Origin of the sequence: Bacillus sp. AFS053548, from assembly GCF_002575105.1 — a bacterium.
Classification (GTDB): Bacteria; Bacillota; Bacilli; order Bacillales; family Bacillaceae_G; genus Gottfriedia.
The window spans coordinates 57672-140949 of record NZ_NUHI01000022.1 but is presented as its reverse complement, the minus strand read 5'-3'; the positions used below and the strand labels follow the sequence as shown (position 1 = coordinate 140949).

The window sequence follows — 83278 nt, the reverse complement described above, 5'->3', positions numbered from 1 at the left end:
TAAATCAATTTATTTAATATACACATTTAATAATTTAATTAAAATATAATTTTTTATAAATATATTTAAATTTTTGTTTGAAAAATTAAATATATAGTGTATGATATGATTAAATAAAAGAAAGGAGAACAGTATGTCGTATCCTTTGCTCACTAATTGTCCTGTTTGCAGCAAGTCACTTAAAATTACTAAGCTACATTGTAATCATTGTCAGACAACGATCGAAAATGAATTTGAAGTATCAAGATTAGCTGCTCTAGGTCAAGAACAACTTCATTTTATTGAGATTTTTCTTAAATGCCGTGGAAATATCAAAGAGGTCGAAAAGGAGTTAGGAATTTCTTATCCGACTGTCAGAGGAAAATTAGATGAAATTATCTCTACTCTCGGATATTCCACTCAAAAGAAACCAGAAATAGATAAATCAAAAATTGTAACGTTATTGGAAAAAGGCGAAATTACGGCTGAGAAAGCCATACAATTATTAAAAGAGGGGGACTTATAATGAAAGACGAGATTTCAAGAATCTTAACGTTGATGGAAGAAGGAAAGATTGATAAGGATAAAGCAAGTGAATTAATTAATATCTTACAAGATAAAGATCAGCCAGAACGCGTTTCTTTAAAAAAAGAACCATATGGAAATAAAATATTAAAAATTCGTGTGAACTCTGAAGTAGGTGACAATGTTAATGTTAATGTGCCAATTAATCTTGTGAAGGCTGTTTTAAAAGTAGGTACAAATATTGCAGAAAAAATTCCTGAGGCTGAAAAATATGTAAAAGATATTAACGTTGATCTTCTAATCGAAGCAATCGAAAACGAAATGGTCGGACAAATCGTTGACATCACTTCATCTAACGGTGATAAAGTTTTTGTTGTAATTGAGTAGATTATGATAAAGGTCAAGTTGAAAATAGAAGGAAAGCGTTTCTCCATTCCTGTTCCTTATGCAGTTTTAAATTTAGCTAGTGTGATCATCACATCAAAATTGCTTAATCGTTTAATTAATAAAGCAATTAATAAAAATGGCAGTAAATTCAATTTACCTGAAATTGATAGAAAAGATTTGAAGCCTTTACTACAGGGGCTTTCAAAAAATAGTGGACTAATCCTTGTTGATACGAAATTAAAAGATGGAACAGAAGTAGTAGTAAAGCTTTAATGTACAATCTTTTAGATACTAACTTATATTTTCGCAAATTGTTCTATATAATTACTTATAATAATATTATGTAAACTAATATTATTATAAAAAGAAACCCCTTTTTAAAAAAATGGGGTTTTTCTTATTAATAATCATCATCATCCCAAACATTACTTGCATTTTGAGTTCGATTCATCATTTTTGCTAAATAAAGTTCAGTCGTTTGAATACTTTCGTGACCTAAACTTCGACTAACTTGATAAATGCTTGCACCTTTCTCAATTGAACGACATGCATAATGATGTCGGAAGAAGTGAGGACTAATATTGTTCGTTCGATTATGTTCTTTTACAAAAGGCAACTCAGAATCTTTTATCATTTCAATTACATATTTTGATAAATATTTATACGAATAATGTTGATTCAGTTTATTTGGAAAGAATGGACTTGAATCTGTTTTTGAAATGAGATTAGATAGACCACGTCTACTCCTTAGTTTACATAAATCTACAAATACATGATTTAATAATTTAACTTCACGTTTTTTATTTCCTTTTCCAATAATTTCGAGCCAATAACCGTTTGAATCCTTTGTAACTTTACCCCAATTTGCCTCTGCTAGTTCCCGAATTCTCATGCCAGTTGTAGCTAATAATTTGATTATAGTCGTTTTTAAAATATTTCCATTATAAAAATTCAATAACGCTTTAACTTCACTTTCTTCTAAATCGCGATTTGGTAAGTCATCTTTTGTAATTTTTGCATTCAATATTCGAGTATATAAAGGTATTTGAACATAATGACTATCAAATAAAAACTTAAAAAAACTTTTTAATATGACAAGTTTTCTTGAAAGAGTAGTAACACGATATTGTTGCTTGTTCGAACCGTATTGATAAGTAGATAGCCATTGTTGATAGGAATCAATATGTCTTTGTTTTAAATTTTTGAAAAATGAAGTCTCTATATAAGATTCTACATCCTGACGCAAAAATTCTTCACTCTTCATCAAGTATCGAAAAAACTGCATTAGCTCTCGTATGTATTCCATCTTTGTACTATCTTTTCGTTGTTTTGATTTTTGAATATCTTTTCTTTGATGGACAAAGTAATAGATCATATCTAAATCAGAAAAACCTTCATAGATCATACGATGATTTTTTTCATTTTCAAACTTTGTTTGTAGAAGAATAGGGAAGTATGTTTCATCTATTAAATACTCAATTATGTTGGATTCATTTAAATTCGTAGTTGGTAAATGCACTGAATTTGTAATAAGTAGGCTTGATTTTACTAACATACTACTCACCTCATAATCTATTATACATAAATTATGCTATTTATAGTATTAATTCGGATATTTTTTCCATTTAAATAATTAACTTCAATATTTTAAAAATATTTAAATGCATGAAATGATTAAGGTAGAAAAATACACTATTATTCTACTTTAAACAAACTTTGTATAATTATTTATTTATAAATAAATTGATTTAATTGTATCTATTTAATTGCTTTTTAACAATTTGTTGGAAATAATTATGATATAATGAGTCTATAAAACAATGAAAAAGGAAGAATTCAAATGTTAGAACAAGATCATAAAATGAAAGAGATTGTTACAACAAATGAGGCTGTAGAACTGTTAGGTGTATCGAAACAAACGATTTACAATTATGTAAAGGCTGGAAAACTTAATCTTGTTTATGAAGATTGGCAAATCGATGGGACGATGAGGTTTTACCTAGAGGATCTTAATCAGTTAAAGTCCCAAACTGTAAAACCGTTAGGACTAACTGTTCTTGAAACAGCTAATTTATTAGGAGTATCGAAAGCAACAATCCATCAATATATAAAAAATGGGAAAATTAACGCATGTAAAGTAAATTTTAAAGGTAGACTAACTGTATTTATTCAAGAAGAAGAAATTGAAAATCTAAAATTCTCACAAAAAAATGCATCCAGAAAAAAGTCTTTTTTTACAAAGGACTTAGAATTTTACTTATTCGGATTATATGAAATTCCAAACTCGAACGAAAAAGCCCGTATCATTGAGCTTAATGAGAACACTGAGATTGTAGCAAAAACGAATATGGGTGAACTTTTAAATAAAGAAGAACTTACAAGCCGCGGTTTTAGAAAAGCTTATGATATGAAGAAAGCCAGTCATAGTACAAAAAGAGGTATGATTTCATTTCAATTTCCAATACCACAGTCAATTAGTGCCCCGATTTTTGGCATTATTGATTCATTTTATAAACATATTGGACATCAAAATATGAATCTTTATATAATGAACAACTCAATTAAAGTCGAAATAAAACCAATTAAACTACCTTATCTTGATGCCAAAATTGAACAAGATTTTGAAATTTTACAAAACTGTTTAATTGATGGTAAGCTTTCTACTAGACCAGGTTTTATTGTGTTTACGAGTAATCAAGAACAACTAACTATTTTTGTGAAAGATTCAATAAAAGAAAAGATTAAACAAATTGCACTAGAACATCATACTGGAATTGAGGATATTACTGAGAAGGTTTTGCTTATGGGTTTAAAGGAATTTGAAAAAAACAACTCATTTAATGAATAAAATCACCCGCCAATTTCCGACAATGAGATGGATACTTGTATTATAAATCAAATCTCGATGCGTCTATTAAACTAGTTTAGATAATTCTGAAAATAGTAAAAAGGGGAATGGAAATGAAGTTTATCGATTTAAGAAGTGACACTGTAACCAATCCTACAGATGAAATGAGACAAGCCATGTTTTTAGCCGAAGTCGGCGATGATGTTTATGGGGATGATCCAACTGTACAAAAATTAGAAATTCTAGCTGCTTCTATGATTGGAAAAGAAGCTGCTTTATTTATACCAAGTGGAACATTTGGTAATCAGCTTGCATTGTTTACACATTGTGATCGAGGTACTGAAGTCATTCTTGGAGAGGATTGTCATATATTCGAACATGAAGTAGGTGCTGCATCAATCATTGCAGGAGTTCACTTAAGAACATTACAAACAACTCATGGCAAAATGGATATTAATCGAATTAAACATTCTATCCGACCAGATGACATCCATTATCCAGAAACTTCATTAATCTGTTTAGAAAATGCCTATTCAAATGGATCAGTAGTTGATATCGACTATATGAAGCAAGTCTATAGCATTGCAAAAGATGCAAATATTCCTCTGCATTTAGATGGCGCAAGAATTTTTAATGCTGCTACTTATTTAAAAACGGACGTTAAAGAATTATCTCAATATAGTGACTCAGTAATGTTTTGTTTATCAAAAGGACTTTGTGCCCCAGTAGGTTCAATACTTGCTGGAAGTAAAGAATTTATTGAAAAAGCGAAAAAGAAACGTAAATTACTAGGTGGCGGCTGGAGACAATCTGGATTTTTAGCAGCCGCTGGTATAATCGCATTAGAAAAAATGACAAAACGATTACATGAAGATCATGAAAATGCCGAATATTTAGCTAATAAACTATCTGAAATCCCAGGAATTAATGTTGACACATCTCAACTTCATATCAATTTAGTATTCTTCCAAATGAAAGATCTGAGAAGAAGTCCTGAAGAAATTGAACAAATTTTTAAAGAGAACGGAATTATTATTTTTGCGCCGGATGAAGATGGTATGATGCGTTTTGCTACTCATTACTGGATTACGAAAAATGATATTGATAAAGTAATTGAAGTGATGAAAACAATCTAATTTTGGGCGTGAAATTTTAAAAAAGAGGAAAATTCCTCTTTTTTATTTTGAGGACATTTAAATTAGATGGTGAACTTTTTATTCAACTAGTTGACAGTTTAGTAGATTAAGAAATTTTCAAATAAAGGATATAATTTTTATTATACATAACATTATATAAGTGGGGGAAATGTTTTTGAATAATTTTTATGTCTGAGCTAAAACCTACTGTGTCGGTACAGAAAGTTGAGTACATGAATTATATTACATCTCTTTATAAAACTTTAAACGGTAATAACTGTTATATCCAAGGAAAAACAAATATGCAATAACTAATAGCAACAACTTTTTAAAATCAAGATCCATCAATGAAAATGCTAAAATTAAAGCTCCAAACACGATAACCATCATGTCATATGCTTTCGCCTTTGCTTGATTGGCGATTGGCAAATTACGCTCATCTTTCTTGTTAATCTCTATCTGCTTTGCTGCGACAGCATTATTTTTCATAACCAATCGGATCAATATTTCTCCTATACCGTGACTAAAAAAACTACAACCAAGACCAAAACAAATATAAGGCAACACTTGCTGCAAACCTTGTGGATTTTCATTTGTTTTGATGAAGTATATACCACCTAATAGTAGTGCTAAGGCTACTACGGTAAGATAATAAATCGAATTAGTTTTTTTCATTAACTTCATCCTCCTCATAAATAAAAATTTCTTCGATACTCATACCAAAAAAACGAGCAATCTTGAACGCTAAAAGGATAGATGGGTTATAACGCCCGTTTTCTAGTGAACCGATCGTTTGCCTTGACACTTCAAGAGCTGTTGCTAATTCCTCTTGTTTTATTCCGCGTTGTTTACGGATTTCTTCTAAACGGTTTAACAACGTGTTCCCCCCTTTGTTATGGAAAGTTAACTTTCCGTAGAGTAAGTTTATCGTGCAACAAGTGTAATGTCAAGCGTACTTTCCATGAGGACAGCTTTGTGCAAACTCGCAGTTTACTTTAAGAGGGAAAAATGTTTGAATATAGAATTCATCATATAGAAACTATTATTCCAATTAGTAAGGAGATGGATTTAATGACGGGGAGTTTTTTTAAAGTACAGGACGTTCTTGAAAATTATAAATCAGCAGTTTACGAAAAAGATGTTGAAAGATTCATATCTTTGTATGCTCCCGATATACATATTTATGATTGCTGGGGGAATTGGGAGTGCAAGGGTATTTCCTCATGGAAGGAAGATGTGGAAGATTGGTTTAATGGATTGAGTGTGGATGGTGTTTTACTTAAAGTAGATTTTAATGACTTAGTAGTTGAAGAAGATTCGAATCTCGCATTTGTTCATTGTGCTGTAACATTTGCTGCTCATCATGAAGAATCTGGAGAGAAACTTCGTCAAATGACAAATCGGTTCACATATGGTTTAAAGAAAGTGAACGAATCTTGGGTTATAGCTCATCAACATTCATCATTGCCTATAAATATGGAAACTGGTAAGGGGAGTTTAAGGACGGGCTAAAAAAACTGCACTAAATGACAATATAGTTATATAAGATTTAAGAATAATGTAGAAGTTCAAACGCGAAGAAATATATTATTATTTAGATATTAAGTTTTATAATTTTTAAGTTCAAGCAACTATACATGTCAGAGGAGTTCATCAATTGAAAAATACAGAGGATTTATATTTAGAGATGACTGATAAAATTATTGAAAAAGAAAGTGTACATGGAATTGAGGTACTAAGTCAAAATGAAAGAAATTTTTATTTAGTCGATCGTCTCTTAATGGAATTGAATAACGGTGGATTTGATCAATATTTCTTAAATTGGACTGGTGAGCATTGGCAAGAAACTGTTTCGATCTTAGATAATTTAGGAATTAGTTTCTTATCTAATTTAGTTAAAAAAGCTAATGAAATCTATCGAAGTGATAAATCAGAAGATGATATTCTTGATGAACTTAGTGAAGTAGATAATGAATTTTATAATAATTTGAACTATGAAGATACATATGAAAAAGTAATGAAATTGTTCAACTAATGTTTGAATAAATGACGTTTTACCGCTAGTAGTTCCCCTTGTAAACTATTCTTCATTATCGATAGTTAGTTAATTTTAAACTTGTAAAATATTACTCTACATTAAAAGTATAGTTAATATTAACGGAATTATCAGGAAACTATTGTGGATTAGAAAAACCTTGTATATATTTAAAGTACAATATGGCCGAACGATTGCTCATATGTATGATGGTTTTATTTAAAAAGTTATTAAGGAGGATGAATGATGGAAGAAGTAATTGAAAAAGCAATTCAAGATATCTACCCAGATGATTTCGCTTGGTGTTATGGATGTGGTCGATTAAATAAAGATGGTCATCATCTTCGCACTGGTTGGCAAGGTGATAAAACTGTTACGATCTTTATACCGGAATCAAAGTATATGGGAATTCCAGGTTTTATTTATGGTGGATTAATAGCTTCGTTAATTGATTGTCATGGGACAGGCTCTGCCTCACTTGCTTTACACCGTAAGAATGGAAACGAAATAGGAGATGGCTCAGTACCACCTAGATTTGTAACTGCTGCCCTCAATGTGGAATACCTTAAACCAACTCCACAAGATGTTCCACTAAAAGCAGTTGGAACTGTTGAAGAAATCCATCCTAAAAAATGGAAGGTTCATACAGAATTATTCGCGAATGAAATTCTTTGTGCTCGTGGTGAGGTAGTTCTTGTTGTAATGCCTAGTACATTTTTAAAATAAAAACCCTTATAAATTCTCGTTTTTTTGAAAATGTAGGTGCCTCACTCACTGTAAAAACTATAAGTGATTTAGTGGATTATGTAGAACAAATACTTGAAAAGCCATATTATTTATATAAAGGTTTTAGTTCTCAGTTAATCGTAAACGATATTTTTATAGGAAGATCATAATATCAGTAAAATGAAAAAGAGAGAGTAAAGGTACTCTCTCTTTTTCGTTTGGATAATGAAAGAATACCTTCATCAATCCGAACAAATTTTAAATTTCTTTTTTTAAAATAAGTAACAAAACCTTCAAGCGCAATGTTTTCGTTCATATTGCTTTTCTTTATAACGCTGATAATACCAAATTGCAGTACTAATCCAAAATCCTCCAGTAAAGTAACCAGCAATTACATCGCTTGGAAAATGAACACCTAAATAAATTCTGCTTATACCAATTAAAAGAATCATAATTAAACTTATTATTATTAATAGAGAACGCCCAAATTTTGTACGAATATTTCTCCACAATATAAATGCTAAGATTCCATAAACTGTCATAGCGTTAGTTGCATGCCCACTCGGAAAACTATATCCACTTATTTCAATTAAACGGTGTAATTCAGGTCTCGCCCTATGAAAGAAGAGTTTTAATAAAATACAAAGAATATTTGAGCCAATAAGAGCAGCAATAAATAATATTAATTCAGAACGGTGATCTAAAACTTTATAAAGAAAATATAGAATACTAATAGAAAGTACAATAATAAATACGCTTGAACCTAAAAAAGTTATTATTTTCATAAAAGATGTCATAACCGGAGATTCAAGTCCTTGTATAAAGTTAATAACTGTACTATCAAAATGATAAAAACTATGATTGCTCACTAGTAAAGCCATGAGTCCGAAACCAAAAAGTGACAAAAGACTAATTAAAAAAGCAATCGACAAAAAATATTTTAAATTCATTTAAAAAACCTCAAATTTACAAAGTTGAAATTGGATCTTACTAACTATAAAGGAAAACATTTGGAGATCTTTTAATACTCCTTGATTTTAAATAAATTAATGTCTAAATGGCGCCTTTGTTTGGAAATGTCTTATATTGTTGTATGAGACGTAGTATTTCAAGTAGTAATAAGTTTAAAAATAACCATGCAGCTCCATATGTGTATCCTGCTATAATATCACTTGGAATTTGAATTGAGAAATATATATTTGCTACTCCAATTAATATTAAAAGAAATAAAACGATAATTGGAATGATCAATTTGATTCGAGTAAAGATATCGTTTTTTATCGTTTTTTAAATGGCGTAACAATACAAAAACAAAAAAACCATAGACGACAATTGACATAAAAGATTGTTCATTTGGAAACTCAAAATGTAATAAAGAGCCGGAATTAGGTTTTAAATAATGAAATATATGTGTAATTATTTCTTTGAATATCACACCACCAACAATAGATGTTATAAAAAATAAGAATTCCAATATTAAATTTCTCTTATTAACAAATAGTAAGATTAAAGAAACCATTGAAATAATAAGCAAAATTAAAGGTATTTGAAGAACAAGTAATCCCTTCATTATGAAAGTCCAGTTGTCTCCAAAGAGTTCGTTTATGATATATATACTAACTTCATTTAACTCTTTAAAATCATTGTGTAAATATTGTTCACCCAATCCTAAAGTAAAAATAAGCATACTTAAAAACAAAACAGAAAGGCATATAATAAAAATTTTCATTCTTTTTAATGATAAAAAAAAACGAGTTGAAAATGAAGTTATATAATTATTTAAAAAGTATTTAAAAGATGTTTTGTATCTCCTTAACAAGAATAAAATTACAATAAAAATTAGAAGACCAACTATTCCTATTCCAAGGTATTTACTTGCAGAATGATGAAATTTTTCCCACTGAGGACCAAGAACCTTACCAAGAGTGACAAAGGTAATAGACCAAAGAAACGCACCAATATATGCATTTCGTGCAAATATTTTAAAAGGTAATCGGGATATCCCACTAAAATACCCAGTAAAATGGCGAATTCCAGGTATAAAAAAAGCGAATACCAAGAGTTTATTACCATGATAATCAAACCATTTTGCCGTTTTATTATATCTTTCAGGACCAAAATGTATATATTTTCCGTACTTTAAAATAAGATTATAACCGAATCTATTACCAATTAAATAAGATACAGTAATTCCAATAATAGCACCCAATGTTGCTAAGAAAATAGAAAGTATATAACTCATTTTACCCTGGTATATTAGATACCCCGTATAACTCATAGTGATTTCTCCTGAAATAGGTAATGCAATAAGTTCAAGTAGATTCACTGCAAATAATAAAAGATAACGATGGTGTTTTATTAATGTAAGAAGTATGGACAAAGTATTTTTCCCTTTCTAATTACATAAGTATTTATTTGAATTCGTTGTTATATAGAAGTTCTTGATTATTAGAAACTATACAAATATTAGAAATGAAAATTATATTTTGTTTTGGATTACTAGCATCCTCATTTTAGTAAGTATGCTTTGTTCCCAAGAATCTCCCACTTCAAACAACCTGTAAGGGTGTTAAGTGGTGAGTAGTTCAATGCAACTATCTTAGTATGGTAAAGATATAAGTTAAAGTTCTTGGTATCTAAATTTAGGTTAACCAAAATGAGATATCAAATGTACTAGGTTTTATTAGTATTTGCATTTACTGTAAATATTGGTATATATGTGATTTAGAGCAACTGTTTTCAGTTGCTTATTTTTTATAAATGAAAGTAAAAGATATCTTACTAAAAAAAACATAAAATGTATGATTTGTACTCAAAAAAAATCTAAATATCTCTATTTATTCAATTTCAATTGTGTTAATAAAAAGTATATGGTAAATTTAGGTCATTAACTTATTAAAGACAATTAATAAGTTTTTTAAGGTGGTGAATTTAGTGAATGAATTTTTAGCAACTCCTAGCAATATGAAGAAAATGGTTCTTCGTGGTATTCGTACAACGCTTTTAAAACTAGGAAGTGCAACTAAAGTTGAATTAAGTCAAAGGCTAGAAATTAGTTTTCCTACAATTAGTAAGTTTCTAACAGAAATGGAAAAAGAAGGAGAAATTCTTTTAGTTGGTTTAGATAACTCTAGTGGTGGAAGAAGAGCAAAAAGATATTCTTATAATCCTGAACATATGTTAGGATTGGTAGTATTTTTAGAAAAAACAGAAACGAATTATAAAATTTTTAATTGTGTCGGTGAAATAAAGGAAACAGGCAAAGTGCCCAGTGCATTAATAGATAATAGTTTACATTTTTTAACAACGACCATTGAAAATATAATAAGTAAATATCCAAAAATCAGTTCAATGTCTATTGGAGTTCCCGCAGCGGTTAATAATGGAAAAATGTTTTATATTCCAGGATATGAACAGTTTCAAAACATTAATTTAAAAGAATATTATGAGGAACATTTTTCGATCCCTGTCATAGTTGAGAACGATATGAATGCAGCTGTTTTGGGTTTTCACAATAATAGAGGGGTAAAAGATAAACAATCTCTTGTTTATTTGTATTCAGGACAAAACGGTCCAGGTGCAGGAATTATGGTAAACGGTGATGTGGTTAGAGGTAGTACTTTTTTCTCTGGAGAGGTTTCATTTGTGCCTCAGTATGATGAAAGAAATTTCGGGCAGGCGTTAGTAAATGGAAAAGGACATAAAAACCTAATCATAAGTGAGGATTATGAAATTGATGCAATCAGTAGGCTAGTTGCCTCATTTGTAGCGATTATTAACCCTCATATCATCATTTTTTGTAAGAATGAAGTTGAAAACGTAATATTAGATAAAATTAGAATGGCTAGCTCAAATTATATTCCGTCTGAACATCTTCCTGCACTTACGACGAGTGATTGGAAACAAGACTATTTAGTTGGCTTACAAAGTCTTTGCCTAAAACTTATGATTGATTGACTAATGAAAAGATATTCATATAAGGTGTTGATCCTCATTTAATACTAAAATTTTTAAATAATAATATAGGGGAGTGATAAATAAATGAAAATTGAACATGTTGCTATATGGGTTAAGGACTTGGAAGGTATGAGGGAATTTTATGAAACTTTTTTTAATTGTAAGTCAAACAATAAATATCATAATAGTGTAAAGAAATTTGAATCTTATTTTCTTACTTTTGAATCTGGTGCACGATTAGAAATTATGCGTAAAGAGGGTATTGTTAAGACGAATCCCCCATGATCAAATTGGTTGGGCTCATATTGCCATTTCCTTAGGAAGTGAAGACGCCGTCAATCAGATGAGTGGCAAATCAAATTTAAAAATAGCGGTTATCCTTTTATTAATGGTCCACGTATGACTGGTGATGGGTACTATGAGAGTGTTATTAAAGATCCTGAAGGGAATCTTATTAAATTGACTGTTTAACTTATTAAAGATGTTAAATAAGCAATTGATTCGGCACTTTTTAAACAAGTTTAATAAGTTTGTTTATTTCATTCTTTTTAACCGCGTTTAAAAAGTTTTTAATTTAATAATAGGAGGTTAAGTATGGATACTTCATTAAATAGCCGCCAAATTCAATTATGGCGGGTCGCAATTTATTTCATTTTTGCACTGACTGGATTTGCATTCGCATCATGGGTATCTCGCACGCCAGCAATTAGGGATGCTTTAGGATCTACAACAGCAGAGATGGGTGTAATCATATTTGGGCTTTCCGTAGGATCGATAATTGGATTGATAAGTGCCAGTATTCTTATTGCTCAAAAAGGCGGACGTTTTGTCATGTTTTTTGGTCTATTAGTGGTTTCAATTGGACTCTTAGTTGTTGGAATCAGCGGTTCATGGCTGACAAATAGTATTTTAGTATTTTTAGGACTAATCGTTTTTGGTTTTGGGCAAGGAATATGTGATGTAGCGATGAATGTAGAGGGAACTGCAGTTGAGAGAGCTGCACAAAAGTCGCTCTTAACGGGTTTTCATGCTGCATTTAGCTTGGGTACGCTTCTTGGAGCACTGGTTGGTTCGACAATGACTAAGTCAGGAATCTCTGTACCTATTCACTTGTCAATTACTGCCTTAGTTATCGTTTTGACTGTTTTCTATTTATACCCTTTCATACCTGCCGACACAGGTAAAGAAGTTGCTAGTGACTCTGATAAAGTAAACCGAGCGAAAGAATATATAACTGTATGGAAAGAGCGACGCACAGTAATGATTGGTATCATAGTACTTGGAATGGCTTTCGTTGAAGGTTCTGCTAATGACTGGCTACCACTTATTATGGTTGATGGCTACAATGTTACGCCAGCTATGGGTTCCATTGCATATGGTATTTTTGTCGGTTCAATGACTATTGGACGTGCAATAGGTGATAAAATATTAGATCGTTTCGGTCGAGTTATCGTTTTGCGTGCATCAGCACTTTTGGCTTTTGTAGGACTGATTATTGTTATAATGAGCCATAGTTTCGTGGTAGCAACGATTGGTATTGTTTTCTGGGGACTCGGGGCAGCATTTGGCTTTCCAGTTGGACTGTCCGCTGCAGGAGACGATCCTCATAGAGTAGCTGCAAGAGTAAGTGCAGTATCGACGGCTGGTTACCTAGCATTCCTAGTAGGACCACCATTTTTAGGCATTATTGGTGAACATGTAGGACTACTTCGCGCTCTGATTTTCGTTCTTATTGCTGTAACGATCTCTGGACTGCTTTCAAAAGCTGCGAAACCGATTGGGAGACAAAATAAATTGGAAATGGATTAGAAAGTATCTAACTCTATAAAATTGTAGTTTGAAAGTATTGCTCCTGGAGTCTTAACATATTTAAACAACGAATAGAGGATTATCGTTTAACGATTTTCTTTTAGTAGAAATTTGTATATCCATTTTTTATAGGCTATAATACATTAAACCATTTCTTTACCTGAGCTCCACGTTTAAATCCCCTCTATTCTTATATGAATAGGGGGTTTTGTTTTTATTAAATAAAAAAAGTCAGATTCTACTATGAGAATCCGACTTTTAATTTTTTTAATTATGCTTTTTTAACGTTAGTTGCTTGAGGTCCGCGTTGTCCTTGTTCTACATCAAATGTAACTGCTTGACCTTCATCTAATGATTTAAATCCGTCAGTTTGAATTGCTGAGAAGTGAACGAACACATCATCACCATTTTCACGCTCGATGAATCCAAAACCTTTTTCTGCATTAAACCATTTTACTTTACCTTGTTCCATTTTCATTTCCTCCTAGTGCGCTTTACACACGTTGTTATAATTCAATCTTAACATTAAATGTAAAAATAAGCAAGTTCACCTAAATATTGGTGAAATTACATATTTTATATGATCAATTTTCACTTAATTCTTAGACATTAATTTTAAAAATAAAAACACTAGCTAAAAAAATTCATTTACTTATTGACATATCTTATTTAATATTGATAAAATATTTATTTTGACAAAAAAATAATTAATGTTATGCTTATATAGGTTCATAATTAAATGGGGGTGTAGATAATGTTTGAAGTTGGTGATAACATTTTTTATCCAATGCAAGGAGCAGGTGTAATCGAATCTATTCAAGAAAAAGAAGTACAAGGTGAAATACAGCATTATTTTATTATTAGACTACTAATTAAAAAGATGGAAGTAATGATTCCAATTTCAAAAATGAGTAATTCAAGAATTCGAATGGTCGTTGATTCTAATACACTCGACAATATATTAATAAATTTTCATAATGGAGAATCTGATCGTTCTCTATCATACAAACAAAGATTTAAGCTAAATAGTGAGAAAATGAAAACAGGTAATATTGAAGAAGGCGCAGAAGTAGTACGTGATTTAATGCGTATAGATAAAGAAAAATCTCTTAATTCAAGTGAAAAACAAATGTTAGGTAACGCAAGTAAAATTTTTATAAGCGAACTTGAATTAGTTAAAGGGATATCAGAAAGCCAAGCCAAAGAACTATTATTCGGGTAAAAAATCTTCAACTCAACTTACGAAGGAAAATTACAGAAATTCAAATTTTCAAATCGTGTATGAAACGAAACCCCTTTTATAAGACATTAGCTCCATTCACTTTATGCTAGTGTTCCTACTTTTAAATTCCATTTAGAATATAATGTTGCTAATTTAAAAATTAATCCATTATATATTGAATAACTGAAATCGAGTATCTATTTCATATTTAACTTGTTCAACAATAAAAAAACATCCAATTTATTTGGATGCATATTTAAGTATTCCGCTTAAAAAAAGTGAATCTTCTAACAGTGTACACTCTTTTAGTTTGATTAATCCATCTAGTTCTAGTTCCTTAGCTAGTTTTTCAATCATATTTGTATCATTTTCCAAGGAATTTTTTATGTTGAATATAAAGAAATTTCCTCTTGTTGCAAGTCGAAGGTTCTTTAATAGATTTTCCTTACTCATTTTCACATCTCCCTTCTAAATTATATAATTCGACACAGAAGAGGTGTTGTCCTGTAAATTCAATTAAATTACAAATTATTTGTAGGATGATTATTTTATGTTCAGATTATAACGCTAATAATTCTCATACACTTTCAATATACAAATACACATAGTATTGTGAATAAAATTAACTTAATGAAGGTATAAAATGAATGTTGTGTAATCATTTTTTATAGGCTATAATACTTTAAACCATTTCTTTACCCGATCTCCACGTTTGAATTTCCCCCTATTCTTAAATGAATAGGGGGTTTTTATTATTATTAGATAAAAAAAAGTCAGATTCTATAAATAGAATCCGACTTTTTAACTTTTTAAATTATGCTTTTTTAACGTTAGTAGCTTGTGGTCCGCGTTGTCCTTTTTCTACATTAAATGTAACTGCTTGACCTTCATCTAATGATTTGAATCCTTCAGATTGAATTGCTGAGAAGTGAACGAATACATCATCACCATTTTCACGCTCGATGAATCCAAAACCTTTTTCTGCATTAAACCATTTTACTTTACCATGTTCCATTTTTTGTTTCCTCCTTATGTGCTTGAACACATTTAATGTTTATATAATAACAATTTAATGTAAGATAATCAAATTGTCTTACGAAAAAAATAGGTCTTTTCACTTATTTAATTGGAAATTAAAGGATTTTCTTTAATTTTCAATTAGAAATCATTGGATATTAGTAGCTATTTTCGATGATTAGTTAAGGATTAAGATAGGCAACCGCCCTTCATGTTCTTCATATGATACTGAGTAAAAATTAAAAAGTATGAAGAGAGTGATGAATATGTCAACTTGTCAAAAACTTGCAGATATGATTGGAGGAGAAGTTGTTCAAGCTACACCTGTATGTGTAATTATGCGTCTACGTGATATTAATGCAACTATTTTAGGTCGTTGAACTCGTTCTCCATTAGCACTTCCATTCATGTCATCTTTTGAAGATAATGGTTTAAACCTTGGCGAATCTGTTGTACGTCAGAAAGAGATTAACCCATTAATGTCAGCATTACGAAAAAGAGGAATTATCGTGACAGCAGTTCATAACCATTGGCTGTTTGATAAACCACGTTTAATGTATATGAATTGGGAGAATGTTAATTTGGATCCAGTTGAATTTACAAGAGTTAGTTTTGAAGCAGCAAAAGAGGCAGGTCTTTTTTAAGGATACTTATTTTAAATTGAGTGACTAAAATTTATAGAGTATGTAATCAATAAATGAAAAAAAAAGCAAATGGACAGTTCACCACTGATCCATTTGCTTTTTTTAATTTAGTTCAATTTTTTCAACAACTACATCATGAATTTTGTTTAGGGAGTACTGCGAGCATCGGATAATATTCCGTAGTCATAATCCCAGCAATTACGGCTGGATCTTTTTCGATTAGTTTTGGGACTTGAGCTTCATTTTCAACTTCAATTATTGCAATTCCATGAGGTGAAGAAGGATTTCGAACCGGACCGAACACTAGAGCAATTCCCTGGTTTTGTTTTTCTGTCCAATAAGCAATATGTTTTCCCACAATATTCCGTTCTTCATCTGTCATGTCATGTTGAAAGGTTGTTCTTGGGGGAAGAGATATTAGTATAAAATGCATCTTTACTGAATCATTAATTACTGAGTTATCTGCCATCCTTAATTTTCCTCCATTCATTCTTACGATCTTTACCTTCAATTATTTCACAAATCCATATTGAATACGCTTCACAATATAAGATAAATCTAATCAGAATAATTTAAGAAATGCAGTAGAAAATATCCTATTGTCTTTTTTATTAATAATTTTTAATTGTACAAATGAACAATAAAGTTTTATTATTAGTTTACAATGTAAACAGTTCATAAAGTAAACTAATGTAAGGGGTGATATGATGCCAGATTTTCAACAAGCAATAGATTTAACAAATTCGTTTGTTTCAATTGCGCGCCAACTAAAAAGAATAAATATACAAACTGCAACTAAACTTGGGATAACCTTCCAACAGTTAATTATCCTCAATTCGATTCGAAATAATGAAGGGCTATCACAAAAAGAACTAACTGAACGAATAAGAACTGCTAAAAGCAGAGTAAGTCTTAGTATTGATGAGTTAGAGAAGAAAAATTATGTAAAAAGAGAAACGTCAGTTATCGATCGCCGAGAAACTCAATTATATTTAACGCCCGATGGTGAAGCATTATGTCAACGTTATCGCGAAGAATCAGAAGCATATAAGAGTTTAGCAAATTCACTGGAACAATTTTCACAGGATGAGCTTAATATATTTATAGACATGCAAAAAAAAATTTTAGCTGATTTATTAAATGAACAATCTAATTGTTCGAAATAAGGAGGACGTTTAATTATGTCAGGATGGGGTGGTGGACCTCCGATGGGTCCCCATGGTTTTGGGCGAATGAAATTTGATAAAAACGCACAAAAACCAAATATAACAAAGGCAATACTACTTAGAATTGCAAAATATTTTATTCCGTATTGGAAGCAAACAACACTTGTCGTGCTTATTTTATTAGTTACTTCAGTACTAGGCATTTTACCGCCTATCATCATTCAACATATTGTTGATACAGCCTTACCAAATAAAGATTTAAGTCTCCTAATCTATCTCGTACTTGCCTCACTTAGTACTACGATTATTTCAGAGTTATTGGGTGTTTGGCAAAATTATTTAAATGCATATGTTGCCCAAAAAATTATTTACGATATGAGAAACCAAATGTATCTTCATTTACAACAAATGCCATACCAATTTTATTCGAACGTTAAGCAAGGTGAAGTGATCACCCGAATGACGGCTGATATTTCTGGTGTTAAAGCTGTTTTTGATAGTACGATTGTGAGTTTCGCTAATAATCTATTCATTCTTATTTCTACCGCTACCACATTGTTAATAGTGAACTGGAGGCTTGGAATACTAGGATTAATCATTGTACCATTATTTATTCTACCTACTCGTAAAATGGGGAATGTTCGTTGGAGTATTGCAAAACAGACACAGGAAAAAACAAGTGAGCAAAATCATATTATACAAGAAACATTAAATATTAGTGGTTATTTATTAATGAAGCTTTTTACAAAAGAACAAAAGGAATTTAAAAATTTTGATGATATTAATGTACAGGCTACTAATCTTAAAATAAAGGAATCTATGGCAGGCCGCTGGTTTATGATGATTTTATCAACCTTTACTAGCATCGGCCCAATGCTCATCTATTTATATGGTGGATATTTATTTATTCACGGTCAGATTACAATTGGGGCTATTATTAGCTTTGTTGCTTTACTTGGTCGTTTATACGGGCCAGTTGGACAATTAACAAATCTTTATGTAAATATTACAAGTTCGGTCGCTTTATTCGAACGTATTTTTGAATATTTTGATATGAAACTAACGATTAAAGATCGTGATGATGCGACTGAAATGAATGTTACTCATTTAGATATTGAATTTAACGATGTTTCATTTTCTTATCAGAAAGATAAAACAGCATTGCAAAATATTTCCTTTATTGCTCCATCCGGTACAATGACTGCTTTAGTTGGACCTAGTGGCGCTGGTAAAACAACAATTACCAATTTAATTCCTCGTTTATATGATTTTACATCAGGTTCAATCAAAATTGGCGGTCGCGATATTAGGGAATTCACGCTAGAATCATTACGGTCTCATATTGGACTTGTTACACAGGATAGCTATTTATTTAATGGAACGATTAAAGAAAATTTATTATATGCAAGCCCTGATGCATCAGATGAAGAAATTACGAATGCTTGTAAGGCTGCATATATTCATGATTTCATTATGGACTTACCAAATGGTTATGAGACAATTGTTGGGAATCGAGGAATCAAACTTTCAGGAGGCGAAAAACAAAGAATTTCAATCGCTCGTGTATTATTGAAAAATCCTGAAATCATTATTCTTGATGAAGCAACTTCTTCATTAGATACTTTATCTGAATTTTATATTCAAAGTGCGATACAAGGATTATTAAAAAATAAAACGTCCATTGTTATTGCTCATCGACTTTCAACCATTATGGCCGCGGATCACATCATTGTGTTAAAGGATGGTCAAATTGTTGAGGAAGGCAAAAATGAAGAGTTGCTAATGCAAAATGGTTTATATAAAGAATTATACAATAAACAATTTGGTAGAAAAGCAATCGCATCAATTGAATAGAAAAAAGCACAGATTAATTTCTGTGCTTTTTCTCATTATGTATAGTAGTTAATTCATTTGTTGTTGATTCGATTTTTGTTACATACTCTTCCTGCTTTAATTATACCATAAAAAAAATGGCCAAAATAGACTTTATCTTCTTATTTTCTACTGATAAAATCAATAGACATTAAACTTTAGGAGAGATGTGGAATGAATTCTTTAGTTCTCGATTTCCAGGAGATTGATAAAAACCAACTTTTACTCGTTGGCGGAAAAGGGTTAAATTTAGGTGAATTATCAAAAATTCCAAATATTAAAGTACCAGAAGGATTTTGTATTACAACAGCGGGGTTTCAAAAAGCTATCGAACAAAACGAATCCTATCATGCTTTATTGGATCAATTAAAAATGCTTAATGTAAAAGATCGAGATCAAATTAGTGAGATTAGCAGGAAGATTCGAGACATTATTTTGGAAGTAGCCATCCCTTCTGATGTTGTAAATTCAGTTTCTACCTATCTCTCCAAATTCGGCGAGGAACTTGCATACGCTGTGCGTTCAAGTGCAACTGCTGAAGATTTGCCACATGCCTCTTTTGCTGGCCAACAAGACACCTATTTAAATATTATTGGTAAAGAAAATATCTTACAACATATCAGTAAATGTTGGGCTTCTTTATTTACGGATCGTGCGGTTATCTACCGTATGCAAAATGATTTTGACCACAGTCAAGTATATTTATCCGTTGTTATTCAAAAAATGGTTTCCCCACAAGCTTCAGGGATATTATTTACCGCTGATCCTGTTACTTCCAATCGAAAGGTACTATCAATCGATGGAAGTTTTGGGCTTGGAGAAGCTCTAGTTTCTGGTTTAGTATCGGCCGATTGTTATAAGGTACAAGATAATGAAATCATCGATAAGAGAATCGCAACAAAAAAATTGGCTATTTATGGTCGAAAAGAAGGCGGAACAAAATTACAGCAGATTGATCCTCAAAAACAAACTACTCAAACACTTACTGAACAACAAATTTTGCAACTAGCACATATTGGTAGACAAATAGAAGCTTATTTCCGTTATCCACAAGATATCGAATGGTGTTTAGTAGAAGATACATTTTATATTGTCCAAAGTCGTCCAATCACAACTCTATTCCCGATTCCTGAAGTGGATGATCAAGAAAAACATGTCTATCTATCTGTTGGTCATCAACAAATGATGACTGATCCAATCAAACCATTAGGATTGTCGTTTTGGATGTTAACATCTAGGGCACCTATGCGTAAAGCTGGAGGTAGATTATTTGTTGATATCTCACAAAATCTCGCTTCACCTGAAAGAAGAAAAATATTTATAGAGGCTATAGGAAAATCCGATCCGCTTTTAAAAGACGCTCTATTAAAGGTTGTAACACGAGAAGATTTTACAGAATCATCACCTGAGAAAGCACCGAGCCCAACTAAAAATGATCAATCACAACCGTCGTCGAGTTTTAAAGCACTGATTGAAAACGATCCAACAATTGTATCTGATTTGATTAAGAAAAACGAAACGTCAATCGAGGAATTAAAACAAAACATACGAATGAAATCAGGATCAGATTTAATGGATTTTATTTTAGAAGATCTTCAAAAATTACGAGAGTTATTATTTGACCCGCGAAGTTCGGCAGTGTTTATGTCTGCTATGAATGCTACAGAATGGATTAATGAAAAAATATACGAGTGGTTAGATGAAAAGAATGTAGGAGATACCATTACGCAATCTGTACCAAATAATATTACTTCGGAAATGGGTCTAGCACTAATGGATGTCGCCGATGTAATTCGTCCTTATCCAGAAGTAATCGATTATTTGCATCATGTAGAAGATGCTAACTTTTTGGATAAATTGATTAAATTTGAGGGTGGACAGGAAACTAAAAACGCAATTGATGATTATCTGAAAAAATATGGAATGCGATGTACTGGTGAAATTGATCTTACTAGAACTCGTTGGAGCGAAAAACCTTCTACACTCGTACCAATGATTCTTAGTAACATCAAAAACTTTGAGCCACACGAAAGTAGACGGAAATTTGAACAAGGGCTAGAAAAAGCATTGCAAAAAGAACAAGAGCTTTTAGAACGATTGTTGCAATTACCAGATGGTAAACAAAAAGCAGAAGATATAAAGGAAGTTATTAGTCTAATCAGGAATTTCATTGGATATCGTGAATATCCAAAGTATGGAATGATTAGTCGCTATTTTGTGTATAAGCTAGCTTTATTGAAGGAAGCTGAACAACTCGTTAAAACGAATGTCATTTCTGAAGTAGAAGATATCTTCTATCTTACATTTGAAGAACTTAACGAAGTCGTTCGCACAAAAAAACTAGATTACCAAATCATAAACAAACGAAAAGACGAGTACAAATTATATACAAAACTAACACCTCCACGAGTTTTAACATCTGATGGTGAAATCATTGTCGGTGAATATAAACGGGAAAATCTTCCACCTAAAGCGATTGTAGGTCTAGCTGTTTCTTCAGGTGTCATCGAAGGAAGAGCACGTGTTATTTTAAATATGGAGGATGCAAACTTAGAAGAGGGTGACATATTAGTTACTTCATTTACTGACCCAAGCTGGACACCATTGTTTGTTGCAATAAAAGGACTGGTCACTGAAGTTGGTGGACTGATGACACACGGAGCGGTCATCGCAAGAGAATATGGCTTACCAGCAGTGGTAGGTGTAGAGAATGCTACCAAACTGATAAAAGACGGGCAAAAAATCCGTGTTCATGGTACAGAAGGATATATTGAAATAGTATAATTATTGAATGTATATGCCGTTTTTCCAAATGTGAAAAGCGGCTTATTTTTTTATTGAAATAAATAACAATTTAGGCAATTACTGCAAAATTATGTTGTATAATAGTCTAAATATAAGGTAACGAGAGGAGATGGTCGTCATGCTATCATTTATTTTAGTTGTATTAATGTTATTTTTAATACCAGGACCGGCTGTACTTTTAACATTATCCCAAACAATGAAAGGTGGGAAATGGAATGGCATCTTAACAGGTGTTGGGATTGCTGTCGGTGATTTAATTCATACATGTGCATCCGTATTTGGACTTTCTGCAATTTTAATGACTTCTGCATTTGCATTTGAAATCGTTAAATATTTAGGTGCAGCTTATTTATTTTATTTAGGAATCACTGCAATCATTAAAAAATCGAAAAACAGTAAAAAATCAACTGAACAAAAAGAAGTAAATAGTAAACTTTCCTTTCGTCAAGCAGTGCTGATCGAAGTATTAAACCCTAAAACCGCACTTTTTTTCTTAGCACTTTTACCTCAATTTGTTCAACATAATGGTCATCCAGTATTCATTCAACTTTTAACTCTTGGTTTAACATTTGTATTACTTAGTATTTTGTACACAACTTTACTAGTGCTTTTATCAAGTGTAATTGGCAAAAAAATATTTAGTAAAAAAACAAAAGGAACAAAATGGATGGGCAAAGCGATTGGTTTAGTCTATATTGGATTAGGTTTAAGAGTTGCTCTACAAACACAATCATAACAGATTAATATCACTTATAAAAAAGGAGGCCTACTGCCATCCTTTTTCTTTTAAGCAACTTTCTGAACATCCTAAAAGCATAATACTTTTTTCAGCCAAATTGCTATCTGAAGCACAAGTGAAATTTAATCAATTCGTTCAAAATGTTATTTTAAAATACCGTACTAAAAAGCATGGGAAGAAAGAAGAAAACTACGATTAAAAATGGAACAAAATTTTAAACAATCAATCTTACAAATAATAGATGAAAAAGTAAAAAGCGGTAAGATAACTGAAGATGAAGCTTCAATATTAAGGGAAATAAACAAAAATTAAACAAAAATTAAACAAAAATAAGGAGCTGAATATTCAGCTCCTTAAACATAAATTAATAGAGTAGTTAAATTCACTCAAAATACAAATGGTAATGGTTTTTGCACCCTGGATTAAAATCGGATTCACATTTAGGACATATGTAGTTACAATCTTGATATTCTTGAATTGTTAATTCCTCATGACAGCTACCACAAAGAATTGCTTTTGTTTGCCATTCATCTTTGCCCCAGACTTTTGGTTCATGATTAGCACTTACCTCATGGCAATAATAACAACCATAGTACGTATCACAGCACTTGAATTTGATGGCAATGATATCTCTTGCTGTATGGTAATGTTTACAGCGTGTATGAAGATCAATTGAACCGATTACTTTCATATATTTACCTCTCTTTATACTTCTTACTAATTCATGATTTTTTAATTTTATTTTACGACCTCGAATAAGACAGCTAATCCGATTCCACCACCACTTCCAATTGCAGCAACTACATAATTTGATTCTAAGTTTTTTCTTCTTTGTACTTCATAAAAAAGTCTCGTGACCATGATGCTACCAGATGCTCCATATGGATGACCGATCGTTAATGCACCACCACGACTATTTAACTTGGAAGTGGGGATGGAAAGTTCCTTAGAACAGGCTATTACTTTTGAAGAAAAAGCCTCATTTATTTCATAAAGTTCAATATCTGCAACTGTTAATTTGTTTCTACTTAATAATTCTTGAATAGCAGGGATCGGTGCTGCACCTGGATAATTAGGATGAACACCAGAAACTTGACTATCCACAAATCGTAAAACTGGTTTTAAACCTTTTTTTATCGCTTCATTTTCTTCCATAATTAGAACAGCGGAGGCTCCATCATGGATTAAACAACTATTTGCTGCAGTGACAGTACCATTCTTTTTAAAAACAGGTTTTGCTCTTTTTAAAAGTTCTTCCATCTTTCTATTTTTGAAAAATACTTCATCTCGGTCGACATCACCAACTGGAATAATTTCTTCATTGAAGTGTCCATTATGATGAGATTCCCAGCTTCGTGTGTAACTTAATAATGCATATTGATCTTGTGCTTCTCTTGAGATACCGTATTTTTCAGCAACATTTTCCGCTGCAATCCCCATATCAGGATCACCAATTTTGTCAGGTGAAAACCTAGCTCTAGCAGGAAATGGGGAGGTACTAGTACTTTCAACTCCTCCAGCAAGATAACAATTTCCAGCACCACCTTGAACTAAGTAACAAGCCATTCGAATCGCTTCTAATCCTGCGCTACATTGACGATCAATTGTGATTCCTGGGACTGTAAGAGAAAGTTCCGCTTCCAATGCAGAAACTCGAGCGACATTTCCGCCTGGGCCAACAACATTTCCTAAAATGATGTCATCAATCTTTTCATCTAATTCAATTGCCAAATACTTGAGCAATGGGGCAGCAAGCTCATGTGGTTGAAAATCGCGTAAAATTCCACCTTTTTTTCCAATAGGAGTTCGCTTTGCTTTGACAATGACAGCTCTTTTAATTGTTAATCACCTGCATTTCGATTTGTTTAATTAACTCTGCACGTGCGATCTTTCCGCTAGTTGTATACGGCATCTCATTTTGAAAAAACCATTTACGAGGTACTTTATAAGCTGATAAGTGTGTCTTACAAAATCTTTTTAACTCAAACGAATTAGATTTGCCTTTGATCACTGCAGCAACAATCTGACCCCAATACGGGTTTGAAAGGCCAACGACTGCAACTTCCTCAACATCCGGATGAAGAGAAATAACTTTTTCGATTTCTTCAGGAAATATATTAATACCTCCGTATAGAATCATATTTTTTTCACGTCCGTTAATTGTTAAAAAACCGTCTTCATCAATAAAGCCCATATCATGAACAGTAGCCCAGCCATCATCATCTTGAATAGAATGAATGGTTCTTTCATTTTCCTCAAAATACCCATTTATTAAATATTTACTTTTCACATATATTTTTCCAGTTTCATTCGGTTTAGCTAACTCTTGGTCTGGTCGACGAATTTGTAACTCCACACCATAACAAGGTTTCCCAACCGTTTTTGCCTTATCAACACCATCTCGATCCGACAAAACGGTAATGAAGCTTAGCTCACTAGCGCCAAAAAATTCGTAGATCGTCATAGCAGGAAACAAATGACGAAATTCAATTTTAGATTTTTCAGTCCACTTTGCACCGGACGAAAGTATTTTCATCGCTTGATCGACTTGAATACCTTCTTTTATTAATGCTTCGATCATTGTCGGAACAACATAAACTGTCGTAATAGGAAAAGAATTGATTCGTGATATTACATTTAAAGGAGAAAACTTTTCTAAAAGAATAACTGTTCCACCTAAATATAAGGTACTGATGGCACCATATAGAAAATGAGAATGGATTAAAGCTCCAGGTATAAGAGTTTGATCCGCTTCATCTAATCCAAAGTCAAAGCGATTGCAATCAAAGCTAGCAACCCATGAATCTTGAGAACGGATAAATGCTTTCGGGCTCCCAGTTGTACCTGAAGTAAATCCCACATAGAAAGGTAAGTTTTCATTTATTTCCATAGAAGAGAAGGAATCAAATTGAGCAATTTCTAATAAGATTTCATCTAAAACCTTCACATTTGGAAGGAGTGAATGAATCTTATTGTACATATCTTTTGTTGTAACAATGATCGAAGGATTCGAAAGTTTTACCCTTTTTTCCAAATCAGCTAGATTCCATTTCATATCATACGGAACAGCGATCCAACCCGCTTTAGACGCTCCTGAAAACATCTGTAAGAAAGAGGTACCATTCGGTAAAAGAATACCAATTGTTTTGGAATTTGATCGAAAAGAGTGTAGCCAATTAGCCGTTTGATTAATTAATTGATTCCATTCCTTATAACTGATTTGTTGATTACTCGTATGGATTGCAATTTTGTCAGGGGACAATATAGCGTTTTTCTGATAGGTTTCTGTAATATTTGCCATTTATAATCACCTCTATAAAAAAGAGACACAACAAGCGTGTCCCAAAGATTTACATATTTTCAGTTGATTGTTTTGAATAGTTTTTTGTCAATGAGCTTGAAAAAACTGGTTGTTGTCTTAGTTTGAATACTAATATTGAAGCAAGAATCGCTTTTAATACATCTCCTGGAATATAAACTAAACTTAATTTAACCGCTGTCATAACTGGAATTCCCATCATAACCGCTTGAATTGGGATACCGATTAAGTAGATTAATAGAATTCCAACAGTCAAGTTAATGAATAAGACATGTTTTAATTTTAACGCTTTAAAACGAGATAATAAATACCCAATTACAAAAGCCGTAATAGGCCATGAAATTAAATAACCAACACTTGGTCCTGCAAATACACTAAAACCACCACGACCACCGGATAGAAGCGGCATTCCAACTGCAACTAGTAATAAAAAGATGGTTTGGCTTAGTGCACCTAATCTTGCACCTAAAACACCACCAGTTAGAAGAACACCAAGTGTTTGTAAAGTAATTGGAACTGGTGTAAAGGATAACATAATCGGAGGAACTTGTCCAAGGACACCCATAACTGCTGCAAACATTGCTACAAATGTAATTTCTTTGATTTTCATTTTAATTCTCCTAATGTCAGTTTTCTGATAACTATTATCATATTAATGAAACTTGAAATATATGTCAACTAAATATTTATTTTGGTTAACATATATTATATTAAGATAGAAAACTTAAAAAATATAAGAAGACAGAATTAAAGTTGTAAGTAGGAATTGGAAGATTATATATAACGGTGGACAAAGTAAAATTATAGTAATTGGTTCAGGTGGAGCGGGTAAAGATTTAATTTGATAATAGCCTAGAATGTATTTACCTACATTCTAAAGGCGTTCACTTTAGATGTTGACCCCTAAAGCAATCTAGTTGAAATCGAAAAGACAGCCAGCTAGTAATAGCCAACTGTCTTTTAAGTTTTTATTATATTAATTTTTTACTGAGTTATTCAATCGTTCAATATCCAGGAATATTTACTTTCTGACCAATTCGCTCAATTACATCATCCAATTCGTCCGGCTTCAAAAACTCAATCGGAGAAAATCCTTTCTCAAATTGCAATGTATCAGCTTCTAAAATTACGACATATCGACCGTTTACTTTCGCAATATGGAGGTTATCACCGAAATCAGCTAGTAATCCTTTAATAGAAAAATGATCCGCTTTAAATGATAATTCAATTTCTGGTGTATGTTCCACAATTTGTGCCGCTGCTTCGATTACTTCATTGGGTGTAAAATGCTCTTGAATTTCACGTTTAGGACTTGCTGCCCATACTTCCATTGCTGCATCGAATTGTTGTCTTTCAACACTTTCCTCTTCAAATACATCTTCAATTTTGTCATAAACCATTTCCATTACTTGAGTTTTTACAATTTCAGGCATTGATTCAGAATAGGAAACAAATTTTAAAAAGTCTTCAAAATATCTTGCGTGTGATGCTTGATGGATTTTTAATTCACTTTCTGAGATCATCCCTAATTCTTCCATATAAGGGTATTGAATTGATTTCATATTTTTTGTTGTAATCGCCATTTCAACAGTTTTAATGAGAGTGGATTCATCTGAAATGGAGGCTACTTTTGGTTCAAAATCGCATTTTAATACAAATAAGAATGGATCATCAAAATATTTTCTTAGTTTCGCTTGAATAACTAAAAATGCTCCTCCGCGAACTGCACTAGTATCAATGTAATTAATGACTAAAGTCTCATTTTCAGCTTTAAAATCTTCAATTGATTTTGCATCTATTATTCGCTGGAATAAATTATAATTTGGATTTGAGTCTAGAGAGTGGCCTTCTTCGACGATAAAGTGACCTAATTTTGTAGGTACAGAATCAGATTTTGGATGTTTTTCAACTTTTCGATTTACAATTCGTTCAAGTTCACCTTCTAAAAAGCCTTTCAATGCGCTTTCTTCAAACATTGATTCATCTAATGTTTGGAAATGTTTATATCGTTTATCGGATTGTTCACCTTTACCTTCAACAGTAACAACATAAAACGATAAATATGTAATTTCAAAATCCATCCAATCACCTTTTCCTATTTTTCTGTATTTAAGTATATGGATGAGGATTCGTTGAGTCAATCATGAACTAATCAAGCTTTGGACAAAATTTCCATAAAAACTATCATAAGATAGAGAAATTTTACAGTTATGAGACAAATTCATTACACACTATGATAAAATAAAGATATAATTAAATGTGGAACCAATAAAAATTAAAGTACTTGGATGTGGTAATTTCACATCTTTTTTTACGTTAAGTAGGAATAAATTGGTAGTAATGAAGTAAATTCAACGTAGTCGCCAATTAGGCTCGTCAATCTACGAGTTTTCTTTACTTGCAATTTTATGGGACCAACTATATGGAGAGGGATGAGAGACCTGAGAATAGATAGAATAGCTACCATCTCATTAATTATCGTAACATTACTTTGGGGCACAACATTTGTAGTAGTCCAAAATGCGATTGCATACGTTGAACCGTTTGCATTTAACGCATTTCGATTTATCCTCGCAACTTTAGTCCTTTTGCCATTTTTAGTTAAAAGAAAACAAAAAACTAAATTAACGGTTAAACAAATCGTTATAACTAGTGGTATTGGATTCATGTTGTTTTTAGGGTATTTACTTCAAACATTTGGATTGAAGTATACAACTTCATCAAAATCAGGTTTTATTACTGGTCTATGTGTTGTATTAGTACCTGTTCTTTTATATTTAGTCTATAAAGAACGTTCTAACTGGTCTACCGTAATCGCGTGTTTAATTGCATTACTAGGACTAAGTTTCTTAACGTTAGGTGACTCATTCTCTGTAAATCTTGGAGATGTACTAACACTAATTGGGTCGGTTGCATTTGCTTTCCATATTATTTTATCAGGAAAGTATACGAAGCAAATGGATCCAATCACCTTTACAACGATTCAACTAGCAACAGTTGGCATTAGTAGTACGATTTTTTCTCTAATTTTTGAAGATACTTCCGTTTCATTTTCTAAAGAACTTTGGGTCAACCCGACATTCATTTTTGCAGTGATTGTCACTGCAGTATTCTGTACGAGTATCGCATTTTGGGTTCAAATGTTTGCTCAACAACATATTTCATCAACGAAAGCAGCATTAATTTTTATTTTTGAACCTGTTTTTGCCGCATTTACAGCAGTACTTTTTGCAAATGAAACATTATCAATCCAAACAATTATCGGTGGGACTTTTATTGTAGGTGGCATGCTGCTATCTGAAGTACCTTTACCAAAGAAACGAACAAAAGAAGTAAAAAATGAGGCAATATAGTAAGAAATGTAAGAAATTTTAAAAAAATGGGTATAATACACATTGACAGATACAATTAGTTCACGTATTATAACTTTAAATTAATAAACGACTTAGAAAAGGAATAGTAAGTTTATAAGCTTTTTAGAGAGGGAATGGTCGGTGCAAATTCCTAAAGCAAGTATTCTGAACCAGCCTTGGAGTCTCTGTACCGAAATAAAAGTAGGCTACAGCGGTTTTCCCGTTAAAGATGTTAAGAGATTATGTAGAGCTTTTACATAATAAGTAGGGTGGTAACGCCATGAATGGTCCCTTTTGATCATTCATGGCGTTTTTTGTTTATCATCTGCTTATTTCGTATTTTCTATATAATAATTAGGGTGGTAACGCCGAGAATGGTCCCTTATAGATTATTCTCGCGCGTTTTTTATTTTCTAAAAATTGATTAGGAGTAGAGAAAATGACTACAAAAAAATTTGTTGAAGCAATTACAGATATGGATGTTGATTTTGCACAATGGTACACAGATATCGTAAAAAAGGCAGAATTAGTCGATTACTCAAGTGTAAAAGGTTGTATGATTATAAGACCTTATGGTTATGCACTATGGGAAAATATCCAAAAAGAATTAGATTTTCAATTTAAACAAACAGATCATGAAAATGTATATATGCCATTATTTATCCCTAAATCTTTATTACAAAAAGAAGCTGATCATGTAGAAGGATTTGCACCTGAAGTTGCATGGGTAACGCATGGTGGTCATGATGAATTAGCTGAACCATTAGCAGTTCGTCCTACATCAGAAACACTATTTTGTGAGCATTTTTCAAAAACAGTTGAAAGCTATAATGACTTACCAAAATTATATAATCAATGGTGCTCAGTTGTTCGCTGGGAAAAAACAACAAGACCATTTTTAAGAACGACTGAATTCTTATGGCAAGAAGGTCATACAGCACATGCAACCGCTGAAGAAGCACAAAAAGAAACAATTCAAATGCTAAATGTTTATGCTAATTTCTTAGAAGACTTCTTAGCAATTCCTGTTATTAAAGGTCAAAAAACAGAAAAAGAAAAATTCGCAGGTGCAAAAGCTACTTATACAATTGAAAGCTTAATGCACGATGGGAAGGCATTACAAAGTGGTACATCTCATAACTTTGGAGATGGATTTGCAAAAGCATTTGATATTCAATACACAGACAAAAACTCTAAAAGACAATATGTACACCAAACTTCTTGGGGTATGACAACAAGAGTAATCGGTGCTTTAATTATGGTTCACGGTGATAACAGCGGTTTAGTATTACCTCCAAAAGTGGCTCCAACTCAAGTCATGGTGATTCCAATTGCTCAACATAAAGAAGGCGTTATCCAAAAGGCAACTGAATTAAAAAATCGTATTTCAAAGATTGCTCGAGTAAAAATTGATACTTCTGATAAAATGCCAGGTTGGAAATTTAACGAATATGAGATGAAAGGAATTCCAGTTCGTGTTGAAATTGGGCCAAAAGATATTGAAAAAAATCAAGCAGTTTTAGTAAGACGTGACACCCGAGAAAAAACGATTGTTTCATTAGACGCTTTAGAAGAAAATATTACAAAATTACTTGAAGAAATCCAAGCATCTCTTTACGAAAAAGCATTAAACAATCGTACAGAAAAAACATATGAAGCGACTTCAATGGATGAGCTAAAACAAAACAGTGAAGAAAAACAAGGCTTTATTAAAGCAATGTGGTGTCAGGATCTAGCTTGTGAAGAACAAATTAAAGAAGAAGCTGGCTTAACTTCAAGATGTATTCCATTTGAACAAGAACAACTTGCTGACACATGTGTCTGCTGTGGAAAGAAAACAGATGTAATGGTCTATTGGGGTAAAGCTTACTAATTAATATTAATCTAAATAAATCGAAGAAGGTGAATGAATAATGGAAGGATTACATTTTTTAAAAGAACATCTTTGTATGTTAGAAGAAAAATTACTTAAACCAGAAATTCGCACCTCACAAATTGAACTTAAAATTCTACTAGCCGATGAATTTTTTGAATTCGGGAGTTCAGGTAGAGTTTTATATAAAGATGATCAATTAGAAAATGGCATTGGAATCGTAAAAATGACATTAAGTGATTTTGAAATTCATCCATTATCAGACGACATTACTCTAGTGACCTATCGAATATTTAATGAAATAAAAAAACAACATTCCTTACGTAGTTCAATTTGGAAGTTTAAAGACGGTCAATGGAAAATGTATTTTCACCAGGGCACACCAACAGAGTTCTAGGTAATTGTATATGAATAACAAACAAAAAAACTTTCAAAATTTATAGTAAGATAATGTACGAATGAGTAGGTAAGGAGAACAAAATGTATTTAACAATTAAAGAAACAGCGGAATACTTAGATCTTGATGAATCTTATATTAAACAATTGATTCAAGAACAAAAAATTAGAGTAGTCCATGACGGTGAACAATATTTAATCTACAAAGAGCAATTTAACAATCACTTAGAACAAATGGAAAAAGCAAAAAAAATGATTGCTGATTACTATACCGAACCAATTCCTGAAGACATAGATGTAAAGGACGAAGACTAAAATATAATCAGATTGTAAGAGGTTGCTAAAACGGGGGGATAAAATGGATACGCAAGTACTAATATCAATTTCTATTTACTTTATTTTTATGTTAGTTATAGGTTTTTACGCTTACAAAAAATCTACTGATAGTTTATCTGAGTATATGCTTGGTGATCGTGGTCTTGGACCTGCAGTAACTGCTCTTTCAGCTGGTGCAGCCGATATGAGCGGATGGATGTTAATGGGATTACCTGGTGCAATGTACGCGACTGGTATCTCATCTGCATGGATTGCTATTGGATTAACGATTGGAGCCTATTTAAACTATTTACTTTTAGCACCTCGACTACGTGTATTTACTGAAGTAGCCGATAATTCAATTACAATACCTAATTTCTTTGAAAAAAGATTCCAAGATTCAACTCGAATTTTAAGAATTACTTCAGCTGTTGTTATTATCATTTTCTTTACACTTTATTGCTCAGCTGGTTTTGTATCTGGAGGTACATTATTTGAGTCAGCTTTCGGAATCGATTATAAGGTAGGATTAATTGTTACAGCTGCTGTTGTAATTGCCTATACATTATTTGGTGGGTTCTTAGCTGTAAGTTTAACAGATTTCGTTCAAGGTCTAATTATGTTTATTGCATTAATTTTGGTACCACTTGTTGCTTTTACAGATGTAGGTGGAGTAAAGCCTGCTTTCGATGAAATTAAAAATATAGACCCTAAGTTATTAAATATCTTTACTGGAACGTCATTTATTGGAATTGTTTCTTTACTTGCTTGGGGATTAGGTTATTTTGGACAACCTCATATTATCGTTCGATTTATGGCGATTTCAACTGTAAAGGAATTAAAGCCAGCACGTCGTATTGGAATGGGATGGATGATTTTTACGATTGTTGGTGCAACATTAACAGGACTAGTTGGAATTACATACATTTCAGTTAACAACTTAACATTAGATGATCCAGAAACAATTTTTATCTTTTTCTCAAAAACATTATTTCATCCACTAATTACGGGATTCTTGTTATCTGCTATACTTGCAGCGATTATGAGTACTATTTCATCTCAACTTTTAGTAACTGCAAGTGCTTTAACGGAAGATCTTTATCGTATCTTTGGTAAAAAGAATGCATCTGATAAAGAGCTTGTTCGTATTGGTAGACTAGCTGTATTAATCGTTGCGATTGTATCATTACTATTATCGTTAACACCTAATGATACGATTCTAAATCTTGTTGGTAATGCCTGGGCAGGCTTCGGTGCTGCATTTGGACCAGCTATATTATTAAGTTTATTCTGGAAAAGAATGACTAGCTGGGGTGCACTTGCAGGCATGGTAGTAGGGGCAGCAACTGTTATCATTTGGATCAGCTTGGATGCGATTAAAGAAGCGATTAACTTATATGAAATGGTTCCAGGTTTCTTTTTCAGTTTATTAGCAGTTATTATAGTTAGTCTATTAACTTCAAATTCAAATCCAAAAGTAGAAAAGCAATTTGAGGAAATGGAAAAACGACTAGCATAAAATAAAAGGATATTTTCAAAATGTTTAATCAGTAGAAATAGGGGCGTGCTATGCACACTCCTATTTTTTTTTTTGATTCTTCTTGGAAATAATTCACAATTGAATAAAACGTACACTTTGTATACAATTTCTATATAAGTCAGAAAATTAAAATTCAAAATGGACTTTAAGGGGTGTTGTTTATATGAAAAAGGAAGTAATGATTATAGTCCCCATCCTTATTATAATATCAGTTGCATTAAGCATGAATAACGCTTATCACGAAATGGTTTTTACAGGTGTAGGAGATGGTTTTACTGATTTTGTGAAATATATTGTTCAAGGACTTTTCTAATAATTTTTATAAATCGTAAAAAATCCCTGTCTCCTTTATTGGATACAGGGTTATTTTTTTATTAATTATCCTTAATTTACTAGTCTCAAATAGTTGTTATGACAATCGCTACCTTTAATACCTTTACCGTTTATTCAAATTCTCCTGCGCCATTCTAACTAATTCTTTCACCATATTCCCGCCGATCCGTCCACCAACTTTACCGTTTTCATGAGACGTTAAATTGCCATTATAACCTTTCGTTAAAGGAACTCCAACTTCCTCAGCAGCTTCGAATTTAGCATCTTCAGGATTAGTTGTATGCATTACTTTAGCTTTTAAAGCATCTAGTGCTTTTCTAGATTCAGGAACTAAGATTTTATTTTTTCTACTCATCAAACCCACTCCTTTTAGTCGTAGATTTCCCGTTTATCGATTTTTTTAATTATGGAAATAATTGCTATAAAATAGGGAATGTTACATAATGAAGACATGCGTTGATTAATCGATCTAAAAGGAGAATGATGATGAAATCTTTTAATGTAACTTTTCACAAAGAAGATAATGTAGATAATATGTTAATCCAAAAATTGAATGACGAGGAATACCATAAATCTACTGAAGGTGGCACTAGACATTTATTCGAAATCGATACGAATATAGGCTTTTTTGTGTTTTTAGATTCAGAGGATAATGAAGGTAATGTATCTCATTTAGTCCTTCAATATAATGAAGAAGATGAAGATCCAGTTGCATGCTATTCTTTTGCAATGAAAGATTTTTATGAATTCATGGCTTTATATTTAAATGATTTAGAATTCGTTGATGAAACTTCTGAAGAAGAGGAAGTTGAACTGGATGCTTCTAGTTCAATTCATCATTTAGTTCATTTATTATTCCATGTAATTGAAGAAGGCGAAGATTTAGAAGTATAAACTTCCAAATAAATGTATATTCTTCCGAAAAATACGGAGTTTATATATTTAAAATTGGTTATTTATGCAAAAAAATTGAAGTTCCACAAATTTGTTTTGGTTATTAATATAATTCAATGATTTCAAACAAGCTCTTGATATTTTTATCGAGAGCTTGTTTTATTATAAAGTTTCTACTTTGACTATCATAAATAACTTTCGACTCAATAGAATTTATACAAGGATATTTACAGAGGAGAAAGGTGCTTGTTAAAGAAAATAAAAAGTAGAATAGGAGTCGATCATATTGAACCTGCCACAGTCTGTGTATTTAAAAGAAATTGGACCTCGTATTAATTTTCAATATGGATCACGATTATCTATTGACCAAAAATTAAAATGGATTAACCATCTGATTGCTAGTGGAATAAATCATATCGAAGTATCCACTTTAATGAATTATCCGAATAAACAACAGTTTAGTGAAGCTACCGAATTAGTATTAAAGCTAAAACGAGATCCTCATATAACATATGGAGTATTAGTACCAAATAAAAGAAGTCTAATGAGAGCATTTGTTGTAGATGCAGATGAAATTAACTTTTTTATCTCAACAAGTGAGTCATATAATGCTAAAGTTAAAAATTGCTCGATCACTCAATCTTTGAAAGATATAAAGGAGATGACAAAAGTAACGAAAGATTATGAAAAGCTTACGCGTGCTTATATTACGACAGTATTTGGCTGTCACGACGAAAAAGTAAGTCATCAAAAAGCAATCGACCTGGCATTGCAATTATTAGATGATGGAGTGGAGGCTTTATCATTTGTTGATACGGTAGGCAAAGTAACACCTCTTCAAGTTAAGTTATTTTTAGAGGATTTATTGATAAAAATACCTAAAGAGCGTTGCTCGATGCAATTTTATAATACTTATGGGAATGGCATTTCAAACATCTTTACTTCACTTTCGTATGGGATTCAGCGGTTTGAATCAGCTAATGGAGGGTTCGGAGGTTGTTTTCCATCAAATGAGCAAAATAGAATGATTGAAACGGAAGATTTAATTTCATTTTTACATCGACTTGATATTCCAACTGATGTCGACGAAGTAAAACTACTAGACGCTACAAATTATATTTCAACCCAATTAAATGAAGAGCCTACTAGTAAATTATTTTCAAGATTACCATCCAAAAAGCATCTAACATGATGCTTTTTTATATTGTTTTTAATAATTTGGACAAGAATTGAATTTTTTTTGCATATAATTTACTAATTTGAATGAAAGGAGAATTGATTATGTCTAACTTTGAAGCAATTATATTAGGCATCATTCAAGGGTTAACTGAATTTCTCCCAATCAGTAGTACCGGTCATTTATATATTGGTAGACATTTATTTGGATTAGATGAGGCAGGCTTATTACTAGATACGTTAATGCATATTGGTACTTTATTAGCGGTGTTTGTATTTTACAGTAAAGAATGGAAAGGTTTGATAAAAAAACCTTTTTCAAAATTAACTTTATTACTATTTGTAGGTACTTTACCCGCGGTAATTGTAGGATTATTATTTAAAGATTTTTTCGATGAAATATCAGTTTCGGGTAAAACGATTGGATGGGAATTTATTTTTACTGGTATTATTTTATTTATTGCTGATAAAAGGAGAAAAGGGAAGAAAACGATGGAGGAGCTAACATGGGTTGATGCCTTATTCATCGGCTCATTTCAAGCACTTGCTATATTTCCAGCAGTTTCTCGCTCAGGATTAACGATCGCTGCAGCATTATTTAAAGGAATGGAACGAAAAAGCGCTGCTTATTTTTCCTTCTTACTATCTACCCCTGCAATTTTAGGTGGAATCGTATTCCAAGGAAAAGATCTTCTTGGCGGAAACGCGGAGCAAATTGCGTTTTTCCCACTATTTCTAGGAACATTAGCCGCAGCCTTATTCGGTTATTTAGCAATCAGTTGGATGATCAATTTATTAAAAAAACAATCACTGAATATTTTTGGTTATTATGTTATTTTTTTAGGGGTTAGTATCGTAGTTCTTCAATATTTGAAGATATTTTAATGTAAATCGATAAAAATTGATACAAAATGATAACTAGTCGTTTTGTATACAAAAAAGCACAGGGAGTGATCAACCTGTGCTTTTTTTATTACTCAAAGTTTTTTAACTTTCTCTTCATCACCAGTCGTAGCATTTATAAAGATATCATATGTATCGTGATTATATGTACCTAAAAATTCATAAGTGAGAACTTCTTTATTAAAATCGTTTAAGATGACAGCTAATCGTTCTTCTTCAACTTTAACATTTTTATTAAGCTTTGCTTTTGCTTGCTCAAGCGTAAGCTTAGGAGTAGGGATTTTTCGTACATGGTTTGAAGTAATATAGTTTTTAGCATTAAATCCGATTATTTGACCGTTATCTAATGCAACTTTTAATTGAATTGCTTCTGGATAGATGCGTACGTCATCAATTGATTTAACCATTTGGAGTACACCAATCGTATCGTATTGTGAACTATCATATAATTCCATGTTTTTATAGTTTTTTGAATTTAAATAACTTAAACCTTTTTTCACTGCATCGTCTAAACTGATTTGCTGTTTAGCTATTGGTCTATTTGTAATAAAGAAGATCGGCAAGCCAGCAGTTTCAGTTATTTCCATATACGTATCAGCTACTGGGTTATTGTGAGCCATAGAAACTGAGTAAAAAGGTTCAAATCGATCATTATCGGTTTTACTTCTAGTCACTTGAATTTTAGTAACATTTTTGAGCGGTACAGCGTCTTCAGCAATTTTTTTAGCTTCATTTTCATCAATTTTTTTACCAGTTAGTTTTTTTAAGCCTTTAGATTCTTCTTGACCATTTGAAAACGTTGGACCAAAATCATTGTCTGTAGTCGCTTTTACTTGTTCAATATGTTTAAAACCATCTATGATACTATTGTCACGAGGTGCTTCTTTTTCTTCAGACATTTGGCCAACGTCAATCCAACTTAAGTTTTTATTCATGATGTTTGTTTGTACATTCCGTAGACCATCTTGAATTTTTTCAGCTGTTGAATAAATATTACGTAAAGAATTATATTCCTTTGCAGTTAAAGGTTCTTTATTTAAATCTCGAACCGCTGTTTTATAACTAAAGTTTGCAACTCCAGTTAAAAAGGCCTGCGTTTTATCAAAAGGCACAAATTTTAATGGAAGTTGTGCAATATCTGATTTAGATTGAATCGAAAGACGCCAAACATCTGCTAAAGCAGGGGAGAGAGACGTTCTTGAATTCATTGCTAATGTCGTACCGATTTTATCGTGTAATAAATCCATATCAAATGTTAGTTCATTAAAAGCTCTTTGATAATTATTTTCGGCTTTTAAATTCATTTCTTTCAGATCGCGATTTTGCGTATATCCCCAATAACCAGTTCCGATTAGAGCGGCTGCTAAAGCACCTGCAACAATCCAACTACCTTTCATAATTACACCTCACTACAGTTATTTACAAAAAATATGTTGACCAATTGTAAGAATAATAGGGCGGCCACGAATCCATTGGTTAGTGGCTGTTTTAGGATTGTAATAGTAAATACAACCGGTCGTTGGATCCCAGCCATTTATTGCATCAATTACTGCTTTTTTAGCTTGAGCATTAGGTGTTAAATTAATTTGACCGTCAGCAACTGCCGTAAAAGCACCTGGTTGATAAATAACACCTGCTATTGAATTAGGAAATGATGCATTTGTTAAACGGTTTAAAATGACTGCAGCAACGGCAACTTGTCCAATATATGGCTCACCACGTGATTCTCCATATACAGCATTTGCCATTAATTTAATGTCATTATCTGTATAACCGTTTGGTGCGTTTGCAATCGGTTTATTATTTGGTTTTGCATTCGAATTATTAGGTTTATTTGTATTCGGTTTAGCCGGCTTATTGTTAGATGCGTTATTATTAGAAGTATTATTATTTGCTGTATTGTTGGCCGTACTACCTTTATAATTCTTAGTTGCTTTTGTCAGCTTTTCTTTTAATTTTGTTCCTGCGATACCATCAACCTTCATACCAAATTCCTTTTGAAAATTACGAAGAGCCCAGTAAGTATTCCAGCCGAAAACGCCATCAGGTTTATCATCAAGAAATCCTATAAATATAAGGCGTTCTTGAAGCTCTTTAACATCTTGGCCTGTTGAACCACGGCTGAGCACTTGACTACTAAAAGCATCAACTTGTTTTTTAGGTAAGTAAATATTTAAAGTAATCAGTGAAATACATATTATGCATAAGATAATAAATGCAGTTTTAAAGTGAAAATTCTTTTGCAAAATAAATCCTCCTTAATCAAATACATATAGGATTACTATTTGTAAAAAATTTCTTTTTATTAGTAAAAAGCGTAAAAACTGATATAAATTGCACAAACAAGAAACGGATAGATAGAGAAGAGAGGTCGAATAGTAAGGATAGGAGCAAAAAGGAGGAGGTATTATGAAAAGAACAATTAGAGCCATTTTCATTTTCTCATTCTTATTTTGTATTTTTTGCAAAGTAAACCCAGCTGCTGCAGAACCTGTTTATGAGCCTCCATATGCTAAATGGGGGAAAATTGCAGTTGAAAAAACAATCCAAAGATACCCGCAATCGGATGTAATAGATTATTTACACATAGGAAGAGAACAAAAAACACCAACAGTCTCAGTAGAAAAATTCAAGTTATGGTTAAGATTAAAAGATGGAAGCAGGGAATTCGGCGTATATGTAAATGTAGAATTTGAACCAAGAACAGAAAGATACTTAGGAATTACATATACTGAAACGGATCGATAAGTAACTAACAATAAAAAACATCGCTTAAACGTGATGTTTTTTATTGAAACACGTATTGTGAGAGAAATCACATGAAGAAATTTTAAAGGGGAGTATTAGTTAGAATAAAGGATATATTTATTTAATAATAGAAAAAATTGAGAGTTCAAATAAAGATCTTAATGATGGAACGGTTATTGAAATCAAATAAAAATTAATACAATCAGTGAGTGCAAATAAACAAATAAACAATAAAAAGTTTGAATTATTGTAGAAACTTAAACACATTAACTTAATTTATATTTTTTTATTAAAGAATTTTTTTTTATTAATTATTTTAACTCAAGTTTTAAATGATTAAATTACTATAGAATTTTGGTTTTATAAATTAGTTAATATTTAAACTGAATTGATTTTTTTGATCTGATTATTCAAATTGATGATTTTTTCTGTTTCATCTCAAAACACTAAGAATACTTGCTATTTGAGATGGATTATAGTGTTTTTACTTCAACTTCCTATAATATATATTATGTAAACTAGAAAAATAAAATAAAATACTCAGCCTATTTATGGTGTCATAACAGTACCAATCTGAATAGCGTTATATTCTTGAACCTTCATCTTGTTAATCGAAGCATTAGCAATAACTAAATCCTCTTTAACATACGAATAACAAACATACCTATCCGTCCAAAATCCTTTTTCATACCAATCGTTAAAATCAATACCAAAAGTTTGTTTGGCTAACTTAATAAAGCTATTCCTATACATACTAATATGTTTATAATCACTAATTAATTGAAATTCACTCATACTATTACCTCAACATTTTATCAATTTTGTTTGTTGTAATAATACTAGTACTTAATAAGTTTCATCATTATGTTCAACCTCTTTTTTCTGAATATTTAAAACAAACAATTCTCATTATACCACAGAGCCAACAAAAAAAGCGCTTAACACAAAGGTTAAGCGCTTTTTTTCATTAATTGACCGGTTTTCCCATCTTTAAGTGATACTCACAGTTTAGCTGAACGGATGATGGACCATCCACTATATATTTTTTTCGTTCCCACTACTTTGTAAACCCTCACCTTGTAGTAATACGTTGAGCCCCTTTTTAATTTCGAGTTTGTTACCTGGTAAGCTGTTGTTGATTTAATTAGCATATAGGTACCACTACTTTTGCTCGCTCGATAGAGTTCGTAGCCTGAAGCACCTGACACCTTACTCCAAGCGATTTTGAGACTGGTCGAACTTGATTTGGTCACAGTAATACTTTTTGGTGCAGTTGGTGGTGTAATAATCCATTTCGCATACAGTGTTGTATTTGTCGTGACTTTATCACTTGAAAAACGCCATGGTGTTTTCAAACTTGCCTCTTTGTACCACCCACCAAATGTATACCCTGTTCGTTTTGGTGCTGTTGGTACTGTGATGATGGTGTTGTAGTTTGTTGTTTTCGCACTAACTTTACTTCCACCATTACTATTAAAATTCACTGTGTACTGATTAATACGCCATTTTGCATACAATGTTGTGTTCGATGTAACTTTGTCACTCGCAAAAATCCAAGGCGTTTTCCCACTTGAATCTTTGGTCCACCCCACAAAAGTATAGCCTGTTCGTTTAGGTGGTGTTGGTTCCGGTATCAGTTTGTATTCATTCACAAAGATTGTATTACTTTGACTTCCGTTCTTAGGATAAAAATCCACTCGGTACGATCGAATATTCCATTTCGCATATAACGTTGTTTCTGATTCGACTCGGTCACTCGATTCATACCATGGTTTTGTAAGGTTTTCATCCTTATACCATCCACCAAATACATACCCAGTCTTCGTCGGCTGCGGTATATCTAGTCGATCAAAGAGACTGCCTTCTTCATAATACCTGTCTGAAACGAAAGAGCCCCCATTGCTATTGAAGCTCACTTTGTGATATGGAAGAGAGACGACAACGAGCACTTTTGATTTGTACCCACCAACCTCTGAGGTAGCTGTCACCGCAACCTTTCCTCTTTGAATCGCTGTTACATTCCCATCTGAATCAACAGTTGCAACCGAAGGATTACTCGATGACCAATGGATGGTTTGATTGGGTGCATCAACTGGTGTCACTTCTGCGGTTAGTTTTCCTTTTGTGTTGATTGTCAAAAACAGTGTATCCTGAGGCAATGTAACTTTGACATATTCGTTTACAACGGTTGGAATTGTCAGTTTCTCTTCATTATTTTTCGTGGATACCCCTTCTAATACCGCTGAACCGGGACCTATCACACTAACTCCCCCGTTATAATATGAATAGACTATTGACTGATTCGAACTGGTCCAATGAAAGGTTTCACTTGCATCCGCCGGATTAACGGTAACTAACTGGAAATCCGTACCGTAATCGAGTGTTAGTTGTTGAATTTGATTAAGTGAACGAAGGTCAAGTATGATGGCATAATCATCAGACGCAGCAGAACCGACCGCTAGAATTCCGTGTTCATTTGTTGTGACACCGTTAAACTCATCATAAACCGATCCACCGATGGTTTTTTTCCAAGCAACGTTTCCATCACGGTCATATTGAACGAGCAGTGCATCTTCTCCATCACTATTGAGATGGTCCAAATCACCATCATTCGAGAACGCACCACCCGCAGCTAGAAACCCATCACTTGTTGGTGTGACTGCGTTAAAACCATCTGATCCACTCCCCCCGAACGTTTTCTTCCATTCAACGTTTCCGTTTACATCATATTTTATAATTAATGCATCAGACGAAGCTTTTCCTGCGATGATAACTCCATCATCTGTTGTTATGATGCTATTGTACGAAGAAAAAAGGCGACCACCATATGCTTTTTTCCAAACGACATTCCCTTCTACGTCGTATTTCACGATGAATCCAGTCGGAAATCCTTCGGTCAGACCTGTTACATCTCCATCTTCAGAATATGTTTCACCTGTCGCGAGGTAGCCATCGTTTGTTGCGATAACCGAACGATAATGATCCGATTCACTACCACCAAATTTTTTTAGCCATATTTGGTTCCCATTTGTATCAAATTTCACGATTACTGCATCATTAGCTGATTCACCTACCGCTACATACCCATCACTTGTTGTCGTGACAGAGTTGAAAGAAAATACACTATTATCCCCTTTTATTTCTTTTTTCCACTCGACATTCCCATCGTGGTCATATTTCACGATGATCGCGTTATGGTATCCATCTTGTAGTTCTAAATCACCATCATGCGAATTGGAAAAGCCAACCGCTACCGTACTATCTCCAGATGTTGTGACACCCTTGAATTCATCAGCACCACTACCGCCAAATGTTTTCGTCCACTTGATGTTTCCATTTGGACCATATTTCACAATGATGGCATCATAATACCCTTTGTTGATGCCCAGTAATTCCTCATCTGTTGAGTCCGAATAACCTACTGCCACATGATCATCACCCGTTACGGTGATGGCATTGAAAGTATCATATTCATTACCACCAAACGTATCTAGTTTACCAAACATTCTTGACGGTTCATTCGCTGCTTTAACAGTTGGAATGAAAGAAGTTACGTTACTGGTTGAAAAAAACAATAAGCAGATAAGGACAATATTAAAAGTAGTCTTCATAATTTACACACCTTTTCAAATTTATCAACGTTGTCATCGATTTTCTACTAATTAATTATATAATTATTCAGACTATCCTAAAAGATTTTTTCTCCCTCTTCCTTCCTTTTTTATGTGGAATATACCCATTACCTTTTGCCATTATCGACCCATTTTAGTAATAACTTATGCATTAGCTCATCTAGCAATTGATTTTATAAAAAAACAAAATGAAGTAAATAATTATCTAAATTAAGAAAGATCTTTTTAAATTGTATTGACTATGTATAGCAATTCACCTAAATCATCAATCGTATGTTCAATTGTATATGTGCCACTCCAAAATGTATCTTTCTTCCATACAGCGTTCATTACAACATTTTGCGCACCCCATACGTCATTTTCTGGATGGTCTCCTACATATAAACTTTCTTCTGGAGTAACACCTAATTTCTCTAATGCCCTTAAAAATATTTCAGGTTGGGGCTTTTTAATCTCTTCTTGCTCTGATATTAATATAGTATCTATGTATTTATGTATTCCTAAAGCTTGGAGGTTTAAGGTTTGAAATTTAATAAATCCATTGGTTATCATCCCTAACAGTAGTCCACTATTTTTAAGTTCTTGTAGGATATACTCCATATTTTGAAATGGAATACAACTATATTGAAATGAACTTATGTAATCTTCTAGAAGTTGTTCCCAAGTTAATTTAGTAATGCCATATTCTTGAACCAACTGCTGATATACTTTGTCTTTCCAAACATACCCCTACTTGTCTAATTCAATGAATCGTTCGGTATAAAGTTGTTCGGGTATAAGGTTTAAATCATATATGTACTTTTTATACTGATTCTTAATAAAGAGTTTTAACGAACTATCTCGATCTAACAAAGTTCCATCTAAATCAAAAATCACAGCCTTAATCATTTATCTTCCTCCTTTTTCCAACTTGGATTACCTTCAGATTAGCAAATCTTTTTGAATGAGAATGTTAGGTATCTCACTCACTTTTACTTGAAAACTTCTTTTAAAATGTTAAGACCAACTCAATTAAGTCGGTCTTCGTTCTTGCTGATTACACTGTTATTTAGTTCAATTCGTGCTATTTTTTCAGATGAATTTCTTTATTTATATTTTCTTTGATATTTAATACCATATTTATCTATATATTTATAAACAGTTCTTTCATGTATTTTCAATGCTTTTGCAACCTCTTTTATTTTTTGGGTTTCCAACAATTTTCTAAATTTTCTTTCCCAAATTTCCCCAAACTCTATTACTTTATTAAACTCATATTCATTTTGTGTCATAAAACGCGAATAAATATAACCACATTTACACTTGAATATTCCTGTTCAAAGACAACAATTTGTTTACTTTTATGACACAAATTTAATACCTTTTACAAATATTGGATATTCGTTAAGTGATTACCGCTCAAATCCGAACAATTAATCCATATTCATTTACTTTAGTATTTCTAAGTTTATATTTTATTTAAGCTTTTCTTCTTCATACGACACAAATTTGATTACTTGGAGAAATAAAACGTCAAAAATACGATTACTTCATTGAAACTTCGACACAAATACATTCCCTTCCGAGACTTTTACGACACTAATTTAATTACTAAACAGGTTTATATACAAATAGCAAGTAAACACTTGCTATTTGTACCTTTTCGTCTTACTACACCACAATTTAGGTTTTTGTATTCTTTTATTAAAACTAATATACGTTACTTGATTATTTTTTAAATTACTAAAGTCAATAAATACTTGATTTATTAAATCTTCAAGATCTATTGGAAAGATAAAATATTGAGTAACCTCTTGTTCTACCAAATTAAAGTTACGAGCAAATGCTGAAATAAGGCGATAGTTATCAAGTAAACATTGGTTGCTTCGGAAGTAAGTGTCAGTAATAATGCGATGCTCAAAGCCTCTTTCTTCACACCACATTTTTTGTATATTTATTTGTCGCATAGTTTCATTATATTTAATGTGCTCTTTTTGAAGCGTATCATCGTACTTTATTTCACGAAACTCTTCACGGCCGTCTAGATATTTTATCCACATATCAAATATTGAGGTTCTTCTGATACCTTCAAATTCGAATTCTAATTCAAGTTTTAACGGTTGTTCACAGAAATCTACAATTTCAGAATCACACTCAACAAATAAGAAATTATCGTAATCTAAATCACTAAATAACTCTTCAGATCGATTTATTTTATAACTAGCACTTTTCCAATAATTGTTTCCATATCAGAAAAACTTCTTCCACCAAGAAGACAAATCGAAGTTCAAGTAACAATCTCATTGTGTAACTAAAGCATCCGTTTTTCCCGAAGACATTTCAATTGAAAGACCATTAACGAATTATATTGGATTCAGTTCCTACCGCAATGACAAACTGTCCCGTACTTAATGCGATTTGGCATAAATCTTTTAAATCATCAACAAATTCTCTTACTTTCCGATCATCTCGTTCATCTTCTGTATGCGTATGGAGTAAATTTTCACAGACGTGTATTAATGTATTTATTACTTGAACTTTGTATTTCTTTTTCGAATAGTTCTCTAATTGAAGCAGCAAATTAACATGTTGATCATCCATTGGTGATTCACGACGAGAACGATAGTATTCCATCACACTGATATGATGGCGCGGATTGTCTTCCAATAGAATATATTCATCCGATTTAGACAATTCTTGAAACGTATTGGCCACAAAGAAATAAACTCCTATCGGGTCACAACCTTGTGCGCTTCTTAGATGCTGCTCGCACACCTTTGCCTTTCTCCAAAGTGCTTTATAGGTTATAAGGTCGGTTTTATATTTTTCACATTCGTGATAGGCGCTGATTAACGCTTTTTTCGCTTCAATTTCCTTAGGGGTTTGCCTATTGATAATTCTTTTTTCACTATACATAATGTAATACTTGTTAAAATTTCTTCTTGATTCGGCTAAACCAGAATTGCCATTTGGATCGACATCTTCAAAACGATCAAAACTATCACCAAACGGCAAATCTTCCCAATTGCAAAGCATACAGATATCGCAAGCAGCACGCTCCTCTAATGTTGGGTAACCACAGCAAGGACAAATTCCACGATTCATGTAACACCCTCCTCATCATTTCATCTACTACTTCTCTTGGACTGATTCGACCTAAAGTACAATAAAGACCAGTCCATTTTTTAAAAGAACTGGGACCATCTGTAGTGTAATTGCATTTTCGAGCTACTATATAAACTGGGAAAACAAGTTGCTCGTATCAATCTTCACTTATTAAAACTAACAATCTTTTAAACTAATAAAAAAGTGCAAGAAATTTTTACATCCCTACACTTTTCTTAATTGATTAATTATTTTTGTGATACAGTTATTGTTTTTGGACTTATCGTAACTTTAAAGCCTTGTTTACTAACCACTTCGGCTGATACTGTGTTCGTACCATTAGAGTGGTATTGTAAAAGGCTACCTTTTTTTACACATATTAGGCTTTTATTTTTGATGAAGATTCATATAAATCTACCGCTTCATTTACTGTGAATCCTTTATGAACGATAGAATGTATCGCTTGGATCATTGCAAGAGGATGCTGAGATTGCCAAATATTTCTTCCCATATCCACACCAGCTGCACCTTGCTCCATCGCATTATACGTAATTTCTAGTGCTTCACGAATTGTATCAAATTTTGGGCCACCTGCAATAACTATTGGAACCGGGCACTTATTCGTTACCTGTTCAAAGTCGTCACAGTAATAAGTCTTAACAATATCGGTTCCCATTTCAGCTAGAACTCTTGAAGCTAATGCTAAGAACCTGGCATCCCGTTTTTCAAGCTCTTTTCCGACTGCGGTAATTCCAAGTACAGGTATTCCGTAATCATGTGCATCAGTTACAACATGAGCTAGATTCGTTACTGTTTGAGTTTCATAGTCAGAACCGATAAATACCGAAACCCCTACACCAACAACATTATGACGAATTGCTTCTTTTATTGAAGTAACAATCCTTTCATTCGCTAGATCCTTCCCTAACGTTGTAGGACCGCCTGAAACACGAAGTACCATTGGTTTTTCCGTATTTTTCGGAATACATGCTGCAAGTGTACCTCTTGTTAAATATAGCGAATCCGTGTATGGAAGTAAGTCTCTGACAGTTTCCTCAGGCTTTTCTAAACCTCTTATTGGCCCTAAGAAATAGCCATGATCTATCGCAAGCATTACTGCCCTCTTATTTGGTAATATTTTGTTTAATCGATTTTGAAATCCCCAGCTCACTATCTATTCACTCCTTAACTTGATTTCTGGATTCTTTATATTCACAACATCTCTTTCCAAAATATGCGGAGATTTAATGAAGAGGGCTTTAAAGGTTTTGTCAGTTTGATTGATAAGGTAATGAGCATCGCCTGGTCGGCATTGAATCATATCACCTGGTATTGTAGGAAATTTATTACCATTAATATAGAAATCTATCTGCCCTTCGAGGATATAGAAAATTTCTTCGCAAACTGTATGATAGTGGTTTTGGAAGTCTTGACCTGGTTTCAATACAACCACACCAAGATCTATGTTCGGACCTTTTGTTAAATATTTCGGCCCGTTGTCGCCAAACCGATAATCGAATTCATTTTCGTGAACTTTCTTCATCCCTTCACTTCCTTTCACATTTTTCTAGACCAGGTGCCTTCCACATATGAGTCGTTAAACCACGATCAGCAAGTTGAAGCTGTTCTATATATACACTTCTCCATTTTTCATAGATTTCTAGGTATTGCTCATGGTTTTCATTGTTAGGTAGATGTGTCCTCTCCCACTTTACAACTTGGTTAACTGCTTGATGGATATTCTCATAAATTCCTATGCCAATCCCCGCAAATAATGCGGTGCCCAGTGCTGCTGTTTCTTTAACTACAGGTACTTTCACTGGTACTCCAAGGACATCTGCAAGGGTTTGACTCCAAAGCTTGCCTTTCGAAGCACCACCTGTGAAAATAACTTCACTTGGATAATAACCAGTTTCTTCTTCTATAATCTTTAAGTTTCCTAGTGTAATAAGTGCAGCATTTTCTTGAATAGATTTAAACATTTCTTTTTTACCAGTCATTAGTGGGTCTAGAGTGAGGTTAATAAAAGCTGGAGATGCGTGGCGCCAAGCGCTATAATTCATCGTATCTGAAAATATAGGAATAATCCCATTTGCCCCGATTGGAACATTTTTTGACTTTTCCTCTAAAATTTCATACGGGTCTCTACCGGTCACTATTGCCTCTGCTTTTTCCAAATCACAAAATGCATCACGAAACCATCTCATTACAAGCCCAGGGAAAAAAGCAATGGTTTCTAGCTGCCATAATTCAGGAACGGCATGGCAGTTAACCCGGATACGGCCACTTTTGTCAACTAAAGGCTGTCTCACATTAACTTCCTGCTGCCAAAATGATCCACCTGACACAACGGCTTGCCCTGCTTTTACCGCACCGACACCAACAGAAGCCATTTGAGCATCTCCGCCTCCACAAATAACCGGAGTTCCTGAATTCAAACCTGTATACGTTGCTACTCCATCCGTCACGTAACCGATAACGGTACCAGCTTCATTTACCGGTGGAAATAAACTATTTTTTAGTCCGCACATTTTTGCTACATCACTTTCCCATTTCCTTTTCTGAATATCAAATATCCCTGTAGTACATCCATTTGAAGGATCCACTTGTAGTTTCCCTGACAATTTATAAAGAATCCAATCATTAATCATAGTCATGTCAGTAGCTTTTTCATAAATACCCGGTAAATGATTTTTTATCCACAAAAGCCTAGGCAATGCCCCTAATGCAAACATTTGACCTGATAACCTATAAATCTTGTATTCTAATTCAGGATCTAGTTCCTTTAAAGCTTTGACCTCATCCGAAGCTCGAGCATCTACATTTGCACAAGCCCAGATCTCCTTACCCGTTTCATCATAAAGGACAATTCCTTCCCTCATACTCGTAGCACTTATCGCTTTTATTTTTTTTGCGTCAACTCCTGTTTCTTCAATAACAGACTTTACACACTGAACGACTAACCTCCAGTTTGTTTCCCAATCAAAATCCATAGATCCTGGATACTTTTCATTTGAAAAATGGTTCCATTCTATTTGTGAAAAACCAACTTGATTTCCTAATTGATCAAACAAAACAGCGCGAATACTACCAGTACCAGCATCAAATGCTAGAATGTACGCCATTAATTTATTTCACCTCCATATTGAGTAATGAAATAGCTGTAGCTTCATCTGTTATTAACGTCGTAATATACTTACCTTTTAAAGCTCCGTAGATGGCATCAATTTTTTTCTCTCCACCGGCCATGGCTATAACATTTAAGGCCCTTAGACTCTTCAAGTCCGTTCCGATTAACCTTTTATGGTGTGGCAAATCAATAATTTTGCCATTTCGATCGTAAAATTGACCTAAAATATCGCCGACTGCATTCTGATGTTTTATAAATGTCAGTTCATTCATGGTCATTTTTTCTTCCTGAATAATTGTGGCATCTGGATAAATACCACCAATTCCAACAATGATTTATTTTGTAAATTTAGCCAGCTTGAGAACTTCCTTTATTGAAGGTTCAGATAAAAATTTTCCTGCCATTTCTTCAGTTGAAGCTAAAAATGGAGCAGGAATTACATGTATATCCTGGAACTTTTCCAAACCGCCCTCTTTTTGGCGACGATTATGGAGATAGTAATGAATTCCCCCAGTTAAGGTCACAACTGAAATATGACTAATGGGTTCAATTGTCAAGTATTCAATCGTTTTGGAAACGGCTCTTCCCCAACCTAAGCCAACCATATCATTCGGCTGCAATTTGTTTTGTAAATACTGAGCCGCTGCCTTTGATAAAGAAACGCTCAAATCCACTTTATTTAGAGGGGTTGGTATAATATAGGCGTTTTTTAGATAAAAAGCTTCTATGAATTCTTTTTCGATACTTAAACCATTTTTACCAATCCCTTTAATTTGGAATTGTACAATTCCTTCAGACCTGGCCCGCTCCAGCATTCTAACAACCTTGGCCCTTGACAATTCTAGTAAATCAGCTATCTCATTTTGAGTTAAGTTCTCTTTATAGTAAGTAGTACCAGGCTACTTTCATCAGCATATTTTCCGTATAATGATCTTGGCTCATCTACTACTACACCCCTTAACAAAAGTTCCCCATGAAAAAAATTGTTCACCTTCATATTAGAAATATATCCGTAATTTAAATAATAAGACCTGACAAAATAAGTTTCCGAACATTCAAAATTTCATTTCCGACTGGTAATACTTATGTAATTTTTACTGTAATAATTTACTACAGTTGTCTTCAAATACTGAAGAATTAAATCGTAATTTTTTTCGGATAGTTTGTAAGCGTTTCTGAACTTTTTATTGGGGTGGTGACAAAAGTCCAATGAATCGCACCGAAGTGACTCTACTAGAAATAGATCCGGTATGGAAACGATCTCTGGAATTCCTGTTTTAAGGGGGGGGTACCATGTCCTTACAAAAAGGGGGAGATTCACGCAATTGTAGGTGGAAATGAAGCAGAAAAATCAACTTTAATGAAAACATTACTGGTCATTACAAGGTACCAAAAAAGGGATTACGATCTATATCAAGAATAGTGAATTTCCTACTTCCGTTGGTGTAGAAAACATCACTTCTATATCCTCTACTTTATCTTTTAATTGCTCCTAAAGTATTTGGCAATCCCTGTTCAACTAAATAGCCCAAGAATAAAAAAGTAGGATATAACTGCTTCTTTTGTCTATTTTTTGGTGAGATTAGGAACAATAATAACGAAAGGAGGAAGGAAAATGGAACATTACGAAGGATTTTTACGTAGCAAGAATTGGATCGATAATGATTTGGATGCAAGATACATAAATATAAACCACCCTTAATATTCATACAAAAATAGAAATAGCGAAAACAAAGAAAAAGCCCAAACACTTGGTACAATAAGGTTTGATCTTCTCTAAAAGTATTATCTAAAACTGGTTCGAACCGTTGACCCCTACCCTGTCAATTACAGAGTGTGAGGATTATTCAGTAATACTGAATATTTTGGGTCAATTAAGTCTATTAAATCAAATGGTCAATGTAATTTTATGCAAAGCCTTTCTGTTATTTCTATTGTTTCTAGTAAGTCTGTGCAATTTTTGTGCAATTTAAAAATGCTATACTATTATGAGGTAGGGTGTCTTGTTTAAATTGGAAATTGTTTATTCAAATGATATAAAGGACATATTAACGACCACTCATAAGGATCCACTGTTTATTTCCAAAATAGTTATCCTACTCGATATTTTCACTCATTTAAAAGCTTAATTTTTAACACTAATTGCTAATTGTTTTTCTATTCACTGTTTTCTTATTCAACAGAACTGCCATATATATTTAAAATGGAATCAATCAATAGGCTCGATTCTTTGTTTAACTAAACCATATGTTTTTTCTATAAGATTTTATTATTCTGGTTAATATTAATAAGCGGAAGCTACAGCATCTGGCAACTCAGTATTAAAAGACAGCGAAAAAAACGTTTTCTGTGTTCCTTCTATTGCTATTTCAACTACTCTTGACTGTTGAATTAGTAAAGAATCACTTCCTAAAATCCGAACAGTTTGTGAACTTTGCTTGAAATAGATTAATGTGAATCGAATAGTTTTATAAAAGCTTAAAAATTAATATACTTTGCTGGATTAACAGCGTTTGATTTTGCTTCATTCCATTGTCCATCATGTAATTCAAAGTGAAGATGTTGACCAAAAGAATGTCCGGTATTGCCCATCGTTCCGATTTTTTGTCCTTTTGAAACAGTTTGCCCTGTTGAGACTTGATACTTTTGCATGTGAGCATAAACTGATGTAAATACTTTTCCTTTAATATTATGTGTAATAAAGACAACATTACCATAACTAGATGAATGGTAAGCTCGTATTACAACGCCATTTGCTACTGAGACAATCGGTGTGCTTCCATTTTTAGCAATATCTACGCCATAATGCGTTTCATGATCAAATGATCGATATCCGAAACCTGAAGATACATACCCTTCTGCTGGTCTTGTAAAATTACTACCTGAATTACTTGAAGCAGCTTTTATTGCTTTTTCTTGTTCTTTTAATAGGTTTTCTTGTTCTTCTAAACTCAAAATATCCTTTTCTTTTTCATTTACATCATCCTTAAGTTTGCTAAGTATTGCTTTCATTTGAGTTTCTTGATTAACAAGTGTACGTTCTATATTTTGAAGATCTTTTTTATCATTTTCTAACTTATTTTGGGTTAACATAAAGTCTTTCTTTTTTAATTCAACTTTTTCAAGGTCGTTCTTTTGTTCCTTAACAATGTCCTGATCAGCATTCATAAATTTACCAATTGCATTTATACGTTGAACTAAATCACCAATACTTTTTGCATCAAAAATAACGTCTAAATATGAGTTATTTCCACCCGATTTTTGTATTGTAATTAAACGATTATTTATGATTACTTGACGCTGATCTAAACGTTTTTGAAATTCTTCTATATCATCTTGTAATATTTCTATTTCTTTTTTACCATTTACTATCTCTGCTTCTTTTTGGCTCATCTTTATTTTTGCATTCTCAATTGATGAGCTAATTGTATCTAAAGAGTCTAATAACAATTTTTGTTGATCTTTTAATTGATCCATCTCATTTTTCGCTTTTTGTGCTTCTTCTTGAACTTTTACTCGTTTATCTTGAATACTCTTAATCTTTGTATCTGGTAAAGTCTCTGCAAGTACACCTTTTGGAAGTATAGTAAATGATAAACTTGCAGCTACTAATAGTAGTTTATTAATAATTCTTTTCATCGTTATCTCCCTAAGCTTGACATATACTTATATATGTTAACTTAGAAATGTAACAATTTTATGCAAATTAGACTACACTTTTTTTACAAGTTTTTTACAAGCCCTTTTCAACACTTAAAAAAAGAATCAGTAGAATAATTTATTTGAACTTCCAAAAGCCATCTAACATTTCAAAAAAATGAATTTGATTCGTGTCTGTAAGGCTCACTAAAAAAGGTGTCTCCCCTTTTTCTTTTAATACCTTAGCAGCCGGACCATCACCAATTGGTGTACAAAATAATAAATTAGTTCCGTTCAATTTTAATATTCTACAACGTGCATTGATTTCGGAATCAGTGAACTCTTCTCCTTGTTTAAGGCCAAACAAATTCTCCCAAATTTCTAATGTCTTATCTAAATTATCTACGACAAAACCAATGCTTTCCAATTTGGGTTGACCTACTAAATGTGATCCGATAAATCCTTGATCCTCTAATTCCGAATACCTTTCTTCATCTGATTTTTGCCATTCAATAAAAAATGGTAACTTAACATTTTTTTCCGGATATTCAGGGAATAACAATGACCATCTGATTATTTGTCCATCAGCACGAACTCTCTCCCCAGTAAGCGGTCCATATACTGTAAGTCCCTTTACTTTCAGTTTAATTGCTAGTTCTTCAATTTGATTGGTTCGGATCGCTATTGTCGCAGGACCTTCCCGACTTTCTTTTGCTAGCTGTTCTACGATTTGCGTAATTAATCGATTTTCATCGTGCTTTTCAGCTATTGATAAATGTTCAATTCCTAAAAATTCAATATAACTTAAGCCAAAATAAGTTAGGGTATTATATGTTCCCCAAGATTCATGACGTCCTCCCTTCACAACATGAATTCCTCTTTGCTTTAAAGGTAACATTGCTTTCTCTGGTTTCTTAAAGAACCAAACAAGGTGATCAAAATATAAATCCATTATTGTACTCCTTTCAATCGATAGTTAATGATTTCAGCAACCGCCTTTTCAGCTGATCGAAGGGCACCTTCAAGATGTCCACTATAATCTGAATTCGTCTCTGTACCAGCAAATATAATTTTCTTTCCCCACATGCCTTCTACTGGGAGTGGACCATAGCTTTGGTAATTTTTAAGAGGACTTAAGTCCTCCTCAACAGTGGTTTCAGAATCTGTGGACCAATCTTTGTAAAAAATAGCTTTTACGTCTTTAGCTTCACTTCCAAAAAGCTTAACTAATTGGTCAACAACCAATTTTAAAACTTTATCCTGACCCATTTTTTCACGTGCTTCTGGTGGCATTCCAAAGAAACCAAATAATGCACCATAGCCTTTAATAGGAGAGGCATCATATATTTCTTCTAAGGGACCAACTGCACTTAATACATATCCAGAAAGTCCTAATTCTCTCCAGAATGGACGATCAAAGACTGCTACTACCTTGGCCTGTCCCGCCATCCACGTTGGTTTTTTTACGATATCAGTAATAAGATTTGGATGGAGTGAAGGTGAAAATTCAATGTGTTTCGCCACAAGACGTGGTGGCAATGCCAAAATAACAGCATCTGTAGAAAATTTTTTTCTCATCCCATTCGAAAGCTCTGCTTCAACCGTGATATCACCAGATTCATTCAGTTGAATTTTCTTAACTCGTGTTTCCAACTCAACTATTTCTGAGGGAATAGTCTCTGTTAGAGCATCGATAAGAGACTGCACACCTCCAGTCAATCGAAGCCATTTTTCGTCTGAATTTTCTTTCAGCACACAGCGTTCTGGTGGCTTTATTTGAAAACGTTCTATTAATATTTCGCCTTTCATATATTGTTCAAATGTTTCTAAATTTAGTTCTTTTACAAGGTTAGCTATATGATTCTCATACTGTGGCCAAAACCACGTAGGACCAAGATCAAATTTACCTAAATCAGGTCTAATTGAATCAGAAGTACTCAAAACCCTACCACCAATCCTATCTCTTGCCTCTAGAACTCTACATTTAATACCTTTTTCAGTAAGTAGTGATGCAGCACGTAGACCACTTAAACCTGCACCAACAATAATTACAGGATTGTTCATATATTGTCCTCCCTCTGACAACGTCAATGTTGTATAAACGTAATTTAATCATAATTCAAAAACTATTAATCTCTAACTCGTAACACGTACAATCCACTTTCTAGAAAACTAATTCTTGTTAATAATTCTATTTTTCAAACATCTTAACACGCACAAAAAAACCATACAACATTATAATTGTGTGGCAAACAATTTAATAAGTGTATGGTAATTAATACTACTTAAGATCTTTTAGTAATCGTTCAAGAATCATCAATCCCTGCTCAAGCTCTTCAAGTGTTTCTGGTGCACAGACGGAAACTCTAACAGCCCGCTCTGGACAACTTTTTCCAACCACAAAACGTTCCGCAGCATACACTTGTACCCCTTGTTGTACAGCCAAATTTTCAAAATCAGCACCCGTGACTTTTCCTGGTAATAGTAACCAACGAAATATTCCTCTTTCACTACCTAAACAGGTATAGTCTGACAAATATTTATTTACGACTTCGTTTCTACGAATGGTTTCTTCACGATGAACCTTAATTATATTTTCAAATTGATTCGATACAATCGTACGTGCCGCTAGTTCTGAAAATAATGGGGAAACTGATATATTCAGATTATAAAGTGCCTTTGATATTGCCTCCTTGAATCGAATAGGCATAGCAACATAAGCTAGCCGTAACCCCGGTGCTATTGATTTTGATAAACTCGCAATATAGATACTGTGTTCTGGTGCAAAAGATGCTACTGCTGGAATTGTTTTTTCATTAAGGAGATTATATGTCGCATCTTCAATAATGAACTGATTATACTTTTTAGCAATTGATGCAATCTTTTTACGATTCTCAACAGACAAACAAGAAGCTGTAGGATTATGATAATCCGGAATCAAATAGATGCCTTTAATGTTGTCATTTTTACAAGCATATTCATAAGCAGTTGGACTCATTTCATAATTCTCTGACTTAATTGGTACGATTTGCACACTGAGCATCGCTGCAATCGTTTTTAAGCCAGGGTAAGTATGATGGTCAGCACCAATGCGGTCTCCGGGCTTACAAAGACTTGCAAGTGTAGCTGCAATCGCATTTTGCCCCCCACTTGCAAATAAAATATGATCGACTGTTGTTTCAAATCCACCTCTTAGGATTAGCTTTATAGCTGCATCCTTTTGCCACAAGCTTTCCCCTGCTCTTCCGTATCCAAACCACTTTTCATAATCTGACTCTTGCAGCATGTTTTTCAGTTGATGTAATAATGGCTCATAGGAAGCATTATCTGGAAGTGTCGCACCCATCTCAATTAAATGCTTCGGCTTAGTATCTTCAAGTAAATACGCATTGGATAAGGCATCATAAGATACAAATGTCCCACTTCCCACTGTTGCACTTAACAATCCCTTTAACTCGCATACTTTAAACGCTTTTGAAATGGTACTAAGATTTAAATCTAAATAATCAGCCAGTTCACGCTGTGGGGGAAGTTTAGTCCCAGGTAATAAAATTCCATTTAAAATATCTTTTTCCAATTGCTCTGCGATTGCCTGATAGATGGGCTTTTTATTTTTATCAATCGATGGCTTCCAACTCATCGGATAGTTTTCGAAAGAATTAATTGACATAATATGCATCCTTTTTTCACACAATTATATAATTGTGTGGTTTATTAAACAAATATAAATTCTATCGATTTTTATGACGTATTAAAAAAGAAAAGTAGTTCTAGCAAACACTCAAGGTAATAATATATTGTAAAAAAAATAGAAAGTATGCCTTGCTATATAGATCATCAATTCCATCTGACATATGAAATAACCAATATAAAAACTCCTCAACAAGGCAAGGAGTTTTTTCTTCATTTATTTCTTTCCAGGAAATCTTTAACTCCTTCGAAATGATGCTTCATTTTTCCATCGATTTTCTCAAGGATAAAATGACCGTCTTTTGCAATTGGACTACTTTGTGTTTGATGTGAATCAATCGAAACAGTATAGTGACCCGAACTGATCTTCATTGATGATAAGTTATGAATATGTTGCCCAACATCATAATGTAACCAATCGATTACATGGTAGTAAGCATTCTCTATGGCCATGCAGACTGGGTATAGGAAAAGTTTACTCGTTGGAATCAGTAAACCTACTACACCTACTCCGAATCCGACAAGTACCACTTTCTTTCCTATCTCTTTAGCCAAATGAGCGAACATGAATCTTGAATCAACAAACGATTGTCCATTTTTCGTTTCCCCATGAATGAGTTTGTGATGACACTCGATCACTAATTTTTGTTCATATGGATAATACGTTGCAAATCGTTTCATCATCTAGCATCCTCTCTTCCATATAACACTATTCATTCATCATGTTTCCCTCTATTAAACGATATGAGACAACTGGTAAAGTATTCTAACGAATGTATGTACTTTGCAGTCTAAACAGAAAAAATCACAAATCAAGTAAGAGCATAAATTTGCAAATAAATTTTATTAGCTTCAATAATCACCACATCAGATGTTTATAAGAAAAAACGTCCCCATATTACATCAAACGACTTAATGTAGTGAAAAGTCAACGAACTAATTACCACATCAAATGGAGAATTTGAAAAATCGATGTCTTCAATTGGCATATTAATAAAGTACATGCCATTCTCCCGCACCTTCAAGTCCTTTAACAGAACGTGGCATTTTTTCATAAGCATAAAAGAATTTTGCATCATCATATTTATTTTGTTTCATCATTCATACATCTCCTATAGCATAACCCTCGATCGGAATTAATTACTTTTAAAAATGAACTTGGTGTTGACCAAACTTTAGCTTCAATCGTGAATCCGTTCTGTAAATCGATAGTTTGTGAAGGATTTTTACTAGAAACGTTTAATTTACTTTATAAGGTTTTATTTACTTCTTTGATAGTAGAGATATCTTTTTCTGTAATTTTTATATTCTTTTTTGCGTATAGAGATTTCACATGATCTAAGGAAGCTCATTTGACAATCTACTACTCTCTTATTTTGGTTCTCAATTAAATTTAATTTATCAGCGGGTTCCTTCACAAAAACATTTTAACTAATCTAAATATTTCAAAAGGAGTAACTTTATGAAAACATTGAGTTATTTAGGTTTCTCACTTCTTTATATCTTAGGATTATTTTTATTGTTAGACTTCATATTCAAGTTTCAAAACATAACCTTTGACAATACTTATTACACTATTTTGTACCCCTTTTTAGGACTTTTTTTGATCGGTATATATGCATCATTGCCAAAATTCGCAAGCAAGATTACTAAGGCTGGATTATCTTATAGGTCTAATGATAAATTAAAATGGTATGTTTTATTAATTTTCATTATCATTTTTACCTTAATTGTTTTAATACGATTTAATACTTACCAAAATGTATTAGTAACTATACTATGTTTTTTTGGTTATGTACTCTCATTAATTACAGGATTTAAATTAATAAGGTTTATAAATAAAAGAACAGAATAAAAGAAGAGGCCTTATAATAGGGCCTCTTTTAAATTGAATCGATTATAAAATTTATTTTAATACTGTATTTATAAATCTAGAATCTTTTAAAAATTTGCATTTACGGTTTGTTGCTTCAAGAGAGTAAAAAAATGTTATCAATAACATGTTCTTCTCTGGCATACTCATTTCTTTACATAATTCTAAATAAATACATGAACAAATTCCAATACTAGTCTTAAGAGGTGATATTAATGGGTAAATGGAACGAGCAAGCCGCTGCGAATAATAATTTGCCATCTAGTACAATCCGTACATCTGAGCTTCTGTTAGGCAAGAAAGCAGACCATGAATTTTCAGAAGACCTTTCTGATGGAGGAGAAAGAAATCAAAATATTGAGTTGCTGAATAAGAATCCTAAGCTGAAATAATTTTCTGTATGCCTCAATTAAAGAACAAGAGCTAATCGAATTTCTGACGATTAGCTCTTAACAATAATTGTAAATAATTACTCTTTGAACAGAAGTATAACTAGATGAAATGAAGTTAATATGTAAAATAAAAAAAAGCTAACTAATTTGTTAGCTTTTTTGCTTCTATGAAAGTCCTAAGCCAATGATGGCTCAAAAATCATTATTTATGTTTAACTTTTATTCTATTTAGATTCATTAGGTATTAATAGAAGAGATTCATATGTTCCTGTTTTTTAAGCCACAATAAAAAATCAATTATCTTTACAAATTAGTTGCATGTGATATACTCTTTTTGGTTTAACTAGATTAGTTTTCAAAGGAGTAACTACATGAGTATTCAAAACGTGTATCTTTCTATAAAACAAGGAGAAACAGCCACAAACCAAAATAGAATTCCAATTTCCTTTAATGAAACGTTACTAGGGCGTACGTGGGGTAATGATTTCCCAGATATTCCTTTTACAAGTCAATATATTTCAAGAAAACATGCTCTAATTTGTTTCGATAAAGAAGAAAATTACACTATCGTTGATCTCATGAGTAAACATGGAACACAAGTAAATCATATTTTAATAGAAAAAAATAAACCATATTTTCTTCGTGATGGCGATTGTATAAGTCTTGCAAGTGGTGCCGCTGTACTTATTTTTCATAATCTATCAGAGCAGAACCTTGGAGACACACTTGATATGCCATTAGTTTTAGATAAACACCTAAACGATTTCAATGGTTTAACAGTGAATGTAGTTAAGAGAGAAATTTTAATTGATGGAGTAAGAATCCATCTAACTAGTAAAGACACAGAATTATTTTTGTTGTTATATCAAAGAGCCAATAGCGCAGTTAGCTATAACGAAATTAAAATAAACGTTTGGCCGGAACGAATTACTAGTGAAATTGACCAACCTAATGTAGGACGGGAAGAAATTAATACCCTTTTATATAGATTACGTAAAAAATTAGGTAAATACGGTCAAAAGATAGTTTCTGTCCCTCGATATGGTTATATGTTTGAACTAGAAGATATGTAATAAATTAAAGATATAAAAACGAATGTAAAAGAGTGTAGTATTTTTTTAAAATTCTACACTCTTTTTAGCAAATAATTGTATTTCCTTTTAATAATTAACTAAAAAAACATTTACTTATTTTTTCAATTAATTAGATCGTTTATAATAAATTAGCTCTTACTTTTTTCTCTAAAATTTTTAATTCAATATAAATTGCAATAAAAGAACACAATGAACCCACTACAAGAATTATTGCGTATACATATACGGGTAGAATTAACAGAAAGTACCCTAGTATAGTTCCAACAGCTATCAATAAATAAAACATTACAATTCACCCTATTTCACATTAATCAAATTAAATCAAAATCTTCTCTAAAAAAATTATGTACTCATGTAAAGATATTACTTCATGCATTCTTACTCAATATCACATTGATAACAAAACACTAACATTTTAATATTAATAATATTTGTACACCCACAGTTCGATAAAGTAATGCTTCATTTTAGTTATCAATTGGAATGGAAAAAAAAAATTTCAGTAAAATAAAAAACCTGTTCCGTTACAGGAACAGGTTTAAAGTTGGTTATTTCATGTAATATACCTACATTTAATTACTCATATTATTTATTAACGTTATTAGGATTGTAAATTGAATAATGATCCAATACAATATTTGCCTTCTTTAAAGGAAAAACAAATTTAAGCTTATTAGATCCAATTGAATAAGTTATTATTTTTTCGTTATTTGAGGTAGTAACTTCAGAACTAGGTGAACCAAAATAATTTTTTATGTTATTAATCGTTAAAGATTTTAACTGAGGATCAAATGAGCGTAATTCAAATATTAAATGGCTTTTTTGATATCCAATTACTACGTTTCTCTTTGTGTAAGTGTTATATGTTCCTTTAGCAGCGGCCACATATACACTACTGTCTTCTTTTCCCCATTTTTGCCTTACCCCGTCAATATTCGAATTCATTACATTAAAATCTGCATTGATTATTTTTCCTTCATTAGCCTTCGTCGAAATATTTTTTAAAAGTAAGTACTGCTTATTACTAGTTTCATTGTTATAAGTAACGGCTTTTTTTATTTGTTTATTTAAATTTGTAACATTGACAGGTTGAACTTTATTATTGTTAAGTTTATATTTTTGTTTTAAAGCTAGAATCTTATAGACACTTTTATTGATTGTATCTTCTGATATTTTTTGATTTTTAACGGCTGTATAGATGCTATTGTATATGGTTTTCACATTTTCATTTCCATGTCCGATCAAAATAATATTACTACCGGCATTAATAGAAGTTACTGCTGCGTTACTTAAGTTATAGTGTTTAGCGATAGCGCCCATTGACATATCATCCGTTATGACAACACCATTATAGCCATATTGTTTTCGTAACAGATCCGTTATCATCGCTTTTGACATAGAAGCTGGATACTTAGAATCTACCTTTTTTACTACTATATGAGCTACCATCACCATATCCGCATGATTTTTAATTGCATTATTGAATGGAACTAGCTCAAACTTTTTTAAACTTGATAGATCTTTATTCACTATAGGAAGGTCTAAATGAGAATCTACTGAAGTATCCCCATGCCCAGGGAAATGTTTAATGACAGGAATTGTGTTTCCTTTATGAATTCCATCCATCATTCCAATACCAATATTTGAAACGATACTTGAATTTGTTCCAAATGAACGATCTCCAATGACTGTATTTTTAGGATTACTTTGTATATCGAATACTGGTGAAAAATCAGTATTGAATCCAAAGGATGATAGCTCCTTTGAAATCATATTACCTATATTATATGCATATTGCATATTATTTTTATTTCCAATTGTTCTTGCAGAAGGTGTATTTAAAACCGCTGACGGCATTCGATTTACTCTACCGCCTTCCTGATCGACAGAGATAAACAAAGGTATCTTGTTATTTTTATTATATGTTTTTATGTCATTTGTTAAATTTACTAATTGACTTGGACTTTTTATATTTGTTCCAAACAGTATTACGCCACCTAATTTATAATTTTTTAAAAGAGTATCTGCATTACTTGATGTTGTTCCATCAAAGCCTGCGATAATCATTTGTCCAATTTTTTCTTTAAGAGTTAGTTTATTTAATTCAATAAGTATCGGGTCAGTTTTTGAAACAGTTACATTTTTCTGAGCCTTAGCTTCTATACAACCAGATAATAATATGAAACTACTAATCGCAATCATTGATAACCTTTTAATATTGTTTTTCATATTTTCACCTCTAAATTCAATATGATGTATATGTCAATATTGACCCTTTTCAAATCATAGCAAATAAATGTTTCTAAATTATAAACGTTTTGCATCAAATTTATGATTAAATACAAATCTAATCTTTGATCTAGTAATGATTTAACAAAAATTGCTCCACATCATATCTGCTATTTGAGAATGTTCGTTCTAAACGTTAGAAACCCCTCTAATTTTCTACAAAAAAGGAGAATCCCTATTTTTTTCTATATGCTATTAATAAGTACAAATATTCCCTACCTGTGAATATTTTTATAATAGGTTGAGAACGAAAACTAATCAGTTATTTTTTATCATTCATTTTTAAATTAGGAAGCTTATAAATTATCAAAAATGACACTAGAGCGGTTGAGATAAAGAAAAAATAAAATTAATTTAATTTGTAAAGTAAAAAAAGCTAACTAATTTGTTAGCTTTTTTACTTATTTGAAGTCCCCAAGTGAATATTGGCTCAAAAATTACTATTTATTTTATGTATCAAACTAATTTCTCCCTAAACGTTCGGCTTTTTTAAAAGCTTGAAAGACCATATAAATAATAAACAAAATTGGTATATAAACATATAGAAAGCTAGTAGTGACATATGTCATGAAAGTCCCTATTTTCTCTACATCCAATTTACTTTTGACACTGATCACCATGAAATGAACAATAATTATTGAGAACCATAAAGACTTTCTACTTTTAAATTTAAACGATTCTTTTAAAATTCGGAACGCTCCCCACAATGCCATACAACAAGGCGGAAGTATTACTAAGAGCCATAAAAATATATATACATATTCAAATCTTTCTATAAAAGGATAGCGAATAATTTTTGACATCATTAGAGTTGGCCAAGTAATATGTTTAAGTTGTCCATGACTAAAGTAAGCAAATGAAACGAAAGTAATAAATAAGTATAAAATGATTGTATACGCTTGTGATATATGTGCCCATTTTTGAGATTTTTGATTATTTTTAATAAACGGAAAGTATATAAGCAAAAATTCAGGTCCTGAGTACATGAGAATACAATACTTTGCTGAAACATAATAGTCACTTATACTATGATTAAAAACTGGTAATAAATTTGTCCAATATGCATATTTCAATGGAAAGTAAAATGTTAACAATAAGAGAGAAGGAATTATTACTCCCCAAAAACAGATTCCTGTAATGACTCTAAATCCTCCAATAACCAAATATGTGATAACAAAAAGCATAATAAATGATAAGAGCCAAATTGGAAAATATGGAAAAACCCAAGTAATAAGAACTGCTATATAGGATCGAATGATCGTTGTAATCACTAATAGCATGTAAACATAAAAAAAAGTATTTAATATATTTCCTAACCATTTCCCAAATAATTGTTGGTGTAAAGACATAATATCTCCATTATTTGATTTCTTTAACAAATAATACATTAACCAAATAATGATATGTATAGAGATACCAACTAGTAAAACCGAAACCCATGCATCTTGTCCGGCTCCTTTTACTATATTACTTTGAAAATTCAGCAAGCCAACACCTGTTTGGGTACTATGAATAAGAAAAAATAAAAAAAAGGGAGATACTGTCAGACTTTCTTTTAATTGTTTACCCATAGACGATCTCCTCCACTTTTTACTCGCCAATCCCAGATTGAAATAATACTACTTTTACATTCACATCATATTCAATAGCTGGATACACCTTTTCATAAAATTCCTTTTCGTTCCATTTTTTCGAGTGTGCTCTTGCTATATCACCTATACCTATAGGATCAACTTGCTGTTTTTGAAAGGTTAATAATAGTTTTTCAAAATCTTCTTTCATTTGTTTTTCCAATTGATTGTTTAAAAATAGATTATTTTCTCTTTTCATTAAATCTAGCCATTCTGGATAATCTTTTACCATCCCATTTAGAGTAATATCAAATTTCACTTTTGTTTTTGCCTTATTGGCTTTAATTAATCTTTTTTCGTCCCCATTTAATATCGTTAATATTGCAGAATCAATTTTCTTCCCTTTCTGTATATTGATTTCTGTTTGTCCTCTAATTACTCTTCCTCTTAATATTTTATACAGTAAGCTTTCTCTAGGATTTAAGATAAGAGCAAGTTTGTCCTTCTTAAATACAGCTAACCCGCTTACTTCAATATTCTCGTTTTGATTTATCTTAATATATGGTATTGAAGCATCTCTACCTTCTCCATAGTAATCAAATAAAAAACTATGAAAAGTTGGAAGCGGTACAAATTGGTTCTTAAAATTTTGTTCAACCAATTTATAGATATAGTTGCTGTCCTTTTCTTTGTTTTTCTTTAATAATTCCCCGGCTGGTTCTTCTGAAACAGCCAATAGTGCATTGCTTCCAATCAATGGATCCCTACAAACCGCCTTAACAAAATAAGACACCCCATTTTCAGCTAGTTCCTTTCCAAAAATTAGAAGGTTCAACTTTCCAATTTCTATTGGTTTTGGGGATTGTTCATTTAAAGCTTGTTTAATTAATAGGGATTTCTTACCACTTCCTTGTAGAATAGAGCTCCCCTTATTCCCTACTTCGGTATAATCAGAATAAAGTGCCGTTCCAACAAAATGATCATTAACCTTATCTAAACCGTATACTGATAGAATTTGTACTTCATCAATAATTTTTTGCCGTGGAAAAGAGCAGCCTGATAGTAACAAGGATAGTAGAAAAAAAGCACAAAAGAAGCATATATTTTTTCTATTTATACTATTCATTTTCATTATTTCGATCATCCTTAACTTTATTAGGATTATATCTTTTTAATGAAAGGGGTCTTAAAAATCTACTTCGAGTCGAAGTAAATTGATAGGATGACCGAATAAAACTATCGCTTAAGCTTTTTATTCTAAAAGGATACAAAGGAACCATATATGGATTTCCTAAAGATTTAAGCTTTAATAAATGCCCTAGCAGAAGAACAAATCCTATTATTATTCCAAAACCGCCCATAAATGCTGCAAGTAAAATAAGTGGAAACCGCAAAAGTCGAATTGCATTTGACATTTTAAATATAGGTGTTGTGAAAGAAGCAAGTGCAGACAGTGATACAATGATCAGTAAAATATTGCTTGTTAGTGCTGCTTGGACAGATGCCTGTCCGATTACAATACCACCTACAATACCTAGTGTTTGTCCAATTTTTGTAGGTAAGCGAGCTCCTGCCTCTCTCAGCAGTTCAATAGTAGTTTCCAAAAAAATGGCCTCCCATATCGGGGGAAAAGGAACATGAGCTCTTGAACTAATGAGGGGTTGCAATAAATCATCCGGTAAAACTTCATAATGATAGGTTAATATGGCTACATATATTGGTGTAGCAAACAATGAGAAAATAACACTCATTATACGAATGATTCGAAAAAATGATCCTAATACCCAATTTAGATAATAATCCTCAGGAGAAATAAAAAAATCCAATATTGTAGTTGGCCCAGTAATAATGTAAGGCGATCCGTTGGATAGAATAGCAACTTGCCCATTAACCATTGCATATACAACCCGATCAGTCCGTTCAGTTGATAAAAAAATTGGAAAAGGCGTATTTGAGTTATCGGAAATAATTTGATCAATTTGAGAATTATCAAAAATAACATCGAAGTCGATGTCTTCCAATCGTTGACGAACAGTTTGTACATATTCTGGATTCGTAATTCCATCCAAATATGCAATAACTACTTCTGTTTTAGACATTGAACCTATTTTGATTTCCTCAAAAACTAACTCAGGTACAGCTAGTTGTTTTCGAAGTAAATGAAGATTAGTACTAATATTTTCAACAAATCCAACTTTTGGACCAATAACACTAAATTCATTTTCTGTATCATTATTCTCGCGATAACCAAGATTTGGATTTTCTACGCTTATTGTCAAAAAGCGCTTGAAATACTTGAATTCAAGAATAACATATCCTTTTATTAATCTTTTTTCGATATCTAGTGGGTCATTTGTAAATTGGACATCCTCAAAAGGAATCGACTTCTTCACATCATTAATGGTACTAATTTTCTTAATATGCTCTTGTAATGACGGAAGTAAAAGGTTATTTATTTTATCGGCATCTACCATACTTTTAAAGTAACTAATGGTTAGATCCTGCTCTTCAGATAATGAAAATTGGTAGAAATCGCTCGATTTAGCAGCCTGTTGAAATATGGACGTTATTGACTTCGTTTCTTTCTCGGACTTTTGATCATTTAAAATTCGATTAATTGATTTTAAACGCATTTAGACCACCCAATCGAGTTTGTTTACTTATTTCTAAGTATTAAATATTATCTTCCTAGAATTTCCATCTTATTTTCTATTTTATTTTTTCGTTCTTTCCAATTTATATACAATAAAAGTATTCAATTTATATTTAAATTCATTCTCTAATACATCCTTCCGATGCTTTAAACACCGAATTCCATCTATAAAAACAGTTATTCTCGTCAACAAATTACTTTAGTAGTACATTAAGATTTTAGTAATTATAAAATTACTTATATGAGACCCTTTCAGTAAATCAGGTTGAATTGCAAAGAATTGTTTTTTATTGAATTGATTTACTTTAGTTATTTAACTGTTATCACATTTACGGTTATTTTTTTCATTTCCCTGCTACTCATTATTCTTCAATATATCTATACACTGAGTTTACTAGTTTTTAATATTCAGATGATATGATGGGTTTAACTTCAAATGAGGGGGCAGAATAAATGAATATACGTGCATTATTTATCGATATGGATGGTACACTCTTAACAGTCTCAAACGACATTTCTCGCAGAAATATGGAAGCCATTAATAAGCTCATTAATCAAGGAGTCATGATTTTTCTAGCAACTGGTCGACACTTTGAAGTGACCGCTCCCTACCATAAAGAAATTGGGTTACAAACTCCGATGATTTGTTTGAACGGTGCCGCCATTCATGATGGTGAGACAGGAAGAATGATTCAAATGGAGACAGTCAAAGTGAACGAAGAACTACTCCATCATCTGACTGCTGAAAACCCTTGTAATGTTATTATCCATACAGCTAATGGACTTTACTGTAAAGAAACAAATAAAGAAATTGATTATTGGACAAAAGTTGGGCAAATTCCACCACGATACCTTGGTGACTTAAGACTGGCTAATTATAAGGATGTTCTTAAATATAGTGTTCGAACAAGTGAACAATATACTGAATTATCTACTTTGTTTAAAAAGGAAGCTGAAGTCATAGATTGGAATGACGGTTTTGAAATGGTTGCTCCAAATGTTTCAAAATGGTCTGCTATTAAAAAACTACTTCGTGCATATCGAATTAATCCAAATGAAGTAGTAGCTATAGGAGACGGACCAAATGATATTGAAATGCTTCGTCATGTTGGCACAGGTGTGGCAATGGGGAACGCTTGCGAAGAAGTTAAAGCAGCATCTGACTTTGTAACTGGACATCATGAAAATGATGGATTAGCTGAATTTATCGAACGTTATCTCCTTAAATCCAAAGAAACATTTGCGATTTAATGTTCTTTTCTAACAGGTGCAATGAATTGAGGTAAATCCTAATTCAGCAATCATAACAAAGGCTCAGAATAAATCTGAGCTTTTTTGCTTTGAGATAGAATTTTATTATTGTGTAAGCTCAAATCAATGAACAAAACATAAACAAGATGGAACAGTCTTAAAACTATAGATTTCAGAAAAAACGATTCAATTGAAATCCCCTGATATTTTTCGTTGTTTGTAATGGGAAAAACTAACCCTTATCAATTGTTACTAAAATCATACATTATGAAAGGATTGATTCCTTTGTTTGAATTTTTGAATTGAAGGTTTTGATTTTAATAAATTAAATAAATTGCCTACCATCAAGCCTGTAAATAAATAGGTTAATCCTCCAAATAAAGTATAAATTGTAACTCCTACTAGTGCACATATTAAACCGAAAAAAACTTGTTGTTTGTCTTTGGCTGGTGATGTAGGAGGATCAGTGAGCATAAAAAATGCAAAGAAAAGCGAAGCATTTATAAATGGACTACGAAAAGCATCCGATGCATCTCCAATATGAAAAAGTTTAGTCAGTATTAAGAGAATGAAATAGGTTCCTAAAAATGAAAATACCATAGGAAATTTATTTACACGACTCACAACGATATACCCAGCGATTAATAAAAATATATTTGTCCAACCTTGAAGATCTCCAAATGCTCCCCACCAACTTTGTTCAGTGTGAAAAAGGATGATAGACATTAATAGACCAAAAACTGCTGGATTAAATATTTGTTTCCTTTTAAAAACAATTAAATATTTTGATAAAATTGAAATGATTGTAGTGAAAACAATCACATACCATGCAGTGGTTGTACTTAAAATCATCGCGACAATAATTCCAGTAATAACTGCTCCGTATGGCTTAATATTTTTCCTTTTTAAAATTAACAAACAGAATAGATCTGTGATTGTTGCCACAAAAACGGCAATCATACAGTTAATTGCTCCTCTACTAGTTTGATAATCAATTGTAGCAATTAAGAGTAAAATCATTAAGGACAGAATCACATATCCTTTTGGTGACTTCATCCATTGTTTAATAGTCAATCATATCCACTCCTTTATGATAAATTTGTAAGTCGGATGAAATTAAAATGCCCTCTAATCCAACTTCTTCTAATAGAGCTAGTCCCTTTTTTCTTCCCATTAAATAACATGTAGTTGAAAATGCGTCAGCCAACATTGCATATGGTGCTATGATGCTACAACTAATCAATTCAGTTGGTGATTTTTTATTTTTGGGATTAATAATATGATGAATTCCTGGGTTTAAACTACTATTACGTTCATAACTTCCAGAAGTACAAACCGCCATGTTAGAAATTTCTATTGAGTGAATGATTTCTCCCTTATTTTTTGGGTGCTGAATTCCTACTTTCCATTTATCCCCTAATTCATCTAATCCTCCTGCATAAAGATCCCCACCAGCATTAACAATGAATCCATCAAATTGTCTCAATTCATTTACAGCAAGATCAATGGCAAAACCTTTGGCAACAGCACCTAAATCAATCACTAAAGGCTTTTTTAATAGTACTGTTTTATCTTCTTCATTTAAGGAAATATCAGCGTAATTAACTATTTCCGATGTATTATTTTGTATGAACTCTTCTGTTAAATAGTGTTGATTGAAACCAACATTTTCCATTATTTGACCAACCGATGGATCAAATAATCCATTTGTCCATTTAGCTACTTTTAACGCGAATTTTAATGGTTCAAATAATAATGGACTAACAGCTACTGGTTTATTAATTTGTTTACACACCTTCATTAATTCACTATCCAAACTAAATCGGCTACATGTCTTTTCAACCTCTCGAAAAAAATCAAATGCACGATTAATTGAAGCATCCGTTTCCTCAATCGATTTTGATGTGACTACTTTAATATCAACAACCGTATCCATAAATAATTTCGTTTTTCTTATGATTTTCTTCATTATATATTCCTTGCCTTTAATAGAGCATCTTGAATAGCATCTTTAAAGGCCTGTGTACTATATGTCGCTCCTGACACATTCCGAACTTGTGAACTTTGAACATTTACTACTTCATTTGGTAAATTTACTATGTCATTCTCAGAATAATGCATACCATAATTACTTATCTCTACATCTATAATTTTATCTTCATTTATCTTTAAGGCGATTTGAATCGATCCACGACGATTAGAACCCATCCCATAAAAAGTTCCATTTTTATATAAACTTTTTTTTACAATATTATTTTTATTTAACGGAACATTGACCTGTTCAGTCTTTGGCGATACTACATTCGAATCTTGAATATCAGTTGTAAAATAGCCAGTAGCATATATCGCTCCTATTGCAGTTGAACAGATAGTAACCCATTTTTTACTCATTTTGCCCATTTACATACCTCCAGTTCTTATTATCATCTTGTATTATAATAAGTAATTCTTAAAATTCCTTTAATTGCTAAGCAAAATTAATAAAATTTCTAGAATTTTTTTGAAAACTTTTCTTATCAGATGGCTTCATTTTAGAAGCTGAATAAACAGTTTAAGATAAATTTAGATTACTTTTTCTTATTATTCAAAAAAAAGGTAGCCATTTAAAATTTGTTTCTTCTAAAAATTACACCATAAAAGTGAAAACTTAATGAAAATTTTGTGCTTTTTTCATTAAATTGCAGAAATTGAGATGCAAGTCTTCTAAGTTGCACAAACTAATTTCTACATAATTAAATTTGTCTATCAATTTAAACCTCTTTTATAAGGAGATTATATAAATACTTTAATGATAATAATAATTAAAAATAAATTAAGGTTACTGGTAAAAGGAGTAGTTGCCCATGCCTGAACATTTTGAAATTATTACAAGAACAATGCTAGCATTTTTGATATTGTTCATCGGTGCTAAACTATTAGGAAAACAAATTATTGCTGAGATGAATACCTTTGATTTTATTGCAGCTATTTCAGTTGGGAGCATTATTGCAAATTTGGCTTTTAATTTAAATATAAAAATCCACCATGCAGTATTAGCTTTTTTAATTTTGGTTTTAGTCATTTTACTCGTTAGTTATATTTCCTTGAAAAGCAGAATAGGTAGAAATTTACTTGCAGGTAATCCAACTGTCATAATTGAAGATGGAAAAATTTTAGAGGCTAATATGAGAAAAATGCGCTATTCTCTAGACTATTTAAATCAACAATTAAGAGAAAAAGGAATTTTTAACATAGATGAAGTTCTTTATGTAGTAGTTGAAACAAATGGTAAAGTATCTTTTTTACAAAAACCTCAATACCGAAACGTAACAAAACAAGATTTAAATATACCGACAAAACAGGAAAGTAATTTACCTATTGAGTTGATTATGGATGGGGAAATTATCTCAAAAAATTTAAGAGAAAATAATCTGTCAGAATTAAAATTACAAGAAGAGCTAAAAAAACGTAATCTTCAAACGAAAGAAGTGGTGTATGCTGTGCTGGCAGCAAATGGAAATATTTATATTGATACCTATAAAGATCAGATTGTTTCTCCAATTGATCAAGAATGAACTATTAATATTTTGATACGATTATTGAATAGAGTTCAAATAAAAAAGAGCCAATTAAGGCTCATAGATTATAAATTCATCATTTGAAAATTCAATTAGCAATAACTGTTGCAGTAGTCTTTCAACAATATTAATTGATTAACAATTGTAAGTGTTCATGCATCTTATTCAATTTCAAACTTTGATATAGATCAAGTGATAAAATTATTTAGGTGGATTTACTAATTTATTATGAACTTTTACATTGATACCATCAATATAAACCATTTTCCCACCATAATATCCTACTGATAATACTAGAATAAGTGAAACCAGTGAAAAGATTAAATATAAAAAATTAAGCTTACTAAATAGTTCTTTTTTCTTGAAATAAGTAGAATAAATTCTAAAAGCTGCAACAATTGTTACTAGCCAGCTTGTAAGTATTGCTAATTGATCGTGTATATGCAAGAAAGTAGTATTCCCTCTTGCCATCTCTTCTGGTCCAGTAGAAACAGAAAGCTAAGTGCTGCAAAAATCCAAAGCCACATACCACGCTCTGCTTGAAAGTTTACTTTTTTGAAAAATGCACTCCAAAAATCTTTTAGAACTGCTAAAGTGATAAATGCAATTGGGAAATGAACAAGAATTGGATGAAGATGTGAAATTACTTCCTTAATCATGTGAAAACCTCCTATTTAATATAGTTGTATATTTATTTAGGAGGTTTCTTCAAAAAATTGTCTAATGCATTTTTGGAATAAAATGATAAAGATCTTCTAAAATTTACAAGATCTTCCTTTTGTATTTTCATTTAAATCCATGTTTCTAAAATAGTAATCCAAATTTTTAAAGCTGTTATCCCAATTAGTATAGAAAGGATTAATTGCAGCATTTTTACGTTTAGTTTTTTTCCAATTTTTGCTCCAAGAGGAGAAGCAACAATACTTGCAATCACAACTATAATCGTTGGGATTATATCTACTTGACCTGTTGTGAACTTACCAATCGTTACTCCTATAGATGAAATTAACGTAATCGCAAGTGATGATGCGATCGTTACACGTGTTGGAATTTTTAATATGGTCAGCATAATTGGAACTAATAAGAACGCTCCGCCGGCACCAACAACACCAGCACTTCCTCCAACAATGAATGCTAGTGAAGCTGCAATCCATTTATTAAAAGTAAGGTCTTTTTCAATATTTATGTTAATTTCCTTTTTTGGTACAAACATCAATACGACAGCAATCAATGCTAGAAAACCATAAACTAAATTAATCCCTTCTTCTGAAAGTAGGTGTGATCCAAATCCTCCAATAAAACTACCGACTAATACACTAATTCCCATATATAAAATAATTGTTTTATTTAGATATCCACTTTTACGATAACTTAAAACGCCACCAATCGTAGCAAAAAAAACTTGAATAGCAACAATTCCTGATACTTGATGCGCTGTAAAGGTTGAAAAACCTAATATTCAAGCAAAGGAAATAACGAAAATATATTTACATAGTTTTTGCATTAAAAAGAGGATTAGTATTACAAATGTAGGAGTTGATGCTGACCGACATGCATCAGCGGCCTCCCAGTAGGCTCAATCCCTACTTTCTTCAAAGAAAATTGTCTGCTTATCTACCAAATGAAAAAATTTTCAAAAAAAATAAAAGGGGTAATTCTCCCCTTTCTTTCCTCTGATATTCTTTCAATTATAATGCCTGATCCTTAACTTCTCTAATATCTTGAGTGATTTTTCTATTCTTATACCCTACCCACCTATAAGAAACAAAACTACTAATTAGTAATACGAATGCTCCAAACAGATAAGGAAGATTGATATGTATATCGAATAACCCCCCCGCAAGAATTGGTCCGAAAATTTGACCGAGGCTCATATAGGCATTGTTCAATCCTGCTACAAAACCTTGTTCATTTCCAGCTTCCCTCGAGAGCAATGTGTTAATCGTTGGACGTAAGATGTTATTAAATGTGAAATACAACATTGTTATGGCCATTACATAAAAGAAATTTCCCGAGAAAAGCAAGAACACAAGTGAAACACCGGACAACAAGAGCATACTGCTAATAATAGGCTTTTCTCCAAACCTTTGTGTAAGGCGATTCGTTAGTACTAATTGGTTGAATGTACCAATCAGTGAACAAACCATAAACAAGATCGATATTTCTCTTGTTGTAAATCCATAACTTTGAGTAACGAACAATGGATAGATAGCTTCAAAGTGTGTTAGTCCGAAACTAAGAGCGAATATCAATAATAGTATGATAAAATAACGAGATTTAACCGATTGTGAAAGTTGACGAAAAATATTTTCTTTTTTCGGTTTTGATTTTAAATGTTTAAGACGTTCCTCAGCAGTTTTGGATTCCGATAATAATGGAATGCAACTGATTACCGCCAAAAGACCAATACTTGCAGACGCGAAGAAAGGAGTCCTCGTGCCAAACTCAGCAAGTAAACCACCTAAACCCGGACCAACAATAAAACCAGATGACATGGAAGCACCTAGAAATGACATTGCTCTTGGCCTCTGTTCTTCAGTCGTGATATCAACGACATATGCCATGATGGATGGAATTAATGCAGCAGCGCCAATCCCACCAATTAATCTTGAAACAAGAAAAATTAAAAAATGATCTGCAGTAGCAGCTATTATGTTTGAAATAACGAATAGACACAGTCCAACGACAATCATCGGCTTCCGTCCGTATTTATCCGAGAAATCGCCAGCAATTGGCGAGAACAAAAACTGTGTTAAGCCAAAGGCAGATACTAAATATCCTGCTGCTTTTCCTCCTGCTCCAAAATCTATTAGAAGCTCAGGAAGGATTGGTATGACAAGACCAATCCCTAGCATTGCAAGAAACATATAAGTTAGTAAAAATGGTAACGCAGATTTTGTTGACATGGATTTTTCCCTCTTTTACTTGTATTACTAAAAAACAAATGTAATTGTATTATTTTGAAACAGAAATGCCTGCTTTTGCATAATGTAAAACCGCTTCTTCTAAAACATCAATACCAATTAATATATCATTAAGATCTGTAAATTCATCAGGATGATGGCTTAGACCATCCTCAGATGGAACAAAAATGAGACCTACTGGGGCAAGTCTTGTCATATTCATTGCATCATGTCCTGCACCACTTTGCATCACTTGAAAAGGAAGTTCCTTTTTAACACAAATGGATTGTAGACCATCAATTACTTCAGGCGACAGCAATACAGGCTCTTCGGAACTGATAATGTTGCTTTCTATGTCTAGCTTTCTATTTTTTTCAACATTTTCGATCGTTTTTAATAAATGATCCAAAACGAACTTTCTAGATTGTACTGAGGAAGATCGAATGTCAATTTTCATTAGTACTTCTCCTGGGACGACGTTCATTGCACCAGAGTGGATATCCAATACGCCAACTGTAGCAACTGTACCATGTTCTTGTTCATGTATTGCAACTTTCTCTAGCTCTAATGCAATCTCAGATGCTCCAAGCAAAGCGTCTTTTCTCATATTCATTGGAGTAGTTCCAGAATGAGACGCTTTTCCGTTAATTTTTACAAGAAGTCTAATAGGTGCTGCAATTCCAGTAACAATCCCAATTTTTTTATGATTATTTATTAATATTGGACCTTGCTCAATATGAAGTTCAAAAAACGCCTTAAATTCTTCATCTACTCTACTTGCTTCATCAATACTATTAAAATCAAGGGCACAGTGAGCAAATGCTTTTTCCATCGTAATACCATTACGATCTTCTAAATGACGGTACTTCTCTTTTTCAATACGCCCCGCCATCGCTTTACTCCCCACAGTTGATACCCCAAAACGAGCTGACTCTTCACAGGCAAATGAGATAATTTCAATTGGATGATCAGTCACAATATTCTTTTCATTTAATCGACTTATTACTTCGAGTGCCGCAATGACGCCTACCACCCCGTCATATTTCCCACCCTCGTACACTGAATCTAAATGAGACCCAATTGCAACGGGAGCCAGCCCTTGAACTTTTCCTTCTCTTCTTGCGATAACATTTCCACATTGATCCATTCGGATATCTAATTTTTCTGCTTTACACATACGTATAAATGCATGTGTACAGGTTTGTTCCATATTTGAATAAGCTAATCTTGTGATCCCCTTTTCCCCAGTGTTATATTGACTAATTTTATTAAAAAGTGTTAAATATCTTTCTTTACGATCCATGAGCTATCTCCTGTCCTGTTATTTATCTTTTTTTCTACACATAATGGGAAGTATTCCTCCACTAATAGAAATTTCATTTTATTAAAGGGAAGAGAAAACACTACTATTACCATATTGGTTGCAAAATGTTCCTCATGAAAAGTTTGATTTTGAAATGTTAAAATCCGACTCCAATAACGAAAGAGCCGGACCGTGTTTTTTTGTAAATGAACTAGTAGAAAAGCTTTCGATTATTTCAGCTTTACTGATTCAGGTAGTGTATAAATAAGATTATTTATTTAATTTATGAAAATGTTCAAATAAATTATCACATTCTTCTCTTTTCTCCACCTTAACCATGTCAAGAACGCTTTTATCTTCTCCAGTTAAATATTTGCGAAGATGTAAATCAGAGAAACCATGAACATCAGCGTCTTCTGAATTGTTGCAATAATATACTTTCCTTATTCCAGACCAAATAATTGCAGCGACACACATAGGGCACGGTTCACAAGTTGCATAAATTTCACAATCAGATAAGTCCATTGTGTCTAACTTTTTGCATGCTTCTCTGATTGCAACCATTTCCGCGTGTGCAGATGGATCGTTACCTCTCATCATCGTGTTGCTAACAACTGCGATAATCTCTTCGCCTTTAACAATTGTTGCACCAAATGGTCCATCAACTTTATTATTCATTCCTTCAATTGTTTTTTCTACTGCCATTTTCATGTAATCCACTATTAAATCCCTCCAATTTTAAATGGATATTGTTGTGTAGTTAGGTTGCCCATCAACCTATGAATCTATGAAGCTTTTTATTTCGATTTGCTTATTTTTCCAAAAATAGAATATAAAATAAACGATACAATTAATCCACTAAAGAAAGCAAATTCATTCATTTTTACTAAAAAAGGAATGTTCTTAAGTAGAGCACCTGACATTGGAAGAATAAAGCTAATTGCTAAAATAATCATAGCATTAGGATTGTAACCATTCTTATATTCTCCATCGTTGCCTTTTGGTACATATATACGATCTAACTTCATCTGTTTTTTGCGGTGTATATAGAAGCTTGAAAGCATAATACCTGTAATAGGCCCAAAAATAGAACCAATAAAGCTATAAAAGTAAAATAATGTCGTTGGGCTAGATACAAGTTTCCAAGGTAAAATAATCGTTCCTATAATAGCTGTTAAAATTCCTGCCGATTTTACAGTAAACACTTTTGGGAAAAGTGCTGTCATTTGTAAACCTGATGGCAAAAGATTAGCAAAGACAACAAACGCGATCGCGCCAACGTTTAATGCTAATATTAAGACAATAACTGAGAACGTATTTTCAATTTTATTAATCGCATGAACAATATTAAAGATTGGTTCACCGAAAGCAATTTCAGTACCTGCAATTAATGAGACACATGTGATTGCAAATAGAATATAGGATAGTATAAAGCCTAAAGGTAATCCAATAATGAAATCCTTTGGACTTTTTGCTCGATGGGTAAAATCGGAAATATTTACGACTGGGCCTGCCCAGTTAGATACTAAAGCACTCACACAGGCAATAAATACTAGTGAACTACTAGTTGGGGCCTTTGGAACATAATCAAAAATTGGTCCAAAACCTCCAGCCATATTTATCTCCCAAACAGCTGCACCAATGATAAAGACGTAAACAACTGGTGAAGACCAACTACCAAATTTGTTAACTACATTCATTCCACCTAAGAAAAGTAAGACTGTAACTGTCCAGAGTATTGCGTATGATATCATCGTTGGGACTGATAATCCAAGGAGATTAAAATGACCTCCTAGGGACATATAATTGGGGATAAATCTCGTGAAAATTACATTCAAAGATTCCGCTCCGACAACGGTTGTAGTACCAAAAAATACAATTCCAGCAATTAGACCACGACATATTGCTGGAATAATCGCTCCTTTTATACCAAACGTATCACGAAGTAACATTGTAAATGGTAAACCATACTTTGATGCAGCATAACCATTAAGACAATATAATGTTGCGACAATAATGGCAGACATTAAAACAGCTAAGATAACTTGCTTCGTATTAAGTCCGAGGACAAAAAAGCCTGCTACTGTCATATAAGACATGATATTATGAACCGTTTACCTATTTTAGAGCTACCATTCGAATACACGTTATCTAATGTCATATCGATTATTAATGAAAAGGCATCAGGAAGATATGATTTGCTAAATAGAAAAACGCTAGACATGCACAATACACTCTTTAGTATTGCATTAGAAGGTGGAGGTATTGAAAGGATATCATCTACGTTATCTGAAACTGTAAATAATCCCATTCTGATTGTAGACGAAAATTGGGATTTGATTCATTACTCAGAACATAAAGATAATCCGAACTATCTAGCCTATTGTCTTAATCTCGTAAAAGATCGCCAAGTTTTCCATAAAGAATTTATCGATTCGATTCCGCACAGAATTAGCCAAATGAGAAAGTTAATAAAGCGAATCTATTATTTAGAGAATTTAGAAATTAAATGTAGAATCCTCCCTATTGGAGTTGCAAACGATATTTTTGGCTATATCGTTGTTTGGCAAACTGTACATGAACTAACTGAATTTGACTATATTGCAATCGAACAGGCTTCTACTATCATAGCGCTTGAGATGATTAAGCAAAGGGAAATTGAAGGGGTAAAACTAAAAATAAGAAATGATTTCTTTGATGATTTATTAAATGGAAAAATAACGTCAAAAGAATCAATCAAAACTCTCTGCGACTTACATGGACTGAATCCAAATTATATGTACTTCTGTATGGTTATTAATTTAGAATCGGATGAACTCACGATCATTGAAGACATGGTTGATAGGAGATATAAACTAGAAAATAAAACAAGAAAATGTGTAGATTTAGTTTATGAGTGTTCGAGTCAAATAGATGGAGAAATTACATGCTTCCATCGAAACAACCGACTAATTATTTTGATCGGACAAAATGATAATAAACCTTCGATCTCCTTAAATGAAACAAAATTATATGCCAACACAATTCTCGAAGTTCTTAATAAAAACATTAATAAAACGACTTTTTTAATTGGAATTGGCCGTCAGTTTAAGACGATTAGTACAATTCACAAAAGTTTTTCTGAAGCTCACGAAGCCATTAGATTGATGCAAAAATTTGATAAAAATGAAGGAATCTCTCATTTTGAGGATTATGCTGTTTATCATTTTCTAGATTCAAATATAAAAGATCCACAGTTAGAAAGCTTTTTTATGAAATCACTCGGAAAGGTATTAGAACATGATAATCTTCATGACACTGGCTATATTCAAACGCTAGAGAACTATTTCAATCACAACCAAAATTTAAGTGACACAGCAAAGGCAATGTTTTTGCATAGAAACACTCTTATTTACAGAATTGAAAAAATCAAGGAAATATTAAATACAGATTTAAAGAATCCAGATGATTTGCTACAAATCCAGTTAGCCTTAAAGATTTTTCGACTTTTACATAAAAATCTATCACACATCAACAATGAAATATAATTAATTTATCCCTATTATTGGACGTGAACAATGAAAAAAAATTATTTATAAAAAAAATGAAAACTTTTCGCTTAAAGCAGACTTTTATGAAACGAACCGTGAAAAAGCTCCTGTGATTGTTTATATCCATGGGGGTGGCCTTATTTGGGGTTCGAGAGAAGATATTTCAAAAGAAATGGTCCAGTTTTACACAAGTAACGGATTTTCATTATTTTCAATTGATTATCGGCTAGCTCCAGAAACTAAGCTACGAGACATCCTTGAAGATGTTCAAGATGCAATTCTTTGGATATCGACGGAAGGTCCAAAACAATTCTCGATTGATCCAAATAAAATAATCATAATAGGAGGTTCTGCTGGCGGTTTTCTTGCTCTATGCTCTGGAACATTTAAATTTAAGCCCCAAGCAATCGTCTCCTTTTATGGTTACGGAGATATTAGTGCAAGTTGGGCCACAAATCCAAGCTCGTATTATTTACAAAAGGATTTAGTTTCAAACGAAATTGCTGAAATGCTTCAATCTACTCATGTCATTACAGAAGGATCGGTTGAAAAGCGTTATTTAATTTATGTACACGCAAGACAGCAAGGAGAATCGGTTCAAAAGATAACAGGTGTTGATTCAATTACAAATAAAGATCAGCTTCTCAAATTTTGTCCCATTAAACACATTACAAAAAATTACCCGCCAACTTTATTTTTACACGGAACGAAAGACACAGATGTTCCATACGAACAATCTGTCTTTATGAGAGGTGCCCTATTACAAAAAGGAGTGAAAACAAAGTTCATTACTATACCAAACGGAGAACATGTATTTGATAAGGATTTCCATCTCCCAATGGTTCAAGATTCATTAAAACAGATGATTGAATTTCTCCAAATGTATGTATGAGAATATGGTAAAATCAGAAAACTAACCCGTTCTCTTTCCATGGAATATAAAAGAAAAGGGTGTCTCTTTGTCGAAAAAATCGACTATGAGACTTCCCTTTTCTTTACTTATACAATTGAAATACCATAAGAACTGGCAATCTTTTCATTCGAATTGGAAGAATTAGCAATAATGACAGTTGTTCCTATGTTAACTTGCTCAAAAAGCCATTGGATTTCACTATTATGCATTCGGACACAGCCTGAACTTACTGATTGTCCTATTGAACTTTCTTTATTATTTCCGTGGATACCATATGCAGCACCAACACTTAATCCTAGCCAGCGGTTACCAAGTGGATTTCTAGGATCACCTCCAGGAATATTTCCCTTGTACCATGGACGGTTCTTAACTTTGTTTGAGATGACAAATTTTCCAATAGGCGTAGGTGTTGACGACTTACCTGTTGCAACAGTAAAGGTTTTTACAAGATTACCATTACGATAAAAAGTTAGATTATTCGTCCTTGTATTAATAATCATCAATTGGGCAGCTGATAACGATGAGCTATTTTTAACTGTACCTCCCACTTGTGAAGTATAATGTGATACGCGCAATGTAAGTGGTGTACTTTGATTATTACTCTGATCTAGAACGATTACTTTGAGAATTGAATTCGCTTTTTGTTTACCAATTTTAACTGAGAACTTACCTGTTGAGCTAACTGTATTATCTCCGATTAGATTTTCGTTCATATATACTTTGACAGTTGCGAAAGGTTCAGATTTTCCAGTTACATTCTGTGATTGATCAGTTATAGCAGAAAGAGAAGTAATCAATGGTGCAACTGAATCTTTTACACTAACTGTAATTGGTTTACTTTCTAATCCTTCACTAACCCCAATGACGCTTATTTTAGTAAATTCTTTCAATGGTTTTATAACATCATTAAATTCACCTTTATCATTTGTTACCACGGTATTAATTAATTTAGAATCGTTATACACTTCTACAAGACTATTTGAAAGAAATAACCCTTTAATAGCTGTTGATTGATTTGTTACTTGATCAATTGTTGGGATCGGTAAATCTAAAATTGTGAAATTGATTTTTTTATCGGAGATTACTAGATTTTGTTGATTAAATTTAATTGAATCAAGTTTATATTCACCTTTTGCAAATGAACTTGTAATCTTCATTTTTCCAGAAAAAGAGTTCTTAGATGTTTTTATTAAAGAAATTTCTTTTCGATTCGTACCATTTGAAAATGTTAGTGAAACTTCTTCACCACTTTTTTTCGTTTTTAAACCCATTTCAATTGTCTGACCACAAGTAGCCTTTGTCGTATTTAAGTTCAAATGATCTACATAATTTGAGAACTTATTATTGTTAAAATTAAACTTAAATGTAGTGGCATTGGCTTTCGGTATGAGGATAAGGATTAATAACATTCCCAAAAGTATCCAAATAATCTTATTAGACATAGGTTCTCTCCTTATTTATATTAAATTACTTAACTAATTGCTAGCCTTGAAGATTCCGAAACTAATTCTGTTAAGTATTAGTAACGTTACATTTAGCAATTTTTATTTTTCATTTATCACACTCCAGAAAACTTATATTTGTATCATAGTTTTTAAATGTTTCATTTTTTGTCACAGGTTGTTTCAAAGTTGTAAACATTTCGTTTGTTGGCTTTAAACATGATAAATAAATTCAAAATAAAAAAGCCAAGAAAAAATTCTTGGCTTTTTTTAGATCTATTCTTTTGGGGGCATATGTAAAAAAGAAAACAGTATTAGTACTTTTCTTTTTTTACATGTAGCTTACTATAAATGGTATAGTGATTACTGTTATTAACATCAAAATCCAATTGTATTTTTTAAGTTTATCTTCAAATTTTTGCATTTCATCTGTTGAAATTGTTTTAATGGGCTTCAATTAATCCGCCTTCTTTCTTTTTAAATAATATTTAAGGATAAAGTGATTATAATCTATTGATGTGAACTTAATGTGAATTTATGATGATTTTTTTAATATTGATCCTCTAAAATCGAACTTTAAACTGACTTAATCCGCTCTTTTTTCTAAAATCGAAGAACAAAGATTCAAAAGTAGATAGAAATTTAATTGATGGTATGTGAGAATTAATAAAAAAATCCTGACGGCTCTAAAGTGGCCATCAGGATTTTTTTGATTTTATTTAGGATTTAAAATCTAACTAAATCATATTTTCTGGTCTTATCATTCGATCGAATTCGTCTTCCGATAAATAACCCGTTTTTAAAGCAGCTTCTTTAAGTGTCAAATTTTCATTAAATGCTAACTTGGCTATTGTTGCTGCTTTTTCATAACCAATATGAGGATTTAATGCGGTTACGAGCATAAGTGATCGATTTAGATTTTGTTCAATCACTTCTATATTTGCTTCTATGCCTTTTGCACAGTGATCATTAAATGAACTGATTGAATCTGAAAGTAATCTAACTGACTGCAGAAAATTATAAATAATGACTGGTTTGAACACATTCAATTCAAAGTTTCCTTGACTAGCAGCAAAGCTTATTGTCATATCGTTTCCCATAATTTGAGTTACAACCATTGTTAGTGCTTCAGATTGGGTTGGGTTTACTTTTCCTGGCATAATCGAACTTCCTGGTTCGTTTGATGGAATGGTAATTTCACCTATACCACTTCTAGGACCACTTGCCATCCAGCGGACATCATTCGCTATTTTCATTAAATCTGCCGCCAATGCTTTTAAAGCACCATGAGTATAAACAATTTCATCATGACTTGTTAATGCTTGAAATTTGTTTTCAGCAGAAATAAAATGTAGTCCAGTTAACGAACTAATTTCTTCAGCCATCATCGTTCCAAAACTCGGATGGGCATTGATTCCTGTACCAACAGCAGTCCCACCAATAGCTAATTCAGCAATAAACTTCATACTATCTACTAACATTTCTTCATTTTTTTCAAGCATTCGATGCCAACCACTTATCTCTTGACCAAGTGTTATTGGTGTTGCATCTTGCAAATGTGTTCGGCCAATTTTTATTATCTGTTTAAATTTATTCATCTTTTCGTTTAATGTCA

77 protein-coding genes, 5 pseudogenes and 1 other annotated feature (1 of these 83 running past the window's edge) are annotated in these 83278 nt (G+C 32.4%); of the genes and pseudogenes, 33 read left to right on the top strand and 49 right to left on the bottom strand.

The window, feature by feature from the left end; genetic code table 11:
* Positions 1–133: 133 nt before the first annotated feature.
* The 3 genes from CN946_RS11565 to CN946_RS11555 are packed head-to-tail and all read left to right on the top strand — an operon-like array spanning position 134 to position 1164.
* Entirely contained in the window at positions 134–505 is a 372-nt protein-coding gene (locus tag CN946_RS11565; RefSeq protein WP_098861250.1) for a DUF2089 domain-containing protein, read from the top strand.
* Positions 505–891, top strand: coding sequence for a hypothetical protein (locus tag CN946_RS11560; protein ID WP_098861249.1), 387 nt, complete (start codon positions 505–507; stop codon positions 889–891). Before CN946_RS11565 ends, CN946_RS11560 begins: the two co-directional genes overlap by 1 nt.
* 3 nt (positions 892–894) lie before the next feature.
* Positions 895–1164 carry a hypothetical protein gene (locus tag CN946_RS11555; protein WP_098861248.1) on the top strand — a complete coding sequence of 90 codons (270 nt, stop codon included), beginning with the start codon at positions 895–897 and terminating at the stop codon, positions 1162–1164.
* A 127-nt stretch (positions 1165–1291) separates the two neighbouring features.
* On the opposite strand, the gene CN946_RS11550 is transcribed toward CN946_RS11555, so the two are convergent.
* Positions 1292–2446, bottom strand: a complete 1155-nt coding sequence (locus CN946_RS11550; RefSeq protein WP_098861247.1) for a tyrosine-type recombinase/integrase — start codon at positions 2444–2446, stop codon at positions 1292–1294.
* Positions 2447–2731: 285 nt separating this feature from the next.
* Between CN946_RS11550 and CN946_RS11545 the strand changes: the two genes are divergently transcribed.
* Positions 2732–3739, top strand: a complete 1008-nt coding sequence (locus CN946_RS11545; RefSeq protein WP_098861246.1) for a helix-turn-helix domain-containing protein — start codon at positions 2732–2734, stop codon at positions 3737–3739.
* Positions 3740–3852: 113 nt separating this feature from the next.
* A complete protein-coding gene (gene ltaE, locus CN946_RS11540) occupies positions 3853–4875 on the top strand; it encodes a low-specificity L-threonine aldolase (protein ID WP_098861245.1) in 1023 nt (340 codons plus the stop codon).
* A gap of 243 nt (positions 4876–5118) precedes the next feature.
* On the opposite strand, the gene CN946_RS11535 is transcribed toward ltaE, so the two are convergent.
* Together CN946_RS11535 and CN946_RS11530 are read right to left on the bottom strand one after the other, a co-directional pair.
* Entirely contained in the window at positions 5119–5550 is a 432-nt protein-coding gene (locus CN946_RS11535) for a hypothetical protein (protein WP_098861244.1), read from the bottom strand.
* Positions 5537–5752 carry a helix-turn-helix transcriptional regulator gene (locus tag CN946_RS11530; RefSeq protein ID WP_098861243.1) on the bottom strand — a complete coding sequence of 72 codons (216 nt, stop codon included), beginning with the start codon at positions 5750–5752 and terminating at the stop codon, positions 5537–5539. Before CN946_RS11530 ends, CN946_RS11535 begins: the two co-directional genes overlap by 14 nt.
* 131 nt (positions 5753–5883) lie before the next feature.
* On the opposite strand from CN946_RS11530, the gene CN946_RS11525 reads away from it, so the two are divergent.
* The 3 genes from CN946_RS11525 (at position 5884) to CN946_RS11515 (ending at position 7636) form a co-directional block, all read left to right on the top strand.
* Positions 5884–6387: a YybH family protein gene (locus tag CN946_RS11525; RefSeq protein ID WP_098861242.1), complete on the top strand. Its 504-nt coding sequence runs from the start codon at positions 5884–5886 to the stop codon at positions 6385–6387.
* Between the two features lie 145 nt (positions 6388–6532).
* Entirely contained in the window at positions 6533–6910 is a 378-nt protein-coding gene (locus CN946_RS11520) for a DMP19 family protein (protein WP_098861241.1), read from the top strand.
* Positions 6911–7156: 246 nt separating this feature from the next.
* Positions 7157–7636: a PaaI family thioesterase gene (locus CN946_RS11515; RefSeq protein WP_098861240.1), complete on the top strand. Its 480-nt coding sequence runs from the start codon at positions 7157–7159 to the stop codon at positions 7634–7636.
* Positions 7637–7929: 293 nt separating this feature from the next.
* Here CN946_RS11515 and CN946_RS11510 read toward each other — a convergent pair whose 3' ends face one another.
* Positions 7930–8586, bottom strand: coding sequence for a phosphatase PAP2 family protein (locus CN946_RS11510; RefSeq protein ID WP_098861239.1), 657 nt, complete (start codon positions 8584–8586; stop codon positions 7930–7932).
* 218 nt (positions 8587–8804) lie between these two features.
* Positions 8805–9914: a DedA family protein gene (locus CN946_RS11505; RefSeq protein ID WP_098861238.1), complete on the bottom strand. Its 1110-nt coding sequence runs from the start codon at positions 9912–9914 to the stop codon at positions 8805–8807.
* Positions 9915–10570: 656 nt separating this feature from the next.
* Here CN946_RS11505 and CN946_RS11500 point away from each other — a divergent pair.
* From CN946_RS11500 to CN946_RS11490, 3 genes and pseudogenes are all read left to right on the top strand, one after another.
* Positions 10571–11593, top strand: coding sequence for an ROK family transcriptional regulator (locus tag CN946_RS11500; protein WP_483295388.1), 1023 nt, complete (start codon positions 10571–10573; stop codon positions 11591–11593).
* An 84-nt stretch (positions 11594–11677) separates the two neighbouring features.
* Positions 11678–12064: pseudogene (locus CN946_RS11495) on the top strand (VOC family protein).
* A 123-nt stretch (positions 12065–12187) separates the two neighbouring features.
* Positions 12188–13402, top strand: a complete 1215-nt coding sequence (locus CN946_RS11490) for an MFS transporter (RefSeq protein WP_098861237.1) — start codon at positions 12188–12190, stop codon at positions 13400–13402.
* 271 nt (positions 13403–13673) lie between these two features.
* On the opposite strand, the gene CN946_RS11485 is transcribed toward CN946_RS11490, so the two are convergent.
* Positions 13674–13874 (bottom strand): cold-shock protein, encoded by a 201-nt coding sequence (locus CN946_RS11485; RefSeq protein ID WP_025568369.1) that lies wholly within the window; start codon positions 13872–13874, stop codon positions 13674–13676.
* Between the two features lie 282 nt (positions 13875–14156).
* Between CN946_RS11485 and CN946_RS11480 the strand changes: the two genes are divergently transcribed.
* Positions 14157–14624, top strand: a complete 468-nt coding sequence (locus tag CN946_RS11480) for a CarD family transcriptional regulator (protein WP_098861236.1) — start codon at positions 14157–14159, stop codon at positions 14622–14624.
* Between the two features lie 240 nt (positions 14625–14864).
* On the opposite strand, the gene CN946_RS11475 is transcribed toward CN946_RS11480, so the two are convergent.
* Together CN946_RS11475 and CN946_RS11470 are read right to left on the bottom strand one after the other, a co-directional pair.
* A complete protein-coding gene (locus CN946_RS11475; RefSeq protein WP_098861235.1) occupies positions 14865–15077 on the bottom strand; it encodes a hypothetical protein in 213 nt (70 codons plus the stop codon).
* A 361-nt stretch (positions 15078–15438) separates the two neighbouring features.
* Positions 15439–15639 (bottom strand): cold-shock protein, encoded by a 201-nt coding sequence (locus tag CN946_RS11470; protein ID WP_098861234.1) that lies wholly within the window; start codon positions 15637–15639, stop codon positions 15439–15441.
* A 409-nt stretch (positions 15640–16048) separates the two neighbouring features.
* Here CN946_RS11470 and CN946_RS24015 point away from each other — a divergent pair, with 409 nt between their 5' ends.
* Positions 16049–16285: a DUF1259 domain-containing protein gene (locus CN946_RS24015; RefSeq protein ID WP_353616193.1), complete on the top strand. Its 237-nt coding sequence runs from the start codon at positions 16049–16051 to the stop codon at positions 16283–16285.
* A 133-nt stretch (positions 16286–16418) separates the two neighbouring features.
* On the opposite strand, the gene CN946_RS11460 is transcribed toward CN946_RS24015, so the two are convergent.
* Positions 16419–16754, bottom strand: coding sequence for a YciI family protein (locus CN946_RS11460; protein ID WP_098861233.1), 336 nt, complete (start codon positions 16752–16754; stop codon positions 16419–16421).
* A 238-nt stretch (positions 16755–16992) separates the two neighbouring features.
* On the opposite strand from CN946_RS11460, the gene CN946_RS11455 reads away from it, so the two are divergent.
* The 4 genes from CN946_RS11455 (at position 16993) to CN946_RS11440 (ending at position 22864) form a co-directional block, all read left to right on the top strand.
* A complete protein-coding gene (locus CN946_RS11455) occupies positions 16993–17451 on the top strand; it encodes a MarR family winged helix-turn-helix transcriptional regulator (RefSeq protein WP_176547307.1) in 459 nt (152 codons plus the stop codon).
* A gap of 15 nt (positions 17452–17466) precedes the next feature.
* Entirely contained in the window at positions 17467–19305 is a 1839-nt protein-coding gene (locus CN946_RS11450) for an ABC transporter ATP-binding protein (RefSeq protein WP_286133909.1), read from the top strand.
* A gap of 192 nt (positions 19306–19497) precedes the next feature.
* Positions 19498–22107 carry a phosphoenolpyruvate synthase gene (gene ppsA / locus CN946_RS11445; protein WP_098861231.1) on the top strand — a complete coding sequence of 870 codons (2610 nt, stop codon included), beginning with the start codon at positions 19498–19500 and terminating at the stop codon, positions 22105–22107.
* Between the two features lie 139 nt (positions 22108–22246).
* A complete protein-coding gene (locus tag CN946_RS11440; protein ID WP_098861230.1) occupies positions 22247–22864 on the top strand; it encodes a LysE family translocator in 618 nt (205 codons plus the stop codon).
* Positions 22865–23249: 385 nt separating this feature from the next.
* On the opposite strand, the gene CN946_RS11435 is transcribed toward CN946_RS11440, so the two are convergent.
* From CN946_RS11435 to CN946_RS11415, 5 genes are all read right to left on the bottom strand, one after another.
* Positions 23250–23558, bottom strand: a complete 309-nt coding sequence (locus tag CN946_RS11435) for a CHY zinc finger protein (protein ID WP_098861229.1) — start codon at positions 23556–23558, stop codon at positions 23250–23252.
* Positions 23559–23605: 47 nt separating this feature from the next.
* Positions 23606–24706 carry an acetyl-CoA C-acyltransferase gene (locus tag CN946_RS11430; protein ID WP_098861228.1) on the bottom strand — a complete coding sequence of 367 codons (1101 nt, stop codon included), beginning with the start codon at positions 24704–24706 and terminating at the stop codon, positions 23606–23608.
* Positions 24702–26168, bottom strand: a complete 1467-nt coding sequence (locus tag CN946_RS11425; protein WP_098861227.1) for an AMP-binding protein — start codon at positions 26166–26168, stop codon at positions 24702–24704. Before CN946_RS11425 ends, CN946_RS11430 begins: the two co-directional genes overlap by 5 nt.
* Before the next feature lie 49 nt (positions 26169–26217).
* Entirely contained in the window at positions 26218–26796 is a 579-nt protein-coding gene (locus CN946_RS11420; RefSeq protein ID WP_098861226.1) for a biotin transporter BioY, read from the bottom strand.
* Positions 26797–27190: 394 nt separating this feature from the next.
* A complete protein-coding gene (locus CN946_RS11415; protein ID WP_098861225.1) occupies positions 27191–28267 on the bottom strand; it encodes a DUF3900 domain-containing protein in 1077 nt (358 codons plus the stop codon).
* A gap of 351 nt (positions 28268–28618) precedes the next feature.
* Here CN946_RS11415 and CN946_RS11410 point away from each other — a divergent pair, with 351 nt between their 5' ends.
* The 6 genes from CN946_RS11410 (at position 28619) to CN946_RS23470 (ending at position 33976) form a co-directional block, all read left to right on the top strand.
* A complete protein-coding gene (locus CN946_RS11410) occupies positions 28619–29539 on the top strand; it encodes a DMT family transporter (RefSeq protein WP_176547306.1) in 921 nt (306 codons plus the stop codon).
* 84 nt (positions 29540–29623) lie between these two features.
* Positions 29624–29835, top strand: a binding site (T-box leader).
* A 143-nt stretch (positions 29836–29978) separates the two neighbouring features.
* Positions 29979–31412 carry a proline--tRNA ligase gene (gene proS, locus CN946_RS11405; protein WP_098861223.1) on the top strand — a complete coding sequence of 478 codons (1434 nt, stop codon included), beginning with the start codon at positions 29979–29981 and terminating at the stop codon, positions 31410–31412.
* Positions 31413–31452: 40 nt separating this feature from the next.
* The gene (locus tag CN946_RS11400) at positions 31453–31809 is read left to right on the top strand and encodes a nuclear transport factor 2 family protein (RefSeq protein ID WP_098861222.1); all 357 of its coding nucleotides are present in this window, start codon (positions 31453–31455) and stop codon (positions 31807–31809) included.
* An 83-nt stretch (positions 31810–31892) separates the two neighbouring features.
* Positions 31893–32123, top strand: coding sequence for an excisionase family DNA-binding protein (locus tag CN946_RS11395; protein ID WP_098861221.1), 231 nt, complete (start codon positions 31893–31895; stop codon positions 32121–32123).
* A 43-nt stretch (positions 32124–32166) separates the two neighbouring features.
* Positions 32167–33642: a sodium/proline symporter PutP gene (putP, locus tag CN946_RS11390; protein ID WP_098861220.1), complete on the top strand. Its 1476-nt coding sequence runs from the start codon at positions 32167–32169 to the stop codon at positions 33640–33642.
* A 184-nt stretch (positions 33643–33826) separates the two neighbouring features.
* Positions 33827–33976 carry a hypothetical protein gene (locus CN946_RS23470; protein WP_176547305.1) on the top strand — a complete coding sequence of 50 codons (150 nt, stop codon included), beginning with the start codon at positions 33827–33829 and terminating at the stop codon, positions 33974–33976.
* Between the two features lie 123 nt (positions 33977–34099).
* On the opposite strand, the gene CN946_RS11385 is transcribed toward CN946_RS23470, so the two are convergent.
* Positions 34100–34351, bottom strand: coding sequence for an alpha/beta-type small acid-soluble spore protein (locus tag CN946_RS11385; RefSeq protein ID WP_069033111.1), 252 nt, complete (start codon positions 34349–34351; stop codon positions 34100–34102).
* Positions 34352–34482: 131 nt separating this feature from the next.
* Between CN946_RS11385 and CN946_RS11380 the strand changes: the two genes are divergently transcribed.
* From CN946_RS11380 to CN946_RS11370, 3 genes are all read left to right on the top strand, one after another.
* Positions 34483–34890 (top strand): cytosolic protein, encoded by a 408-nt coding sequence (locus tag CN946_RS11380; RefSeq protein WP_098861219.1) that lies wholly within the window; start codon positions 34483–34485, stop codon positions 34888–34890.
* Between the two features lie 286 nt (positions 34891–35176).
* Positions 35177–36082: a beta/alpha barrel domain-containing protein gene (locus CN946_RS11375; protein WP_176547304.1), complete on the top strand. Its 906-nt coding sequence runs from the start codon at positions 35177–35179 to the stop codon at positions 36080–36082.
* An 89-nt stretch (positions 36083–36171) separates the two neighbouring features.
* Complete coding sequence (locus tag CN946_RS11370; protein WP_098861217.1) at positions 36172–36951, top strand: undecaprenyl-diphosphate phosphatase; 780 nt, start codon at positions 36172–36174, stop codon at positions 36949–36951.
* 92 nt (positions 36952–37043) lie between these two features.
* Here CN946_RS11370 and ypeB read toward each other — a convergent pair whose 3' ends face one another.
* Together ypeB and sleB are read right to left on the bottom strand one after the other, a co-directional pair.
* Complete coding sequence (gene ypeB, locus CN946_RS11365) at positions 37044–38369, bottom strand: germination protein YpeB (RefSeq protein ID WP_483295389.1); 1326 nt, start codon at positions 38367–38369, stop codon at positions 37044–37046.
* A gap of 15 nt (positions 38370–38384) precedes the next feature.
* On the bottom strand, positions 38385–39215 hold the full coding sequence (gene sleB, locus CN946_RS11360) for a spore cortex-lytic enzyme (RefSeq protein WP_098861215.1): 831 nt from the start codon (positions 39213–39215) through the stop codon (positions 38385–38387).
* A 163-nt stretch (positions 39216–39378) separates the two neighbouring features.
* On the opposite strand from sleB, the gene CN946_RS11355 reads away from it, so the two are divergent.
* Positions 39379–39717 carry a DUF3889 domain-containing protein gene (locus CN946_RS11355; RefSeq protein WP_098427531.1) on the top strand — a complete coding sequence of 113 codons (339 nt, stop codon included), beginning with the start codon at positions 39379–39381 and terminating at the stop codon, positions 39715–39717.
* 549 nt (positions 39718–40266) lie between these two features.
* Here the strand turns inward: CN946_RS11355 and CN946_RS11350 are convergent.
* From CN946_RS11350 to CN946_RS11275, 16 genes and pseudogenes are all read right to left on the bottom strand, one after another.
* On the bottom strand, positions 40267–40512 hold the full coding sequence (locus CN946_RS11350) for a hypothetical protein (RefSeq protein ID WP_098861214.1): 246 nt from the start codon (positions 40510–40512) through the stop codon (positions 40267–40269).
* A 206-nt stretch (positions 40513–40718) separates the two neighbouring features.
* A complete protein-coding gene (locus CN946_RS11345; RefSeq protein ID WP_098861213.1) occupies positions 40719–43328 on the bottom strand; it encodes an InlB B-repeat-containing protein in 2610 nt (869 codons plus the stop codon).
* Between the two features lie 246 nt (positions 43329–43574).
* A pseudogene (locus CN946_RS11340) lies at positions 43575–44237 on the bottom strand (HAD family hydrolase).
* Positions 44238–44434: 197 nt separating this feature from the next.
* Positions 44435–44659, bottom strand: coding sequence for a TnsD family Tn7-like transposition protein (locus CN946_RS24010; RefSeq protein WP_353616194.1), 225 nt, complete (start codon positions 44657–44659; stop codon positions 44435–44437).
* A gap of 318 nt (positions 44660–44977) precedes the next feature.
* Positions 44978–45469: a TnsA endonuclease N-terminal domain-containing protein gene (locus CN946_RS11330; protein WP_286133911.1), complete on the bottom strand. Its 492-nt coding sequence runs from the start codon at positions 45467–45469 to the stop codon at positions 44978–44980.
* A 214-nt stretch (positions 45470–45683) separates the two neighbouring features.
* Entirely contained in the window at positions 45684–46433 is a 750-nt protein-coding gene (locus CN946_RS11325) for a CPCC family cysteine-rich protein (protein ID WP_098861210.1), read from the bottom strand.
* 379 nt (positions 46434–46812) lie between these two features.
* Positions 46813–47604 (bottom strand): 3-hydroxy-5-phosphonooxypentane-2,4-dione thiolase, encoded by a 792-nt coding sequence (gene lsrF / locus CN946_RS11320; protein ID WP_098861209.1) that lies wholly within the window; start codon positions 47602–47604, stop codon positions 46813–46815.
* A 3-nt stretch (positions 47605–47607) separates the two neighbouring features.
* Positions 47608–47976, bottom strand: coding sequence for a cupin domain-containing protein (locus tag CN946_RS11315; RefSeq protein WP_098861208.1), 369 nt, complete (start codon positions 47974–47976; stop codon positions 47608–47610).
* Between the two features lie 4 nt (positions 47977–47980).
* Positions 47981–49558, bottom strand: coding sequence for an autoinducer-2 kinase (gene lsrK, locus CN946_RS11310; RefSeq protein WP_098861207.1), 1578 nt, complete (start codon positions 49556–49558; stop codon positions 47981–47983).
* Positions 49559–49562: 4 nt separating this feature from the next.
* A pseudogene (locus CN946_RS11305) lies at positions 49563–50505 on the bottom strand (sugar-binding transcriptional regulator).
* A gap of 1536 nt (positions 50506–52041) precedes the next feature.
* Complete coding sequence (locus CN946_RS11300) at positions 52042–53202, bottom strand: murein hydrolase activator EnvC family protein (protein WP_098861206.1); 1161 nt, start codon at positions 53200–53202, stop codon at positions 52042–52044.
* 139 nt (positions 53203–53341) lie between these two features.
* Positions 53342–54154: a VOC family protein gene (locus CN946_RS11295; RefSeq protein WP_098861205.1), complete on the bottom strand. Its 813-nt coding sequence runs from the start codon at positions 54152–54154 to the stop codon at positions 53342–53344.
* Positions 54154–55266: a flavin monoamine oxidase family protein gene (locus tag CN946_RS11290; RefSeq protein ID WP_098861204.1), complete on the bottom strand. Its 1113-nt coding sequence runs from the start codon at positions 55264–55266 to the stop codon at positions 54154–54156. The genes CN946_RS11295 and CN946_RS11290 overlap by 1 nt, the downstream gene beginning before the upstream one ends.
* A 217-nt stretch (positions 55267–55483) precedes the next feature.
* On the bottom strand, positions 55484–56872 hold the full coding sequence (locus CN946_RS11285; RefSeq protein ID WP_141546901.1) for an aminotransferase-like domain-containing protein: 1389 nt from the start codon (positions 56870–56872) through the stop codon (positions 55484–55486).
* 233 nt (positions 56873–57105) lie between these two features.
* Positions 57106–57576, bottom strand: coding sequence for a hypothetical protein (locus tag CN946_RS11280; protein ID WP_098861202.1), 471 nt, complete (start codon positions 57574–57576; stop codon positions 57106–57108).
* 212 nt (positions 57577–57788) lie between these two features.
* Positions 57789–57990, bottom strand: a pseudogene (locus CN946_RS11275) (class I SAM-dependent methyltransferase); the annotation flags it as partial.
* A 990-nt stretch (positions 57991–58980) separates the two neighbouring features.
* Between CN946_RS11275 and CN946_RS23465 the strand changes: the two are divergent.
* Together CN946_RS23465 and CN946_RS11265 are read left to right on the top strand one after the other, a co-directional pair.
* Entirely contained in the window at positions 58981–59157 is a 177-nt protein-coding gene (locus CN946_RS23465; RefSeq protein ID WP_176547303.1) for a hypothetical protein, read from the top strand.
* Between the two features lie 371 nt (positions 59158–59528).
* Entirely contained in the window at positions 59529–60230 is a 702-nt protein-coding gene (locus CN946_RS11265; protein ID WP_098861200.1) for an FHA domain-containing protein, read from the top strand.
* Between the two features lie 606 nt (positions 60231–60836).
* Here the strand turns inward: CN946_RS11265 and nagZ are convergent.
* From nagZ to CN946_RS11245, 4 genes are all read right to left on the bottom strand, one after another.
* On the bottom strand, positions 60837–62480 hold the full coding sequence (gene nagZ, locus CN946_RS11260; RefSeq protein WP_176547302.1) for a beta-N-acetylhexosaminidase: 1644 nt from the start codon (positions 62478–62480) through the stop codon (positions 60837–60839).
* A gap of 521 nt (positions 62481–63001) precedes the next feature.
* Complete coding sequence (locus tag CN946_RS11255) at positions 63002–64111, bottom strand: GerAB/ArcD/ProY family transporter (RefSeq protein ID WP_098861199.1); 1110 nt, start codon at positions 64109–64111, stop codon at positions 63002–63004.
* Positions 64112–64130: 19 nt separating this feature from the next.
* Entirely contained in the window at positions 64131–65243 is a 1113-nt protein-coding gene (locus tag CN946_RS11250; RefSeq protein WP_176547301.1) for a Ger(x)C family spore germination protein, read from the bottom strand.
* The gene (locus CN946_RS11245) at positions 65230–66744 is read right to left on the bottom strand and encodes a spore germination protein (RefSeq protein ID WP_098861197.1); all 1515 of its coding nucleotides are present in this window, start codon (positions 66742–66744) and stop codon (positions 65230–65232) included. Before CN946_RS11245 ends, CN946_RS11250 begins: the two co-directional genes overlap by 14 nt.
* Positions 66745–67217: 473 nt before the next feature.
* Here CN946_RS11245 and CN946_RS11240 point away from each other — a divergent pair, with 473 nt between their 5' ends.
* Positions 67218–68015 carry an HAD family hydrolase gene (locus CN946_RS11240; protein ID WP_098861196.1) on the top strand — a complete coding sequence of 266 codons (798 nt, stop codon included), beginning with the start codon at positions 67218–67220 and terminating at the stop codon, positions 68013–68015.
* Between the two features lie 258 nt (positions 68016–68273).
* Here the strand turns inward: CN946_RS11240 and CN946_RS11235 are convergent, their stop codons facing one another.
* The 3 genes from CN946_RS11235 to CN946_RS11225 are packed head-to-tail and all read right to left on the bottom strand — an operon-like array spanning position 68274 to position 70415.
* Positions 68274–69089, bottom strand: a complete 816-nt coding sequence (locus tag CN946_RS11235; protein WP_098861195.1) for an RnfABCDGE type electron transport complex subunit D — start codon at positions 69087–69089, stop codon at positions 68274–68276.
* Positions 69079–69984 carry an FAD:protein FMN transferase gene (locus tag CN946_RS11230; protein ID WP_286133908.1) on the bottom strand — a complete coding sequence of 302 codons (906 nt, stop codon included), beginning with the start codon at positions 69982–69984 and terminating at the stop codon, positions 69079–69081. Before CN946_RS11230 ends, CN946_RS11235 begins: the two co-directional genes overlap by 11 nt.
* Positions 69984–70415, bottom strand: coding sequence for an FMN-binding protein (locus CN946_RS11225; RefSeq protein WP_098861194.1), 432 nt, complete (start codon positions 70413–70415; stop codon positions 69984–69986). Before CN946_RS11225 ends, CN946_RS11230 begins: the two co-directional genes overlap by 1 nt.
* A gap of 443 nt (positions 70416–70858) precedes the next feature.
* On the opposite strand from CN946_RS11225, the gene CN946_RS11220 reads away from it, so the two are divergent.
* On the top strand, positions 70859–71569 hold the full coding sequence (locus CN946_RS11220) for a DUF421 domain-containing protein (protein WP_098861193.1): 711 nt from the start codon (positions 70859–70861) through the stop codon (positions 71567–71569).
* Positions 71570–71773: 204 nt separating this feature from the next.
* Here the strand turns inward: CN946_RS11220 and CN946_RS11215 are convergent, their stop codons facing one another.
* From CN946_RS11215 to CN946_RS11185, 7 genes and pseudogenes are all read right to left on the bottom strand, one after another.
* Positions 71774–72019: a DUF2231 domain-containing protein gene (locus tag CN946_RS11215; protein WP_098861192.1), complete on the bottom strand. Its 246-nt coding sequence runs from the start codon at positions 72017–72019 to the stop codon at positions 71774–71776.
* Positions 71998–72231: a DUF2231 domain-containing protein gene (locus CN946_RS11210; RefSeq protein WP_098861191.1), complete on the bottom strand. Its 234-nt coding sequence runs from the start codon at positions 72229–72231 to the stop codon at positions 71998–72000. The genes CN946_RS11215 and CN946_RS11210 overlap by 22 nt, the downstream gene beginning before the upstream one ends.
* Positions 72232–72362: 131 nt before the next feature.
* Positions 72363–73019: pseudogene (locus tag CN946_RS11205) on the bottom strand (sulfite exporter TauE/SafE family protein); the annotation flags it as partial.
* 241 nt (positions 73020–73260) lie between these two features.
* Entirely contained in the window at positions 73261–74478 is a 1218-nt protein-coding gene (locus tag CN946_RS11200) for an MFS transporter (protein ID WP_098861189.1), read from the bottom strand.
* 49 nt (positions 74479–74527) lie between these two features.
* Positions 74528–75778, bottom strand: coding sequence for a M20 family metallo-hydrolase (locus CN946_RS11195; protein WP_098861188.1), 1251 nt, complete (start codon positions 75776–75778; stop codon positions 74528–74530).
* A gap of 270 nt (positions 75779–76048) precedes the next feature.
* A complete protein-coding gene (locus CN946_RS11190; protein WP_098861187.1) occupies positions 76049–76498 on the bottom strand; it encodes a nucleoside deaminase in 450 nt (149 codons plus the stop codon).
* A gap of 77 nt (positions 76499–76575) precedes the next feature.
* Positions 76576–77877 (bottom strand): cytosine permease, encoded by a 1302-nt coding sequence (locus CN946_RS11185; protein WP_098861186.1) that lies wholly within the window; start codon positions 77875–77877, stop codon positions 76576–76578.
* Between the two features lie 6 nt (positions 77878–77883).
* Here CN946_RS11185 and CN946_RS11180 point away from each other — a divergent pair, with 6 nt between their 5' ends.
* A complete protein-coding gene (locus tag CN946_RS11180; protein WP_098861185.1) occupies positions 77884–79305 on the top strand; it encodes a PucR family transcriptional regulator in 1422 nt (473 codons plus the stop codon).
* A 40-nt stretch (positions 79306–79345) separates the two neighbouring features.
* Positions 79346–80200: an alpha/beta hydrolase gene (locus tag CN946_RS11175; RefSeq protein ID WP_098861184.1), complete on the top strand. Its 855-nt coding sequence runs from the start codon at positions 79346–79348 to the stop codon at positions 80198–80200.
* Between the two features lie 107 nt (positions 80201–80307).
* On the opposite strand, the gene CN946_RS23150 is transcribed toward CN946_RS11175, so the two are convergent.
* Together CN946_RS23150 and fumC are read right to left on the bottom strand one after the other, a co-directional pair.
* The gene (locus CN946_RS23150) at positions 80308–81663 is read right to left on the bottom strand and encodes a L,D-transpeptidase family protein (protein WP_141546900.1); all 1356 of its coding nucleotides are present in this window, start codon (positions 81661–81663) and stop codon (positions 80308–80310) included.
* A gap of 737 nt (positions 81664–82400) precedes the next feature.
* On the bottom strand, positions 82401–83278 hold the 3' portion of the coding sequence (gene fumC / locus CN946_RS11165; RefSeq protein WP_098861183.1) for a class II fumarate hydratase. It continues 499 nt past the right edge of the window; only the last 878 of its 1377 coding nucleotides appear in the window; its start codon lies off the right edge, out of view — the gene reads right to left on this strand; it ends in the stop codon at positions 82401–82403.

Bases quoted from the DNA above. Each gene is read 5' to 3' on its own strand.
- CN946_RS11350 (WP_098861214.1), bottom strand. From the start codon at position 40,512: ATGAGTGAATTTCAATTAATTAGTGATTATAAACATATTAGTATGTAT.
- CN946_RS11380 (WP_098861219.1), top strand. From the start codon at position 34,483: ATGAAATCTTTTAATGTAACTTTTCACAAAGAAGATAATGTAGATAAT.
- CN946_RS11185 (WP_098861186.1), bottom strand. From the start codon at position 77,877: ATGTCTTATATGACAGTAGCAGGCTTTTTTGTCCTCGGACTTAATACG.
- CN946_RS11440 (WP_098861230.1), top strand. From the start codon at position 22,247: ATGCTATCATTTATTTTAGTTGTATTAATGTTATTTTTAATACCAGGA.
- CN946_RS11480 (WP_098861236.1), top strand. From the start codon at position 14,157: ATGTTTGAAGTTGGTGATAACATTTTTTATCCAATGCAAGGAGCAGGT.
- CN946_RS11315 (WP_098861208.1), bottom strand. From the start codon at position 47,976: ATGAAGAAAGTTCACGAAAATGAATTCGATTATCGGTTTGGCGACAAC.
- CN946_RS11555 (WP_098861248.1), top strand. From the start codon at position 895: ATGATAAAGGTCAAGTTGAAAATAGAAGGAAAGCGTTTCTCCATTCCT.
- CN946_RS11410 (WP_176547306.1), top strand. From the start codon at position 28,619: ATGAGAGACCTGAGAATAGATAGAATAGCTACCATCTCATTAATTATC.
- CN946_RS11435 (WP_098861229.1), bottom strand. From the start codon at position 23,558: ATGAAAGTAATCGGTTCAATTGATCTTCATACACGCTGTAAACATTAC.
- proS (WP_098861223.1), top strand. From the start codon at position 29,979: ATGACTACAAAAAAATTTGTTGAAGCAATTACAGATATGGATGTTGAT.
- CN946_RS11510 (WP_098861239.1), bottom strand. From the start codon at position 8,586: ATGAATTTAAAATATTTTTTGTCGATTGCTTTTTTAATTAGTCTTTTG.
- CN946_RS11250 (WP_176547301.1), bottom strand. From the start codon at position 65,243: ATGAAAATGAATAGTATAAATAGAAAAAATATATGCTTCTTTTGTGCT.
- CN946_RS11180 (WP_098861185.1), top strand. From the start codon at position 77,884: ATGAACCGTTTACCTATTTTAGAGCTACCATTCGAATACACGTTATCT.
- CN946_RS11295 (WP_098861205.1), bottom strand. From the start codon at position 54,154: ATGGATTTATATTTTGATCACCTTGTTTGGTTCTTTAAGAAACCAGAG.
- CN946_RS23470 (WP_176547305.1), top strand. From the start codon at position 33,827: ATGAAAAAGGAAGTAATGATTATAGTCCCCATCCTTATTATAATATCA.
- CN946_RS11355 (WP_098427531.1), top strand. From the start codon at position 39,379: ATGAAAAGAACAATTAGAGCCATTTTCATTTTCTCATTCTTATTTTGT.
- CN946_RS11230 (WP_286133908.1), bottom strand. From the start codon at position 69,984: ATGAAGAAAATCATAAGAAAAACGAAATTATTTATGGATACGGTTGTT.
- CN946_RS11485 (WP_025568369.1), bottom strand. From the start codon at position 13,874: ATGGAACAAGGTAAAGTAAAATGGTTTAATGCAGAAAAAGGTTTTGGA.
- ltaE (WP_098861245.1), top strand. From the start codon at position 3,853: ATGAAGTTTATCGATTTAAGAAGTGACACTGTAACCAATCCTACAGAT.
- CN946_RS11280 (WP_098861202.1), bottom strand. From the start codon at position 57,576: ATGATGAAACGATTTGCAACGTATTATCCATATGAACAAAAATTAGTG.
- lsrK (WP_098861207.1), bottom strand. From the start codon at position 49,558: ATGGCGTACATTCTAGCATTTGATGCTGGTACTGGTAGTATTCGCGCT.
- CN946_RS11255 (WP_098861199.1), bottom strand. From the start codon at position 64,111: ATGGGTAAACAATTAAAAGAAAGTCTGACAGTATCTCCCTTTTTTTTA.
- CN946_RS11490 (WP_098861237.1), top strand. From the start codon at position 12,188: ATGGATACTTCATTAAATAGCCGCCAAATTCAATTATGGCGGGTCGCA.
- nagZ (WP_176547302.1), bottom strand. From the start codon at position 62,480: ATGAAAAACAATATTAAAAGGTTATCAATGATTGCGATTAGTAGTTTC.
- CN946_RS11470 (WP_098861234.1), bottom strand. From the start codon at position 15,639: ATGGAACATGGTAAAGTAAAATGGTTTAATGCAGAAAAAGGTTTTGGA.
- CN946_RS24015 (WP_353616193.1), top strand. From the start codon at position 16,049: ATGTCATCTTTTGAAGATAATGGTTTAAACCTTGGCGAATCTGTTGTA.
- CN946_RS11505 (WP_098861238.1), bottom strand. From the start codon at position 9,914: ATGAGTTATACGGGGTATCTAATATACCAGGGTAAAATGAGTTATATA.
- CN946_RS11290 (WP_098861204.1), bottom strand. From the start codon at position 55,266: ATGAACAATCCTGTAATTATTGTTGGTGCAGGTTTAAGTGGTCTACGT.
- CN946_RS11220 (WP_098861193.1), top strand. From the start codon at position 70,859: ATGCCTGAACATTTTGAAATTATTACAAGAACAATGCTAGCATTTTTG.
- CN946_RS11400 (WP_098861222.1), top strand. From the start codon at position 31,453: ATGGAAGGATTACATTTTTTAAAAGAACATCTTTGTATGTTAGAAGAA.
- CN946_RS11425 (WP_098861227.1), bottom strand. From the start codon at position 26,168: ATGGCAAATATTACAGAAACCTATCAGAAAAACGCTATATTGTCCCCT.
- CN946_RS11475 (WP_098861235.1), bottom strand. From the start codon at position 15,077: ATGAGTAAGGAAAATCTATTAAAGAACCTTCGACTTGCAACAAGAGGA.
- CN946_RS11560 (WP_098861249.1), top strand. From the start codon at position 505: ATGAAAGACGAGATTTCAAGAATCTTAACGTTGATGGAAGAAGGAAAG.
- CN946_RS11200 (WP_098861189.1), bottom strand. From the start codon at position 74,478: ATGTCAACAAAATCTGCGTTACCATTTTTACTAACTTATATGTTTCTT.
- CN946_RS11370 (WP_098861217.1), top strand. From the start codon at position 36,172: ATGTCTAACTTTGAAGCAATTATATTAGGCATCATTCAAGGGTTAACT.
- CN946_RS11300 (WP_098861206.1), bottom strand. From the start codon at position 53,202: ATGAAAAGAATTATTAATAAACTACTATTAGTAGCTGCAAGTTTATCA.
- CN946_RS11455 (WP_176547307.1), top strand. From the start codon at position 16,993: ATGCCAGATTTTCAACAAGCAATAGATTTAACAAATTCGTTTGTTTCA.
- CN946_RS11195 (WP_098861188.1), bottom strand. From the start codon at position 75,778: ATGGATCGTAAAGAAAGATATTTAACACTTTTTAATAAAATTAGTCAA.
- ppsA (WP_098861231.1), top strand. From the start codon at position 19,498: ATGAATTCTTTAGTTCTCGATTTCCAGGAGATTGATAAAAACCAACTT.
- CN946_RS11535 (WP_098861244.1), bottom strand. From the start codon at position 5,550: ATGAAAAAAACTAATTCGATTTATTATCTTACCGTAGTAGCCTTAGCA.
- CN946_RS11550 (WP_098861247.1), bottom strand. From the start codon at position 2,446: ATGTTAGTAAAATCAAGCCTACTTATTACAAATTCAGTGCATTTACCA.
- CN946_RS23465 (WP_176547303.1), top strand. From the start codon at position 58,981: ATGGGTAAATGGAACGAGCAAGCCGCTGCGAATAATAATTTGCCATCT.
- CN946_RS11245 (WP_098861197.1), bottom strand. From the start codon at position 66,744: ATGCGTTTAAAATCAATTAATCGAATTTTAAATGATCAAAAGTCCGAG.
- CN946_RS11240 (WP_098861196.1), top strand. From the start codon at position 67,218: ATGAATATACGTGCATTATTTATCGATATGGATGGTACACTCTTAACA.
- CN946_RS11525 (WP_098861242.1), top strand. From the start codon at position 5,884: ATGTTTGAATATAGAATTCATCATATAGAAACTATTATTCCAATTAGT.
- CN946_RS11285 (WP_141546901.1), bottom strand. From the start codon at position 56,872: ATGTCAATTAATTCTTTCGAAAACTATCCGATGAGTTGGAAGCCATCG.
- CN946_RS11460 (WP_098861233.1), bottom strand. From the start codon at position 16,754: ATGGCAGATAACTCAGTAATTAATGATTCAGTAAAGATGCATTTTATA.
- CN946_RS11225 (WP_098861194.1), bottom strand. From the start codon at position 70,415: ATGGGCAAAATGAGTAAAAAATGGGTTACTATCTGTTCAACTGCAATA.
- CN946_RS11210 (WP_098861191.1), bottom strand. From the start codon at position 72,231: ATGATTAAGGAAGTAATTTCACATCTTCATCCAATTCTTGTTCATTTC.
- CN946_RS11515 (WP_098861240.1), top strand. From the start codon at position 7,157: ATGGAAGAAGTAATTGAAAAAGCAATTCAAGATATCTACCCAGATGAT.
- CN946_RS23150 (WP_141546900.1), bottom strand. From the start codon at position 81,663: ATGTCTAATAAGATTATTTGGATACTTTTGGGAATGTTATTAATCCTT.
- CN946_RS11450 (WP_286133909.1), top strand. From the start codon at position 17,467: ATGTCAGGATGGGGTGGTGGACCTCCGATGGGTCCCCATGGTTTTGGG.
- CN946_RS11385 (WP_069033111.1), bottom strand. From the start codon at position 34,351: ATGAGTAGAAAAAATAAAATCTTAGTTCCTGAATCTAGAAAAGCACTA.
- CN946_RS11415 (WP_098861225.1), bottom strand. From the start codon at position 28,267: ATGGATTTTGAAATTACATATTTATCGTTTTATGTTGTTACTGTTGAA.
- CN946_RS11345 (WP_098861213.1), bottom strand. From the start codon at position 43,328: ATGAAGACTACTTTTAATATTGTCCTTATCTGCTTATTGTTTTTTTCA.
- CN946_RS11565 (WP_098861250.1), top strand. From the start codon at position 134: ATGTCGTATCCTTTGCTCACTAATTGTCCTGTTTGCAGCAAGTCACTT.
- CN946_RS11325 (WP_098861210.1), bottom strand. From the start codon at position 46,433: ATGAATCGTGGAATTTGTCCTTGCTGTGGTTACCCAACATTAGAGGAG.
- CN946_RS11395 (WP_098861221.1), top strand. From the start codon at position 31,893: ATGTATTTAACAATTAAAGAAACAGCGGAATACTTAGATCTTGATGAA.
- putP (WP_098861220.1), top strand. From the start codon at position 32,167: ATGGATACGCAAGTACTAATATCAATTTCTATTTACTTTATTTTTATG.
- CN946_RS11420 (WP_098861226.1), bottom strand. From the start codon at position 26,796: ATGAAAATCAAAGAAATTACATTTGTAGCAATGTTTGCAGCAGTTATG.
- CN946_RS11265 (WP_098861200.1), top strand. From the start codon at position 59,529: ATGAGTATTCAAAACGTGTATCTTTCTATAAAACAAGGAGAAACAGCC.
- CN946_RS11545 (WP_098861246.1), top strand. From the start codon at position 2,732: ATGTTAGAACAAGATCATAAAATGAAAGAGATTGTTACAACAAATGAG.